107 protein-coding genes and 1 pseudogene (2 of these 108 running past the window's edge) are annotated in these 115,343 nt (G+C 34.6%); 78 read left to right on the top strand and 30 right to left on the bottom strand.

All coding sequences use genetic code 11. The features are described 5' to 3' along the window. Nucleotides 1-398, top strand: partial view of a DnaJ C-terminal domain-containing protein gene (locus FNW17_RS05800; protein ID WP_144071120.1) — the end only. It extends 505 nt beyond the left edge of the window; 398 of the gene's 903 nt are visible here — the last part of the coding sequence; its start codon lies beyond the left edge, outside the window; the stop codon is at nt 396-398. A gap of 121 nt (nt 399-519) precedes the next feature. Here FNW17_RS05800 and FNW17_RS05795 read toward each other — a convergent pair whose 3' ends face one another. Next, nucleotides 520-906, bottom strand: a complete 387-nt coding sequence (locus tag FNW17_RS05795) for a hypothetical protein (RefSeq protein WP_144071119.1) — start codon at nt 904-906, stop codon at nt 520-522. Between the two features lie 375 nt (nt 907-1,281). On the opposite strand from FNW17_RS05795, the gene FNW17_RS05790 reads away from it, so the two are divergent. From FNW17_RS05790 to FNW17_RS05775, 5 genes are all read left to right on the top strand, one after another. Further along, on the top strand, nt 1,282-3,192 hold the full coding sequence (locus FNW17_RS05790) for an SPFH domain-containing protein (protein WP_144071118.1): 1,911 nt from the start codon (nt 1,282-1,284) through the stop codon (nt 3,190-3,192). A gap of 125 nt (nt 3,193-3,317) precedes the next feature. Beyond that, nucleotides 3,318-3,458, top strand: a complete 141-nt coding sequence (locus tag FNW17_RS16270) for a hypothetical protein (RefSeq protein WP_185965266.1) — start codon at nt 3,318-3,320, stop codon at nt 3,456-3,458. Nucleotides 3,459-3,647: 189 nt separating this feature from the next. Further along, nucleotides 3,648-4,430 carry an MlaE family ABC transporter permease gene (locus FNW17_RS05785; protein ID WP_143389892.1) on the top strand — a complete coding sequence of 261 codons (783 nt, stop codon included), beginning with the start codon at nt 3,648-3,650 and terminating at the stop codon, nt 4,428-4,430. A 2-nt stretch (nt 4,431-4,432) separates the two neighbouring features. Further along, on the top strand, nt 4,433-5,185 hold the full coding sequence (locus tag FNW17_RS05780) for an ABC transporter ATP-binding protein (protein ID WP_144071117.1): 753 nt from the start codon (nt 4,433-4,435) through the stop codon (nt 5,183-5,185). 7 nt (nt 5,186-5,192) lie between these two features. After that, nucleotides 5,193-6,185, top strand: coding sequence for an MlaD family protein (locus FNW17_RS05775; RefSeq protein WP_144071116.1), 993 nt, complete (start codon nt 5,193-5,195; stop codon nt 6,183-6,185). A 9-nt stretch (nt 6,186-6,194) separates the two neighbouring features. On the opposite strand, the gene FNW17_RS05770 is transcribed toward FNW17_RS05775, so the two are convergent. Then, nucleotides 6,195-7,319: a cysteine desulfurase family protein gene (locus FNW17_RS05770; protein WP_143389895.1), complete on the bottom strand. Its 1,125-nt coding sequence runs from the start codon at nt 7,317-7,319 to the stop codon at nt 6,195-6,197. Nucleotides 7,320-7,406: 87 nt separating this feature from the next. Between FNW17_RS05770 and FNW17_RS05765 the strand changes: the two genes are divergently transcribed. Further along, nucleotides 7,407-8,372: a hypothetical protein gene (locus FNW17_RS05765; RefSeq protein WP_143389896.1), complete on the top strand. Its 966-nt coding sequence runs from the start codon at nt 7,407-7,409 to the stop codon at nt 8,370-8,372. A 155-nt stretch (nt 8,373-8,527) separates the two neighbouring features. Here FNW17_RS05765 and FNW17_RS05760 read toward each other — a convergent pair whose 3' ends face one another. Both FNW17_RS05760 and FNW17_RS05755 read right to left on the bottom strand, forming a co-directional pair. Beyond that, nucleotides 8,528-9,079, bottom strand: a complete 552-nt coding sequence (locus tag FNW17_RS05760; protein WP_143389897.1) for a Smr/MutS family protein — start codon at nt 9,077-9,079, stop codon at nt 8,528-8,530. Between the two features lie 168 nt (nt 9,080-9,247). After that, the gene (locus FNW17_RS05755) at nt 9,248-9,802 is read right to left on the bottom strand and encodes a hypothetical protein (protein WP_144071115.1); all 555 of its coding nucleotides are present in this window, start codon (nt 9,800-9,802) and stop codon (nt 9,248-9,250) included. Nucleotides 9,803-10,002: 200 nt separating this feature from the next. On the opposite strand from FNW17_RS05755, the gene epsC reads away from it, so the two are divergent. Both epsC and cysM read left to right on the top strand, forming a co-directional pair. Beyond that, nucleotides 10,003-10,794, top strand: a complete 792-nt coding sequence (gene epsC, locus FNW17_RS05750) for a serine O-acetyltransferase EpsC (RefSeq protein ID WP_144071114.1) — start codon at nt 10,003-10,005, stop codon at nt 10,792-10,794. 1 nt (nt 10,795) lies between these two features. Next, entirely contained in the window at nt 10,796-11,683 is an 888-nt protein-coding gene (cysM, locus tag FNW17_RS05745) for a cysteine synthase CysM (RefSeq protein WP_143389900.1), read from the top strand. Nucleotides 11,684-11,757: 74 nt separating this feature from the next. Here cysM and FNW17_RS05740 read toward each other — a convergent pair whose 3' ends face one another. Next, nucleotides 11,758-12,168, bottom strand: coding sequence for an OsmC family protein (locus FNW17_RS05740; RefSeq protein WP_144071113.1), 411 nt, complete (start codon nt 12,166-12,168; stop codon nt 11,758-11,760). 211 nt (nt 12,169-12,379) lie between these two features. On the opposite strand from FNW17_RS05740, the gene FNW17_RS05735 reads away from it, so the two are divergent. The 6 genes from FNW17_RS05735 to FNW17_RS05710 all read left to right on the top strand — a co-directional run bounded on the left by FNW17_RS05735 (nt 12,380) and on the right by FNW17_RS05710 (nt 17,582). Next, a complete protein-coding gene (locus FNW17_RS05735) occupies nt 12,380-13,024 on the top strand; it encodes an SGNH/GDSL hydrolase family protein (RefSeq protein ID WP_144071112.1) in 645 nt (214 codons plus the stop codon). Nucleotides 13,025-13,048: 24 nt separating this feature from the next. Then, nucleotides 13,049-14,035: an aldo/keto reductase gene (locus FNW17_RS05730; RefSeq protein WP_144071111.1), complete on the top strand. Its 987-nt coding sequence runs from the start codon at nt 13,049-13,051 to the stop codon at nt 14,033-14,035. A 114-nt stretch (nt 14,036-14,149) separates the two neighbouring features. Continuing rightward, a complete protein-coding gene (locus tag FNW17_RS05725) occupies nt 14,150-14,593 on the top strand; it encodes a hypothetical protein (RefSeq protein WP_144071110.1) in 444 nt (147 codons plus the stop codon). 104 nt (nt 14,594-14,697) lie between these two features. Then, entirely contained in the window at nt 14,698-16,110 is a 1,413-nt protein-coding gene (gene rlmD / locus FNW17_RS05720; protein ID WP_143389905.1) for a 23S rRNA (uracil(1939)-C(5))-methyltransferase RlmD, read from the top strand. A gap of 127 nt (nt 16,111-16,237) precedes the next feature. After that, nucleotides 16,238-16,777: a DUF6452 family protein gene (locus FNW17_RS05715; protein WP_143389906.1), complete on the top strand. Its 540-nt coding sequence runs from the start codon at nt 16,238-16,240 to the stop codon at nt 16,775-16,777. Beyond that, complete coding sequence (locus FNW17_RS05710; protein ID WP_143389907.1) at nt 16,749-17,582, top strand: DUF6048 family protein; 834 nt, start codon at nt 16,749-16,751, stop codon at nt 17,580-17,582. The genes FNW17_RS05715 and FNW17_RS05710 overlap by 29 nt, the downstream gene beginning before the upstream one ends. An 8-nt stretch (nt 17,583-17,590) precedes the next feature. Here FNW17_RS05710 and FNW17_RS05705 read toward each other — a convergent pair whose 3' ends face one another. Both FNW17_RS05705 and FNW17_RS05700 read right to left on the bottom strand, forming a co-directional pair. After that, entirely contained in the window at nt 17,591-17,827 is a 237-nt protein-coding gene (locus tag FNW17_RS05705) for a hypothetical protein (protein ID WP_143389908.1), read from the bottom strand. 31 nt (nt 17,828-17,858) lie between these two features. Next, the gene (locus FNW17_RS05700) at nt 17,859-19,034 is read right to left on the bottom strand and encodes a THUMP domain-containing class I SAM-dependent RNA methyltransferase (protein WP_144071109.1); all 1,176 of its coding nucleotides are present in this window, start codon (nt 19,032-19,034) and stop codon (nt 17,859-17,861) included. Between the two features lie 68 nt (nt 19,035-19,102). Here FNW17_RS05700 and FNW17_RS05695 point away from each other — a divergent pair, with 68 nt between their 5' ends. From FNW17_RS05695 to FNW17_RS05620, 16 genes are all read left to right on the top strand, one after another. Next, nucleotides 19,103-19,846 carry a class I SAM-dependent DNA methyltransferase gene (locus FNW17_RS05695; RefSeq protein WP_143389910.1) on the top strand — a complete coding sequence of 248 codons (744 nt, stop codon included), beginning with the start codon at nt 19,103-19,105 and terminating at the stop codon, nt 19,844-19,846. A gap of 114 nt (nt 19,847-19,960) precedes the next feature. Further along, nucleotides 19,961-20,629 carry a ZIP family metal transporter gene (locus FNW17_RS05690; protein ID WP_144071108.1) on the top strand — a complete coding sequence of 223 codons (669 nt, stop codon included), beginning with the start codon at nt 19,961-19,963 and terminating at the stop codon, nt 20,627-20,629. 31 nt (nt 20,630-20,660) lie between these two features. Beyond that, nucleotides 20,661-20,900, top strand: a complete 240-nt coding sequence (locus FNW17_RS05685) for a DUF433 domain-containing protein (RefSeq protein ID WP_144071107.1) — start codon at nt 20,661-20,663, stop codon at nt 20,898-20,900. A gap of 2 nt (nt 20,901-20,902) precedes the next feature. Then, nucleotides 20,903-21,247: a DUF5615 family PIN-like protein gene (locus FNW17_RS05680; protein WP_144071106.1), complete on the top strand. Its 345-nt coding sequence runs from the start codon at nt 20,903-20,905 to the stop codon at nt 21,245-21,247. A 310-nt stretch (nt 21,248-21,557) separates the two neighbouring features. Beyond that, nucleotides 21,558-22,373, top strand: a complete 816-nt coding sequence (gene murQ / locus FNW17_RS05675) for an N-acetylmuramic acid 6-phosphate etherase (protein ID WP_144071105.1) — start codon at nt 21,558-21,560, stop codon at nt 22,371-22,373. 49 nt (nt 22,374-22,422) lie between these two features. Next, nucleotides 22,423-22,644, top strand: coding sequence for a DUF6095 family protein (locus FNW17_RS05670; protein WP_143389915.1), 222 nt, complete (start codon nt 22,423-22,425; stop codon nt 22,642-22,644). Further along, nucleotides 22,644-23,216 carry a pentapeptide repeat-containing protein gene (locus tag FNW17_RS05665; RefSeq protein WP_144071104.1) on the top strand — a complete coding sequence of 191 codons (573 nt, stop codon included), beginning with the start codon at nt 22,644-22,646 and terminating at the stop codon, nt 23,214-23,216. Before FNW17_RS05670 ends, FNW17_RS05665 begins: the two co-directional genes overlap by 1 nt. Nucleotides 23,217-23,271: 55 nt before the next feature. Beyond that, entirely contained in the window at nt 23,272-23,652 is a 381-nt protein-coding gene (locus FNW17_RS05660) for a DNA topoisomerase IV (protein ID WP_143389917.1), read from the top strand. Between the two features lie 80 nt (nt 23,653-23,732). After that, entirely contained in the window at nt 23,733-24,506 is a 774-nt protein-coding gene (locus FNW17_RS05655; RefSeq protein ID WP_143389918.1) for a TerC family protein, read from the top strand. Nucleotides 24,507-24,581: 75 nt separating this feature from the next. After that, nucleotides 24,582-26,486, top strand: coding sequence for a DUF294 nucleotidyltransferase-like domain-containing protein (locus tag FNW17_RS05650; RefSeq protein WP_144071103.1), 1,905 nt, complete (start codon nt 24,582-24,584; stop codon nt 26,484-26,486). Then, the gene (locus tag FNW17_RS05645) at nt 26,486-27,145 is read left to right on the top strand and encodes a 3'-5' exonuclease (RefSeq protein ID WP_144071102.1); all 660 of its coding nucleotides are present in this window, start codon (nt 26,486-26,488) and stop codon (nt 27,143-27,145) included. Before FNW17_RS05650 ends, FNW17_RS05645 begins: the two co-directional genes overlap by 1 nt. A gap of 312 nt (nt 27,146-27,457) precedes the next feature. Beyond that, complete coding sequence (gene kduI, locus FNW17_RS05640) at nt 27,458-28,297, top strand: 5-dehydro-4-deoxy-D-glucuronate isomerase (RefSeq protein ID WP_144071101.1); 840 nt, start codon at nt 27,458-27,460, stop codon at nt 28,295-28,297. A 16-nt stretch (nt 28,298-28,313) separates the two neighbouring features. Continuing rightward, nucleotides 28,314-29,105, top strand: a complete 792-nt coding sequence (locus tag FNW17_RS05635; RefSeq protein WP_144071100.1) for a gluconate 5-dehydrogenase — start codon at nt 28,314-28,316, stop codon at nt 29,103-29,105. Between the two features lie 20 nt (nt 29,106-29,125). Next, the gene (gene uxaC, locus FNW17_RS05630; protein WP_144071099.1) at nt 29,126-30,526 is read left to right on the top strand and encodes a glucuronate isomerase; all 1,401 of its coding nucleotides are present in this window, start codon (nt 29,126-29,128) and stop codon (nt 30,524-30,526) included. Nucleotides 30,527-30,530: 4 nt separating this feature from the next. Then, the gene (locus FNW17_RS05625) at nt 30,531-31,973 is read left to right on the top strand and encodes a tagaturonate reductase (RefSeq protein ID WP_144071098.1); all 1,443 of its coding nucleotides are present in this window, start codon (nt 30,531-30,533) and stop codon (nt 31,971-31,973) included. A 31-nt stretch (nt 31,974-32,004) separates the two neighbouring features. Next, complete coding sequence (locus FNW17_RS05620) at nt 32,005-33,621, top strand: UxaA family hydrolase (RefSeq protein WP_144071097.1); 1,617 nt, start codon at nt 32,005-32,007, stop codon at nt 33,619-33,621. Nucleotides 33,622-33,821: 200 nt separating this feature from the next. On the opposite strand, the gene FNW17_RS05615 is transcribed toward FNW17_RS05620, so the two are convergent. The 5 genes from FNW17_RS05615 to FNW17_RS05595 all read right to left on the bottom strand — a co-directional run bounded on the left by FNW17_RS05615 (nt 33,822) and on the right by FNW17_RS05595 (nt 45,155). Further along, nucleotides 33,822-34,634 (bottom strand): T9SS type A sorting domain-containing protein, encoded by an 813-nt coding sequence (locus FNW17_RS05615; protein WP_144071096.1) that lies wholly within the window; start codon nt 34,632-34,634, stop codon nt 33,822-33,824. Between the two features lie 312 nt (nt 34,635-34,946). Beyond that, nucleotides 34,947-38,177 carry a hypothetical protein gene (locus FNW17_RS05610; RefSeq protein WP_144071095.1) on the bottom strand — a complete coding sequence of 1,077 codons (3,231 nt, stop codon included), beginning with the start codon at nt 38,175-38,177 and terminating at the stop codon, nt 34,947-34,949. A 159-nt stretch (nt 38,178-38,336) separates the two neighbouring features. Then, nucleotides 38,337-40,142, bottom strand: a complete 1,806-nt coding sequence (locus tag FNW17_RS05605; RefSeq protein WP_144071094.1) for a RagB/SusD family nutrient uptake outer membrane protein — start codon at nt 40,140-40,142, stop codon at nt 38,337-38,339. A 19-nt stretch (nt 40,143-40,161) separates the two neighbouring features. Further along, nucleotides 40,162-43,404, bottom strand: coding sequence for a SusC/RagA family TonB-linked outer membrane protein (locus tag FNW17_RS05600; RefSeq protein WP_144071093.1), 3,243 nt, complete (start codon nt 43,402-43,404; stop codon nt 40,162-40,164). A gap of 716 nt (nt 43,405-44,120) precedes the next feature. Further along, nucleotides 44,121-45,155: a LacI family DNA-binding transcriptional regulator gene (locus FNW17_RS05595; protein WP_144071092.1), complete on the bottom strand. Its 1,035-nt coding sequence runs from the start codon at nt 45,153-45,155 to the stop codon at nt 44,121-44,123. A gap of 259 nt (nt 45,156-45,414) precedes the next feature. On the opposite strand from FNW17_RS05595, the gene FNW17_RS05590 reads away from it, so the two are divergent. The 9 genes from FNW17_RS05590 (at nt 45,415) to FNW17_RS05555 (ending at nt 56,589) form a co-directional block, all read left to right on the top strand. Continuing rightward, nucleotides 45,415-46,863 (top strand): glycoside hydrolase family 28 protein, encoded by a 1,449-nt coding sequence (locus tag FNW17_RS05590; RefSeq protein ID WP_144071091.1) that lies wholly within the window; start codon nt 45,415-45,417, stop codon nt 46,861-46,863. Between the two features lie 211 nt (nt 46,864-47,074). Continuing rightward, on the top strand, nt 47,075-48,010 hold the full coding sequence (locus tag FNW17_RS05585) for an alpha/beta hydrolase (protein ID WP_144071090.1): 936 nt from the start codon (nt 47,075-47,077) through the stop codon (nt 48,008-48,010). Between the two features lie 7 nt (nt 48,011-48,017). Continuing rightward, complete coding sequence (locus FNW17_RS05580; RefSeq protein WP_144071089.1) at nt 48,018-48,986, top strand: DUF4861 family protein; 969 nt, start codon at nt 48,018-48,020, stop codon at nt 48,984-48,986. 210 nt (nt 48,987-49,196) lie between these two features. Beyond that, the gene (locus FNW17_RS05575; RefSeq protein ID WP_144071088.1) at nt 49,197-50,429 is read left to right on the top strand and encodes a glycoside hydrolase family 88/105 protein; all 1,233 of its coding nucleotides are present in this window, start codon (nt 49,197-49,199) and stop codon (nt 50,427-50,429) included. A gap of 7 nt (nt 50,430-50,436) precedes the next feature. Further along, the gene (locus FNW17_RS05570; protein WP_144071087.1) at nt 50,437-52,056 is read left to right on the top strand and encodes a glycoside hydrolase family 43 protein; all 1,620 of its coding nucleotides are present in this window, start codon (nt 50,437-50,439) and stop codon (nt 52,054-52,056) included. 13 nt (nt 52,057-52,069) lie between these two features. Next, nucleotides 52,070-53,155, top strand: a complete 1,086-nt coding sequence (gene pelA / locus FNW17_RS16485; RefSeq protein WP_235893248.1) for a pectate lyase — start codon at nt 52,070-52,072, stop codon at nt 53,153-53,155. Beyond that, nucleotides 53,131-54,111: a pectinesterase family protein gene (locus tag FNW17_RS16480; RefSeq protein WP_235893247.1), complete on the top strand. Its 981-nt coding sequence runs from the start codon at nt 53,131-53,133 to the stop codon at nt 54,109-54,111. The genes pelA and FNW17_RS16480 overlap by 25 nt, the downstream gene beginning before the upstream one ends. Nucleotides 54,112-54,122: 11 nt before the next feature. Then, nucleotides 54,123-54,857, top strand: a complete 735-nt coding sequence (locus FNW17_RS05560; RefSeq protein WP_235893246.1) for a rhamnogalacturonan acetylesterase — start codon at nt 54,123-54,125, stop codon at nt 54,855-54,857. 343 nt (nt 54,858-55,200) lie between these two features. After that, a complete protein-coding gene (locus tag FNW17_RS05555) occupies nt 55,201-56,589 on the top strand; it encodes a T9SS type A sorting domain-containing protein (protein WP_144071086.1) in 1,389 nt (462 codons plus the stop codon). 134 nt (nt 56,590-56,723) lie between these two features. Here FNW17_RS05555 and FNW17_RS05550 read toward each other — a convergent pair whose 3' ends face one another. The 4 genes from FNW17_RS05550 to ychF all read right to left on the bottom strand — a co-directional run bounded on the left by FNW17_RS05550 (nt 56,724) and on the right by ychF (nt 63,395). Further along, nucleotides 56,724-59,429, bottom strand: coding sequence for a DNA gyrase/topoisomerase IV subunit A (locus tag FNW17_RS05550; RefSeq protein ID WP_144071085.1), 2,706 nt, complete (start codon nt 59,427-59,429; stop codon nt 56,724-56,726). Between the two features lie 28 nt (nt 59,430-59,457). Next, the gene (locus FNW17_RS05545) at nt 59,458-61,320 is read right to left on the bottom strand and encodes a DNA topoisomerase IV subunit B (protein WP_143389924.1); all 1,863 of its coding nucleotides are present in this window, start codon (nt 61,318-61,320) and stop codon (nt 59,458-59,460) included. 152 nt (nt 61,321-61,472) lie between these two features. Continuing rightward, a complete protein-coding gene (locus FNW17_RS05540) occupies nt 61,473-61,994 on the bottom strand; it encodes an NADPH-dependent FMN reductase (protein ID WP_144071084.1) in 522 nt (173 codons plus the stop codon). Nucleotides 61,995-62,300: 306 nt separating this feature from the next. Next, entirely contained in the window at nt 62,301-63,395 is a 1,095-nt protein-coding gene (gene ychF, locus FNW17_RS05535) for a redox-regulated ATPase YchF (protein ID WP_143389926.1), read from the bottom strand. A 294-nt stretch (nt 63,396-63,689) separates the two neighbouring features. Here ychF and FNW17_RS05530 point away from each other — a divergent pair, with 294 nt between their 5' ends. After that, nucleotides 63,690-66,365: a TonB-dependent receptor gene (locus tag FNW17_RS05530; protein WP_144071083.1), complete on the top strand. Its 2,676-nt coding sequence runs from the start codon at nt 63,690-63,692 to the stop codon at nt 66,363-66,365. A 134-nt stretch (nt 66,366-66,499) separates the two neighbouring features. Here FNW17_RS05530 and FNW17_RS05525 read toward each other — a convergent pair whose 3' ends face one another. Beyond that, a complete protein-coding gene (locus FNW17_RS05525) occupies nt 66,500-66,847 on the bottom strand; it encodes a 4Fe-4S dicluster domain-containing protein (protein WP_143389928.1) in 348 nt (115 codons plus the stop codon). A 132-nt stretch (nt 66,848-66,979) separates the two neighbouring features. On the opposite strand from FNW17_RS05525, the gene FNW17_RS05520 reads away from it, so the two are divergent. The 5 genes from FNW17_RS05520 to FNW17_RS05500 all read left to right on the top strand — a co-directional run bounded on the left by FNW17_RS05520 (nt 66,980) and on the right by FNW17_RS05500 (nt 71,318). Beyond that, the gene (locus FNW17_RS05520) at nt 66,980-68,038 is read left to right on the top strand and encodes an acyl-CoA reductase (RefSeq protein ID WP_144071082.1); all 1,059 of its coding nucleotides are present in this window, start codon (nt 66,980-66,982) and stop codon (nt 68,036-68,038) included. Nucleotides 68,039-68,131: 93 nt separating this feature from the next. Then, the gene (serC, locus tag FNW17_RS05515; RefSeq protein ID WP_143389930.1) at nt 68,132-69,202 is read left to right on the top strand and encodes a 3-phosphoserine/phosphohydroxythreonine transaminase; all 1,071 of its coding nucleotides are present in this window, start codon (nt 68,132-68,134) and stop codon (nt 69,200-69,202) included. Between the two features lie 231 nt (nt 69,203-69,433). Then, nucleotides 69,434-70,384, top strand: coding sequence for a D-2-hydroxyacid dehydrogenase (locus FNW17_RS05510; protein ID WP_144071081.1), 951 nt, complete (start codon nt 69,434-69,436; stop codon nt 70,382-70,384). A 113-nt stretch (nt 70,385-70,497) separates the two neighbouring features. Then, the gene (locus FNW17_RS05505) at nt 70,498-70,974 is read left to right on the top strand and encodes a DUF6146 family protein (RefSeq protein WP_144071080.1); all 477 of its coding nucleotides are present in this window, start codon (nt 70,498-70,500) and stop codon (nt 70,972-70,974) included. A gap of 32 nt (nt 70,975-71,006) precedes the next feature. Then, nucleotides 71,007-71,318, top strand: coding sequence for a DUF6787 family protein (locus tag FNW17_RS05500; RefSeq protein ID WP_144071079.1), 312 nt, complete (start codon nt 71,007-71,009; stop codon nt 71,316-71,318). Nucleotide 71,319: 1 nt separating this feature from the next. On the opposite strand, the gene FNW17_RS05495 is transcribed toward FNW17_RS05500, so the two are convergent. Further along, nucleotides 71,320-71,613 (bottom strand): hypothetical protein, encoded by a 294-nt coding sequence (locus FNW17_RS05495; RefSeq protein WP_144071078.1) that lies wholly within the window; start codon nt 71,611-71,613, stop codon nt 71,320-71,322. A gap of 220 nt (nt 71,614-71,833) precedes the next feature. Here FNW17_RS05495 and FNW17_RS05490 point away from each other — a divergent pair, with 220 nt between their 5' ends. The 11 genes from FNW17_RS05490 to FNW17_RS05440 all read left to right on the top strand — a co-directional run bounded on the left by FNW17_RS05490 (nt 71,834) and on the right by FNW17_RS05440 (nt 84,229). Then, entirely contained in the window at nt 71,834-72,526 is a 693-nt protein-coding gene (locus tag FNW17_RS05490; RefSeq protein WP_143389936.1) for an ABC transporter ATP-binding protein, read from the top strand. Nucleotides 72,527-72,586: 60 nt separating this feature from the next. Further along, nucleotides 72,587-73,363 carry a TIGR02757 family protein gene (locus FNW17_RS05485; protein WP_143389937.1) on the top strand — a complete coding sequence of 259 codons (777 nt, stop codon included), beginning with the start codon at nt 72,587-72,589 and terminating at the stop codon, nt 73,361-73,363. A 206-nt stretch (nt 73,364-73,569) separates the two neighbouring features. Further along, on the top strand, nt 73,570-74,385 hold the full coding sequence (locus tag FNW17_RS05480; protein WP_144071077.1) for an HNH endonuclease: 816 nt from the start codon (nt 73,570-73,572) through the stop codon (nt 74,383-74,385). 20 nt (nt 74,386-74,405) lie between these two features. Next, on the top strand, nt 74,406-75,221 hold the full coding sequence (locus FNW17_RS05475) for a GIY-YIG nuclease family protein (RefSeq protein WP_144071076.1): 816 nt from the start codon (nt 74,406-74,408) through the stop codon (nt 75,219-75,221). Continuing rightward, a complete protein-coding gene (locus FNW17_RS16265) occupies nt 75,211-75,381 on the top strand; it encodes a hypothetical protein (protein WP_185964783.1) in 171 nt (56 codons plus the stop codon). Before FNW17_RS05475 ends, FNW17_RS16265 begins: the two co-directional genes overlap by 11 nt. A 753-nt stretch (nt 75,382-76,134) precedes the next feature. Beyond that, nucleotides 76,135-76,503 (top strand): response regulator transcription factor, encoded by a 369-nt coding sequence (locus tag FNW17_RS05465; RefSeq protein ID WP_143389941.1) that lies wholly within the window; start codon nt 76,135-76,137, stop codon nt 76,501-76,503. 30 nt (nt 76,504-76,533) lie between these two features. Then, nucleotides 76,534-77,610, top strand: coding sequence for a HEAT repeat domain-containing protein (locus tag FNW17_RS05460; protein WP_143389942.1), 1,077 nt, complete (start codon nt 76,534-76,536; stop codon nt 77,608-77,610). 12 nt (nt 77,611-77,622) lie between these two features. Then, nucleotides 77,623-79,053 carry a glycosyltransferase family 2 protein gene (locus FNW17_RS05455; protein WP_143389943.1) on the top strand — a complete coding sequence of 477 codons (1,431 nt, stop codon included), beginning with the start codon at nt 77,623-77,625 and terminating at the stop codon, nt 79,051-79,053. Nucleotides 79,054-79,076: 23 nt separating this feature from the next. Next, entirely contained in the window at nt 79,077-81,452 is a 2,376-nt protein-coding gene (locus FNW17_RS05450) for an LTA synthase family protein (RefSeq protein ID WP_143389944.1), read from the top strand. A 59-nt stretch (nt 81,453-81,511) separates the two neighbouring features. Continuing rightward, complete coding sequence (locus tag FNW17_RS05445) at nt 81,512-82,780, top strand: YaiO family outer membrane beta-barrel protein (protein ID WP_143389945.1); 1,269 nt, start codon at nt 81,512-81,514, stop codon at nt 82,778-82,780. Between the two features lie 99 nt (nt 82,781-82,879). Further along, nucleotides 82,880-84,229, top strand: coding sequence for a DEAD/DEAH box helicase (locus FNW17_RS05440; RefSeq protein WP_143389946.1), 1,350 nt, complete (start codon nt 82,880-82,882; stop codon nt 84,227-84,229). 70 nt (nt 84,230-84,299) lie between these two features. Here FNW17_RS05440 and FNW17_RS05435 read toward each other — a convergent pair whose 3' ends face one another. Both FNW17_RS05435 and FNW17_RS05430 read right to left on the bottom strand, forming a co-directional pair. Next, entirely contained in the window at nt 84,300-85,412 is a 1,113-nt protein-coding gene (locus FNW17_RS05435; protein ID WP_143389947.1) for a lactonase family protein, read from the bottom strand. A 27-nt stretch (nt 85,413-85,439) separates the two neighbouring features. Continuing rightward, the gene (locus FNW17_RS05430) at nt 85,440-86,255 is read right to left on the bottom strand and encodes a BRO-N domain-containing protein (protein ID WP_143389948.1); all 816 of its coding nucleotides are present in this window, start codon (nt 86,253-86,255) and stop codon (nt 85,440-85,442) included. Nucleotides 86,256-86,417: 162 nt separating this feature from the next. Here FNW17_RS05430 and FNW17_RS05425 point away from each other — a divergent pair, with 162 nt between their 5' ends. From FNW17_RS05425 to FNW17_RS05410, 4 genes are all read left to right on the top strand, one after another. Next, on the top strand, nt 86,418-88,358 hold the full coding sequence (locus FNW17_RS05425) for a vWA domain-containing protein (RefSeq protein ID WP_144071075.1): 1,941 nt from the start codon (nt 86,418-86,420) through the stop codon (nt 88,356-88,358). A 231-nt stretch (nt 88,359-88,589) separates the two neighbouring features. Continuing rightward, nucleotides 88,590-89,855, top strand: a complete 1,266-nt coding sequence (locus FNW17_RS05420; RefSeq protein WP_144071074.1) for a dihydroorotase — start codon at nt 88,590-88,592, stop codon at nt 89,853-89,855. A gap of 116 nt (nt 89,856-89,971) precedes the next feature. Further along, nucleotides 89,972-90,304 carry a hypothetical protein gene (locus FNW17_RS05415; RefSeq protein ID WP_144071073.1) on the top strand — a complete coding sequence of 111 codons (333 nt, stop codon included), beginning with the start codon at nt 89,972-89,974 and terminating at the stop codon, nt 90,302-90,304. A gap of 64 nt (nt 90,305-90,368) precedes the next feature. Continuing rightward, entirely contained in the window at nt 90,369-91,010 is a 642-nt protein-coding gene (locus FNW17_RS05410) for an alpha/beta hydrolase (protein ID WP_144071072.1), read from the top strand. A gap of 301 nt (nt 91,011-91,311) precedes the next feature. On the opposite strand, the gene FNW17_RS05405 is transcribed toward FNW17_RS05410, so the two are convergent. Next, the gene (locus FNW17_RS05405; protein WP_144071071.1) at nt 91,312-91,812 is read right to left on the bottom strand and encodes a hypothetical protein; all 501 of its coding nucleotides are present in this window, start codon (nt 91,810-91,812) and stop codon (nt 91,312-91,314) included. Nucleotides 91,813-91,824: 12 nt separating this feature from the next. Then, nucleotides 91,825-92,589: an MBL fold metallo-hydrolase gene (locus tag FNW17_RS05400; protein ID WP_144071070.1), complete on the bottom strand. Its 765-nt coding sequence runs from the start codon at nt 92,587-92,589 to the stop codon at nt 91,825-91,827. A 96-nt stretch (nt 92,590-92,685) separates the two neighbouring features. Here FNW17_RS05400 and FNW17_RS05395 point away from each other — a divergent pair, with 96 nt between their 5' ends. Next, on the top strand, nt 92,686-94,155 hold the full coding sequence (locus tag FNW17_RS05395; protein ID WP_144071069.1) for a TonB-dependent receptor: 1,470 nt from the start codon (nt 92,686-92,688) through the stop codon (nt 94,153-94,155). Nucleotides 94,156-94,199: 44 nt separating this feature from the next. Continuing rightward, nucleotides 94,200-94,481, top strand: a pseudogene (locus FNW17_RS05390) (RNA polymerase sigma factor); the annotation flags it as partial. Nucleotides 94,482-94,541: 60 nt separating this feature from the next. Here the strand turns inward: FNW17_RS05390 and FNW17_RS16635 are convergent. After that, nucleotides 94,542-94,676, bottom strand: a complete 135-nt coding sequence (locus tag FNW17_RS16635) for a hypothetical protein (protein WP_262710836.1) — start codon at nt 94,674-94,676, stop codon at nt 94,542-94,544. A gap of 527 nt (nt 94,677-95,203) precedes the next feature. On the opposite strand from FNW17_RS16635, the gene FNW17_RS05385 reads away from it, so the two are divergent. The 5 genes from FNW17_RS05385 (at nt 95,204) to FNW17_RS05365 (ending at nt 101,643) form a co-directional block, all read left to right on the top strand. Continuing rightward, a complete protein-coding gene (locus tag FNW17_RS05385; RefSeq protein ID WP_143389956.1) occupies nt 95,204-96,016 on the top strand; it encodes an energy transducer TonB in 813 nt (270 codons plus the stop codon). A gap of 714 nt (nt 96,017-96,730) precedes the next feature. After that, complete coding sequence (locus FNW17_RS05380) at nt 96,731-97,357, top strand: TetR family transcriptional regulator (RefSeq protein ID WP_143389957.1); 627 nt, start codon at nt 96,731-96,733, stop codon at nt 97,355-97,357. Then, entirely contained in the window at nt 97,347-98,672 is a 1,326-nt protein-coding gene (locus FNW17_RS05375) for a TolC family protein (RefSeq protein WP_143389958.1), read from the top strand. Before FNW17_RS05380 ends, FNW17_RS05375 begins: the two co-directional genes overlap by 11 nt. Nucleotides 98,673-98,684: 12 nt before the next feature. Then, entirely contained in the window at nt 98,685-99,764 is a 1,080-nt protein-coding gene (locus FNW17_RS05370) for an HlyD family secretion protein (protein ID WP_143389959.1), read from the top strand. A gap of 295 nt (nt 99,765-100,059) precedes the next feature. Further along, nucleotides 100,060-101,643 (top strand): MDR family MFS transporter, encoded by a 1,584-nt coding sequence (locus FNW17_RS05365; protein ID WP_144071068.1) that lies wholly within the window; start codon nt 100,060-100,062, stop codon nt 101,641-101,643. 3 nt (nt 101,644-101,646) lie between these two features. Here the strand turns inward: FNW17_RS05365 and yaaA are convergent, their stop codons facing one another. Then, nucleotides 101,647-102,405: a peroxide stress protein YaaA gene (gene yaaA, locus FNW17_RS05360; protein ID WP_143389961.1), complete on the bottom strand. Its 759-nt coding sequence runs from the start codon at nt 102,403-102,405 to the stop codon at nt 101,647-101,649. Between the two features lie 121 nt (nt 102,406-102,526). On the opposite strand from yaaA, the gene FNW17_RS05355 reads away from it, so the two are divergent. Together FNW17_RS05355 and FNW17_RS05350 are read left to right on the top strand one after the other, a co-directional pair. Continuing rightward, nucleotides 102,527-103,066 (top strand): GNAT family N-acetyltransferase, encoded by a 540-nt coding sequence (locus FNW17_RS05355; RefSeq protein WP_143389962.1) that lies wholly within the window; start codon nt 102,527-102,529, stop codon nt 103,064-103,066. 26 nt (nt 103,067-103,092) lie between these two features. Next, nucleotides 103,093-104,049 carry a TIGR01212 family radical SAM protein gene (locus tag FNW17_RS05350; protein WP_143389963.1) on the top strand — a complete coding sequence of 319 codons (957 nt, stop codon included), beginning with the start codon at nt 103,093-103,095 and terminating at the stop codon, nt 104,047-104,049. Between the two features lie 281 nt (nt 104,050-104,330). Here the strand turns inward: FNW17_RS05350 and FNW17_RS05345 are convergent, their stop codons facing one another. Beyond that, nucleotides 104,331-105,428: a 6-phosphofructokinase gene (locus FNW17_RS05345; RefSeq protein ID WP_143389964.1), complete on the bottom strand. Its 1,098-nt coding sequence runs from the start codon at nt 105,426-105,428 to the stop codon at nt 104,331-104,333. A 367-nt stretch (nt 105,429-105,795) separates the two neighbouring features. Here FNW17_RS05345 and FNW17_RS05340 point away from each other — a divergent pair, with 367 nt between their 5' ends. After that, nucleotides 105,796-106,245, top strand: coding sequence for a GNAT family N-acetyltransferase (locus FNW17_RS05340; protein ID WP_185965265.1), 450 nt, complete (start codon nt 105,796-105,798; stop codon nt 106,243-106,245). A gap of 72 nt (nt 106,246-106,317) precedes the next feature. After that, nucleotides 106,318-106,608, top strand: coding sequence for a hypothetical protein (locus FNW17_RS05335; RefSeq protein ID WP_144071067.1), 291 nt, complete (start codon nt 106,318-106,320; stop codon nt 106,606-106,608). Between the two features lie 173 nt (nt 106,609-106,781). Here FNW17_RS05335 and FNW17_RS05330 read toward each other — a convergent pair whose 3' ends face one another. Beyond that, on the bottom strand, nt 106,782-107,825 hold the full coding sequence (locus FNW17_RS05330; protein ID WP_143389966.1) for an RluA family pseudouridine synthase: 1,044 nt from the start codon (nt 107,823-107,825) through the stop codon (nt 106,782-106,784). Continuing rightward, on the bottom strand, nt 107,815-108,429 hold the full coding sequence (locus FNW17_RS05325) for a PASTA domain-containing protein (RefSeq protein WP_143389967.1): 615 nt from the start codon (nt 108,427-108,429) through the stop codon (nt 107,815-107,817). The genes FNW17_RS05330 and FNW17_RS05325 overlap by 11 nt, the downstream gene beginning before the upstream one ends. A gap of 243 nt (nt 108,430-108,672) precedes the next feature. Here FNW17_RS05325 and FNW17_RS05320 point away from each other — a divergent pair, with 243 nt between their 5' ends. The 4 genes from FNW17_RS05320 (at nt 108,673) to FNW17_RS05305 (ending at nt 111,417) form a co-directional block, all read left to right on the top strand. Next, complete coding sequence (locus FNW17_RS05320; RefSeq protein WP_143389968.1) at nt 108,673-109,644, top strand: D-alanine--D-alanine ligase; 972 nt, start codon at nt 108,673-108,675, stop codon at nt 109,642-109,644. A gap of 105 nt (nt 109,645-109,749) precedes the next feature. Then, nucleotides 109,750-110,328, top strand: coding sequence for a TMEM175 family protein (locus tag FNW17_RS05315; RefSeq protein WP_143389969.1), 579 nt, complete (start codon nt 109,750-109,752; stop codon nt 110,326-110,328). 1 nt (nt 110,329) lies between these two features. Then, on the top strand, nt 110,330-110,788 hold the full coding sequence (coaD, locus tag FNW17_RS05310) for a pantetheine-phosphate adenylyltransferase (protein WP_143389970.1): 459 nt from the start codon (nt 110,330-110,332) through the stop codon (nt 110,786-110,788). Nucleotides 110,789-110,856: 68 nt separating this feature from the next. After that, complete coding sequence (locus FNW17_RS05305; protein ID WP_144071066.1) at nt 110,857-111,417, top strand: PhnA domain-containing protein; 561 nt, start codon at nt 110,857-110,859, stop codon at nt 111,415-111,417. Between the two features lie 142 nt (nt 111,418-111,559). Here the strand turns inward: FNW17_RS05305 and FNW17_RS05300 are convergent, their stop codons facing one another. Both FNW17_RS05300 and FNW17_RS05295 read right to left on the bottom strand, forming a co-directional pair. Next, on the bottom strand, nt 111,560-112,906 hold the full coding sequence (locus FNW17_RS05300; RefSeq protein ID WP_143389972.1) for a DEAD/DEAH box helicase: 1,347 nt from the start codon (nt 112,904-112,906) through the stop codon (nt 111,560-111,562). A gap of 109 nt (nt 112,907-113,015) precedes the next feature. Then, complete coding sequence (locus tag FNW17_RS05295; RefSeq protein WP_143389973.1) at nt 113,016-113,609, bottom strand: NUDIX hydrolase; 594 nt, start codon at nt 113,607-113,609, stop codon at nt 113,016-113,018. 7 nt (nt 113,610-113,616) lie between these two features. Between FNW17_RS05295 and pyrE the strand changes: the two genes are divergently transcribed. Both pyrE and FNW17_RS05285 read left to right on the top strand, forming a co-directional pair. Continuing rightward, nucleotides 113,617-114,273, top strand: a complete 657-nt coding sequence (pyrE, locus tag FNW17_RS05290; RefSeq protein ID WP_144071065.1) for an orotate phosphoribosyltransferase — start codon at nt 113,617-113,619, stop codon at nt 114,271-114,273. 150 nt (nt 114,274-114,423) lie between these two features. Then, nucleotides 114,424-114,816: an SRPBCC family protein gene (locus FNW17_RS05285; protein WP_143389975.1), complete on the top strand. Its 393-nt coding sequence runs from the start codon at nt 114,424-114,426 to the stop codon at nt 114,814-114,816. Nucleotides 114,817-115,090: 274 nt separating this feature from the next. Here FNW17_RS05285 and FNW17_RS05280 read toward each other — a convergent pair whose 3' ends face one another. Continuing rightward, nucleotides 115,091-115,343, bottom strand: partial view of a biotin--[acetyl-CoA-carboxylase] ligase gene (locus FNW17_RS05280; protein ID WP_144071064.1) — the 3' portion only. 476 nt of this gene lie beyond the right edge of the window; only the last 253 of its 729 coding nucleotides appear in the window; the start codon falls outside the window, past its right edge; its stop codon occupies nt 115,091-115,093.

Genomic DNA, 115,343 nt, shown 5'->3' with positions numbered 1-115,343 from the left:
TGGAGAACGGTCAGGTCATAAAAATCAGCGGAATGGGTGCCGAAGGTGCAAATGGCGGTCCAAAAGGCGATTTATACATTACGTTCACCATTAAAAATAATACCAAATTCAAATTAGACAAACAAAATCTTCATTCTACAGTAGATTTGGATTTATACACAGCTATTTTAGGCGGAGAAATAACAGTAGATACCTTTGACGGCAAAGTAAAACTAAAAGTTTTGCCCGGAACCCAAAATTGCAACAAAGTAAAACTAAAAGGAAAAGGCTTCCCTGTTTACAAAAAAGAAGGCGTGTTTGGCGATTTATATGTTACTTACCAAATTCTGATTCCCACCCAACTTTCCGAAAAAGAAAAAGAATTATTTGAGGAATTGGCTAAGTTGAGAAATCAATAATGGCTATAAATACAATTGAGAAAACAGACTAATACATCAGTGAAAAAAATTTTGCCTCTCATAGGTAGACACAGAATGCAATTTTGCGCTATCTGTTAGTGAGAATATTTATTCATTTCCCTTAGGTCGGGTTTTGCTTTAAAAAACTTGATGATGATTCTCCATCTGGACTTATATCTAAATAATTTCCATTTATAAATAAAATTCCGTTTCCAAATACTTTATATTGTTTACCATCCTCATTTAAATTTTTCCATTCACTAAAATCAATGCGACATTCACCATCAGAACTTTTTTCCCAAGTTCCTTTACTAGAATACTCAATATTGTCTTTTTTGTAATAATGAAAAAATGTACCATTTTTATTTAAATCCAAAAAATTAGTAGCTTTTTCATCATTATTACAAATATATCTTCCCACTATATCTGAATCGCAAGAACGTAAATTTATGCAACTACAAAAAACAAATGGGAGCAACAAAAAAAACATATAAATTTTAAATTTCATTTCAATTTTGGTTTTGGTTTTTAGTTAATTCATATGACAACTCAATCGCTCCGATCTGAAATTAAACCCTTTGTGATGATAGCAGAATTACTTCGTCCGTTCGCTGTCGCTCGGGTGCATTCTGTGCCCACTCCAATGAGAAACTACAGCACCAAAGCCTTTTATCCAAATCAACGAAGTAAATCTACCAAAATTATTCCAAACTCATCATCTAATTCTGCATATTTTCTTGCAGAACTAAAATAAAAATTCCCAAACAAGGGTGCAATTTTATAATTCCGCATTAGTAAGATTATTCAAACGTTAAATTATTATTTTTTTGTAGTAAAATTCAAAAAATTTTCTATTTTTGATAGGTAATTTAATATTAAAAATATGACAGCTCTTACAGATTATTGGTGGTTACTTTTATTAGTATTGTGTTTGGTTCTTTACAAATTCGTTTTACGAGTTTTCTTCGGAATGGTCATCGTTCCAGAAGATAAAATTGGTTTGGTAACCAAAAAATTTGTGCTCTTTGGCGCATCAAAATCATTGCCCGATGGCAGAATCATCGCCACAAAAGGCGAAGCCGGTTATCAAGCAAAAACATTGGCTCCTGGATTGTATTGGGGAATGTGGCCTTGGCAATATTCGGTAAATATGACTTCGTTTACCATTATTCCAGAAGGAAATATTGGTTTATTATTGAGTAAAGATGGTGCCGAAATTCCAACAGGTCGAATTCTTGCACAAAAAGTAAGCTCCGACAACTTTCAAGATGCGACTTTGTTTTTGGACAATGGAGGACAAAAAGGACGTCAATCAGCATTTATAACAACCGGTTCGTATCGTATCAATACATTTTTGTTTGAAGTGGTAATGACACCACAAATTGTAATTTCAGAAAATATGGTGGGAATTGTAACCGCAATGGATGGTGAACCTATTCCTATTGGACAAATTGCGGGTAAATTTGTCGATAATCACAATAACTTTCAGGATTTTGACCAGTTTCTAAAAAACGGTGGAAATCGAGGATTGCAACCACAAGTTATGCTTGCCGGTTCTTATTATATCAATTCTTGGGCAGTTCAAATCGAGCAAACGCCAATGACTGATGTACCGATTGGATATGTTGGAGTTGTGATTTCCTATATTGGCGAAGACGGAAAAGATGTAACTGGTGATACTTTCAAACACGGAAATATTGTTTCGAAAGGACAACGTGGTGTTTGGATGGAACCTTTTGGACCCGGAAAATATGCGCTTAATATCTATACCACAAAACTGGAACCTGTTCCTACAACCAACTTGGTTTTGAACTGGGCCGATGCCAGAAGTGAATCTCATAACTTAGACAAAAATCTATCCACAATAACAGTTCGTTCTAAAGATGGTTTCCCTTTCAATTTGGATGTTTCCCAAATTATCCACGTTCCTGCTAATGAAGCACCAAAAGTGATTGCCCGTTTCGGAAGTATGAACAACTTGGTTTCTCAAGTTTTGGAACCCACCATTGGAAATTATTTTAGAAACTCGGCTCAGGAAAGCGACGTGATTTCATTTCTTTCAACCAGAAAAGAACGTCAAGAATCAGCCAAAAAACATATCAAAGTAGTTTTAGACGAATACAATGTCAATGCGGTTGATACTCTAATTGGTGACATCGTTCCGCCAGAATCCTTGATGAAAACTTTGACCGACAGAAAAATTGCCGAGGAAGAGCAAAAAACCTATCAAACCCAAAGAATGGCGCAAGAACAACGTCAAGGTGTAGAAAAAGAAACTGCCATTGCCGATATGCAAAAAGAAATCGTGAAAGCCTCGCAAAGTGTGGAAATCGCCCAAAGAACTGCCGATGCCACCGTTAAAAAAGCCGAAGGAGACGCCACCAGTTTGAAACTAAACGTGAATGCCGAAGCCGAAGCGACTAAAATGCGTGCCAATGCCGAAGCCGAAGCCACCAAAGCAAGAGCTGGAGCACAAGCCGAAGCCACAAAACTAACCGCAAGTGCCGAAGCCGAAAGAATTTCGAAAACAGGTTTGGCCGAAGCGGAAAAAATCAAAGCCATCGGTAAATCGACTGCCGAAGCTTATCAATTGCAGGTTTCAGCAATGGGTGGCGATAATTTTACCAAATACAAAATCACAGAAGAAATTGGAAAAGGTAAAATCAAAGTGATTCCAGATGTCTTAATTTCAGGAAACAATGGTTCCGATGGAGGAATTAGCGGGCTTTTAGGTATGAAATTAATGGAAATGATGGACACCAAAAACGAAAAAGAAGATTCTAAAACCAAATAAACCCAAGTTCAATTACCATTCAAAATCCGCTTCACAGCGGATTTTTTTGTTTTTTACAACTCTAATTCTAATAGCTTTTCGCCGTTTAATAGTTAAAAGTAAAAAATATAAATAAAATTTATTCTTTGATTTCAATTGCCTTTGGCTTCAACCAAAGGTTTTTCAGAAATTATAGTATTGGCTTTAGCCAAAATTGGATAATAATTTTGGCTAAAGCCTATTCAGTAGCAAACCCAGATGCCGTTGCTAAAGAAAACGGCAATTGAAACAAAAACTAAAGGATAACAGTTATTTATGATTATTCAAAATCCACTGCAAAGCAGATTTTTTATTATTCAGAATTTCACTTGTAAAATTTTTGGATTTAAAAACAAAACTGAGCAACAAGAACTAAAAATCAGCAGATTATTCGTAAATTTGAGAATGACTTTTTTATAAAAAAAGACATCACTCAAATGGAAACCATTTCAAAAATAAATACATCAATCAAGGCCTTCTTGCTTGAAATTGGAGAACTATCTAGTTTTGCGGGTCGTTTTTTTAGGGAAGTTTTTAAACCTCCTTACGAGTTCAAAGAATTTATCAGGCAATGCTACAATATGGGAAACCGTTCCCTCTTATTGGTAACCGTCACTGGATTTATCATCGGATTGGTTTTTACCTTACAATCACGCCCAACCTTACAGGAATTTGGAGCTGTTTCTTGGATGCCTTCTATGGTTAGTATTTCGATTATTCGAGAAATTGGCCCCATCATTACTGCTTTAATTTGTGCAGGACGAATTGGTTCTGGAATTGGAGCTGAATTGGGATCAATGAGGGTAACCGAACAAATCGATGCGATGGAAGTTTCCGGAACCAATCCTTTCAAATATTTGGTTGTTACAAGGATTTTGGCAACTACATTTATGTTGCCAATTTTGGTGTTTTTTGGCGATATTATTGCACTTTACGGCTCCTATCTTGTCGAAAATACCAAAGGCAATGTATCATTTCTATTGTATTTTAACAAAGTAGCCGAAGCGTTGGAATTTGGGGATTTAATTCCTGCCACTATCAAGTCTTTCTTCTTTGGTTTTGCCATTGGATTAGTAGGTTGTTTCAAAGGATTTAATTGCAAAAAAGGAACAGCTGGCGTGGGACTTGCAGCGAATTCTGCTGTCGTTTTCACCTCGATGCTGCTTTTTATAATCGATTTTATTGCCGTATTTATAACTAATATTTTTTATGATCTGTAATTATGGAAACATTTTCAAAAAATAATAAAACCATAATAGAAATCAAAGATCTATGTAAAAGTTATAGCGACAATCACGTTTTGAATGGCTTCAATATGCGATTAGTCGAAGGAGAAAATCTCGTTATTATGGGGAAATCAGGTTCCGGAAAATCGGTGATGATAAAATGCTTAATCGGACTCGATGAACCTGATAGCGGTACAATCGTTGTAATGGGCAAAGATATCAGAAAATTGGAACGTGAAGAGCTAGACGAATTACGAACTGAAGTTGGTTTTCTATTCCAAGGAAGTGCGCTTTACGATTCGATGACCGTTAGAGAAAATCTAGAATTTCCGTTGAGACGTCATACCAAGAAATTTGGCGTTCTAAAAGACACCACCCCATTAGTAATGCAAGCCTTAGAAAATGTGGGTTTGGCCAATACAATCAATTTAATGCCCGAAGAACTTTCGGGTGGAATGAAGCGTCGAATTGCACTGGCTAGAACCTTGATTTTGCAACCAAAAATCATTCTGTACGACGAACCCACAACAGGATTAGACCCCATAACAGCCAAAGAAATTATTTTGCTAATGCAATCCGTCCAAAAAAAATACAACACCTCAGCCATTATTATTACTCACGATGTGGATTGTGCGAGAGCCATATCGAATCGGATGATTTTATTAGTCGATGGAATTAATTATGCCGAAGGTACTTTTAATGAATTAAATGCTTCAAAAGATCCAAAAATACAAGCTTTCTTTAAATAAAATAAAAATGGAAAAAACAGCTTCACAAAAAATAAATCTTGGTCTTTTCGTAATCATCGGATTATTGATTTTCATACTTGCCGTGTATTTCATTGGCGATAAGCAAAAAATGTTTGGAAAAACCAATCATTTGGAGACCGTTTTCAATAATGTAAATGGTTTGCAATTAGGCAATAGTGTTCGGTATTCAGGAATTAGTGTTGGAACAGTTCGAGGTATCGAAATGGTCAACGACACGACCATTCGAGTAGATATGATTATAGACAAATCTATTTTTTCTTATATCAAAAAAGATGCGATTGCTACTATTGGCTCCGATGGATTGGTGGGAAATATGATTATCAATATCATTCCTGGAAAAGAAAATCAACCCGCTGTGGAATCGGGCGACGAAATTCGTTCCTTCAATCGGATTCGAACCGAAGATATGTTGAGTACACTGAATGTAACCAATGAAAATGCCGCTAAGCTCACCGCAAATTTGCTTACGATTACCGATAAAATCGTAAAAGGAAAAGGAACTTTGAGCTCTTTACTAAACGATACCTTAATTTCGAGAGACTTGGGGAAAACAATGCGCTATTTGAAATTAACCACCAAAAGCGCTTCTGAAACGGTATCAAAAATTGATAAAATCGTCGCTTCATTGGATAATAAAAACAATGTATTAGGTGTACTAAAAGATACGGCTGTGGCCAATAATTTAAAAACCACAATTGGCAATTTAGAGAAATCGACTACTGAAATTAACAAAGTGGTGACCAACCTCAACGCAACAATTCTCAATATTAAAGAAGGAAAAGGCGTTATAAATTACCTAGCAAACGACCCAAAATTAGTTCAAAAAATTGATTCTACTATGACTAATATCAATGCTGCCAGCATAAAACTAAACCAGAACTTAGAAGCAATGAAACATAATTTTTTACTTCGTGGTTATTTCAGAAAACAAGAAAGAGAGAAAGCAAAAGCGGCAAAGGCAGAAGAAAATAAAAAGTAAATTTCTAAACTAGATACTTTTCAAAGCAATAATCAACAAATCAATATCTTCTTTAGTATTGCAATGGCTGAAAGAAATACGCAAACTTGGTTTCTTTAAGTCTTCGTTCGAAAGCATTTCGGCCAAAACGTGAGAAGGTCTTATACTTCCGGATTGACAGGCGCTTCCCCGAGAAACTGCAATTCCTTTCATATCCAAATGAAACAAAATCATCGCCGTTTTGTCAGCTGGAAAAGGCAGCAATACATTTAAAATAGTATAAATCCCATCCGATGTTCCGTTGATTTGGAAAGCTGGGAAATGAATTTCAAATTGAGAAATCAAATAATTTTTCAATTCCTGAATGTGAATTCTTTCGGCTTCTAAATTAGCATAGGAAAGTTCCAAAGCCTTTGCCATTCCTGCTATTTGATGTACGGCTTCGGTTCCAGGACGCAAACCTTTTTCCTGTTCACCACCGAAAAACAAGGGTTGTAATCCTGAATTTTTTTTGATAAAGGCAAAACCAATTCCTTTTGGACCGTGAAATTTATGCGCACTCGCTACCATAAAATCAATTGGAATAGATTTTAAATCAATTTCCAACTTGCCAACAGATTGCACCATATCCGAATGAAAAAGGGCGTTGTGTTGCTCGCAAATTCGGCCTACTTTTTCAACATTTAAAACAGTTCCAATTTCGTTATTCACTTGCATTAAACTCACTACCGTTTTTATATCTTGGGAAAGCAAATCTACTAAATCAGTAATGTCAATTTCACCATTGCGTTTGACTGCTACATAATCTACCTGGATTCCAAATTCATTTTGTAAACGTTCAACAGTATGTAAAACAGCGTGATGCTCTATTTTACTTAAAATTATTCTTTTAACTTGTAAATCCTTAACTGCGGAGCGAAGTATCCAATTATTGGCTTCGGTTCCACAAGAAGTGAAGATGATTTCTGGTGCAGAAGCATTCAAATACTTGGCAATTGACTTTCTGGAAAGCTCCAAAACACTTTTGGCATTTCGCCCAAAACTGTGCGTTGACGATGGATTTCCAAAATCTTCCGTCAATACTTTTGTCATTTCTTGAATGACTTCGGGACGCAGTTGGGTAGTTGAAGCGTTATCGAGATATACTTTTTTCATTGGCACAAAGTTATGAAATATCAATTGTGATTTCTGTACAATCAATTGGCAATTTTTTCACTATTTTTGTGACAAATATTTTAGACAATGAAAAGAGTTTTTAGCCTATTGATTTTTGTGCTATTATTGAACGGATGTGATGATGGTAATTTGACTTTGGAAACTATTGATTTTGAAGATGGGGAAACAAAAAACTGTAGCGACAATAATATCATTTACAAACTGAAAGAAAACGAAGCTTTATTGCTTGAGATTCCCAAAACAACCTTTGAAAACGAACCTACAGACCCTGACTCTCCGACTGTTATAGATATCGACAATTCAACCAACCGTGTAGTCTATCGTTTTTATAACGGAACAGTAGCAGATGATAATATTTGCAACACAATCCCACCAGCAACACCTTATGTTTCCGACCAATGGACTGCTAGTTCAGGAAAAATAGAAATAGCGACAACTACTAAAACAATACCTGGAACTATTGCTGGAAGCACCGTAATTACTGGCTACAACCATCGAATTGTATTCAAAAATATAACATTTACAAAAACAAATGGCACTCAAGTTTATGAAACCTTTGTTTTCGGAGACTATATTACACCAGCTACTCCATTGCCATTTGGATTTGACAAAACAGTAGATCAATGTCCTATCTCAAAAGATGTTTATAATTTTACTAGCGGTGAAGCATTAACACTTGAGAATCTAGATGCAACTTTAATTGTCAATGAGGAAACACTACCAGATACACCAAGAACTGCAATAATTGGCTCCGTTAAAAACAAACTTATCCATCGTTTGTATTCAAATGGAGTGCTTAGTGCAAGCTATTTTTGCAATACAACCCCACCAACACTTCCAACGGTTAGCGAAGAATGGAATGGAGTAAATGGTGTTGCAAACGTTAGTGGCATAATAGAAGTCACAACAATAAAAAGCGGAACAACTGCATTTAAACACAACATTGTAATTAAAAATGCGACCTTAAAGAAAGATAATAGCACCTTCAAATTGGGGGATGTCTATATCTATGGAGAATTACTAACCTTCTAATTTAGCGGCAATTTTAAAAACAAATTACCGCAAATTGCTTTGCCAATTCACTGCGTTAGGGTCGTAAATAAAACAATCCAAATAGGAGATGTAATTTGCGAATTTGCGGTTTATTTTTTTTGTTTTAAGACTTGATTTTTTAGCCTAACTTTAACTTATTTACTGCTTTGTTTGATGTAAACTTCGGTTGCACCTTGACCGTATTTTTGATAATTTCCGTCTTGAAAAGCGACATTATCATAACGACCTAACAAAAAATCCAACTCCGATTTCAGAACTCCTTCGCCAACACCGTGAATAAAAACAATCTTCGGGATTCGATTTCTTATGGCAAATTCGATGTGTCGTTTTGCGGTTTCGGCTTGTAAAGTGAGTATGTCATAATTAGACATTCCTCGTTTATTAGGTACCAATTTTTCGATGTGTAAATCAAATTCTGGTGCAGGAATTTCACGCTTGTCTTTGCGTTCTTTGACAAAACTTCTGGGTTTTGGAATTTCTTTTTCCTTAACAATCTCTCCTACATTTATTCTTTTGATAGAATCCATTAAGTTACTGGAATTGTTTATTTTAATCAATTCATTGACAAAATATGTCATCACAAAACCATCGGTAGTTTCTATGGTAACCTGCTTATCTTTTACAGCTACTACTACTCCATTTACATCTTCATCTAAAACCGAAACTTGGTCTCCTTTATTGAACATTTTTTCTCTTTATTTTTGGATTATTATTTTGTGATTTGTGTGTTAAAATTCAAAAGTAGTAAACTTTATAGCAACTTCAATTAGACTTATAAATTTACCATTCCTCAGTGGAATTTCAAAAATAAAACTTTTGATTTGCGATTCTTCTCATAACAAATTATTGATTAATTATTTAGTCGATGTTGCCGTCGAATCTAGTTTTAAAATTGCAGGAACCTGAGAATTCAAATTAGAATTTGTAGTAGCAGGAACAGCTTTGCTAGTTGGTGAATTCAATGGAGCTCCAACAGCAATATCACATCGATGACCCGTTTGCCCGTGCGGAGGATTCATCCCCGGTTTGGTTACCACGGCAACCGCATTAGATTTTGTAATTGCTGGTAAAGAGGATTTCGTTACCGAATTCGTTACAGCTGGGTTTGGAATTGATTTATTAGGAGTTGAATTTAGGGGTGACCCTACAGCAATATCACATCGATGACCAGGCTGACCATGCGGAGGATTCATCCCTGAAGCAATTAGATTCGAATTCTGTTGCAACAAAGATGAATTTTGAGATGAAATAGCCGATGAAACAGAAGGTGTTGCGGGTGAAACTGATGTGCTGACGGCAGACGAAGGATTATTGACCACTGAACTTTCTTGTGGCTCCAATTCTTTTTTACAAGAAAAAACAATCATTAAAAACAATACCAATAAACTTGAAATGTATTTAGTTTTCATCGCATAAGGATTAAAATTTATAGGATTCAAATATAGTTTTTAAACTAATATCTTCAACAAAACTCTAATTGCTAATCAATTCAACTCTTTCTGATTTTCTTAAAAGCTTTTACCTGCAAATTTATTTTCCTAAATTGTTCGGCAATTTCTAAAAACAACTTACTTTTGAATTTTATTATTAACTTTTGAATTTTATTATTATGACTAAAGAACTAATCATAAATTCTATTTCTTCTCTTAAAAGTCATTTCTCCATCAATTATGGTATTAAAACAATGACCGAGGCTTTTACCGAGAAACTATTTTATACACTATTTGATGCCAATGCGCCTTTAAACCAAAGTATAGACGAACTTGAAATGCTTTTTAAGAAAATTTCAAAGATATCCTCTAAAAAACCAGATGCTTTATGCGATGCTATTTGGGAAAAATTTCTTGAAAAACTGCCCTCAGTTTTAGATAATTTAAACCAGGACGCTGCATACATTTTAGAAAATGACCCCGCTTCTAACAGTATTGATGAAGTTTATTTAGCCTATCCTGGATTTCATGCTATCGCTATTTATAGATTGAGTCACGAATTATACTTGCTGGACATGTTGCTTTTTTCAAGATTGATGAGCGAATATGCACATCGCATCACAGGAACCGATATTCACGCAGGAGCCGAAATTGCCTCCCCATTTTTCATCGATCACGCCACCGGAATTGTCATTGGAGAAACTACGGTAATTGAAAAATATGTAAAATTATACCAAGGTGTAACTTTGGGTGCATTGAGTGTTAGCAAAGACATGAAAAGCACCAAAAGACATCCTACCGTTGAAAAAAATGTATGCATATATGCAAATGCTACTATTTTGGGAGGTGAAACCGTAATTGGAAAAAACAGTATTATTGGAGGAAATACTTGGATTACAAAATCGATTCCAGAAAAATCTGTTGTGACCAATGCAACCATCACCGAAGTAAAAATAAAAGAGTTAAAATAGAATGAACACACAAGATATATTAAAACTTATAGGAAACACACCTTTAGTCGAAGCTCGAAATCTAGTTAAAAATAAGAACATAAAACTGTTTTTAAAAATGGAAGGAAACAATCCTGGCGGCAGTGTAAAAGACCGTCCTGCCTACAATATGATTGTATCTGCATTAGAAAGAGGGGAGATAAAAAAAGGGGATAAACTCATTGAAGCTACAAGCGGAAACACAGGTATTGCTCTGGCAATGATTGCCCAATTATTGAATATAGAAATTGAACTTATTCTTCCTGAAGATTCTACCAAAGAACGCACTCAAACGATGCGAGCTTATGGTGCAACCGTGATTTTGACTCCTGCCAAAGAGGGAATTATAGGCTCCAGAGATTATGCCGATAAAAAAGTAGCCGAAGGTGGTTATGTAATGCTCAACCAGTTTGCCAATGAAGACAATTGGAAAGCCCATTACAAAACTACTGGACCCGAAATTTGGAGAGATACTCACGGAACCGTTACTCATTTTGTTTCGGCAATGGGAACTACAGGAACTATAATCGGGACTTCTACTTATTTAAAAGAAAAAAATCCTAACATCCAAATCGTTGGTGCACAACCAAGCGATGGTTCGCAAATTCCTGGAATCCGAAAATGGCCAAAGGAATATTTACCAAAAATATTTGATGCTTCAAAAGTAGATACCATCATAGAAGTTTCCGAAAAAGAAGCTCGCGCAATGACTAAAAGATTAGCACTCGAAGAAGGTGTTTTTGCTGGAATGAGCAGCGGAGGTTCTGTTTCTGTAGCTTTGAAGCTTGCCGAACAAATGGAATCTGGAGTAATTGTTGCCATTATTTGTGACAGAGGCGATCGCTATTTATCCTCGGATTTATTTGATTAACCGTGATAATTTTAAACATAAAAAAGGCTCGATTAGAAACAATCGAGCCTTTTTTAGTATTTCAGAATCTAAATTTAAACCAAACTGGCTTCTGTAGAAATTTCAGTATTGAATAATTTTGATATTGGACAATTTGCCTCGGCTTTAGTGACCAATTCTTGGAAAGTTTCATTCGGAATTCCTTTTATTTTGGCACTCACTGTAAGATGAGAACTTACAATTTTTCCTTCTAGCAAATTAATATCGCATTTGGTTTCGATACTTTCTATATCAAAACCACCTTCGGTGATGTAGGCCGAAAGCTGCATAGTAAAACATCCCGAATGTGCCGCAGCAACAAGTTCTTCTGGATTAGTACCAATTCCTTCCTCAAAACGAGATTTGAAGGAATATTGTGTATTTTGTAATGTTCCACTTTGTGTGGTCAAGTGGCCAGCTCCTTCTTTAAGCGAGCCGTTCCAAACTGCAGTTGCATGTCGTTTCATATTGTTGCTATTTATATTGACTCAAATTTAAGGCTTTAAAGACTAAGATTCTCTGTCCTTTTGTTTTTTAACTAAACTTTAGGTATTGCTGTAGAAAATTTTTTTAATTCTAAAATCAATTTAATTTGATAGGTTTTACAGTGCGAAAACATTATTTTTGTTAGCTTCGTTTAAGTAATTACAAAAAAACGAGAAAGTTCGTTTATTAAACATGGGAAGTAAAATACAAATGCAAGACTGGCCTTATCTAAAAAAATACCAAAAGGAAAATTCTAAACTTCCCGCCCTAAAGTCTGGACAAAAAAGAATCGTTTTTATGGGAGATTCCATAACCGAGTTTTGGTCTGCACTTTGTCCTGAATTTTTCGCTGGAAAACCGTATATAAATCGAGGCATTAGCGGACAAACTTCACCACAAATGCTGATTCGTTTTCGAGCTGACGTAATTGCTTTGAAACCGACGATTGTTGTCTTGTTGGCTGGAGCCAATGATATTGCCGGAAACACCGGGCCTTCAACTTTAGAAATGATAACTGATAATATTTTTTCGATGGCGGAATTGGCCAAAGCCCACCAAATCAAAGTAATTTTATGCTCGGTCTTGCCTGCTTATGATTTCCATTGGAAACCGGGTTCGTTTCCTGCCGAAAAAATTGTGACGCTCAATACAATGATAAAAAAGTATTCTGATGCCAATGAAATCCTATATTTGGATTATTATTCAGCATTGGTAGATGAACGAAAAGGTTTGAAAGCTGCTTATGCCGATGACGGAGTGCATCCGAATAAAGCAGGATATGAAGTGATGAATTCTTTGGCAGAAAAAGCAATTGAAAAAGTACTATCAAAAAAATAAACTTTCCATATAAAAACAATAAAAATGAACTACAGAAAATTAGGCAAAACGAATTTCAACATCTCAGAAATAGCATTGGGAACTTGGCAAGTGGGCGGAAAATGGGGTTCCCCATTCAATGATAAAACCGCAGACGAATTGATTAACACCGCTATTGACAACGGCGTAAATTTCATTGACACCGCCGATGTTTACGAAAATGGATTGAGCGAAACCGCCGTTGGAAGAGTCGTTCGCTCTCGTTCCGAACGTATTTATGTTGGTACAAAATGTGGGCGATTTATAAATCCACATTCGAATGAAGGCTACCAACCCAAAGTATTACAAAAATTTGTGGAAGATAGTTTGAAAAGAACTGGACTCGAAACTTTAGATTTAATCCAATTGCATTGCCCGCCAAACGAGGTCTATTATCGTCCCGAAATCTTCGAATTGTTTGACCGTTTGAAAGAACAAGGAAAAATTCAAAACTTGGGCGTCAGCGTCGAAAAAGTGGAAGAAGGACTCAAAGCTATTGAATATCCAAATGTGACCACGGTGCAAATTATTTTCAACCTTTTCCGTCAACGACCATCCGAATTGTTTTTCAAGGAAGCACAGAAAAAGGATATTGGTATCATTGCGAGAGTTCCTTTGGCCAGCGGACTTCTTACTGGATTATTCGATGCTAAAACTACTTTTGGAGCGCAAGACCATAGACATTTCAACCGAAACGGAGCCGCTTTCGACAAAGGAGAAACATTCTCTGGAATTGATTATGAATTGGGTTTGAAAGCCGTTGAAGCCTTGAAAGCTTTGTTTCCAGGAGTTCCTAATTTGGCGCCAATTGCCTTGCAATGGATTTTGAGTTTCAACGAAATCAGCTGTATTATTCCAGGAGCTTCAAAAGCTAGTCACGTAGAATCGAATTTATCGGTTTTTGATTTACCAAAATTGACACCTGAAAAAATTGCAGCAATGAATGCTATTTATGAAAAATACATCAAACCAGAAGTGCATCAATTGTGGTAATAAATGTTTAAAATATTTAGCCACAGATTCACAGATTTTTACAATAATTTAAAATCTGTGCCCCGAGCGTTAGCAAATTGGCGAAGCAATCTGTGGCTTTTTTAAAAACAAAAAATGTTCAATAAATCCAATTTCAAAGAATGGTTTGATCGGTATAAATATGCTGAATTATCAGCAACATCAGCCGTATTAGCCAGTTCTCAATTCAGCCGAATCTTTGATGGATTGACTACGGCTTATTTAATCACTTTTGCCGAATACGTTGCGTTTTATGGGGTTATTTTATTTATGGCGTACCAAAAATTGGTCAAAGCCAATCGTTTATTGGATAAAAAAACGTCTCTTAAAGAAATCCTTTTCCTAATTCGAAATTTACTCTTAGAATTTGGTTATCCCGCCCTACTTGATCTTTTCTTCATTCGCCCTTTTTGTATGTATTGGATGCCGATTTTGACTGGAAATTATTTTATGGGAATCATTCTCGGGAAAATTGCTGCCGATACTGTTTTCTATGGCCTAGCCATTGTCAATTATGAATTGATTAAACGGAAACGGTAATCGCAAAGACTCATTTCCTTAATTAATTTTGGAGAAATAACAAGTTTTCAAAAATATTTCCCAATTTGAATTTATAAAACCATTCAAAGACTTATTTTTGCGCTATGGCAAAGAAAAATACAGACAAGATCGTTTTTGATCATATAAAAGTCCTTGATGCAGGTGCAAAAGGCGTTTCGGTGGCAAAAGCCCCAGATGGAAAAGTAATTTTTATTCCCAATGTTGTTCCGGGCGACGTGGTTGATGTACAAACTTTCAAAAAGCGCAAGGCCTATTATGAAGGAAAAGCCGTGAAATTTCACGAATTTTCTGAACATAGAATCGAACCTATTTGCGAACATTTTGGAGTTTGTGGCGGTTGCAAATGGCAGAATATGAACTACAGCCAGCAATTGTATTACAAACAAAACGAGGTTTTCAACCACCTACAACGAATTGGAAAAGTAGCACTTCCTGAATTTGAACCGATTCTAGGTTCCGAAAAACAATTTTTCTATAGAAACAAAATGGAATTTTCGTTTTCGAACAGCCGTTGGTTAACAGAACAAGAAATTGGCAGTACCGAGGATTTAGGAAATAGAAACGCACTTGGCTTCCATATTCCGAAAATGTGGGACAAGATTCTAGACATCAACAAATGTCATTTACAGGAAGATCCATCAAATGCAATTCGTAATGAAGTTCGGGATTTCGCCAATGCAAATAACCTAACTTTTTTCAATCCAAGAAATCACGAAGGTTTGCTTAGAACCTTGATGATGCGTACTGCTTCGACTGGAGAAATTATGGTTTTACTTCAGTTTTTCGAAAATGACAAAGCCAATAGAGAATTGCTTTTAGACCATATTTACGAGAAATTCCCGCAGATTACTTCGCTGCAATATGTGGTTAACAGTAAAGCAAACGATACTTTATACGATCAAAATATAAAGTTATATAAAGGAAGAGATTACATTTTGGAAGAAATGGAAGGTTTGAAATTTAGTATTAATGCGAAATCTTTTTACCAAACCAATTCCGACCAAGCATTCGAATTGTATAAAATTACCCGAGATTTTGCTGGACTTACTGGTAACGAAATTGTGTATGATTTGTACACAGGAACTGGGACGATTGCACAATTTGTTTCTAAAAATGCAAAAAAAGTGATTGGTGTAGAAAGCGTCCCCGAAGCGATTATTGATGCCAAAGCAAACGCTGAACGCAACGAAATTACGAATTGCGAGTTCTATGTAGGAGACATGAAAGTGGTTTTTAACGAAACTTTTATTGCGCAACACGGTAAGCCTGATGTGATTATCACGGATCCTCCACGAGACGGAATGCACAAAGATGTGATTGAACAAATTATGAAAATTGAACCTTCAAAAATTGTTTATGTTAGTTGCAACTCGGCGACACAAGCAAGAGATTTAGCTTTGATGGACGAAAAATACAAAGTAACTCGCGTTCGACCAGTAGATATGTTTCCGCAAACGCATCACGTAGAAAATGTTGTACTTTTGGAGAGGAGATAATTCAGATTTCAGGTGGCAGGTTGCAGGTTGCAGGGAAAGTGAGCAGTTATTTGATTTAATTTTTGCCATTGAAATTGTTATTGTCATTGTTATTGCCATTGTTATTGCCATTGATATTTAAAGATTTATGAAAAAAATAATTGCTCTTTTAATAATTATCCTATTCACTTCTTCCAGCTGTGAGAAAGATGACATTTGCGATGCCAATACCCCCACAACACCTCGTTTGGTAATTGATTTTTATAATATTTCGAATGCATCTGTTTTGAAAAATGTAACAAATCTAAAAGTCATTGGAGACGGAATGACCGAAGGCATTGTTTTTAACTCTGGTGCTTCAGGTGATGCGCAATATTTAACCAACGGAAGCAGCATTTCAATCCCATTAAAAACGGACTCCAATTCAACTAAATATACTTTTATTCTGAACTCAGGCAATCCAAATCCTACATTGATAGACATTGATGAAGTCACGTTCAATTACACAAAAGAAGATGTTTTTGTATCAAGAGCTTGCGGTTTCAAAACCCTTTTTACTTTTGTGCCAAACAATCCTTATATTCAAACCGCAGTACCAATAACCAAAGGTAAATGGATGCAAGTCATTTCAGTCGAAAAAAGTAATATAGCAAACGAAAATGAAACACACATTAAAGTATTTTTTTAGTTTTTGTCTTCTGATAGTACAGGTTTTGGCACAGGCTCAAGAAACTACTGAAACCAAAACTACTTCAGAAAAAAAAGAATCTGTAAGCAAAATTCCAGAGGCTCCAAAAGTAGTAACTGCAAAAATCGATACAATTGTTCCCGTAAAAAAAGACACTATTGTACCAGTAAAAAAAGATCGATATGGTGTTCGAGTGGGTGTCGATTTGTATAAATTGACCCGTGGTTTATATGATTCTAATTATAAAGGAATCGAATTGGTAGGCGATTACCGCCTGACCAAAAATTATTACGCAGCCGCCGAACTAGGAAGTGAAAACAAAACAACCGAAGACGACCGATTGAATACCACCACTAAAGGAACCTATCTAAAAGTAGGTTTTGATTATAATTTTTATGAAAACTGGTTGGATATGGAGAACATAATTTCCATAGGATTAAGAGGTGGTTTTAGTACCTTTAACCAAGAATTGAACAGTTTCAAAATATACGACGCCAATCCTTATTGGGGAGAATTGCCTTGGCAAACTTCTGGAAAATCATACAACGGATTAACCGCAGGTTGGGCAGAGGTCGTTACTGGAGTAAAAGTAAAAGTTTACAATAACATATTCGTGGGTTTCAGTCTTCGAATGAATATGCTTCTTTTTGACAAAAAACCAAGCGACAATTTTGAAAACCTTTATATTCCGGGCTTCAACAGAACGTATGCAGGGAATTTCGGAGCTGGATTTAATTATACTGTTACTTATTTTATTCCTTTATATAAGAAAACAATTAAGCCAAAGAAAAGTGTTAAAAAATAATATTTCCACTACCCGATTTCCTTGACTCCTTTTATAAACAACCAAGACATAAACAATTTTTCTCCTTCTTTCGTTTTGGCTGCTTGAAATTTTGGTGATAAAATGGTGCCAATTACAAAAGCGGTCATTGGTATCCAAAAGCCTTCTAAATTGGTGTAACTTCCAATCAAAAATCGGAATAAAATAAATAATATTCCAAAACCGCCTAATTGGTATAGAAAAGCACGTACTTGTAATTTTGTCATTATTTTAATGTATTAAATTCCTAAAAACTGATTACTGAACACTATCGTCTGAAACCTGAAATTTAGTTCTCTTGCTTCCTTCATACATTTCGTATTTCACCAATCTCGCTTCGATACTGGCGTTGAAAAGTTTGATTTTTCGGGAAGGTTTTAGTCCAACATATTTCAATGCTTCAAGATTTCCTGTTATAAACCAAGCATTTGTTCCTGGATAATTTTTCTTCAAAGTGTCACCAATATTCTTGTAGAATTCTTCCATATGAATATCCAATCGTTCGTCATAAGGCGGATTGAAAACCATATGCAATTTTCCTTCCGATGTTTTTTCGGTGTCGAAAAAGTTCCGTTCTTCGATTGAAATATATTCGTCCAGATTGGCGTTTTTGATATTGTCTTTGGCTTTCAAAACTGCCGATGGTGCTTTGTCATACCCTTTTATAGTATAATGAAACTCTCTGATTTTCTTCATCAAAGAATCCATAATCGATTCAAATAAATCATTGTCCCAATCATTCCATTTTTCGAAAGCAAATTCTTTACGGTTGATATTTGCTGGAATATTACATGCAATCATAGCCGCTTCGGCCAAGAATGTTCCAGATCCACACATGGGATCCAAGAAATCGCCTTGTCCGTCCCAACCCGAAAGTAATAGGATTCCTGCTGCCAATACTTCGTTGATTGGAGCAATATTTGTAGCGGTTCTATAGCCACGTTGGTGCAACGAATTCCCAGAAGTATCTAATGCTACCGAAACTTGGTCTTTATCGATGTGGATATTAATGCGCAAATCGGGATGAATTTTCTCGATGCTTGGACGTTGCCCTGTTCGCTCCCGAAATTGGTCCACGATGGCATCCTTACATTTTTGAGAAACAAATTCCGAATGATTAAAATACTCCGAATGTACGGTCGCATCAATCACAAAAGTCTGATTGGCATTAATAAATTTCGACCAGTTCACACCCGAAATCCCTTTATATAAAGAATTTTCATCTCTTGCTTTGAAGAAATAAATGGGTTTCAGGATTTTCAAAGCGGTTCTCAAAGACAAATTGGCTTTGTACATAAAGCCCTTATCTCCTTTGAAACTCACCATTCTCACACCTGGCTCCACATCTTGTGCGCCCAGCATTTTCAATTCGTTTGCCAATATTTCTTCAAAACCAAAAAAGGTTTTGGCAATCATTCTAAAATTATTTTCCATTGTAAAATCAAGTATTCGGTGCAAAAATACACTAAATTTGCTGACTAGAATTAATAGAAAAAGAATAAATGCCGAATTCGCTAAAACCCAAAACTCACAATTGGTTCGCCTCTTGGTTTGACACCCCGTATTATCACATCTTATATAAAGAAAGAAATTATAGAGAAGCCCAGATTTTTATGGATAATTTGACACACTATCTCAATCTTCCAGAGAAGGCTAAAGTGCTGGATTTGGCTTGTGGCAAAGGGCGTCATTCCATCTATTTGAACCAATTGGGTTACGAAGTCGTGGGTGCCGATTTGTCTGAAAACAGTATTACCGAAGCCAATAAAAACCAAAATAAAACCTTGAAATTTCAGGTTCACGATATGCGTGAGACTTTCGAAGATAAATTTGATGCTATTTTCAATTTGTTCACTAGTTTTGGTTATTTCGAAAATGACCAGGACAATTTGACCACTTTGAAGGCAATGAAAGAAAGTTTGACCGAACATGGTTTTGCCGTAATCGATTTTATGAATGTAAATCAAGTCATTGGTAATTTAGTTCCAGAAGAAGTAAAAACAGTCGATGGAATTGAATTTCATATCAAGCGATATTTAAGTGAAGGCCATATTTGTAAAGAAATTGACTTTGAAGATCAAGGCGAAAAATTCCATTTTACCGAAAAAGTAAAAGCATTGACGCTTAATGATTTTGAAGAAATGATGGAAGAAGCTGGGATTTATTTGTTGGATATTTTTGGAGATTATAAACTGAAAAAATTCCACAAAACCGATAGCGAACGATTAATAATGATATTTAAATAGGGTTTGAAGAGAGTTTAAAGGTTTAAAATTGTTTAAGGGTTCAAAACAACTTTAAACTTGTAAACAACATTAAACTTTTAAACGATTTAAACTTTTAAACGATTCAACAAAATAATGAATTACATTTTACCCTTATTTTCAGTCCTATTAGGTTATGGTATTGCCTTATTTTTGAAACCAAAAAGCAAGACCAATCTTAAATTATTGCTAGCTTTTAGCGGTTCGTTTTTATTGTCGCTAACCGTGATGCACTTGTTGCCGGACGTTTACGAAAGCCAAAATACCAACATTGGCCTTTTTATAATGATGGGTATTTTATTCCAAATCATTTTAGAATTTTTCTCTAAAGGTGCCGAACATGGTCACGTTCACGGTCACGAAAAAATGAATCAAATGCCTTGGTTGTTGTTTATCAGCCTTTGTATTCATGCTTTTCTAGAAGGATTTCCCGTGAGTCATCATCATAATTTAGCGCTCGGAATTGCTATTCATCATTTACCGATTGCTATCATTTTGACGATGTTTTTCATCAATGCCCAACTCAACAAAAAAGCCATTTTCGCCTTTATGATTACTTTTGCGATAATGACACCGTTGGGAACTATCTTGTCGGACTATTTGCCCGTATTGAACAACTATTATAGCGAAATTACCGCTGTCGTTATTGGGATATTATTCCATATTTCGTCCACCATTATTTTCGAAAGTAGTGAAGGACATAAATTTAATGTTGCCAAAGTTTCTATGATAATATTTGGGGTGGTATTGGCGTATTTTATATAGATTAATTCACTAAATTTGTAAAAACAATCAAATGGACGCAACTGTTTTAGAAAGAATTACCACAAAACCAGACGTTTGCAATGGCAAACCAACAGTCAGAGGAATGAGAATTACTGTGGAAACTATTTTGCAGTATTTATCAGCAGGAGATTCTGTGGAATCTATTTTAGAAGCTTATCCATTTCTCGAAAAAGAGGATATTCAAGCTTGTATTGCTTTTGCACTAAAAAACTTGTCTTCTCATAAAAATGACATTCAATTAGCCAGTTAACTATGAATTTTTCATTTTTAGTCGATGTCAATTTGCCAAAATATTTCAGTTTTTTTAATGATCAAAATTTTGTTTTTGTATCCGACATTAATTTACAAATGAGTGATACTGAAATATGGAATTATGCCTTGAAAAACGAATTGGTCATACTTACAAAAGACACTGATTTCTATAACCGTTTTTTGGTTGCGGAAAATGCTCCCAAAATAATTTATTTCCAATTAGGTAATTGCACTTTAAAACAATTACATCTCTACTTCAATGACAATTGGGATAAAATCCAATCGGAAATAAAAAATTCAAAACTTATTATTGCAAAAGAAAATCATATTGAATGTATCTGTTAATTAGCACTATAAAAAAAACTTTTTCTGTTTTAAACATTTTTTCAATAGTTACCATTTTAGTAACTACTTTTTTTTATATCGGAAGTAAAGAACAATCTGAAGGAATTATCCAAAATTCTTTATGTACATTCATTTTAGGTAAATTAATACTTAATTTTTTTATAATTCTATTTTACATATCAGTAAATTTCCTTTTTAATAAATTTCTGTTTTTAGACAAGGATTCAAAAAACATATTTTTAAATTCTTTGATGATTTTAAATATTTTTTCCTTAATTTTCATTAGCATTTTTATTTATAATTTTATAAAATGACCTTCACCAAAACCACCGAACAATCCTCGAAATACGAACATTTAGAAAAAATGACGGTTTCAGAATTATTATCCAATATCAATCAAGAAGACAAAACCGTGCCTCTTGCTGTAGAAAAAGCCTTGCCACAAATCGAAGTTTTGGTTGCTGAAATTGTTGCCAAAATGAAACTTGGTGGACGCCTGTTCTATATTGGAGCAGGAACTTCTGGGCGTTTGGGCGTTGTAGATGCTTCGGAATGTCCTCCAACCTTTGGTGTTCCTTTTGACTTAGTCAACGGAATAATTGCTGGTGGTGACAAAGCCATTCGCCGTGCCGTAGAAAATGCTGAAGATGATGCAAACCAAGCTTGGATTGACTTGCAAGAACAAAATATCAATACAAATGATGTCGTGATTGGAATCGCTGCTTCGGGAACAACACCTTATGTAATTGGTGGTTTGAAAGCCTGCAACGAAAAAAACATCCTCACGGGAAGCATTTCTTGCAACGCAGGAAGTCCGCTTTCGCAAACAGCAAAATTCCCTATTGATGTGGTAGTAGGTCCCGAATTTGTAACGGGAAGTTCGAGAATGAAAGCTGGGACTGCTCAAAAATTAGTACTCAATATGATTTCGACCGCGACGATGATTCAACTGGGGAAAGTCAAAGGAAACAAGATGGTCGATATGCAATTGAGCAACAGTAAACTTGTGGATCGCGGCGTAAAAATGATTATGGGAGAAATTCCTGTTTCCTATGAAAAAGCTGCCGAATTACTTACCAAATATGGAAGCGTTCGTAAAGCTGTTGATAATTATAGTGGTCAGTAATCAGTAGTAAGTGTTCAGTTCCCGGAATTCCTAAAAACCTTAAAAATAAATGTCAACTAACAAAGAACTTTTATCCAAATCTATAAAATATTTAGCTTGGGCTTTGCCTTTGTTATTTATCGGCCCATCCCTAATTTACAATGCGTTTATCAACAAGCAAAATGTATGGCATTATTTGGTTTTAGGAATCGGAATTACGGTTTGTATTGGTGCAGTTTATTTGATGTTTTTGGGTTTAAAAACAATGATGCGAAGTTTATTTAACGACTAATGGAAAACCTCATACACACACATAAAACATTCGAAAAAGTTTCTTTTATCGACAAAAAAGTCAACAATCGGGAGTTTGAAGATTGCGTTTTCAAAAACTGTGATTTCTCGAACAGTAACTTTTGCAACAACACTTTTATGGATTGCGAATTCATTGATTGCAATCTGTCAATGACACAATTGGATGGAACTAGCTTGAAAACAGTACATTTCAAAACCTGCAAATTGCTGGGAATTCAGTTTAATTCTTGTGCCGATTTTATGTTTGGCGTGAGTTTTCAGGATTGCCTTTTGGATTATTCGTCTTTTGCCAACAAGAAAATGCCGAAAACCAAGTTCAATTCCTGTTCGATGAAAGAAGTTACTTTTATTGGAACGAATCTCACGAATTCGACTTTCGAGAATTGCAATTTGGATAACGCCATTTTTAATGACACACAATTAGCTGGAGCCGATTTTAGAACAGCTTACAATTATAAAATTGATCCTGAATCGAACCCGATGCGGAAAGCCAAATTTTCGACCCAAGGAATTGTTGGACTTTTGGACAAATATGATATTAAAATCGAGTAAATCCTCACCACCAGCCCCTCTCCAAAGGAGAGTGGAGCTGAAACAAAAAAACGAAATGAAAAAAATAATCTTCCTCCTCCCGCTAGTGCTACTAATGTCGTGTTATGATGTGGAACGCAATTGCAAGGATTTCAAAACTGGGAAATTCAAATTTGAATATGAAGTTGATGGTGTCAAAAAAACTACGGTTTTTGAACGCAAAGACAGCATCGAAATTGAAACTTTTGAAGGCAGAACCGATACTTCAAGCATTCGATGGATAAACGATTGTGAATATATTTTGCAAAAAATACATCCAAAGAATATGGAGGAAAAAAAGGCAATTAACATGAAAATTTTGACCACCTCGAAAAAATCCTATACTTTTGAATTCGGAATTGTGGGAAGCGACCAAAAACAACGTGGAACCGTTGAGAAGATTTCAGATGGCAGGTAGCAGATGGCACCAACTTGCAGTTTGAACAACGTTAAACAATAAACCAAAAACTCACAACTTATAACCTATAATAAAAAAACATGGAAGTATTTTTAAATCCAGATGCTTGGATTGCCTTATTAACATTGACTTTTCTGGAAATTATTCTCGGAATAGACAACATTATTTTCATATCGATTGTCACCGGAAAATTGCCCCCAGAAAAAAGAAAAAGCGCTACAAAAATTGGGATGTTTTTGGCCATGTTTATGAGGATTGCACTATTATTTGGTATCAGTATTTTAATCCAGATGAAAAAGCCTTGGTTTTATATTGATTTTAGTTGGTTTTCGGCTGGAGTTACTGGACAAAGTCTTATCCTATTATTAGGTGGATTATTTCTGATTTATAAAAGTACGACAGAAATTCACGAAAAAGTGGAAGAAAAAGGGGAAGAAGAAAAACAAATTAGTAAAGCAGCTTCTAAATCCTTTCAAGGTGTACTTTTACAAATTATCATGATTGATTTGGTATTTTCATTCGATAGTATCCTAACGGCGGTTGGGATGACAAATGGAGTCGAAGGGGCGCTTTATATTATGGTTACTGCGGTAGTTATTTCGGTTTTAATTATGATGCAATTTGCGGTTCCGGTTGGGACTTTTGTCAACAATCACCCTTCCATTCAAATTTTAGGATTATCTTTTTTAATTCTTATAGGATTTATGTTAATCACCGAAAGTGCTCATTTATCTAATGCTTTAATCTTTGGCGAACACGTTACACCCGTACAAAAAGGGTATTTGTATTTTGCCATTTCGTTTTCACTATTTGTAGAGTTCTTGAATATGAAAGTCGATAAGAAAAAGAAATAAAAATAATTGAATCAAAGCTCCTTTTCGGGGCTTTTTTTTTCAAATACAAATAATTTAGTGTTGTAAATTAGCATCATGAAAAATACAATCTCACAAAGAGTCGCCGACTTTTTAAAAAACTTCCCTCCTTTTAGTTTTTTAAAACAAATGGACTTGGAAATTATTTCAGAACAAATAACAATCATTTACAAAGAAAAAGACAGTGTTGTTTTTGCCTTAAATGAAGAAACTCACGAATGTTTTTATGTGGTTCACAAAGGAGCTGTGGCACTCAGAGCAGACCAACATAGCGATATCATGGATATGTGCGATGAAGGCGATATTTTTGGATTGCGACCACTAATAGCCAATGAAAACTACAAAATGGAAGCTCGAGCCTATGAAGAAACCATACTTTATGCTATTCCTATCAATGTTTTTAGACCTTATGCTCTTGAAAAAAAAGCAGTTGGTAATTTTTTGATAGAAAGTTTTGCCTCCAATACATTAAACCCGTTTTCTAAAAGTCATAGAGGAAAATTATACGGAGAAGAAATTGAAGCTGACACAAAATTATTGGACTTGCAAGAAGTAAAATATTCAAAAAAAATAATAAGCTGCTCTAGTTCAACAACAGCAAAAGAGGCTGCCGAAATTATGCTCAACAAAAATGTGGGAGCTATTCTTGTTGTCGAAAATTCGCTTCCCATTGGTATTATTACCGACAAAGATTTAAGAAACAAAATCGTAACAGGAGCATTCCCAATCACAACTCTAGCATCTGAAATAATGACTGCGCCGGTGATTACTTATCCTACGAAAATGACAATCACTCAGGCCCAAATGGCCATGATGAAAAGTGACATCAGTCATTTATGCATTACTGTTGATGGAACAATAAATTCGAAAGCCGTTGGAATGTTATCCAAGCATGATGTTATGGTATCTATTGGCAACAATCCTGCAGTTTTGTTAAGAGCCATAAAAAGAGCTAAGAAATTCAAGAAAATCAAGCTCATTCGTGCTGGTATTTTGCATTTATTACAAGGTTATTTGGATCAAAATATCCCGATGACACTTACTTCTAAAATAATTTCTGAATTAAATGATGCCTGTACGAAACAAGTAATTGGAATCGTGCTAAAAAAAATGGATTCGCAACCACCAGTTAAATTTTCGTGGCTGGCATTGGGAAGTCAAGGAAGAAGCGAACAATTATTACAAACTGACCAAGACAATGCTTTAATTTATGAAGACGTTGCTGAAGAATTAGAAGAAGCAACCAAAAAATATTTTTTAGAATTAGCAACTCGAATCAATAAAGGACTTTTTGATATTGGTTATGAATATTGCCCTGCCGAGATGATGGCTTCTAATCCCGATTGGTGTTTGAGTCTTAGCGAATGCAAAAATAAAGTACACCATTGGATAACCAATACCGGAAAAAATGAAGTACTCTTATCATTCATATTTTTTGATTACAGTTTGGCATATGGAGACAGTGATTTAGTTAATAATTTATCGGATTTTATCTTTGAAGATGTAAAAGCCAATCCAACATTTTATATACATTTAGTTAGCGGTGCCTTACAAAGTCAATCTCCGACAGGTTTTTTTAGAGAATTTTTATTAGAACAAGATGGTGCTCATAAAGACTTTTTTAATATAAAAAACCGAGCATTAATGCCTCTCGCAGATGCAGCAAGAGTCTTGATTCTCTCCCATTCGGTAAAATCTATTAGCAATACCGCAGAACGTTTTGAAAAATTGGCAGAATTAGAACCTGCCAACAGCGAGTTGTATTTGGCTTGTGCATATTCATACAAGGCCTTATTAAAATTCAGAACCAAACAAGGTCTTTTACACAATGACTCTGGGCAATACATTTCCTTGGATACCTTGTCAAAAGCCGAAAAAATAAAGCTGAAAAGTACGTTTAAAACCATTAAAGAATTGCAAGAAATCATCCGAATTCGATTTAATGCTTCAAACATTTTATAATGAACTTCTTAACTAAAATAAATACTTTCCTATTAGAACTCTTAGGTAAGTCTGATACGTCATTAGACGATGGAATACAAGGAAATATAGATTCGACACGTTTTGTAGTTTTGGATACTGAAACTACTGGTTTTGATTATGAAAATGACCGAATATTATGTATTGGAGCTATAGTATTGCAAAATTATAGGATTCCAATTCAAGAAAGTTTGGAGGTTTACATTCAGCAAGAACATTACAATAAAGCAACTGCTCAAATACACGGAATTTTAAGAGAGTCTGTATTGAATCGTCCAAACGAATTAGAGGGTTTGCAACAATTTATTGATTTTTTAGGCGATTCGATTATAGTGGCTCATCATACCTTTTTTGACATCTCTATGATCAATAAAGCTTTAGAGAGAAATGGTTTACCAAAATTAAAAAACAAAACCCTCGATACTGCAAATCTTTACAAGAAAACATTACTTTATTCTCCACTACTTGTGCGTAAGGAGAGTTATACTTTAGATGAACTTGCTGATAAATTTGACATTTCCAAAAAAGACCGACATACGGCTATGGGAGATGCCTATATTACTGCCATTGCCTTTTTGAAAATCTTGAATAAATTGAAAGAAAAAAAAGGGTTTAGTTTACAGCAATTATTTAAATATTGATTCAAATAATTTTACCCAAGTTCGATTATTAACTATTTGATATTTTAAAATTAACTCTATTAATACCAATTACTTACAAAAATATTTCAAAACCATTGTGAGAAAACAAATTTCCAACATTCAACTCCCAACCCTATTTTATTCTTACTACAAAAACTTATTATAAAAGCTAATTAAAAGGGATTATTATTGTTTGTAAAGCAATAATTAACAAATAAATAGGCTCTAAGTAAAAAAAAAGCTAGTTAAACAATTGGAATTAAAAAAATAAAACTTAATTTTGTGTAATCGATTACATAAATTATTTTTATTATGATAAATTATAGCTCTAGGTATGCTTCAAGTCCACAAGCGGTAAAGCACTATGACACCAAACAATTAAGAGATGAGTTTTTAATTGACAACCTAATGAAAGAAGGCGAAATTACCTTTACTTATTCTCATTACGACCGTTACATTGCAGGTTCGGCAGTACCAACAACTACTCCACTTCAACTAGAAACCATTGATATTTTGAAAATGCCTAATTTTTTAGACAGAAGAGAAATGGGAGTCATTAATGTAGGTGGAAATGGTGTTGTTATTGTAGAAGGAGTAGCATTTGAATTAGGGTTTAAAGACGCTTTATATATTGGTAAAGGAAATTCAGACGTTGTTTTCAAAAGCGATGATGTCAAAAATCCAGCTAAATTCTATATCAATTCAGCTCCGGCTCATACGAACCATCCAACCAAAAAAGTAAGTCTTGCCGAAGCCAATAAATTAGAATTGGGTACAATGGAAACCGCCAATCACCGCACGGTAAATCAGATGATTATTGGCGGAATCGTTACCACCTGTCAACTACAAATGGGAATGACCGAATTAAGACCCGGAAGTGTATGGAACACGATGCCGGCACACGTTCACGACCGTAGAATGGAAGTTTATTTTTATTTGGACATTCCAGAAAACCAAGCCGTTTGCCATTTTATGGGAGAACCACAAGAAACAAGACACCTATGGATAAACAATCACCAAGCGGTTATTTCGCCACCTTGGTCTATTCATTCTGGAGCTGGAACTTCAAACTATACTTTTATTTGGGGAATGGCTGGAGAAAATTTAGACTATGGAGATATGGATGTTTGCAAAATAACAGAATTAAGATAATTAAAAAATAAAAAAAATGTCAATAAACTTATTCGATTTAACTGGAAAAACAGCTTTGATTACAGGTGGAGTTCACGGTTTAGGAATGGCTATGGCCAAAGGATTGGGTCACGCTGGAGCAAAAATTGTTGTAAACGATCGTTCTTCTCGAGAAGCTGTAGACAAGGCTGTAGCCGAATACAAATCGGTTGGAATTGAAGCTTATGGATACCTATTCGACGTAACTGATGAGAAAGCAGTAATTGCGAGTATTAAACAAATTGAAGCCGAAGTTGGCCCTATCGACATCTTAATTAACAATGCAGGAATCATCAAAAGAACTCCTATTATCGAAATGGAAGTCGAAGATTTTACTGCGGTAATCACAGTAGATTTAATAAGTCCTTTTATAGTTTCTAAAAACGTTGCCAAAGGAATGATTCAACGTGGTGGTGGAAAAATAATCAACATTTGTTCGATGATGAGTGAGCTAGGAAGAGATTCTGTAAGTGCTTATGCTGCAGCCAAAGGTGGACTAAAAATGCTAACTAAAAATATGGCTACCGAATGGGCTAAGTATAACATTCAAACCAACGGAATTGGTCCTGGTTATTTTGCTACTAGCCAAACGGCTCCAATTCGAGTTGACGGACATCCGTTTAATGAGTTCATCATAAGCAGGACGCCAGCAGCTCGTTGGGGTGAACCTGAAGATTTACAAGGTGCAGCCATCTTTTTGTCCTCCAGAGCAAGTGATTTTGTAAACGGTCATATTCTTTATGTAGATGGTGGAATTCTAGCTACTATTGGAAAACCATCTAACGAATAATAATATTTAAGAGATTTATAATGAGCACAACATTTATACACGATAATTTTTTATTAGAAAACAAATTCGCTGAAGAATTGTATCATAACTATTCTAAAAATCAGCCTATTATTGACTACCACAACCACTTATCTCCACAACTCATTGCCGAAGATACCATTTTTGACAACATTACCAAAGTGTGGATAAACGGAGATCACTACAAGTGGCGTGCGATGCGAACTTTGGGAATTAACGAACAATTTATCACCGGAAATGCTTCGGATAAAGATAAATTCTTGAATTGGGCAAAAACGGTTCCGTATACAATGCGGAATCCATTGTACCATTGGACACATTTAGAACTGGCGCGCTATTTTGACATTACCGAATTGCTAAACGAAAAATCCGCTGAAAAAATTTACGAAGAAGCTTCCTCTAAAATAAATTCTCAAGAGTATAGCACTAGAAACTTACTTCGAAAAGTAAATGCTGAATTTGTGTGTACAACCGAAGATCCGATTGACACATTGGAACACCACCAAAAATTGGCAAAAAACCCCTTCGAAACAAAGGTTAGTACTGCTTTTAGACCTGATAAAGCCATCCTGATTTCTAATGATGGTTACAATGATTACATAAATATATTAGGTGAAAAAGCGGGTTTGACCATCGATACTTATTCAGATTTATGCTCGGCTTTGAGAAACAGAATTGATTATTTTGATAAAAAAGGCTGTAAACTTTGTGATCACGGATTAGACCAAGTGTATTTCGAAAACTTCACCGAAAACGAAATCAATACCATCTTCAAAAAGAAAAGAGAAAACGGAACTTTAAGCAATGAAGAAGCATTGAAATTCCAAAGTGCCATTTTGTTGTTTTTATTCGAAACCTATCACGAATTTGGATGGGTTCAGCAACTTCACTTGGGTGCATTGAGAAATAATAATGCCCGTATGCATAGAATTTTAGGACCAGATACAGGTTGGGATTCTATTAGCGATTATCCACAAGCACAGAAATTATCTGCTTTTTTAAACGCATTAGACAGTAAAGATAAATTGGCGAAAACAATTATTTACAATCTAAATCCAGCCGATAATGAGGTTATGGCAACTATGATTGGAAATTTCAACGATGGAAGCGTAAAAGGAAAAGTACAGTTTGGTTCTGGTTGGTGGTTTTTAGATCAAAAAGATGGAATGACCAAACAATTGAATGCCCTTTCTAATATGGGATTGATTAGCTGTTTCATCGGAATGTTGACTGATTCAAGAAGTTTCTTGTCGTTCCCAAGGCACGAATATTTCAGACGTATTCTTTGTAATCTATTGGGAGACGAAATCAAAAGAGGCGAATTGCCAAATGATATGGAATGGATAGGCAAAATGGTTTCGGATATTAGTTATAATAATGCAAAGGAATATTTCAATATATAAAAAAATGAAAAAATTAAATAGAATTAATACAGGATTAGAGAAATTAAACCCAATAAAAGTGGTTCAGTTTGGAGAAGGAAATTTTTTAAGAGCTTTCGTTGATTACGCATTTCAAAGACTAAATAAAAAAGTTGATTTCAATGCCGGAGTTGCAATTGTTCAGCCATTGAAAAAGGGTATGATAAACATGATTAACGACCAAGATGGTTTGTACACTTTGTTTATGAATGGAATCAAAAAAGGGGAAAAAATACAAGATATTGAGTTAATTACCAATATTGTAAAAGCTATAAATCCATATACTGATTTTGCTGATTATTTAGCATTAGCCAAAGAGTCAGAACTTCAATTTATTGTTTCAAATACTACTGAAGCGGGTATTGAATTTATCGAAAGTGACACTCCAGATATGCAACCACCGGTATCATTTCCTGCAAAGTTGACTGTTTTATTATATGAAAGATTCAAATATTTCGACGGAGAGGCTTCTAAAGGTTTGACTATCATTCCTTGCGAATTGATTGATTATAACTCAGAAACTTTAAAGAAATATATTTTGCAATATTGCGATCTTTGGGAATTAGGATCCGATTTTAAAACTTGGTTATCAGACGCTTGTACCTATCACAGTACTTTGGTAGACCGAATTGTTCCTGGATATCCAAGAGCTGAAATTGAAGAATACAATAACAAATTAGATTATCAAGACAATCTAATTGTAGCTGCTGAACCATTCTTCCTTTGGGCAATTGAAGGCGGTGATGCTTTAAAACAAAAGTTGCCTTTTCATAAAACAAATCTGAATGTGAAAATTGTTGACGATATTCGACCTTTTAAAATGATAAAAGTTCGTATTCTAAACGGCGCACATACAGCAATGGTTCCTTTTTCACTTTTGTACGGTAACAAATTAGTAATGGAAACCGTTAACGAAAGTTTTACTGGAAAATTTGTAAACAGCGTTATTAATGAAATTAGTACTACGCTTGATATGGACAAAATGGAAATCCTTGCCTATACTGAAGAGGTAATGGATCGATTTAAAAATCCATTTATCAAACATGCATTGGCTGATATTGCTTTAAATTCTATCTCAAAATTCAAAGTAAGAGTTTTGCCTAGTTTATTGCAATATTATAATGCGAATAAAAAATTGCCAACTAATTTAACTTTTTCATTAGCTTGTCTAATCCAATTCTACAAAGGAACTTGGAATAACGAAGAATTACCTGTAAAAGATTCTCCAGAGGTAGTTGAAGCATTTAAAAATGCTTGGCAACTAGGAACTTTAGATTTGGTTGTTGCTAAAGTTTTATCAAATACTGAATTCTGGGGTGAAGATTTAACAAATGTTAAAGGTTTATCAGAAGTGTTAATAGTAGCTTTAAGGGAAATTGAAGCTAATGGAATCGAAAATGGTTTTGTCAATTACAGCAAACAATTTTAATCAAAGGATATACATTATAAAAATTATAATTATGCAAAAGAAATTAATAAAAGTAAATCCAACAGATAATGTAGCGGTAGCATTAGTGAATCTTGTTGCTGGTGAGAAAATCAGTTTTGAAGGAGAAGCAATTACAATCGAGACAGATGTAAAAATGAAGCATAAAATTGCGATGAATACTTTAGAAGTAGGTGATCGAATTATTATGTATGGTGTCTTGGTTGGAAAGGCTAGTGCTCGAATTGAAAAAGGAGGACTACTCTCTACATTAAATGTCAAACACGAAAGTGACAAAGTAACCGGAAAAACTGAAACTATTGGTTGGATTGTTCCTAACGTTGATAAATGGAAAGACAGAACTTTTCAAGGATATCATAGAGAAGATGGACAGGTGGGAACTGAAAATGTTTGGTTGTTTTTCCCATTGGTTTTTTGTGAAAACAGAAATATCGAAATCTTGAAAGATATCTTCGAAAAAGAACTGATGAAGCCCAAAGAAAACGATTATCAATTGTTGTTGCGTTCTTTGGTAAGTTCTGAAAGTGGAGTCGCTGGTAATAAGGTAAAATCAAATGACGGCGATTTATTCAAAAATATTGAAGTAAAATTTATCACGCACCAAGGTGGCTGTGGCGGAATTCGTCAAGATTCGCATAGTTTGGCTAAATTATTGGCGGGTTATGTCAACAATCCAAATGTGGCGGGAGCAACTGTTTTGAGTTTGGGTTGCCAAAATTTGCAAATTGAAATATTTAAAGATGCATTAAAAGAAATAAATCCAACAAGCACAAAACCGGTTTTGATTTACGATCAACAATCCATAGGAACCATTGAAGCAATGTTGAGTAGCGTGGTGAAAGACTCGTTTGAAGCCATCAAAAAAGCAAATCAATTAGAAAGAACTCCGGCGCCATTGTCTAAATTAACAATAGGTTTGGAATGCGGTGGTTCAGATGGATTTTCTGGAATTTCGGCAAACCCAACATTGGGCGTAACATCGGATTTGCTTACCGCTTTGGGAGGAACCACCATTCTTTCGGAATTTCCGGAATTGTGCGGTGTAGAACAAGAACTGGTAAACCGTTGCAATGAAGATGAAGATGGAAAACGCTTTTTGGAATTAATGAAATGGTACGAAAAAACAGTAGTGGATGCAGGATCTGGTTTTGATATGAATCCATCACCAGGAAATATCAAAGATGGATTAATTACAGATGCGATGAAATCTGCTGGAGCAGCCAAAAAAGGAGGAACTTCGCCAATTGTGGGAGTTTCAGATTATGGAGAATACATTTCGAAACCAGGTTTAAATTTATTGTGTACACCAGGAAATGATGTAGAATGTACTACAGCAATGGTGGGTTCAGGAGCCAATATGGTATTGTTTACAACAGGTTTAGGAACTCCAACCGGAAATCCAATTGCACCAGTTATCAAAGTTTCATCTAATTCTGAATTGGCCAGAAAAATGTCGGATATCATCGATATTGACACGGGCGGAATTATTACAGGCGAAAAATCAATAGATGAAATGGCTGATGAAATGTTGGAATTTATCATCAATGTAGCCAGTGGAACCATAAAAACAAAAGCGGCGATTCTAAACCAGAACGATTTTATTCCTTGGAAAAGAGGCGTTTCTTTATAAGTTTATTGTTTAGTTTTAAAAAAAAAGGTGGGAGAAATTTATTCTTCCACCTTTTTGTTTTATAGTATTTCTTTATTACTATTCCAATCTAAATTATGAAAAAACATCCAATTGAGTTCAGTATTTGTCGGTTCAATTTCGAACAAAAAAAAGGATACCCATTACTGAATATCCTCTTTTAACATTATAAAATTACTCTATTACTGTACTATTACTTTTACTGATTTTTCACCATCTGCTGATTTTGCATTCACAATATAAACACCACTATTGATGTCTAAACTAGTATCTGCATCAGCTTGTGCTGATTTAACCAATGAACCAAGAACGTTGTAAACATTCACTTTTGTTCTTGATTTTATGTTTGACAAGAAGATTTTGTTGTTTTTTGCATAAACAGTTATATCTAATTCTTTTTGAAAATTTTGAGTTGTAAGTGCTGGAGTTGTAACATTAGCACCAGTTACTTCAATTTTATATAGATTACTTGAGGTAGTATCACCATAGATATAAATTTTTCCAACAGCTGCTTGAACTGCAGAAATATTTGCTGTAAAAATAACTAAATCTACTGGAGTTGTGCCACCAATCGAAGTACCTGAACCAAGAAGTTCAGAACCATTAGTACACATAACTTTACGAGCTGCACCATTAGAACCTGTTTTGAACCATACTTTTACTGTACAAGCGCCATCAACTGTAAAATAAACATAACGTTGTGTTGGCAATAAATTTCCAGCAGTTCCTCCGCCACCACCGTTCAATTGAAAACGATTTACCGCTGTAAAACCGTCAGTAAATGTTGCGCCACTTGCAGTAACAGCAGCAAAATTTGTATTCGTAGCAATTGGAAACAAACCTAACTGATCTTTTACAATTTCATTAGAACCAATACCGGCAGATATAGGCCAAGTAACAGTATCATTACCAAAATCCCAAACTTTTGTTTGTGCATTAACAAATAATGCCATAAACAGCATAGGAAGAATTAAAAGAAGTAATTTTTTTTTCATAATAAAAGTTTTAAGTTGTTTAATAATTTGTAATCGATTGCATAAAAGTAGTATTTTTTTTTAAAATAAAAAATAATTTATGTTTTTTTTTAATATTCCTGAATTAATCTTCTGTTTAATAAACTATTGCTGATTAAAACAGAATATAACGTTCGCTTTCCTCTTCATTAAAAAAGAGCAATCATGGCATTTAAAACTTACTTACTTTCTACCGATATTTTTTGGCTTCAAAATCTCCCCTTTCAAAACAAAATAGGATAAAAAAAAGCCCTAATAAAAAATATTAGGGCTTTCATATTGAACAAGGTTTGATTAATATGTCATTAGTTTAACTGTTTTTTGTCCATCAGTAGCTTTCACAACTACGATCCAAATGCCTGCATTTAAATTGAAATTGGCATCCGAATTGGTTTCGAATGATTTAACCAATGAACCATTTAAACCATAAACAAAAACTTTAGTATTTGATTTTACATTAGAAACCACAATGTTGTTTTTGTAAGCATAAACATTTACAGAAGAATTAGCTTGGTGATTTTTGATTTTAAGTGATGTATCATTGGCTTTTAATTGAGGAATTGGATCCCAATTATCGGTTCCTTTTGTAAAATTAAAAGTGGTGATAGCTGTTCCGTCAGTTAATGTTGGTGTAGATAACAATGTTGCCCAGGTAGCACGACTTGCTGCGTTATTTACTCCTGAATTTTCGATAGTTCCGTATTCGTACATTTTAGGAGATTCTCCACTTAATGAATTATTCCATCCAAGAGGCATAATTAAAGATTGGCCCACAAATCCTGGATAATTGGAGGTTTCGATTGTGGTGTTGTAAAAAACAACTTCGCTTGTGTTTGCAGCCCAAGGACGACCAAAGTGACCTGGTTTAGAGCGATAAATAGAAGCCGTTTCAGTACCAGGAATAGCTGTGGTCACTTTACATTCGTACATTAAATAACCTCTTCCTGTAGATTGTTGTGCAGCAGTTATATAAGAGGCATCGCTACTAGCGTCACTAGTATTCATAGCCAAATCTGTTTGGTAAAACACGGCGTCCATTCCGCCAAAAATATAATCGGTACCTCCCATCATTACTCCTTTGTACACCACTACTCTAGAAGTTGTACCTCCAAAGAAAGAATCTTGACGACCAACCACACGACATTTATTCAAGACTACTTTGTCGATTGCGTTTTTGACAGCAAATGCTGCAGCTCTTTCTACAAAAGCTTTATCTTGAACAGCAGTGCTTCCAAAAGTTGTTGGACGCAATCCTTTGTTACCAACAATCATCTCGACTACATCCTGAGATTCTTTCAAAGAAATGTATTGATTATAGGAGTTTTCGATAATAATATCTTCGGCAACAAATCCGTTTGCACTAACTAGCAAAGTTGCATTCCAATAAGAATTATTGGTGGTTCCACTAACGTTAGTATAAGGTTGAGAACCGTTTTCTTTATTAATTCGCAAAACATTTGCATCCCATTTTTGGTTGTTTTTCATGCTGTAGTAGTTATACCCTATTCCATAATAAGAAGTGATTCTTACTGCATCAGCATCAATATCCACTCCTTTGTTCAACAAGTTAATGTTTGGCGTTGCTGCTGCATTTTTCAAAGTAATATTGGGTTGAGTAATGTCTATCATTTCTTCATAATTACCTGGATCGATCATTATGGTTACTCTTTGCGTTGTAGTTCTCGTCATAAAACCAACAGCAGAAAGAGCTGCATTTATTGTTTGATAATTTTTACCAGCTCCTACTGTTAATGTTGACGAATAAGTAGTACTGCCACCTCCTACCTGAATATTAGTAAAATAAGTAGTTAAAGCTGTTCCACCTAAAGTAATTGTAACATAACCCGGAGTAGCTTCGGTCCCTGTGTAAGTATATTCTACATTTTCAAAGATAGAAGTACTATTACTAGCTGTTGTAATTGCAACACCACCTTCTATAGAGAAATTAGCAGCGTAGTAATAGGTAATCAACACCTTATCACCAATGTTTTTTACAGGAATTTTAATAGTTGCACCACTTTTGGCTGTCAAATCACCGTTGCCAATACGATTAGAAACCGTCCCCGTAACCAACATCCCTTTGTGTCCTGCAGATGTAGTTGTTGATACTGTTCTATCGTCGAAAGACCAAACCGTTACTGATTTAAAATCAATTGTTTTAGATAAAGCTGCTCCAGTGATTTTTAGATTAGAAACTATTCCGCAATCCACAGGATAATTATCTAGTCCAGAGTAAGCAACGCTATAAGTTCCATTACGCAAAGTTATTCCTGTAATTGAATTGAAAGGATAAACATAACCGCTTTCATTAAGGTTAGTGAAAGTCAATTTCAGGTTACTCAATTGTGTAGTGTCTAATCCAGGTGCGATTATTGTAACTGGATAAACGGGTTTTGACGTAAAAGCAACATCGGAAGCAGTTGTACCTGTAATCGTTATTGTATTGGCCAATATTTCATAATCATTCACGCTTTGTGCAGAAATAGTGTATGATGTATTCGCCTCTAATTCCACTGTGTAAGTAGAATTCGCAGTATTTATTACTGGTTTAGGAATAAAAATTTTATTTGCTAATGGGTCTGGAGTATATATCAAACTTACTTTTGAAATATTGGTGCCTAATCCTGTAATTGAACCGCTTACAGTGAATAAATCAACTTTCACAACTGCAATGCTATAGCTTGTAGTTGCATCAGTAACCGCCAAAGAAGTACCATTACTAATAATATATCCATTGGCATTAATCATACTCATATTGTAAGTAAATCCTGCAGGAATCGTAACATTATAAGTTCCTGATACCACAGGTGCAATCCAAGATTTTCCAGCTGGATTGGTAAATACTACTGAATATCCAGAAATTCCAGGGGCAGCAGTTTCGTCAACAGTACCGTTGATCGTTGTATAAGTAGCTTGTTTTCTATAAATTCTGTAATAATTTCCTTTTCCTACCAAAGAAGATATTTTGAAATCACCTGCTTGTTTTGCCTGAAATTTGACAATCGAAACAGCAGTTCCAGATTGTACTACTGGTAATGTTTCTGTCTGTGAAGTACCAGTTGTAGTGTTAACAACTGTTATCGAATTACCCGCAGATTCTGTACTAGCAACGAGGGTTACTTCATCGTCAACATTCAATGTTAATGTAAAAAACCTTGTTGTAGCACTAGCAGCACCATTACAATAATATCTTGCCGTATAATTGATATCGGTTGTACCAATACTGCTCGAGGCATAACGAGTAATAGCCGTATTTGTAGTGTACAACCTATCAGAACCACCCGTTTTAAGAGTCAAAACTCCTGAAGTAAGTGTTAGCACCGTCGATGATGGTAAATTAGTACCGGTTGTGCCAGCGGTGATTCCTGGATACCAGGCATTAATATCGGCCACTGTTAATTTATTATTATACAAATTTGCATCTAATTGTTGCCCTCCAAAATCCCAAACATCGATTTTTTGGGCTTGTGTAAACGATATGGATAGCAACAAAGTAAAAATTAGTAATTGTAATTTTTTTTTCATAATTGGTTTGATTTATTTGTTTATATGGTAAATAGAAATTAAAAAAGGGAATACAAAACACTTGTTACTGCATTCCCTCTATCTTAGAATTAAATTTAGAATGATTTAATTATTTTAATAAAAATCTAAAAAAAATCATTTGAAGAATTAGGTTTATTTCTAGTAACCGTAATCGTTTACTAACTTCCCGTTACTGGATTCAATAAATACTTGCCATATTGGCCAAAATTGTTTAGCGTCAGGATTTACACCCGCTTTGTAAAGTGAATTTGATTTAGTTACAGCAGTTGCTCCTGTCCAAGCCCAACTAACAGGAGTGTATCCTGCTCCCGGATCGGTAGTTTCGCCGCGATTTAAACCATAAATAATTAGAGAAACATTATCTGTATTGTATTTGAAATACAAAGTAGAAGGTACAGTTGCATATTCATCAGTTCTTGACTGTAATCGTGACATTTTATCTTTGGCAATATCTAAGTTTGCTTTTAACAAATTCCAACGAATAAGTGCTTGTTTACGTTCCATTTCACCAGTAAATTCAAACTTATGTTCTTCGACAATGGCTTTGAACATATCTTGTTTAGAAGTTAAAGCATTAACATAAGCATCCACTTTTACAGGATGTTGTGCTAAAGGAAATGCTCTTTTTCGAATTTCTTTTAAATAAGGAACAGCAGCAGTAGCACCTTCGATTTCGTTCGCTGTTTCAGCAGCCATCATAAGTATTTCAGCATATCGCATGTACATTTTATTTATACCATCATCATTTGTAGAGGTAACCATTCGTTTCATCCATTCGTAACGATATTTTCCAAAATACCAAGTATCCAATTTATCTTTATTTATCACTTGTTTGGCAATTCCAGATACAGCAGCTCCGTACAAATAAGGAACACAAGTTACATCTCTACGGCTATCATACTGATCATAATCATAAAAAACGAAAGGTAATGGACCTGCAACTCCACCTCTATTACTTCCATTGGAATGAAACTGATCGTTAGTAGTGTGTCGAACTGCAAAGGTAAAAAGCATTCTTCCACGACCATCAGAAAAAGGCAGCTCCCAAAGTGATTCTCCACCAGCATTTATGTCCTCTTGATTGTATTTTTTCCATAATGTTTCAAATGAAGATTCTAATCGTGCAGTTCCACTTGTAATGACTTCTCGGCAATCTACAAGTGCTAACTTATACATTTTATCGACTGAAAGTTCTGGGTCGGTACTTCTTCTAACTCCATCAGGATATTGTTGGTATCCACTGGCAGCCAATGCTAAACGAGCACGAAGTCCTTTTACAAAGGCTTTGTTAATTCTTTCTACAGTAGCGGTAGCAGAGCTTCCTTTTGGCCAAGCCACCAAAGTTGCCGCTTCCTCTAAATCTTTTATAAGTTGTTTGTATATTTCATCGCGACTTGTTTTTGGCAAATAGATAGTTGCTGTAGTAATTGGTTCAAAACGCATAGGTACATCGCCCCAAGACTTTATTAAATCGGCATAGTATATAGCTCTTAAGGTAAGTGCTTCTCCTAATAACTGCCCAAGTTCCGTTCCTGGTTTTGGGTTACCAAAATTGCGTAATCCTTGAACACAAATATTTGCTCGTTCGATACCTGAATACATCATTGCCCAAACATTATTGGCGGTATTCATTTCGGTATTATTTGCCGTGGCACTATAGGTACAAAGTTGTGATTTGTTGTCATCCGTTTGCGATGCATTGAACCATTCTGTATCCGTATTTAAACCATAATAGGTTAAAAAACGACCTCTATATGAGTTGGTTTCTGCAAAAGGGATTTTTATCCCATCAACAGCGCCAGCAGCTAAAGCTGGAGTTGAGAATATAACAGACTCATCTAAGGATGATTTTGTAGGTGCCTCTAAATAAGTATCTAGAGAATCTTGACACGATGTAAAGAAACCAGATAAAATTAATCCTGAAATTATTATTATTTTTTTCATATTAAAATAAGTTATTCAATTAAAAAGAAAGATTTAAACCAAATACAATTTGTCTGCTACGCGGGTATGCCGAGTAATCTACCCCTGGTGTATAAGGAGTGGCTCTTCTTGTAGAAACCTCTGGATCTGGACCCGAATAGTTGGTTGCTGTAAACACATTACTCATGGTTTGATACAATCTTAGTTTAGATATCCCTAATTTTGAAACCAAAGCATCAGGAGCAGTATATCCTATTGTAAAGGTATTAAGTCTAAAGAAAGAAGCATCTTCAACTGCCCAATCAGAAAAAACAAAGCGATCCATTTTAGGCGACCACATTGTAGTAGTAGCATTTAGCGCTGTTAATGCTGTAGGATCGGTTACTAACAAACCTGTAGTTGGATCAAGATTTGTCCATCTTTGTCCATCAGCCATTTCGGAAGTTAGGTTTCTATATTGACCGTTTGGTGAAGTTGCAGTAGTTGTAAATTCTACTTTGTTTGCATTATAAGCATCATTGCCATAACTCCAGTTAAAAGCAGCCATAAAATCAAATTGATGCACATTAGCATTTATGACAAAACCTCCTGTGTGTTTTGGATTTGCATTTCCAATAAAGGTAATGTCATTTGCATTTATTGTCCCAGGTACTTCTCCCGGTAAATCAACAAGGTTTTTTAATTTCATTGAACCCGGTACAACTGACCCAACAACATTGGAGTTATTTGCAACACCTGTTTTTAAAGTATAAACTCCTCCAGAAAAATTAAAATCGGAAACTTCGTATCTTCCATCATTGATGTAACCTCTCATCAATCCAAGAGGCTGACCAACATTTACTGCAAAGTCATTTCCTATCGAAGTAGATGCCCAACCACTTGAATATCCAAAGTCATTCATGATTCCAAGGCTATTGATATTATTTTCATTGAAGCCTATGTTGAAATTAAAACTTAATCCATAATCATCCTTTTCAATTGCAACTACATTTAAACTTAGCTCAAGACCTTTATTTTGATTTTCTCCCATATTTCTATATTGAAAATCATAGCCCGTTCCTGATACAGGAAAATTAATTAAAAGATCTTTAGTAATGTTGTTGTAAACATCTACAGTACCACTGATGCGATTGTTAAAGAAACCAAAGTCAATTCCAAGATCCTGTGTAACTGTAGTTTCCCATTTTAAATCAGGATTTGGCATTGTCTTAGATGCTGCCCAGAAGTTGGTTACATTATTTATCCAAGCAGAAGCAGAGGATTGAAATGTTCGAATCGTTTGTCCAACTGGAATGTTATTATTTCCTGCTTCACCATAACTGAATCTCATTTTAAGTAAATTCACCCAAGAAACGTCCTTTAAAAAACTTTCTTCATTAATTTTCCAAGCAACTGCCGCTGAAGGGAAATATCCCCAACGATTGTCTCCTAAAAATTTACTGGAACCATCTGCACGGAAAGTAGCAGTAAAGAGATAGCGGCTTTTAAAATCATAGTTTAGACGTCCAAAAAAAGAAAGTAATTTATCATCAGGACTGTAATAATTGTCAACTGATTGAGGAATACCCTGAGTGGTCAAATTGATTGCGTCATCAAAAGTGAAAGATTTAGGATACCCTTGAATTGTACTTGTTACTTTATTATTCTGATAATCTATCATTTCTTCTCCTAAAAGAAGCTTTAAGCTATGATTCTTACCCAATAAATCTTTAAAATCATAATTAAGGGTATTGGCATTCCGAAAACGTTTGTTTTTTTCATCACTCATAATCAACGATGGCTTTCCTTGATTTGTTGCGGCAGGAACATTATTTACATAATACGTAGAACGACCATAGAAACGATAATCTAAATTATTAAAAACATCTAATCCAAAGTCAGATTTAAACTGAAGATTATTGATGATTTTCCAAGAAAAACTGCTTAACATATTAAAATTATTTCTAATTTGTTTGCGGCCATTATCTGCTATTGCAACAAACGGATTCACTAGATAACTTGATATTGCTTCGTCTGTATCATCAGTAGTTAAACCTGGCAAATCAATAGGTGAATATCCCACCACATGCTTAAGTCGTGAATCTGCTGATGAAACCTCCTTTTGTTCATTAGCACCTGAACCACCTATAACAGTATTAGAGTAACGCATCGTAAATGAAAGATCTACTTTTTCACTTGCTTTATTTTTTAAATTTAATGACAAGTTATTTCTTCTAAAATCCGAGCCAACCATAATAGCTGATTCGTCATAAAGCGCATAATTAAAGTTATAATTAATTTTATCTGAACCACCACGAATTCCTAAATCATGACTTTGAACTTTACCAGTACGACCATAAATCTCTTTTTGCCAATCTGTTCCTTCTACACCAGCATAACTCTGCCAAGCCCCAAAGTATTTGTCGTAATCTTTTGCTGACCCCTTTGGCGAACTTGATAACATAGCATATTCATATTGCCATTTTGCAAAATCTTCTGGATTAAGTACGTCGAAATAATTTGCAATCGTTTTTGCACCATAAAATACATTATAATTTACAGACATCTTACCATTTTTACTACCACTTTTAGTAGTAATAATTATAACCCCATACGCTCCTCTAGAACCATAAATTGCAGTAGATGATGCATCCTTCAATATTGTAATGTTTTCAACATCCGAAGGAGAGATGTCACTCATACTATTTACAGGAAAACCATCAACTATAATTAATGGCGAACTATCTTGAGACAAAGAACCACCACCTCTAATTCTAATTTTTACTTCAGAATCAGGAGAACCCTCGGAAGAAGTTACTTGCACACCAGCAATACGCCCTGTCAAAGTTTCAGCTACGTTTGACATTGGTACTTTTTTCAAATCGGCACCAGAAACCGAAGCAACAGAGCCAGTTAAGTCAGATTTTCGAGATGTCCCGTATCCAATAACTACAACTTCATCTAATTTTGAAGCTGCATTTTTTAAGACCACATTCAAAGTTGTCTTTTGCCCAACACTTTGTGTTAACGTTTCAAATCCAATAGATGAAAAAACAATTTCGCTTTTTGAACTAGCAACACGTAATGTGAATTTTCCATCAATATCAGAACTAGTAGAATTTTTTGTGCCTTTTTCAACAACATTCACACCAGGAATTGATAGCCCTAAATCATCTTTTACCAAACCACTAATGGTTGTAGTTTTATTTTGCGCTTTTATTTCTATAGTAGCAAATAAGCTCAGCAGAAGCATAATCACAAAACTTGTTTTTTTGCCCTTTTTAAATACTAGTTTAACAATCATTTGATTATGTTTTATTGGTTATTATTTTGATTTTTAATGGTTATTTAAGAAATTGGATTTAATTCATTTTCGTCTTTATTTTTTCTTAATGATAAACTAATTTTATTTTGTGTCTATACTCGAGAAGAAAACTTGATTTTAACATTTAATTACTAATTTGAAAACAAATTCTTTATTCCTATTTTCTTTCATTATGATTTTTTATAAAAACACTTAATTATAAAATTATCAAACTGTATTTAAATAATTGTAATCGATTGCACAAACTTAAAAATTAATTTTGAGAAAAAAAAATTTAATTTCCGAAAAAAAACGGGATGTGAAAAAAAAGATTGATTATTTGAGTATTGCGCAATAATAATGGTAAAAAAAATGGTATTTATATTCATTGTAAATTAAAACCTTTAAAAATCACCTTTTAAAATAGAACCTGAAACTAATTATATTGTAGAAGAAAATTTATTTAAAAAAAACCCTAAAATCAAGTAATCGTTGATAAATAAAAAGCCAATCCCATTGATATCCATAAAAACGCAAAACTTAATTCAAGACAAACGACTAGATAAATTGTTTAAATTTTGAAGGATTAAATTTAAAAAAGGAATAAATCTCAAGAAAGGAGTAACACATTCAGTTACAGTAAGGAAAAGAAAGATGGAACAGTGACAAACATTCTCTTAAAAAAGGTGTTTTCAAACTATTAAACAAAAACAATATTAACGCAAATTAGAATTTCTTGATGATGATTTTCTAATGTGCAATTCTGGTTTTAATATCACTTTTTTTTCTATTTTTAAATTTTCGTTATTATTTATTTGTTCTAAAAATACTTTGGCAGCCATTTTGCCCATTTCCAAAGGAGATTGGTCAACAGATGAAATCGAAAGCTCCATAAACTTAGTAAAAGGTTCGTTACCAAAACCAAAAACACAAAATTCTTCTGGAATCGTGATGCCTTTTTCCTTTAGGACTTGAATAGCTCCTAAAGCAGCAAAATCACTGGTAGAGAATAAGGCATCTGGAGGATTTTCTAAGCTCAATAATTTTTCAATGGCTAGTCTTCCTGCATCAACATTACTCTTTATCTGGAAAACATAATTTGAATCAAATAGAATTCCATTATCTTCTAAAGCTTTTTTATATCCCTTAGTTCTATTTTGGAAAATTTCTAATGATTGATCTCCTGTAAAATGTGCAATACGATTACAACCCTCGTCAATGAGTTGCTTTGTGGCTAAATATCCTCCTTCAAAGTCATCGATAGTAACTGAGCTAACTCCATCAATATGTTTCTTTCTATCAAAAAATATCAAAGGCACATTTTTATCTACAACTCGTTTCATAATATCATTATTTTCATTAATCACGTTAGAAATAGACATTAAAATCCCATCGACCTGAGCGTTCAACAGTGTATTGATGTTGTCTGATTCAATTTTTGCATCTTCGTGTGTTTGACAAATAATAATATGATAGCCAACTGAATATAATTCCTCTTCAATACCACGAATGATAGAAGCGAAAAAATTACTGTCGATTCTCGGAACAATTACACCTACATTGTTGCTTTTCCCACTACGAAGAGCCAACGCTAGCCTGTTTTGTTTGTAATTCATTTTGGCTGCCGTTTCCAAAACAAGTTTTCGAGTACTTTCACTAATTTTTGGATTATTATTTAGCGCTCTTGAAACCGAGGCGGCTGTAATATCAAGTTCTTTTGCAATGTCGTAAATTGTGGTCCTACGGGTCATATCGGGAAAATATAGAATTTTTTTTTGTAAATATATATTAAAAAAATCAGAATTACTAAATCAAAATGTTATCGATTGCACAAAACATATTGTTTATACAAAGTATTCCTAAAAGCAACTTAAAATATTTAATTATCCGTTTTATTACTTTTAATTACACTTAATGCTTTTTTAGGTATATTTTTTGTTTATTTAAAACTTATTCGTATGTTTGCGTAATCGATTACATATACTGAAACCAAAATAAAAATAAAAAATAATGAAACATTTCAAAATATTTTCTTTCACTAACAAAACCAATGTAATCATTAGATTAGCACTTGCAATGGTTTTATTTATTTCAACAGCAGCAAAATCCCAAGAAATTCAAGACACAAAAGACGTTTGGAATAAAATGGAATCTATAATCAAAAATGTAAAACCAGTTACTTTCCGAAATAAAACCTATAACATTTTACAATATGGGGCAAAATCAAACGGTACTTTCAACAATACTGAAGCTATAAAAAAAGCAATTAAAGTTTGCTCCAAAAATGGAGGAGGAATTGTCCTTATCCCAAAAGGAAAATTTTTGTCGGGTGCAATTCACTTAGAAAACAATGTGAATTTGCATTTACAAGAAGGTGCAGAAATATTTTTTAGCACCAACCCAAAAGATTACCCCTTAGTTCATACCACTTTTGAAGGAACAGAATGCATGAATTATTCGCCACTTATTTATGCGTATCAAAAAACAAATGTTGCTATTACTGGAAAAGGAACAATCAATGGTCAAGCCAATAATGATAATTGGTGGTCTTGGTGCGGAAAAGATACTTATGGGTGGAAAGACGGAATGCCAAAACAACAAAAAGACATTGAAAACTTAATGAATATGGCTGAAAATGGAATTGAAGTTCCTGAAAGAATTTTTGGTGAAAATCATTATTTGAGACCCAATTTTGTTGAGTTTTTTGAATGTACAAACGTATTAGTTAAAGATATAAAAATAATTAATGCGCCTTTTTGGATTCTTCATCCAATGAAAGCTACAAATGTCACCATAGATGGTGTCGCCATAAACAGCCACGGCCCAAACAATGATGGTTGTGATCCAGAATATTCAAAAAATGTAATCATAAAGAATTGCTCTTTCAATACTGGCGATGATTGTATTGCAATAAAAGCAGGTAGAGATGCTGATGGAAGAAGAGTAGGAATAAAAAGTGAAAATATAATTGTTCAAAATTGCAAAATGTATGATGGTCACGGCGGAGTAACTATTGGTAGTGAAATGTCTGCAGGCGTTAGTAATGTTTATGTAGAAAATTGTATAATGAGCAGTCCAAACCTTGATGTTGCCATTCGACTGAAAACGAACTCCAAAAGAGGCGGATTAATCGAAAATTTTTATGTGAGAAATATTGAAATAGGAGAAGTAAAAGAAGCAGTTTTAAAAGTAGATATGTTTTACAATGTTCATGGCAATCAAGAGGGAAAATTCATTCCCCGTATTGAAAATATCAGTCTTGAAAATGTAAAAGTAAAATATGGCGGAAAATTTAGCATTTTAGCTACTGGTTATAAAGGGTCTCCTATTAAAAATATTACCTTTAAGAATGTAATTATTGAAAAAGTAGATACTCCGTTTTCAATCGAAAATGTTGAAAATCTTAAATTGATAAATACTTACATTAATGGTAAAATTATTGAAAATTACGAAAATTAATATTGCGATAAATAGAACTTCTGAAATTGTAATTATAAATTATTTTTTGAATTGAGGATAACTAAAACTTTCAAAATCGTCAATAAAGTATAGTAATGGAAACAAAATTGGATTTAATTAATTGCTTTAAATTAGCCGAATCAAGAGTTTACAATTTTACAAGCTCCCCTTTTTAAATTTTGGTAGAACGTTTAATTCTTCAAACTTGACAATGAAAAAAATTGCAATACTTCTGTTTTTTTTATCCAAATTTGTTTTTGCGCAAGTTCACTACCCTATTGATACAACTTACACCATAAAAAGTGTTTATAAAAAGCTGAAAAAAGAATACCCAAACGTAAGCGTCGCACAGCCCAAAAAATATGAAAACGTAAAAGAGCAAAAAGAAATTGTTTATCTAAAAATAAACAACCGAAAACTACATCTTGATGCGTATTTCAATAAAACCAAGAAACAAAATCCCGCTCTAGTTATCCTACACGGTGGCGGTTGGAAATCCGGAAACAAATCCCAAATGGAAACCTTTGCCATTGAAATGGCCTCTAAAGGATATTCTTGTTTCAATATTGAATTCCGATTATCACCAGAAGCAATATATCCAGCAGCAATTTTTGATGTAAAAAAAGCAATTATCTATATTAAAAAAAATGCCCGAAAATTCAATGCAGATACTACTAAAATTGCCATATTAGGCTGTTCATCTGGTGGACAAATGGCCTCTTTGATAGGGACTACAAATGGAAACAGAAACTTTGAAGACAACAATAAAAGTTCTATAAATTCCTCAAACGTGCAAGCAATCATCAATATCGATGGTATTTTAGCATTCAAACATCCTGAATCCATCGAAGGAAAAGTAGCTGGTCTTTGGTTAGGAGGAAATTATGAAGAAAAAGCAACAGTTTGGCAACAAGCTTCTCCTTTAAATCATACAGACAAAAAAACACCTCCTACCCTATTTATAAATAGCAGTATTCCCAGATTTCACGCTGGAAGAGACGATATGATTCTAATTCTAGACAAATATGGAATATACAATGAAGTCCAAACTATTCAAAATTCACCTCACTCCTTTTGGTTTTTAAATCCTTGGTTTGATGAAACTATAAATTATACCGCTCAATTTCTTGAAAAAGTATTTAAATAATTGTAAAATGAAAATATTAAAAATTACCACAGCATTAATCGTATTGAGTTTAACATCTTGTCAAGCCCAAAATAATAAAACCACGAGTAAAAACCCAAAAATTTATGCCGAAATATCTGTGAAAGAAGGTGGCAAATGGGAAGGTCGCAAATACATTGGTGGTACTTTTAAAAATGTTCAAAGCTTAAAATTGGCTCCAGAACATACCGATCATTCTTTCGATATTAGATACGAAGGTCCTGGTTGGGAAAGCAATAAAATAGGCTATCGTTTGTATCTCGATTGGAGAAATGCCATTGATATTTTCGGAAAAAAAACCGAAGCAATAGTATTGCCACAAGTAGGACTTGATGGTTTTGATTCCTACCACGAAATGAGTGATTGGGGATCTGATATTCTAAAAGCTGGAAAAGGAATCGGGATTGGCTCCATCGATCGCTACTTAAACAAAGAAAGATTACACTTTTATGCTGTAGATTCTACCATTGCCAAGGTTCAAAATAAAAGTAATGAATCAATTGTGAAAATCAATTATTACGGTTGGAAAACAGCGGATGATAAAATTGATTTTACATCTGAACTTAGCATTAAGCCAGACCAAATTTATACAAAACACACTTTTCAAGCTTCTAAAGAAATCAAAGGGATTTGCACTGGAATTGTAAAACAAAAAAATACTGAATTCCTAAAAAAAGAAAGTGCTAACAAAAAATGGGCCTACATTGCCACTTACGGAAAACAATCCTTGGTTCCAGACAATTTAGGGATGGCTATTTTTTATGAAATCCGTACTGTAGAATCTTTAGTAGATGCCGAATTTGATCATTTATTGGTTTTCAAACCAAGTACCAAATCAAATTCTTTTTACCTTTTAGGAGCTTGGGAGCAAGAAATAGGAGGCCTTAAATCTAAAGAAGAATTCATCAAATATTTGGATGAAAAATTAGTGGTTTTAAACAAAAAGAATAAACTTTAGTTAAAATAAAATATATTATAGGCAATAAAAATGAAACACATAGGAACATAGAAAAAAGAATACGATAGATCAATTCTTGGTTTTCGCATAGCTATGTTTAACTATAAAAAATGAAATGTCTTTTTAAATTAATAAAAGCAATGATTCTATGCGTTTTAAAAAATATAAATTGAATTACAAAATGGGAACTAAATATTAAACATCCAAATTATGTTAAACAGAAAACTAAATATTTTAAAAGCTACCACACTATTTATTTCACTAGCTTTTTTTAGTTGTAAATCCAAAGCGCAAGAACCCATAAAAACGGTTCAATCACAAAATATTGAAATTTCAAAAGACGCAAAATGGTCCGATAAAATGGCTTTAACGTTAATGAAACGTCATCCTCAAGCGTATATGATTGATGATGCAAAAACCCCAAAATGGGACTATGTACACGCCTTGGTACTTCACTCGTTCGAAAAATTGTATAAAAAAAATCCAGACCCAAGGTATGCAGCTTACATAAAAAACTATGTAGATATTTTAGTTCATAACGATGGAACCATTAAAACCTATGAATTAGAAAAATACAACATAGACTTAATTTTGCCCGGGCGATTGTTGTTTAATTTATACCAAACAACAAAAGAAAATCGCTATCTAATAGCTATGCAAACGTTAAAAAAACAACTCGAAGGACAACCAAGAACTGCAACTGGTGGATTTTGGCATAAACAAATTTACACCAACCAAATGTGGCTCGACGGATTGTATATGGGAGAACCTTTCTATGCACAATACACCACTACTTTTGAAAACGGAAAAAACTTGAACGACGTGGCCAAACAATTTGAAGAAATTCAATTGCACGCAACGGACCCAAAAACAGGATTGTTATATCACGGCTGGGACGAAAAAAAATTAATGCCTTGGGCTAATAAAGATACGGGTGTTTCTCCAAATTTTTGGTCAAGATCCATCGGTTGGTATATGATGGCCTTGGTTGATGCCTTGGATTATTTTCCAAAAGACCATCCAAAACAAAAAGAATTAGTAGGTTATTTGAACAACATCGCCGCTAGTTTAGAGAAATTTCAAGACGAAAAAACGGGTTTGTGGTATCAAGTAACCGATTCAGGTGCAAAAGACGGGAATTATCTAGAATCATCCGGAACTTCGATGTTTGCTTATGCTTATGCAAAAGGAGTAAACAAAGGATATTTAACGTCAAAATATAAAAAAGTAGCCAATAAAGCCTTCGATGGTTTGACTACCAAATTGATAAAAGTAGATGATGATGGTACAATTACACTAACTCAAGCCTGCGCCGTTGCAGGACTTGGAGGCAAACCCTACAGAGATGGATCTTATGAATATTATGTCAATGAAAGAAAAAAAGACAATGATCCAAAAGCCACTGGACCATTTATTCTAGCTGCCTTAGAATTAAACAGATAAAATAAAAATGAAATTTTTTAAAATCATAGCCTTTATATTATTCCTAATTTCAATTCAAACGATAAAGGGACAGGAAAATCATTCCCAAGTTTGGGTAGCTGATAACGGTGATGGAACCTATAAAAACCCCATCTTGTATGCTGATTATTCTGACCCGGACGCCATTCGAGTTGGAGATGATTATTATTTGACCGCTTCATCGTTTAATTGCATTCCGGGTTTGCCAATTCTCCATTCTAAAGATTTAGTAAATTGGAAATTAATCGGTTATGCGTTATCCAAACAAAAACCTTTAGAAGTATTCAATAAACCTCAACACGGCAATGGTGTTTGGGCTCCTTGCATTCGATATAAAAACAATGAATTTTATATATACTATCCCGATCCTGATTATGGCATTTATCTTGTAAAAGCAAAAAAAGCCGAAGGACCTTGGTCTGAACCTGTTATGGTCAAGGAGGGAAAAGGATTAATCGACCCGACTCCTCTTTGGGACGAAGATGGAAAAGTATATCTTGGATATGCTTTTGCCGGAAGCCGTGCTGGAATCAAAAGCATTTTAGCTGTTTGCTCAATGAATTCTGATGGTTCGTTAGCCAATAATGATGACGTAATGATTATTGATGGTCACACCGATGAAAACACCATTGAAGGTCCGAAATTTTACAAACGAAACGGCTATTACTACATTTTTGCCCCTGCTGGCGGAGTGGCAACTGGTTGGCAAACCGTTTTAAGATCAAAAAATATTTTTGGTCCTTATGAAAAAAGAAAGGTTCTGGATCAAGGAAAATCAACTATAAACGGTCCGCATCAAGGTGCTTGGGTTCAAACCCAAACCGGAGAAGATTGGTTTATTCATTTTCAAGACCAATTCGCTTACGGAAGAGTGGTGCATTTACAACCTATGAAATGGGAAAATAATTGGCCGATAATAGGAAATGATGATGACAAAAATGGCATCGGCGAACCAGTAATGAAATATAAAAAACCAAATATTGGCAAAAAATCATTCCCAATCGAGACACCGCCTGAAAGTGACGAATTCAACGTTCCAAAACTAGGACTCCAATGGCAATGGCACGCAAATCCTCAAATTACTTGGGGCTTTCCAACACCTATGGGATATTACAACTTGAATTGTATTCCTGTGCCAAAGGAAGCTATAAATCTGTTTGATGTTCCCAATTTACTTTTGCAAAAGTTCCCTTCAAACGAGTTTACTGCCACAACAAAACTCACGTTCAATTCTCGATTTGACGGCGAATATACAGGATTGGTGATTATGGGATTGGATTACAGTTTTTTATGTTTAAAACAAGAAGGAGGAAAATTATTCCTTTCCCAAAAAACGAATAAAAATGCAGATAAAAAAGGTTTGGAATCAGAAAGTAAACCTGTTCAAATAGAAAACAAAACAGTTTATTTGCAAGTAAAGATAGAAACTGGTGGAATTTGCAATTTCTTCTATAGTGAAGACGGTCAAAAATTCAATCCATTAGGCGAAACTTTTACAGCAAAAGAAGGAAAATGGATTGGTGCAAAAGTAGGTGTTTTAGCATTGAGAAAAGGCGTAATAAATGACGCTGGAAGTGCCGCAATTGATTGGTTTAGAATAACAAAATAACAACAAAATTAAAATGAAAAAATTAAAAACTATAATTGCATTCGCATTACTATTTGTAGTAAAGACAAATATTCAGGCTCAAGTTCACGATCAAAAATGGTCCCAAATTATCAATGAATCTGAACCGTCTTGGTTTGCAACCACTGAAGCAAAAGCAGTTGCTGAAAATGTTTTGCTGTACCAACGCAATATTGGTGGTTGGCCCAAAAACACCCAAATGCAAACTCCATTGACTGAAGCTGAAAAGCAAAAAATAATTGCACTTAAACCCATTACAAAAGAATTAACGACCGATAATAGAGCAACAACACAAGAGATGTTGTTTCTATCAAAAATGTACGCACAAGTGCCAGACGAGAGATACAAAAATGCCTTTTTGGCTGGTTTGGATTATTTGCTGAAAGCCCAATACGAAAACGGTGGATGGCCACAATTTTACCCTCTAAAAAAAGGATATGCCACACACATCACTTACAATGATGATTCAATGGTAAACATTTTAAATGTTATAAAAGAGTACGTTGACAAAACGGATTACTATTCTATAAAACCCCCTGAAGCCACTATAGAAAGAGCCAAAATCGCTTTCGACAAAGGGATCGAATGCATTTTGAAAACTCAATACAAACAAAATGGTTTATTAACGGCTTGGTGTGCACAACACGACGAAGCGACCTTGCTTCCGGCAAATGCGCGCGCTTATGAATTAGCCTCTTTAAGTGGGAAAGAATCTGCTAAAATCGTATTGCTTTTAATGTCAATTGAAAACCCATCTCCTGAAATAATTACAGCCGTAAACAGTGCGGTAACTTGGTTCGAAAAAACAAAAATCACTGATTTGAGACAAGAACGAGTTGCTGTTCCAAACAGCAAAATTATGGAAAAGGTTATGGTAAAAGATGCGAATGCAACTCCTCTTTGGGCTCGATTTATGGAACTCAGCGACAACACTCCCTTTTTCTGTGACCGCGATGGAATTAAAAAAGCATCCATTGCTGAAATAGGACAAGAACGAAGAACGGGATACGCTTGGTACACCAATGAACCAAAAGAGGTATTGAAAAAATACCCAGCTTGGAAAAAAAAACTGAAGTTGTAACCGAAAAACCAATTCTTGATAATAAAAAAGTCCTAAAAGACGAATTTAACATTGTTGTTGACAAAAACGGCAACGGTGATTTTATCACAATTCAAGAAGCCGTGAATGCAGCAAAAGCATTTCCGTCTGAAAGAATTACCATTTTTGTAAAGAATGGCGTGTACTATGAAAAAGTAAAAATCCATTCCTGGAATCCTAAAATTTCATTAATTGGCGAAAGCCGAGAAAAAACAATTATCACGTATGACGATTATTTCAACAAAATAAATATCGGTCGAAACAGCACTTTTCACACCTACACTGTTTTAGTCGAAGGCAATGATTTTATAGCCAAAAATTTAACCATTCAAAACACCTCAGGCGAAGTGGGTCAGGCAGTTGCATTGAATGTCAATGCTGATAGAGTCATAATTAGCAACTGTTCCCTATTAGGAAATCAAGATACGCTGTACACATCGGGTGAAGGAAGCAAGAACTATTTTAAAGATTGTTATATCGAAGGAACTACTGATTTTATTTTTGGAGATGCTACTGTTTTATTCGAAAATTGTACCATTCACAGCAAAAGTAATTCCTATATAACAGCCGCTTCAACACCTCAAAATACCGCGTTTGGATATGTTTTCAAAAATTGTAAACTAACCGCAGACCCAAAAGTAACCAAAGTTTATTTGGGAAGACCTTGGCGAATTTATGCCAAAGCGGTTTTTATCAATTGCGAAATGGGCAACCATATAACACCCGACGGTTGGCATAATTGGTCCAAACCCGAAGCAGAAAAAACAGCTTTTTACGCCGAATATATATGCAATGGCACAGGATTTCAACCCGACAAAAGAGTTATTTGGTCACATCAATTAAAAAAATCAGAAGCAAAAAAGTATACTGTCGAAAATTGTATGGGATTGAATTTTTCCAAAACAATAAACGATTTATTTAGAAATACTAAAAAATAATATATAAATATATGATACGAATTTCAATTTTTCTAATGTTAGTTTCCCTAAACTGCTTAGCCCAAAAACCAACCATTTATGGCATTGGAGATTCAACAATGGCCAATAAACCTTTAGCAAATGAAAATCCAGAACGCGGTTGGGGACAAATGTTGCCACTATTTTTCAATGATAATATTACAATCGATAATAGAGCCGTAAACGGACGTAGTACAAAAAGTTATATAGATCTAAAACTTTGGGATGCGGTTTACAATTCCCTTAAAAAGGGAGATTATGTTTTCATACAATTCGGACATAATGACGGAAAAGTAACCGATTCTACACGCTATACCAATCCTCATACTGCTTATCGCCATAATCTGATTCGCTTTGTGACTCAAACGAGAGAAAAAGGCGCAACTCCAATTATATTTTCTTCTATAACACGAAGAAATTTCAACGAACAAGGTGTCTTAATTAGTACACACGCCGATTATACTCTTGAAGCTCGTTTGGTAGCCCAGGAGTACAATGTTCCTTTTATAGATATGGAATATTATACGGAAATATTAGAAATGAAATATGGGCCTGAGAAATCTAAACAATTGCATTTGCATTATAAAGTAGGTGAAAATCTTTTTTTTCCCGCAGGAAAAGAAGACAATACCCATCTAAATGTCAAAGGAGCTACTGAAATTGCTAAGATTGCAATAACTGAATTAAAGAAAACCAACCTCGATTTAGGAAAATATATTAAGAATTAAAAAATCCTTTTGCTTTTAAAAACTAAAATCCTTTTTTCTAGGTTGAAGTCTTCAATATGACTTTTTTTTTAAAGGATAATCAATATTTTGATTTTTAAGACAATGCGTTTAAGAAATATTTTTTTTGTACTATTTCACCACATAATCAATCATACTTATTTCTCGACTATTTTTTTTTAGAGATAGTACATTTCAGTTAAAACTTCAAAATTCAGATTTTATTATTATTTTCAAATTATATCATTATATTTGTAATCGATTACATTTTTATATTCTACCATTAAATCAGTTAGTTGAATTATATAAAAATCCTAATTATAAACTTATTAAACCCCACCAAGAAATGAAAAAAATTGTTTTTGTTGTTGCATTTATATTTTTTCTAAATTATACTTCAGGTCAGAATTATTATATGTCCAATCCCGAGGGTTTTGGAGCAACTACTACAGGAGGAGGGAATCCCACAGTTTCTAATACGGTAACAGTTTCAACCTATAGCGCATTAAAAACAGCCCTAAATTCAACTGCGGTTATAAATTCTATAATATTAGTTTCTGGAACTATCGACTGTGACTATACTAGTGTTTTGTTGTCAAACAAGACTATTATAGGAATGCCTGGAGCAAAACTAAGAAACAATAAGATAACCATCAATTCTAAACCTCCATCGGCTAGTGATTCTTCAACATCGGCAGCAAATTCAGGAATTCTTTATATAAAAGCAGGTTCCAACAATGTAATTATCCGAAACCTTATTTTTGAAGGTCCAGGTGCTTTTGATTGCGATGGCCGAGACAATCTTACTAACGAAGGTCGAAACATTTGGGTAGATCACTGCGAGTTTCAAGACGGAATGGATGGTAATTTTGACATTAAGGGACAGGCCGATAACATCACGGTTTCTTGGTGTAAATTTACCTATTTAAAACCAGCAATCGCAGGCGGTTCAGGTGGTTCTTCTGACCATCGCTTTTCAAATTTAGTAGGTTCATCAACTGATGATATGCCTGCTTCTGATGGCAGATTCAGTGTAACTTTTCAAAATTGTTATTGGGCAGAAGGTTGTAAAGCCAGAATGCCAAGAGCCAGAAATGCCGAATTGCACGTACTAAATTGTTATTTCAAAACTAGTGTTTCAGGTGCTTCGGCTGTTGGATTGGGTGCCGGAAATAGCGGTACAACTTGTTATGTTGAGAATTGTAATTTTGAACAAATAACTACTATTTCAAGTCCTGTTAATGAAGGTTCTGGAACTACATCAGTAAAATTTGATGGTTGCACAAAAGGGGCAACACCAACAGCTGTAACTGGTCTGGACAAACTGACGGCTACAAAACCATCTTATACCTATACAATATTTCCAGTAGCCGATGTAGTTACTTTTATTCCAAATGCAACTTGTGGAGCAGGAGCTACTCTAAACGTTACAGCACAAGGAGTGATTTCGACAGCCTGTCCTAATTTAGGTATAGAAGATCATAAATTGAAGTTGGGTGAATTTTATCCAACAGAAGTTGATACTACTTTAAATATTAATTTATCTGATACTGTTTCAGGAGATTCAGTTATAAATATATATTCAATTTCTGGCGAAAAAATAGTGTCTTATTCAAAATATGTAACTTCCGCTGAAAAATTATCAATTGACGTTTCCAACTTGTCTAAAGGATTCTATTTATGCAACTTAAGAATTGGCGAAATTACAACTACTTGGAAATTTATTAAGAAATAAAATTGTTTTCGAATACAATCATATTTTAATTTAATCGAAATACGAATAAATTATTGTTCATTGTTAAAGCAAAATTGAGTAAATACCAAATTTTAAGCATCTCAACACAAAAAAAGCTCCTTTCGGAGCTTTTTTTATTCTAAACTTAAAGTAATCTGACCGTCATCATCGAGTTGAATATTTCCATCGTCAATATTGGTATTGCCTCGTACTTCTAATTCTTCGGGAACAACTTCTTCTGGTTCTTCATAAGGCAACGATTCTAGCAAATTAACTTGTTTCAACTTATCAGTCGTCAATTGATTTCCTAGCGCTTTCAAGCCTTTTACAGCGATGAAACTCTCGATATCTACCGTTTGATTTTCTTTTTGAACGCCTTTTACTTTTGTAAAAACCAATTCGGCCATCGGACGATAATCAGTGGAAACAATTTCTAATTGCGATTTAGGATGTTCTGTGATGAAAACTTCTTCTTTACCCTCGCTTTCTATCAAGAATCTTTTAATATAATAACGTTCTTTTTCGCCATCGTAATAAATGGCCGAAATTGGTTTTTTGGGATGCCATTTCTCCATAACAACCATATCTTCATCGAAATGAGTAGATAATTCTGGAATAATGACTTTTAATTTTCCTGTTTGAGAAATTACTAGAATCTTGTCGTTTGGTCTGAATTCGCCCAATAATTCTCCTCTGGCATCCACATTTAATTTTTGAACCGTGTCATCAAACCATATCTTTCTAGGTTTCAAAGTTGAAATTCCTTTTTCCTTGATTTCGATTTTCTTGATTGGATATTTACTAACCAAATTCCCCTTCGAAGCACGTCCTTTGATTGCCATTGTGGCAAAATCGACATCCCATTTCAGTTTTTTGATGGTTCCTATTTGACGTAAAAGAATCGTAATTACTTCGGCTTCACCATTTGGATTACAAGTAAAATACAAGATTTGTGAACCTTTGGTTTCATTGGTCAAATCGTATAATTTATCTCGTGTAACTCCCGAAACATTGAATCGCTTGATGTAAGCTGGACCAGATTTTCCGTCACGATAAATCATATTGTAAATCGTGCGTTTGTCGCTTTTGTCAAAAATAGCCACGTGAATAATGTCTTTTCCAACGAATTTCTTTTCATCGACTTTGCAAATCATCATATTTCCGTCACGGAGAAAAACAATCACATCATCTATATCGGAACAATCCGTTACGTATTCATCTTTCTTCAACCCAGTTCCAATAAAGCCTTCATCCCTATTGACGTATAGTTTCGTGTTTCTCAAAGCCACTTTTGTCGCTTCAATATTATCGAAACTACGTAATTCGGTTTGGCGTTCTCTACCTTTTCCGTACTTCTCTTTTAACTTTGTAAAATAAGCAATTGCAAAGTCGATTAAATGCTCCAAGTCGAATTTTACTTGTTCGATATCGCTTTCTAAAGCTTCAATTTTATCTTGTGCTTTGTTACTGTCAAATTTCGAAATACGCATAATTCGAATGTCTAACAAACGAAGAATATCGTCTTCGGTTACGGCTCTTTTTAAGTTTTGTGTAAACGGTTTTAATCCGTCATCAACCGCTTTTATTACATCTTCACGAGTCGTTTTGTCTTCAATATCACGGTAGATTTTATTTTCGATAAAAATGCGTTCCAAAGAAAGAAAATGCCATTGCTCTTCGAGTTCTTTCAACTGAATTTCAAGCTCACTTTTCAGTAATTGAACCGTTCGTTCTGTCGAAATTTGCAACATTTTAGAAACACCTACAAACAAGGGTTTATTATCTTCAATCACGCAGCCTAATGGTGCCACCGAGGTTTCGCAAGCCGTAAAAGCAAACAAAGCATCGATGGTTTTATCTGGAGAAACTCCTGGAAAAAGATGAATTAATATCTCTACCTCGGCAGCCGTATTGTCTTCGATTTTCTTGATTTTGATTTTCCCTTTTTCGTTGGCTTTCAAAATACTGTCAATCAAAGTCGTCGTATTGGTCGAAAATGGAATCTGTGTAATTACCAAAATATTTTTATCCAATTGAGCAATTTTGGCACGAACACGAACACGTCCGCCACGCATTCCATCATTATAATTGGACACATCCGCAATTCCCGCCGTCATAAAATCGGGGTAAATTGTAAAGGATTTTCCTTTTAAAATTTTAATAGAAGCATCTATTAATTCATTGAAGTTATGAGGTAAAACTTTCGTCGAAAGACCTACCGCAATCCCCTCTGCTCCTTGTGCCAAAAGCAATGGGAATTTTACGGGAAGATTATTGGGTTCGGCACGACGACCATCATAGGAAACGCCCCAATCGGTAATTTTTGGAGAATACAAGACTTCCAAAGCAAATTTCGACAAACGCGCTTCAATGTAACGAGAAGCTGCAGCACCATCTCCTGTTAGGATATTTCCCCAGTTTCCTTGGCAATCAATCAGCAATTCTTTTTGGCCAATTTGCACCATCGCATCGCCAATACTCTGGTCTCCGTGCGGATGGTATTGCATCGTGTGCCCAACAACGTTCGCCACCTTGTTGTAACGGCCGTCATCCAACTCTTTGAGCGAGTGCATAATTCTACGTTGAACGGGTTTGAAACCGTCCTCGATGGCGGGAACAGCGCGCTCCAAAATTACATAAGAAGCATAATCCAAAAACCAGTCTTTGTACATTCCTGTAACTTTGGTAATGGTATCGCCTCCTTCGTCGTTATTTTCGTAAAAATGCTGCATCCCACTTGAAGTTTTTATGTCTTCGAATCCTTCTTCGTTAGTTGAGTCATCTAACTCTTGGTTAGCGTCGTCTTCGTTTGGGATAATGTTATCTTCGTCTTCGTCCATTTAATTTCTAAAATCTTAAATTCCGTAATTAACTCGCCTCTATCGCATCTAGTTCCACCTTCAAATTCTTGATGATAAATTCTTGTCGGTCAGGCGTATTTTTTCCCATATAAAAAGACAACAACTGCTCCACCGAAGTATTTTTGTCCATCATAATAGGATCCAATCGAATGGTTTCTCCAATAAAATTCTTGAATTCGTCTGGCGATATTTCTCCTAATCCTTTAAATCGGGTGATCTCTGGTTTTGGTTTCAGTTTTTCTATGGCTGCTCTTCTTTCTTCATCAGAATAACAATAGATAGTTTCTTTCTTGTTTCGAACCCTGAAAAGTGGCGTTTGCAGAATATACAAATGCCCTTCCTTGATTAATTCAGGAAAAAATTGCAGGAAAAAAGTAATCAATAATAATCGAATGTGCATTCCATCGACATCGGCATCAGTAGCGATTACAATGTTGTTGTAACGCAATTTTTCCAAACCATCTTCGATATCCAAAGCTGCTTGCAACAAATTGAATTCTTCGTTTTCATACACAATTTTTTTGCTCATTCCGTAACAATTCAAAGGCTTGCCTCGAAGACTGAAAACTGCTTGTGTATTCACATCACGCGATTTGGTGATAGAACCCGAAGCCGAATCTCCTTCGGTAATAAAAAGTGTGCTGTCCAAATTTTTTGGATTCTTAGTATCGGGAAGATGCGCTCGACAATCTCTTAATTTTTTGTTGTGCAAATTGGCTTTTTTGGCTCGATCTGTAGCTAGTTTTCGAATGCCAGAAAGTTCTTTACGTTCTCGCTCGGCTTGCAAAATTTTACGCAACAACGCATCGGAAGTTGTTGGGTTTTTATGCAAATAACTGTCTAATTTGTTTTTTACAAAATCATTTACAAAAGTACGAACCGAAGGCATTCCTGGATCTGAACCCATATCGGTCGAACCTAATTTGGTCTTGGTTTGTGATTCGAAAACCGGTTCCATTACTTTGATGCTAATCGCAGTAACAATGGACTTTCGAACATCCGAAGCTTCGAATGGTTTGTTGTAAAACTCTCGAATGGTTTTTACAATGGCTTCGCGATAAGCAGCCAAATGTGTTCCTCCTTGTGTGGTATTTTGTCCGTTTACAAAGGAGTGATATTCTTCGGAATATTGTGTTTTGCTGTGTGTCAAGGCGATTTCGATGTCGTCGCCTTTCAGGTGAATGATTGGATATTCTAAATCTTCAACGCTAATGGTTTCCTCTAACAAATCTTTCAATCCATTTTCCGAAAAATATTTTTCGCCGTTGAATAATATGGTCAAACCATTGTTTAAGTAACAATAGTTTTTGAGCATTTTGATGATGTACTCGTAACGGAATTTGTAATTTTTGAAAATTGTTTCATCGGGAATAAAGGTTACTTTCGTTCCTTTACGTTTGGTGGTTTCGATAATTTCTTCATCCAAAACCAGATTTCCTCCTGAAAATTCAGCGGCTTTTTGTTTTTCATCCCGAACGGATTCCACACGAAAATAACTGGACAAAGCATTCACTGCTTTTGTCCCAACGCCATTCAAACCGACGGATTTTTTGAAGGCCAAAGAATCGTATTTCCCACCCGTATTCATCTTAGAAACCACATCAATCACTTTTCCAAGGGGAATTCCTCGACCGTAATCGCGAACAGTAACCGTTTTATCCTTGATGGTTACCTCGATGGTTTTCCCAGCTCCCATAACGAATTCGTCGATACAATTATCCATAACTTCTTTAAGAAGAATGTAAATACCATCGTCTGGCGAAGAACCGTCACCGAGTTTACCGATGTACATTCCGGGACGCATTCTGATGTGTTCTTTCCAGTCTAGTGACCGAATGTTATCTTCGTTATATTGGGTTTGATCTGACATTTTAAATTTTATCGAATTTACTACGTTCTATTCGTTCAAAGCTTTTTGCATTGAACTCGGGTGTGCTAATATAGTGTAATTTGATAAAATTTGAAAGAAGGAAATGTCAAAGTTATTAAGAATGTTTTTGACAGTGGATTTTATGTTTTGGATTAAAAACCTTTAACAATTTCCTTCAACTGCTTATCCAATTCTTCATTCGAAATTCTTCCTTTTTCAACATCAAAATTATCATTAAAACTAGGCAAGGAAAACGTAGCTTTAATATCTGCTCCATAACGTGGAAAAGCACTTTTGGCAATTTCAAGAACCGATGCCCCTCCTCTCGCTCCGGGCGAAGTAGCCATTAACAGCATAGGTTTTTCCTGAAATACTTTGGCACCAATTCTAGAACACCAGTCGAAAACATTTTTGAAAGCCACAGAGTAATTTCCATTATTTTCAGCTAGGGAAACTACTAGAATATCGGCGGTGGCAATTTTCGCTAGAAAGGATTGTGCCAATGGATGTTGCCCAATTCCTACTTCGATATCTACACCAAATAAAGGCATTTCGTAATCATTTAAATCCAATACATCTACTTCAGCATTTTCGAATAGTGAAGCTGCATAAGTGGCTAATTTTTTATTTATGGAATTTTGACTGTTGCTTCCTGCAAAGGCGATGATTTTCATAGTGACTTTTTTTTATAAAAGTAATAAAAAAATGGGACACAGATTAGACTGATAAAGCGGATTTATTGTTTTTGATTTCTAAACTTGATTTTTACCCCCGATTGCAACGAAACCCATTTTGAGAGGATTGCCTCTTTTTTCTTGGCGCAAAAGAGCGACCAACGGAAGCTCCTTTTTTGCCTTTGAAAAAATGGAAAGACGAAAAAATGGCGGAGTGGAAAGCGGGAAATAGGTCCAAAAAAAAACTGCCCAATTGCTTAAGCAGTTTTTATCTATTATCTAATAGTCTATTCTCTTTTATCTTTCTTACACGTTAAAACGGAAATGCATTACATCGCCATCCTTAACAATATATTCTTTTCCTTCCACTTTGAATTTTCCAGCTTCTTTGCATTTGGCTTCTGAACCGTATTGAACGAAATCTTCGAATGCAATAACCTCCGCACGGATGAATCCTTTTTCGAAATCAGTGTGGATTACTCCTGCAGATTGTGGCGCAGTGGCTCCAATATTGATTGTCCAAGCACGAACTTCTTTTACACCTGCAGTAAAATAAGTTTGTTGTTTCAATAATTTATAAGCCGCACGAATTAAAACCGCCGAACCTGGTTCAGTCAATCCCATATCTTCTAAAAAAACCTGACGCTCTTCGTAGCTTTCTAGTTCTGTAATATCGGCCTCTGCTCCTACCGAAAGGATAATCACTTCGGCATCTTCGTCTTTTACCAATTCGCGAACTTGATCTACATAAGCGTTTCCGTTTACAGCTGAATTTTCGTCCACATTACACACATATAAAACTGGTTTTGCGGTAATCAATTGAAAACTTTCCATCAAAACTTCTTCATCATTGCCTTGAGGGACTACGGTTCTTGCCGATTTTGCTTGAAGCAACGTTTCCCTGATTCTATCTAAAAGTGCTTTTTCAACTTGCGCTTCTTTATTTCCTGTTTTGGCAGCACGATTTACTTTTTCGAGACGTTTATCAACGTTTTCCAAATCTTTTAATTGCAATTCGATATCGATCGTTTCTTTATCGCGAATTGGATTTACATTTCCGTCAACGTGAACAATATTATCATTATCAAAACAACGCAAAACGTGAATAATGGCGTTACATTCTCTGATGTTTCCAAGAAATTGATTTCCTAAACCCTCGCCTTTACTTGCTCCTTTAACCAAACCTGCAATATCTACGATATCAACGGTGGCCATTTGAACGCGTTCTGGTTTTACTAATTCTTCCAATTTATTGATACGAGGATCTGGTACATTTACCACACCAATATTCGGTTCGATAGTACAAAACGGAAAGTTGGCACTTTGCGCTTTAGCATTGGATAAACAATTGAATAATGTTGATTTTCCAACATTTGGTAATCCTACAATTCCTGCTTTCATTATATGATAATTTGTTTAAAAGTGTGCAAATATAAGATTAAAAAAATGTTTGATGGCATAATGATAGTTTTTCTCATTTAAGAAAATAATTTTCATCTGATTTTGCAAAGCATTTACAGTAGGCATATTTCGAATTATCATTTTTGCAGTATTTTATATTTCTATTTAAAAAATGCAATTTTATTTGAATTTATTTTTAAACAATTCACAAAATTTAGAAATAAACAATCCCATTTTGAATGATTTGTTGAAAATAACTTAAATTGCGCCAACTTAAATCAAAACAAACAGATTATGAAAAAAATTACATTACTATTTTTTTTACTGAATATCAGTTTTCTTTTTGCGCAAAAAGAAATATCTGGTGTTGTAAAAGACAATTCGGGAGCTGCTCTACCAGGAGTAAATGTTTTCGAAAAAGGAACTAAAAATGGCATTTCGACTGACATTGATGGAGCTTACAAGATAAATGTTCAAGAAGGAGCCACGCTTGTTTTTAGCTATATTGGATACAAATCCATTTCTAAAGTTGCTTCGATTACTACAATTGACGTTGTATTAGCTTCAGAAGGCGAACAGGAATTGCAAGAAGTTCAAATTGTGGGATCCAGAAACACCAAAAGAACTGTGGTAAATTCTGCTGTTCCTATTGACATCATAGACGTCAAAACCGTGACTACACAAAGTGGAAAATTAGAAATTAATGAGTTGCTACAATATGTTGCCCCATCATTTAACGCTAACAAGCAATCCGGTTCAGACGGTGCCGATCACGTTGATCCAGCCTCATTGAGAGGTTTAGGACCTGATCAAACCCTTGTTTTAATCAACGGAAAAAGAAGACATCAATCGTCATTGATAAACCTTTTTGGAACTAGAGGTAGAGGAAATACAGGAACCGATTTGAATGCTATTCCTGCATCTTCCATCAAAAGAATTGAAATATTGAGAGATGGTGCTGCTGCACAATACGGATCGGATGCCATTGCTGGTGTAATTAATATTGTGTTAAACGACAATATCAATGAACTAACTGGAGCTGTTTCTTTTGGTGTTTATAATACCGATGCAAAAGGCGATTTTCCAGCAGGAACAGCGAACACAAAAGATTTTAGATTAGACACTAATGGAAATGGAAACAGTTTTGGTAAAAACCGACAATTTGATGGTGCTTCCACAAAAATTACTGCAAACTATGGTATTGGATTAGGGAAAAAAGGAGGCTTTGTAAACCTTACTGGTGAATTTTTAAACAAAGAAAAAACATTAAGACCCGGTTTTGATTTTAGAAAAGGATTTGGCGAAGCCAGTATTACAGGAGTTAATTTTATGGGTAATTTGTCACTTCCTGTTTCTGATAAAATTGACTTTTACGCTTTTGGAGGTAGAAATTACAGAGATACTGATGCTTATGCTTTTACTAGAAATGGTGGTGAGAGAGTTGTTGAATCTATTTACCCAGGTGGTTTTACCCCAAGAATTACTTCAATAATTATTGACAATTCTATTGTGGCGGGTTTTAAAACCAAAACTGCTAGTGGATGGAATATTGATTTAAGCAATACATACGGTAAAAATATTTTTGACTACACCATCAAAGGAACTTTAAATGCTTCTTTGGAAAATACTTCTCCAACCCAATTTGATGCTGGTGGACACAGTCTAAGCCAAAACACTTTAAATTTAGATTTTTCTAAAAACTATTCTTCAATACTCGAAGGAATGAATCTTGCTTTTGGAGCGGAGTATAGAACGGAAAATTTCGAAATTTTTGCTGGCGAAATTGGTTCTTATGCTACTTATGACACAAATGGAAATCCAATTACGAACCCAGCTACCCAATCTGCACCAATTGACCCAATTTCTGGAGAACCAAGACCGGGCGGATCACAAGGTTTTCCTGGTTACAGTCCAAAAAACGTTGTTGATGAATCGCGCTCCAATTTCTCGGCCTATGTTGATGCCGAATTTGATATAACTGAAAAATTTCTTGTAAGCACAGCCGTTCGTTTTGAAAATTATAGCGATTTTGGAAGCACTATAAATGGTAAAATTTCATCAAGATTTAAAATTTCTGATCATATTAATTTGAGAGGTTCCATCAGTACTGGATTTAGAGCACCTTCATTAGCTCAGATTTACTACAATACTAGTTTTACCAATTTTAGCAGTTCAGGAGCGACAGAAGTTTTACTTTCTGCCAATGATAGCCCTGTTACAAAAGCGTTTGGAATTGAATCATTAAACGAAGAGAAAGCCTTAAATGCTTCATTAGGTTTTACAGTAACCGAAGGAAATTTTACCGCCACTATTGACGGTTATATGATTAATGTAAAAGACAGAATTGTACTAACAGGTTATTTTGATGCAACATCATTAGGATTGAATGTGGATGCCGCACAGTTTTTTGTAAATGGAGCCGATACCAAGACAAAAGGTTTAGATGTGGTATTAGCTTGGAAAAAGAAATTTGACGAAAATACTTTTGGTGCTACATTGACAGGAAATGTAAATGATATGAAAATCACTAAGGTAAAAAATGGAAGTCTTGATGAACAAACTTTCTTTGGAGAACGCGATAAAGCTTTCTTGTTGGCATCAGCTCCCGAAAGTAAATTTGGTTTGAATCTAACCTTTGACAGAAAATGGTTTAATGCTGGTTTATCATTCACACGATTCAGCGAAGTAAAATTATTAGACTATCAAATGTATGAAGATGTAGCCGATTATGGGAGTTTTGCTGACCAAATTACATCAGCAACAGATACTTACAGCTCAAAAATGGTAACTGATTTGACTTTAGGATTCAAACTTTCAAAATCTTTAAAATTAAGTGTTGGAGGAAATAATATTTTCAACATTTATCCAGACCAACAAGATGACTGGGTTGAAGCTGGAGGATATTGGGATTCTGTTCAAATGGGTTTCAGCGGAGCTTACTACTATGCTAGATTAGGATTTAGTTTCTAATTTCAATCCCATAATTAATTTATAAAGGGCTGTCTTTTCGACTGCCCTTTATATTTGAAATCATTTCTGCAAACCATAAAAAAAATCCTGAACGCAAATTCAGGATTTAAAAATTTTATTGAGATTACACTTTATTAGTTGTGCAAAAATTCCTGTCTTGCTAACAAAGTTTCTTCGCTTTCTACGTGATTATCATCTGGAATACAGCAATCTACTGGACAAACAGCCGCACATTGTGGCTCACTATGAAATCCTTTACATTCTGTACATTTTCCAGGAACGATATAATAAATATCATCCGAAATAGGAGTTTGAGCAGCATCGGCATCTACTTCTTCGCCAGAAGGCAAAACCACTTTTCCTTTGATTCTAGTTCCATCTTTGTATCTCCAATCATCTGCTCCTTCATATATTGCAGTATTTGGACATTCTGGTTCACAAGCACCACAATTGATACATTCGTCTGTTATAATAATTGCCATTTTTTTTTAGATTAGAAGTTAGATGTTATAAACTAAAGTTATACGCTTACCGTTTTCTCTTTGGACTTATAACTAATTAAAGCTTATTTTTGTCCAAAAATACAATCAAAACTTTTCATATACAAATTACTTATGTCACAAAACGATAAAAAAAGAGGTTTTATTGAATTAGGAAAATTTCTAGGACAGTTTTCCGAAGCAGAAAACACCATAAATCCAACTGTTTTGTACAACAATTTATTTTTTGAAGATTTTGAAAATTTAATACGACTTTCGCAATCTCATAACGGTTGGTACACTCCAGAAAACGTCTATTTTTCGATTCAATCTTGGGCAACAGCCTTAACAGAAAAAAATCTCGACAAATGGCTTTCTGCATATAATTTCAACGAAGTTAAAGCTAAAAATGTTGGACTTATTTTGGCTGGAAATATTCCTCTAGTAGGCTTTCACGATTTTCTTTCGGTGTTGATTTCAGGAAATAATGTATTGATAAAAACATCGTCGAACGACCAATTTCTATTGCCATTTTTGGCAAAATATCTGATTTCGATTGGACCCGAATTTGCAGATAAAATCACTTTCATTGAAGGAAAACTAGAAAACTTTGATGCCGTAATCGCCACAGGCAGCAATAATACAGCGCGTTATTTTGAATATTATTTCAAGAACAAACCGAGTATCATTAGAAAAAACAGAAACTCGGTTGCTGTTTTGAATGGCGAAGAAACCAAGGAACAATTAATTGCTTTGGGCGAAGATATTTTTAGGTATTTTGGCTTGGGATGTCGCAATGTTTCGAAACTTTTTGTACCCAAAGGCTATTCCTTCAACGCTTTTTTTGAAGCTATTTTCGAATATCAGGACATCATTCACTACGAGAAATATGCTAATAATTATGATTATAACAAGGCCGTTTTCCTGATGAGTAATTTCAAATTATTGGATAACGGCTTTTTGACTATTAAAGAAGACAATAGTTATGCTTCGCCAATTTCGAGTGTTTTTTACGAATTTTATGACACTATCGAAGATTTACAAACTCGACTAGAATCTGAAAGTGAACAAATTCAATGTATTGTAAGCAATAATCTTGTAAATAACAGTATTGATTTTGGCTGTACACAAAAGCCAAATTTATGGGATTATGCAGATAATGTCGATACAATATCGTTTTTGTTAACAATATAGAAAAAAATAAGCAAATTATTTCGAATTATTTAACACTTATTCAACTCTGATTTCCGAAATTTGCAACTTAATTTTTTGGACATAAATTACACCATGAAAAAACACAACTACAGCGCAGGACCTTGCATTTTACCACAAGAAGTTTTTGAAAAATCAGCACAAGCCATATTAAATTTCAACAATTCGGATTTGTCCATTTTAGAAATTTCACACCGAAGCAAAGATTTCGTTGCCGTAATGGAAGAAGCTCGAGCATTGGCAATAGAACTTTTAGGTTTAGAAGGCAAAGGTTATCAAGCCCTTTTTCTTGCCGGAGGAGCGAGTCTGGAATTTTTGATGACTCCCTACAACTTGATGAAAGAAAATGGAAAAGCCGCTTATCTTGATTCAGGTACTTGGGCAAGTGCTGCAATCAAAGAAGCTAAATTTTTTGGAGAAACAGTTATTGTTGCTTCTTCCAAAGATGAAAATTACAACCACGTTCCAAAAGGATATACTATTCCTACAGATGCAGATTATTTTCACTGCACCAGTAACAACACGATTTTCGGAACTCAAATGAAGGAATTTCCAACTTTGGATATACCGATGGTTTGCGATATGAGTTCGGATATCTTCTCTCGAAATATTGATTTTTCTAAGTTTGCAATTATTTATGCCGGAGCTCAAAAAAATATGGGACCAGCTGGAACGACATTAGTAGTTGTTAAAGAAGAAATACTTGGCAAAAACGGTCGTAACATCCCAAGTATGTTAGATTATGCTAAACATATCAAAGCAGAAAGTATGTACAACACACCGTCTGTTTTCCCTGTTTATGCTTCATTATTAACTTTGCAATGGTTGAAAAATCTTGGAGGAATTCCTGCAATCGAAAAGATAAACAATGCAAAAGCAAATTTACTTTACACAGAAATTGACAGAAACCCTTTGTTTAAAGGAACTGCGGTTGTTGAAGACCGTTCTACTATGAATGCCACTTTTTTATTAGACACCCCTTTGCACACCGATACTTTCAATGCCATGTTGAAAGAAGCTGGAATTATTGGTCTACCAGGTCACCGTTCAGTGGGTGGTTATAGAGCATCAATGTACAACGCAATGCCACTAGATAGTGTGCAAGTTTTGGTAGATGTAATGAAAGATTTAGAAAACAAAATTTAGTAATCAGGTTGCAGATTGCAGTATAAAAATATAATATTAAGAATGCAATTACTTTCTCCCCAGCGGAAAATAGTATTTATTTTTGAAAAAATAATTTATTATATCAAGCAAGCAGAGGAAGAAAACCTTTATTATCAATTTGGGAATAATTAAAACGAATTGATTATTAAATGAAAATATTTATTTTGGTTTAAACAACTTTAAACCTTAAACTTTTAAACAAAAAAAAGAATGAAAGTATTAGCCAATGACGGAATTTCAGAAAGTGGAATTCTAGCCTTACAAAAAGGTGGATTTGAAGTTATAACTACAAAAGTAGCACAAGAACAAGTGGCTAATTTCGTGAACGAAAACAACGTAAGCGTAGTTTTGGTAAGAAGTGCAACCAAAGTTCGTAAGGATATTATTGATGCCTGTCCAGGTTTAAAAATCATTGGACGTGGCGGCGTTGGAATGGATAATATCGATGTTGACTATGCTAAAAGCAAAGGAATTCATGTAATAAATACACCAGCTTCCTCATCAGAATCGGTGGCAGAATTAGTTTTTGCACACTTATTTTCGGGAGTTCGTTTCTTGCACGATTCTAACAGAAACATGCCTCTAGAAGGAGATGCTAACTTTGAAGGTTTAAAAAAAGCGTATGCAAACGGAACGGAATTGAGAGGAAAAACGCTTGGTATTGTTGGAATTGGACGTATTGGTCAAGCTACAGCAAAAATGGCTTTAGGACTTGGTATGAAAGTAATCGCTGCCGATAGTTATATTCCAAAAGTAGATGTGAAAGTAGCATTTTTCGACGGACAATCTATCACTACAACAATCGTTTCTCAGTCGTTAGAATCATTGTTCAAAGAAGCTGATTTTATCACATTGCACGTTCCTGCTCAAGACGGTTACATCGTTGACGAAGCTGCACTAGCCATTATGAAAGATGGTGTAGGAATCGTAAACTGTGCTCGTGGTGGTGTTATCGACGAAGTAGCTTTGATAAAAGCATTGGATTCTGGAAAAGTCTCTTTTGCAGGTTTAGACGTTTTCGAAAGCGAACCAAAACCAGAAATGATCATTTTGATGCACCCAAAAATCTCGTTGACTCCACACATTGGTGCTGCAACTGGAGAAGCTCAAGATAGAATTGGAACAGAATTAGCTTCACAAATCATAAGTATATTGAGCTAAAAAATTAAATTAGATCGGTTTAAAAGGTTGTCTCAAAAAGACAACCTTTTTTTTTGCCAAAACTCTACTAATCAATCATTTGTTTTTGTAATTTTATAGTTCATTTTATCAACATGAAAAATTATTTCTACATAATAGCATTGATTCTCTTTCTATTTCTTAGTTGCAATAGCAAAAAAACGGCTGCGGTAAATACTGAAAGAAACTTGACTGTAAAAAATGATACTATACAAATTGCAAAAAATACCGTAAAAGTTACGAATGATACTATCCGAATTGCGAATGACGAACTTCAATATGAAGTAATTATTATTGACCCAGGTTTCAGCAGTTGGTTAGTTAGTAGGGCCTTTTCTCGGGGTCATCTTTCACAATCGTACATGGAAAATAAAAATCAGTTTTATGTTACGGAATGGAACAATCGTGTTTTGCAACCGCAGCGGTACAATCCTAATTTATACGAAATGTCTATTAATTACGACCAAAATACAAACTATGGGTACGAAGTAAATTATTTAATTTACAACTACATGATTTATTTTCAAAATACCTATAAACAAAATCTCTATGGATTTATCCCGCAAAGATAAAGTCACTATATTTGTAGCCATTTGGAATAAATATGGAGAAATTAAAAAAACGTTGGGGAATTACATCTAATTTTCAGTTAACCATCATATTTATCGTTTTTGCAATAACTGGCTCGGCTTCGGCTTGGTTGTCGAAACCTTTTTGTGATTGGTTGGGAATTGTAAAAGAAGATTTAGGTTTTTGGTTTACACCCGTTCGATTACTTTTAATTTTCCCTATTTACCAAGTACTTTTAGTGTTTATAGGATTTATTTTCGGGCAATTTAAATTTTTCTGGGCATTCGAAAAGAAAATGCTGAAAAGTATGGGATTGGGATTTTTTTTCAAAGAAGAAAAAAAGTAAATTATTTTTCTTTTTTGATCCAATAATTGTAAATCCAAGCCAATGTAAATGAAGGAATAAAATCGGTAAACGGAATAATTTCTTCAAGAAAAACAAAAATTCCACCTACTTTCCCAACAAGCCCTTTGTACATCCAAGTCATTAAAAATCCAGCAATTGGAGCCCAAACCACATCTGAATATTCACCAATTAATGGAATAGCGAATGACAATATTCCTATAGCATCGAATACTATTCCCAAAATAAGATTTCTATCTTTATTACTTTCTTTCTCTATGATAACTTCCTCTATCATTTTTACTATTTTTCAAAACAAAGATACGAATTGAAGTGGGAAGTTCGAAGTTAGAAGTTCGAAGTTAGAAGTTAGAAGTTAGAAGTTAGAAGTGGGAAGTGGGAAGTGGGAAGTGGGAAGTTAGAAGTTAGAAATTGGAAATAGAAGAAAAATAAAATCCGGGATTACTTCTTCAATGATAACCAAAATCTTTGTTTCTTTGTAAAAATAGTTCCAAATCATGATACAAGTAAAAAACATTCATAAATATTACGATCAACTTCACGTGCTAAAAGGTGTTGATTTGCATATTCAAAAAGGCGAAATCGTTTCTATCGTAGGTGCTTCTGGTGCTGGAAAAACCACGCTTTTGCAAATTATTGGAACATTAGATAAACCCAGCCCCTCAGCACCCGAAGGAAGGGTAAACACAGAAAATGGAATTGAATTGAAGATCAACGGGCAAGATATTTTGACAATGAATGACAAAACTTTATCTAAATTCAGAAATTTGAATTTAGGTTTTATCTTCCAATTTCATCAATTACTGCCAGAATTCACAGCTTTAGAAAATGTTTGTATTCCTGCCTACATTGCCAATAAATCACGAAACGAAACAGAAATAGAAGCCAAAAAATTACTCGAATATCTTGGGCTTTCTCATAGAATTAATCACAAACCCAACGAACTTTCGGGTGGGGAACAACAGCGTGTAGCTGTTGCCAGGGCATTAATTAACAAACCTGCCATTATTTTTGCCGATGAACCATCAGGAAATCTTGACACACATTCTGCCGAAAATTTGCACCAATTGTTTTTCAAACTTCGGGATGAGTTTGGGCAAACCTTTGTGATTGTAACCCACAACGAGGAACTAGCCAATATGGCCGACAGAAAATTAGTGATGGTCGATGGGCAAATTAGTGATCAGTAGTCCGCTGCAATGTTCGGTTTCTAGTAAAAAGAAAAAACAACTTCATAGAGATCCCAAATAATGAATAAATCAGAACTCAAATCCTTCCTAGACGATAAAGTCATCCAATACAACACGCTTGATTTTATTGAAAGTGATCCTGTCCAAATTCCGCATTTGTTTTCACATAAAGAAGACATCGAAATTGCTGGATTTTTGAGTGCGACCATTGCTTGGGGCAACCGCAAAATGATTATCAAAAACGCCCACAAAATGATGGCGTTAATGGGAAATTCGCCTTATGATTTTGTGATGTCGCATACCGAAAATGATTTGGAACGAATGAAATCTTTTGTTCACAGAACCTTTAACGGTCAGGATTTTTCGAGTTTTATAAAAGGACTCGAACACATTTACAAAAACCACAACGGTCTCGAAGCTGTATTTGCAAAACATCAATCCCGAGGTGTCGGGACAAATTCGACACAAAAAAGCATTTCCGAATTCAAGAAACTGTTTTTCGAAATCGAGCATCAGAATAGAACTCAGAAACATATTTCCGACCCTATGAACGGTTCCGCGGCGAAAAGAATTAATATGTACCTGCGATGGATGTGTCGCCAAGATAACAAAGGTGTAGATTTAGGAATTTGGAAAAGCATTTCGCCATCACTCCTTTCCTGTCCGCTAGATGTTCATTCGGGAAATGTAGCTCGAAAACTAGGTTTGCTGACCCGAAAACAAAATGATGGAAAAGCATTGGCAGAACTCGATATAAAACTCCGTGAACTCGACCCAAACGATCCTGTAAAATATGATTTTGCTTTATTTGGACTGGGTGTTTTTGAGGGATTTTGATTTATATTTTCAAGCTTATAGAAGTAAAAAGTGTTCAACAAGTTAAAAGTCTTTTTAATGATTTGTAATACAATTATTATTTTTATATTTGTTGAATAACACGCTACTTTATAGCGCCAATCTACCCAATTTTGGGTGTATATGCGCTAGTTTGTAGCGAGTATAATATAAGTTATGGGCAAGTGTAAAATGACAGACAACAACGAATGAACACATATTTATTTTTATGGAACCCTAAAAAGTGGACTTGGACGACACTTGAACAAGACATTGAACAAGTGGACTTAACAGGACGCTGTTCTCAACGTTGGAGTTGTGGAAATACAAAATCAATTCAACCAGGCGACAGAATTTTTTTACTCAAAGTTGGGACAGAACCAAAAGGAATTATTGCAGCAGGTTTTGCGACCTCGAAACCATTTTACGAAAAACATTGGAGTGGTGAAAATAAAGACACATTATACATTGACGTTGACTTTGAAGTCTTACTCAATCCTGACCAAGAACCAATCTTGACAGTTGACATATTAAAAACTGGAAATTTAGCTCAACAAAATTGGCGACCTATGGCTTCTGGAATTTCAGTAAGACCTGAACTTGTAGACGAACTTGAAGCGGTTTGGTTTGACTTCTTAACCACTCAAAAAATAAGACATAACCCATTCATACCAACGGACAACGAAATTCAAAAAACATACACCGAAGGAACTCCAAACCAAGTATCAGTTACGAAATATGAACGTAACCCATTTGCAAGAAAAAAATGTTTAGAGCATTATGGATTTACTTGTGCTGTTTGCGACTTCAACTTTGAAAAAACTTACGGACAAATTGGAAAAGACTTTATTCACGTTCACCATTTAAAACAAGTTGCAACGGTTGGACAGAATTACGAAGTTGACCCAGTTAAAGATTTACGACCTGTTTGCCCAAACTGTCATTCAATAATTCACAGACAAAAAACCCCGCTGACGATAGAAGAAGTAACGCAGTTCATTATAAAAAATAGACCTAACGATTAGTAAAAACATTTGCTTAAAATATGGACAGCATTAAATTAAACGACTTATTACGACTTGACAACCTTAACAATGTTAAGATTCGTTTCAATTTGATGTTTGCCCAAAATTGGAATCCGATAGAACTTTTTAAAAATGGCGACATTTCAACAATGCTGGCTGGACAATATTGGAATTACAACAAAAACAAATCATACAAAGCAGGACAAATCACGGTTGGACTCGTTAAGATAAAACCGAATGAAGATTTTTGGTTGCTTTTTCACATTGGACAAGTAACTAATGACTTGAATATACTCAACGGTGTTGGCTACAACTATCAAGACCTGCCCGAATACCAAAAATATGTTGGACGTTTAATTGTGAAATTTAAGAACAAAGCACAGACAATGATTCGAAATGCCGAATCAGTAATTGACGACTGTTATGTATCTCAAATTTTACCTGACACATTTGACAATGACCTGTTTCCTGGTTACGAAAAGGTAAATATCTCTTGGGACGAAATGAACCGAGTATTAGAAAAGGATAACTGGAAAACTGCACTTCAAAATCAAAAGGGAGTTTACTTAATGACCGACATTTCAAACGGTAAAATGTATGTTGGTTCGGCATACGGAGAAAATATGATTTTAGGACGTTGGAGAGCATATGTTAAGAATGGTCACGGTGGAAACGTTGGACTTAAAGGACTAACTTTCGACCACATAAAACATAATTTTAAATACTCAATTCTTGACATTTACAAATCAACTACTGACGACCAAATTATTATAAACAGAGAAAGTTGGTGGAAAGTAGTTTTACAAAGCAGACAATTTGGTTACAATGAGAACTAACGACAACACAAGCGGACAAAGAACCCCAGCCCATAACACGGGTTTGGCAAAAGTGGCGGTTCAGTGCTCCGAAGACACATTTGTGGTTAATCAAAGTTTGGTTCTCCGCATCAACATTTGTGGTGAAAATCGCCACCTTCGCCAAGCCCGAAACCGTTAAAAATTCCAAAAAAAAGTATTTATGGCTACTCGCCATTTTTTTGATTAATACTCAATCAAAAATCAAGTAAACCTAAATTCCCGACTAAAGTCAACGGCAATTGAACTAATTCGTATTAAATGAATTTGTAACTGTTTCTGTATTCCAAAGGAGATAATTTAATAAACGAATGAACAAACTGATGCTATTGAATCCTCATAGATAGCCAATTTCCGAAACGGTATGGTCTTTTTTGATTAATAATTGATATGCCAAAGCAATCCGGAATTTGATAAATACAAAAAAAATAGCAACTTTAATCTTCAAAACTACACAAGTTTTTTCTAAAATATGCCGTATTTATTTTATGGTACAATTCCTTGCCGTGAATAAAAATAATTAAAAAGGGGTTGGTAGAATATAGCTTCAACTTTCCTTAAAACCGACCGAATAATCCTTTAAAGCAAGATTTTACTTGTTTTGGTTTAGAAAAGTCTAAAAAATTCCCATTTACCTAAAAATTCTAAAAAATTCTTATTTATTCCTTTTCTAAATATTTAAAATTGATTTTAAATTGGTAGCATTTTTTTTAAAAAAAAATGTAGTTTAAAACCTATTTAAATTTGATTTTATGTATTTTGTCTATATTTTTTGCGTTTTATCGACTATTTATGAAATATTTAATAGTATATTTATAGAAATAATTCTAGACAAACCAAATAAAAAAAGGACAACTATAAAATAAGTTATTATTTAAATTAAAATCTCCAAGCAATGAATGTTATTTACAAAATAGTTTTGGCAGAAGATAATTCGGTTCTATCCTTATTATTAAAATTCAGATTAGAGAAAGAAGGATACAAACTCCTAATTGCCGTAGACGGAAAGCAAGCAATTGAATTAATTGAAGAGTACAATCCAGAACTAATATTGACAGATATAATGATGCCTTTCGTAAGTGGATTGGAAGTAATAAGCTATGTTAGAAACAAATTGAACTTAAAAACTCCAATAATAGTTTTTTCGTCAGCTGGGCAAGAAGAAATCGTGCTTAAAGCATTTGATCTTGGGGCAACTGATTTTATGAGCAAACCATTTAGCCCTCACGAATTAGTAATCAGGGTAAAAAGATTATTGAAATAGTAATTCAAAAAACAAATAAAGGCTCCAAATATGAATGAAAACCTACACATTCTAGAATCTTTAAAACACTCCTCACCAATAATCCAATTGATATGGGGTTTAAGTTGTTTGTTTTTTATAATTATTGCAATATTAACTTTTTACCTTAAATATTTAAGAAATCATTTAAGAGTTAATGAAAAGATTGAAACTAAATATCAAGAGATATATGAGTCTTACCTTGTCACCTACTTGTATGCAGGAAATGACGAGGAAGCTTTTAGTTCTGAGCAACAAATAATTATAGAAAAATTAAAAAAATACGCCGCTGATCCTTTTAAAAGAAAAATAATTGTTTCAACATTATTAAAGCTACGAAATGAGATATCTGGTGAAATGGGGGAATCTATTGATAAACTCTTTATCAAATTGGGGCTTTTACGTTACTCATTAGCCAAACTGAGAAGTAAAAAATGGGATGTTATTGCTATTGGAATAAGGGAACTTACACAATTTAAAATAAAAGCAGTTCATAAAATAATAATGAACAACATCAACCATCCAAAGAGAGAAGTTCGCAAAGAAATGCAATTTTACTTGGTTCATTTGTATGCTTTTGAGGGACTTGAGTTTTTAAACGTTTTAGAAACCCCATTATCCGAATGGGATCAGATTCAATTACTGGAAGTACTTCAGCTCAACAATAATACACAAATTGCTGACATAAAACCTTGGTTAAAATCTTCAAATGATTCTGTAGTCATTTTTGCTTTAAAAATTGCCAAAGTTTACAATCAATTTGAAGCAAAAGAAGTACTTATCGAACTGTTAAATCACAAGTGTGAAGATGTAAGAATCAATGCTATTTCTGCCTTAAGTCATTTGAACATAATTGAAGCTAAAAATATATTGAAAAATAATTTTAACGACCGCGGTCATGAAGAACAAATCGGATTTCTTAAGATGATGGAAAATGTATACGAGGCTAGTGACAAAACTTTTTTAATGGAACACATTAATCACAAAAGTACCGAAATTAAGTTATTGGTAATAGAAGTTTTGAAAAACATCAATTTTGAAGAGTTTGCGTTAAATGAAGCCGAATTAAAAAAAACATTAACTGCCTAAAACCAATTGGTCATGTATACAAGTACTTTACAAATTATAATGACAATCATTCATTATTTCTTTCTTGTTTTTTCTGCAATTGCAATTGCATCTTATGTCATATTAGCGATAATTTCTGCTATAGAGACAATTGAATATATGAAGAAAAACAGCTTTGTCAACTACAAAGAAATATTATCTTCGACTTTTTCTCCTTCAATTTCAATTATAGCTCCTGCCTACAACGAAAGTTTGAACATTGTAGAAAACGTTCGTTCCTTACTATCGAGTTATTATGTGAATTATGATGTTATCATTGTAAATGATGGAAGTAAAGATGATAGTCTAAGCAAACTTATAGAAGCCTACGACCTAATACAAATAGACAATCTTTTCAATGAACATATTAAAACAAAACCATTAAGAAAAGGTATTTATAAATCTACAAATCCTGCATTTGATAAATTAACCGTGATTGACAAAGAGAATGGAGGAAAAGCTGATGCCTTAAATATGGGATTAAATATGAGCAAAAACAAATATGTTGCTTGTATAGATGTGGATTGTTTGCTATTGGAAGACGCACTTCAAAAATTGATAAAACCATTTCTGGAAACAACTGACGTTAAAGTAATTGCCGCAGGTGGTGTAATAAGAATCGCAAATTCATGTACTGTCAAAGACGGTAAATTACTTGATGTAAACTTTCCTAAAACTTGGTTGGAACAAGGACAAATATTAGAATACTTGAGAGCTTTTTTATTGGGAAGAATGGCATGGAGTAGACTAAATGGTTTGTTGGTAATTTCAGGAGCTTTTGGTTTATTTGATAAAAAAATAGCCATTAAGGTGGGTGGTTACGACACCAATACCGTAGGGGAAGACATGGAAATTATTGTACGAATGAGGCGATATATGGAAGATCAAAAACAAAAATACAAAGTGGCATATATCCCGGATCCTCTTTGCTGGACAGAAGCTCCAGATAATTACAAAACATTTATTTCACAAAGAAACAGATGGACTCGTGGAACTATCGAAACACTTAAAAAACACCGTAAAATAGGGTTTAATCCTAAATATAAATCCTTGGGACTTATCAGTTATCCGTATTGGTTCTTTTTTGAAAGAATGGCTCCAATTATTGAAGTTACCGGTATAATTTATTTTGGAATTCTTATATTTCTTAATGAAGTAAGATGGGATTATGCATTTGCATTTATTATTGTGGCCTATTTATTTTCGGTACTGTTTTCAATAGTTGCCATTGTTTCAGAGGAACTTACTTATCACCAATATAAAAAAAAGTCTATTGGTTTTAAATTAATAATGATAGCTTTCCTGGAACCTTTTGTCAATCATCCAACTATTCTATATTCAGCCATAAAGGGAAATATAGATTACTATTTTTACAAAAAAATAGAATGGGGAACTATGACACGAAAAGGAATGACTAAAGCATAATGTTTAAAGCATAATTCTAAAAAATGGACATTAAAAAAATTAAAGACACATTAAACAATCGTTATTTCAATAATAGCTATGCTTATGTGTACTTAACTATTTCTGTAATTATTACATTTTGGTTATTAAGGTTATTCGAAATATTCTATACACTATCTGATGGTCCCGAAAACCAGAGTATTGGAATAACAATAGTTTATAAATTACTGAATGATTTTTGGGCTGGAATTTTCATAGGATTACTATTTATGCCTTTTTATTTTGCATTATTTTACATAAAAAGCCCTATTGAAGTAGTCTTAATTAAAGTGTTGTTTGCTTTAATCATCATTATCCAGTTAGCTTTGGTAAAATACAGCCTTACCACACACATCAATCTTGGAGCCGATTTATTGGGCTATTCATTTGATGATATGTACACTACGGTTACAGCTTCTGAATCTTTATCACTGCTCTATTTTCTGCCTTTTATAATAATGCCTTTGCTTTATTTGGGTATAAATTACCTTTTGAAAAAGTTTACAAATGGACGACAAATTTTTGCAATATCATTCCTTTTAATAATCATTCTGGGGAGCTTAAAGCTTGTTTCGCACGATTCTTCGGCTGCTGTTTTTCAAAATAAACTTAATTTTCTGGCTACTGATATTTTTAAATTTCAAAATGAAAAAAGGAAATTAGATGTGTCCAATTTAGTCTATAAAAAAGAGTTTCCTTTACTAAAACCATTCAATGAAACTAAAGATGTATTAGCTCCTTTTTTTAATATTCAAAGCGAAAAACCCAATATTGTAATCATTATAGCTGAAGGATTAGGCAGTGATTTTATTGGGGAAAATTCTTATGGAGGTTTTACGCCATTCCTCGATTCTTTGACTTCAAAATCTCTGTATTGGGAAAATTTTGTTAGTAATACTGGGAGAACTTTTGGCGCAGCATCATCAATATTAGGATCACTTCCTTATGGTGAGAAAGGATTTTTGGAATTAGCTCCCTTACCTTCTCACATTTCACTTTTGAGTGTTTTAAAAGCAAATGATTACACAACTTCCTATTATTGCGGTGATGATTCCAGTTTTGACAGGAAAATAAATTTTCTGGAATACAATGAGGTCGGCCACATTACCGATGAGAAAAAATTTGGACCTGGCTTTGTTAAAACTAAAGAAAATTCGGGAGGTTTTTCTTGGGGATATCCTGATGCCGAAATATTCAAAAAAACATTGTCCGAGATGGATAGCAAAAAAACACCGCGATTAGATGTTATTATGACCCTTTCCAATCACGAACCTTTTGACTTTCCTTCAAAAGATGTTTATTTGAAAAAAGTGGACTACATTTTGAATACCAACATGACTTTGATGGGCATAAAAGAAGAAATAGAAACTTATAAAGATATTTTTGCGGCACTTCTTTATACCGATACTTCAATTAAAAATTTTATTGAGGCTTATTCAAAAAGACCCGAATATAAAAACACAATTTTCATCATTACTGGAGATCATCGTTTGATACCAATACCACAAAAAGATGAATTATGTCGCTTTCATGTGCCGTTAATCATATATAGTCCGATGTTAAAAAGAGCGGAGAAATTTAAATCCGTTTCATCCCATTGGGATATAACTCCAAGTTTACTTTCTTTTTTAATGAATAATTACACGTTCAACAAGCTTTCAAAAACTGCTTGGATGGGCGACGGATTAGACACTGCTAAAGAATTTAGAAACATCCATCAAATTCCCTTAATGAGATATAAAGGAAGTATAAACGATTATATTTATAAAGATTATATGTATTCTGGTGGAGAACTATATAAGATAAATGAAAAATTTGAATCTTATAAAGTCTATGAAGAAAACATATCTAAAATCATAGCTGACTCCTTACTCAGTTTTAAAAGATTAAATGCTTATTTAACCAAGAAAAACAAAATTTTCCCAGCTTCTTTAAATATTTATTCACAACCAATAATTCAATTTTCAAAGGCTGAATTAGCAACCATTAAGGCATTGAAAAAGGATTTCAATCCTGACCAAACTTTTATTGTTGCTCGAGATTTAGCATTCAAAAAAGATTATGTAAATTCGAGATTATTGTGTGATTATATTTTGAATGAAATTCCTAATTATTCCGAAGTTCGAACTTTAAAAGGGAGAATGTTTGCTTGGGAAGGAAAATATGATAAAGCAGAAACTGAATTGCTGGATGCGATCAAAAGAACCCCTTTTGAAACGGATGCTTATTTAGCCTTAATGGACGTGTACAAATGGTCGAACCAAAATGCAAATGCAATTAAAATTGGCAATAAAGCAATAGATTCTGGAATAAAAAACCCGGATATTAATACCAAATTGGCACAAGCAAAAGCATCAATAAACTCAAAAAAAATAAAATAAGAGTATAGATAGGCTTTTAATTATTGAAGCTGAGAATAAAAATAATTAACTTTCAAAATATGATTTCGAAAATAGTAACAAAACTAACTCTTATATTATTTTTTTTATTTGCTTTTCAAACGTCAGGGCAAGAAAAAAAATTCAATGGAGATCCGGACAGTGCATTCAAAACAGCCCGTGAGTTGGCGTTCAATAAGCAACGGAAACAAGCTCAGGACACCTTACTTTTAATTTTAACAAAATATCCCGATTATCACGACATCCGTGATTTTTTGGCAACAACTTATTCTTGGGATGAAGACTATAAAAAAGCCAAAAAAGAATTTGCTTATATTTTAGATAAAGATTTCAAACGAAAAACCACTTGGATAGCCGCCATAAAGAATGAATTATGGGCAAATATGCCGTTTATCGCTTTGAAAAAGTCAAATGAAGCCTTGAAAATTTTTCCCAATGATCCAGAAATATTATACTTGAAGGCCAGTGCTTATGAAAAAACAAAAAATCCGCTAGATGCACTAAGTACAATCCAATTGGTGTTAAATCAAAATCCAGACAATCAAGAGGCGAAAGATTATAAAATTAATTTAAACAAAACACTCAGCCAAAACACTATTGGAATTAATTCCTCGGTTGATATTTATTCGTCCACATTTAATCCTATGCAGTACTATACATTCCGATATGGGCGACAAACAAAATATGGAAGTATCATTGCAAAAGTAAATGTTAACAGAAGGTTTGATGAAAATGGCGCTCAATATGAAGTCGATTTATACCCTAAAATTGCAAAAGGCCTTTATGCTTATGTTAATTTCGGTTTGGCAAATTCTTTTCTGTTTCCAGACATGAGATATGGCGCTGAGTTATACAAATCATTACCCAAAAGTTTTGAAGTTTCTCTTGGTTTCAGAACTTTAAAGTATGATACATCAACAACAAATATCTTCACTGGTTCGGTTGGTTGGTACAACGGGAACAATTATTGGTCTTTTCGACCTTACCTAACTCCCGGCGACACTGGAACCAGTAAATCAGGTAATTTAATTTTCAGAAGATACCGGAGTGATGCAGATAATTATTTAGAACTTTCTGCTGGAATAGGATATTCTCCAGAAAACAACCAGAATAATATCAGTGGAAATTTAGCTCCAATTTTCGACTTGAAATCTCAGAAAATCAACACAGGTTATTATTTTTCTTCATCCAATAAAAGAAATAATTGGGGAACACAATTTGGAGTTACCCACCAGGAAAAGAGTTTTGATCAAGGAAATTATTTTTGGATTTATACACTTGCCATTTCATGGGAGTTGAAATTCAAATAACGCCTCTTTTTCTTATTTATTCCCTTAAAATGAAGCCATTAGCATAGCAAATAGAAGTATCTTTAAAAAAAGCGTACCTTTGCACAAAATTTACGTTTTATGACCACTTTCGAACAATTCAATCTTCCCAAATCAGTACAAAAAGCAATCGATGATTTAGGATTTACCACGCCCACTCCCATTCAGGAAAAAACTTTTTCTGTGATAATGTCAGGACGTGATATGATGGGAATTGCTCAAACTGGAACGGGTAAAACGTTTGCTTATTTATTGCCTTTATTAAAGCTATATAAATTCACTCCGGGTCATACTCCTAAAATTGTAATTCTTGTTCCAACCCGTGAGCTTGTTGTTCAAGTAGTCGAGGAAGTAGAAAAACTGACCAAATATATGTCCGTTCGTACCGTTGGTATTTTTGGAGGTGTCAATATCAACACTCAAAAAACCACTGTTTATACTGGTTGTGATATTCTAGTAGGAACTCCGGGACGAGTAATGGATTTGACATTGGATAATGTCATCCGTTTCGAAGAAATGCAAAAACTGGTTATCGATGAGTTCGACGAAATGCTAAATCTAGGTTTCCGCACCCAATTGACTGCCATTTTAGCAATGATGCCCAAAAAACGTCAAAACATCTTGTTTTCAGCCACTATGACGGATGAAGTAGATGCTATTTTGAATGACTTTTTTGATTATCCAGAAGAGGTTACACTTTCAGCATCCGGTACACCCTTGGAAAACATCACACAAATTACGTATAGCGTTCCCAACTTTAATACCAAAATCAATTTACTGAAACATTTGTTACAGGAGAATGAAGATATGAGTCGTGTTTTGGTTTTTGTGAACAACAAGAAAATTTCGGATATGGTTCACGAACGCATTGAGGAAGATTTCGATGGTCAGTTTGGGGTTATTCACTCCAATAAATCACAAAATTATCGTTTGAGTACGATGGCTGAATTTCAAGCTGGAAACCTTCGTGGATTAATCACTACCGATATTATGGCGAGAGGTTTGGATATTTCCAATATCACGCACGTCATCAATTTTGAAATGCCCGAACTTCCTGAATTATATATGCACCGTATTGGTCGTACTGGTCGTGCCGATGCTACAGGAACAGCTATCAGTTTGATTACTCCTCGTGAAGAAGAATCCAAATTTGCCATTGAACTATTAATGGATATGGAATTGTCCGTTGAGCCTTTTCCAGAAACTGTTGAAATCTCACTAAAACTAATCGAACCTGAAAAAGACCGTCAGCCGATGAAGTTTATGATGAAAAAGGTGAAATTAGAAGGTGATGGAGCATTCCACGAGAAAAGTAAAAAGAATAAAAAAGTCAATCTCGGTGGTCCTGGTGTAACCAAAAAGAAAACACACGGTTCTATCAATAGAAATATGTTGAAAAACCAAGCCAAAAAACGCAAGGACAAGAAATAGTGTTCAGTATTCAGTTTTTAGTGTTCAGTCGAGTACTGACCACTAAAAACTGACCACTGATTACTTAAAACTAAATCTTAGTAAAAACCAAACATACTGGGGAACACAAGTCTATCTTTTTACCAGTATTAGTAAGCATTCCTGTAGTTTTATCCCTTTTGAAAATCACAATTTCATTTGTATATTGATGTCCCACCAAAAGAAAATTTCCCGTTGGATCAATATTAAAATTCCGAGGGCCTTTTCCTAACGTACTCGTTCTTTGCACAAATTCTAATTTTCCCTTTTTCAATATTTTGAAAGCCGAAATATCATTGGCAGTTCCGCGATTGGTGGCGTATAAAAATTTTCCGTCAGGCGAAATATGAATGTCAGCGGCACCAATATCTCCTTTAAAATCTGGCGAAACAACTTTGGTTTCGCTTACTTTTTTCAACATTCCGTTGGTATAACTAAATGAGGTTATCGTTCCATCCAATTCTTGCAAAACGTACACATATTTTCCATCTTTACTGACTATCAAATGTCGTGGACCACTACCGGGTTTAACATCAATACTGCTTTTTAGTTGCAAAACTTCCGTTGCTGAATTTGAATTATATTCATAAACATAAATCTTGTCGGTCCCTAAATCATTAGCTAAAACATATTTCTTGTCGGGCGAAAAATATACCATATGAGCGTGAGGCGCTTCTTGTCGTTTGGCATTGATGCTTTTTCCTGTGTGTTGCACCACTTGTTTAACTGCACCAATACTTCCATCATTATTTTTACCCAAAACCGAAATGTTACCGCTAGAATAATTTGCGGTTATCACATTTTTATCATCATTAATTATGTAACAAGGATTCAGTCCGTTTGGGTTTTGATAATTAATAAAATCCAATTTCCCACTTTTCGAATTATATCCAAAAGCACTAACTGAACTTTTTTTATCGTTTTCACTTACCGAATAGACAAATTTATTATCATTAGAAACAGACAAATAACTAGGATTAAAAATGTTTTCTGTATTGCTTTTAAGGCTAAAACCACCCGTATTCGAATCGAATTCATAAACATAAATTCCTTTGCTGTCGCAAGGTTTGGTGTAGGTTCCAACAATCAAATTGAACTTATTTTCCTGTGCTTGCAATGTGGAAAAAGCAAAAATCGTAAAAAGAATGGTAACTGTTTTTTTCATAATTTGTGGTTTAGTATATTATATTTATTATTTTTTAGTTGATAAAAGTGTCTTGGCAGAAATACTCGTAACAACCTTTTTACCTGTTTTGGCTTCCAATTCTTTCAAGGCAACTTTGGCAACATTTCCGCCTTGTTGCGCCACTTTTTGACTTTCCTCAAAATTCTTTGGATCAACAGCTTGTGAAATGTCTTTGGTCGAAGCTTCTGCCAACATATTCAAAATTAATTCGGTATTACTCATATTATCCCGAAGATTTTCTTTTTTCAACCCTTTCAAAATTTTGTATTCTTTGGTCGTTTTTTCTGACCAAGCCTTAGTAATAATATCAGTTAATATGGCAAATTGCGTCCCTTCTTTCAATCCTCTACTTTTCCATTCATCGGTAAGTTCTTTGCGGATTTCAATACTTTTCAAACGCTGATTAATCCAATTTTCAGAATAACCCAATTGCAAATAATGCTGCAAAGCCCTGTCAATTCCTATTTCGGGATCTTGCATTTCGTCCAGTCTTTCACTACCCACTTTCGCCAACCAAAGCTTGAAAGGTTCCGCTTTTGGTGATGGAATGGATTGGATGATTCTTAAAAGACCTTCTGTACTTGAACAATCAGTAGCATATTTTTTTCCATCTGTAGCTTCCATTTTCAGTTGTCGACAAATTGTCGATAACTCAATTCCTGAAAGTTTTTCCCGTTTTTTCATTCGATACCAATAATCTTTGGGATCCAAACTATCAGTCAAAACCTGAACTACGTCAATAACCGAAAAATACCATTGTTCCTCTTTTTCATCCCAATGGGAACGCATTTTTTTATCTTCAAATAATTTTATGTCGCTCATAATTTTTTTATCAAATCCAATAATCTTAATCTGTTAGTCACAAATTGTAATCAACTCATTTTTTCCTTTTCATCAAAAAAGAAATCATCAATTCTATTCCTCAAATATAATCTAAATTCAATCAAAATATAAAATATAAAATCAAAATACTATCTTTGAAAAATGCAATTCAAACACCCAGAAATTCTCTATTTTCTTTTCTTGTTGGTTATACCAATTCTGGTTCATTTGTTTCAATTGCGACGTTTCAAAAAGCAATATTTTACCAATGTTCGTTTCCTGAAGGAGCTTTCCATTCAAACCAGAAAGAGTTCCAAAATCAAAAAATGGCTGCTTTTAGCCACGCGATTATTGCTGTTAACCTTTATTATTATTGCCTTTGCACAACCTTTTTTCAAAGCCAAAGACAGCAAAAACAGTTCCAATGAGATGTATATCGTTTTGGACAATTCCTTTTCGATGCAAGCCAAAGGTCAAAAGGGAGAATTACTGAAAAGAGTCGTTCAGGAATTACTCGAAAACACACCTGAAAACCAAACTTTTTCTTTGATTACCAATTCCGAAACGTTTTGGAACACCGACATCAAATCCATTCGAACCGAATTACAAAACCTAAAACACAGTGCTTTACCGTTCCAATTGGAAAGTGCAATGGCAAAAATAAAATCAAGAAAAACAGCTTTTAACAAAGATGTTGTCGTGATTACCGATGCTGTTGGAATGGAATCCAAACAATTGAAAAGTATTGACAAAGAGTTCAATACTTACTTCATTATTCCAGAAGCGGAACACGAAAACAACGTAGCTATTGAAAGCGTTTTTATTCATCAAACTCTGGACGATTTCTATGAAATTGGCTTAAAATTATCTGCTTTTGGCGAAAAAAACAAACAGATTCCAGTGGCTTTATACAATCAAAACAAACTGATTGCCAAAACTTTGTCGAAATTTGATGCTAAAGAAAAGACAATCTATTTCACCATTCCAAAGAAAGATTTCCACGGTTATGCTTCCATTATCGACAACGGATTGGAATATGATAACAATTTGTATTTCAGCATTTCGAAACCTAAAAAAAACAACATCATCAGCATTGGAACAGCTGAGAAATCAAACTTTTTATCTCGAATTTATACCAATGACGAATTCAATTTCAACAATTTTACAATTGAGACTTTGGATTACAATGCCATCGAGAAACAAAATACCATTGTCCTAAACGAACTCGATGAAATTCCGCAAGCACTACAAACTACTTTAAAATCCTTTGTGGAAAAAGGTGGCAATTTGGTACTAATTCCATCTTCAAAGACTTCAACGGCGAATCTCAATTTGTTTTTAAAAATCTTTGAAAACATCCAATTCAAATCTTTGGAAAACAAGGAAAAATTGGTCACTAAAATCAACTTCAATCATCCATTGTTTAGTGGTGTTTTCGAAAATAAAATCAATAATTTCCAATATCCAAAAACAAAAGCTTCCTTTGGAATAGCGGGTTCCAATCCAGCGGCTTTATATTATGAAGACCAAACTCCGTTTCTAACTTCCATCAACAATCCTCCCGACGCTTCGGGATCATCAGTTTATATTTTCACGGCTCCAATTAATGGAGAAAACTCTAATTTTCAACAATCGCCTTTGATTGTTCCTACTTTTTACAAAATGGGTGTCAATAGTCAAAACAATGGCGTGAATGCAATAACAATTGGCAACAACAATCCATTTTTGGTTGACGCCACTTTGTCGAAAGATGAAATTTTGAAAGTCAAAAACGAAACTGAAACCTTCATTCCTGTTCAACAAATCCTGAACGATAAAGTAAAATTGACTTTCAACGATTTTCCAGAACAAGCTGGAAATTTTGGAATTTACAATCAAAATGAACGCATACAAAACATCAGTTTCAACTTCAATAGAACCGAAAGTGATTTGGCTCAAGCCAATAAAGAAGCGCTTTCTGATTACAAAACCACCGATTCTATTGAAACCGTTTTTAACAGCTTACAAACCGACCGAACAGACAGTCAAATTTGGAAATGGTTTGTTATATTTGCATTGCTTTTTCTGGTAACCGAAATGGCAATTATACGATTCGTAAAGTAAAAACGTTGGATGCAATTAAAATAAAAAACAGAATTAAACACATAGAAACATAGAAAAAAAAGAATGAGATAGCCCAATTGCTTCGCCCGTTCGCTGTCGCTCGGGTCTTGGGTTCGCATAGCTATGTTTTCTCTAATAAAGTGAAACGCCTTTTTCAGTTATTTTAAAACTATGTTTCTATGCGTTTAAAAATTGAATTTCACCCACAGGTTCAAATACTAAATAAATACTATGAACACAATCATCCGGGAAGCCAAAATTATCGATTCTGAAAGTCCGTTTCACAACCAAACTGTTGATATTTTAATTGTTGATGGAATCATTAACAAAATAGGAAAATCTCTTTCAAATACAGAAAATATCGAGGAAGTAAAACTCGATAATTTACACGTTTCAAAAGGTTGGTTTGACTCTAGTGTTTCACTTGGAGAACCTGGTTTTGAAGACCGAGAAACCATAGCAAACGGTTTGAATGTTGCTGCAAAAAGCGGTTTTACTGCCATTGCTTTGCAACCCAACTCCTACCCGATTATCGACAACCAATCGCAAATAAATTTTGTAAAAAGCAAAGCCAATGGTTTTGCCACCGAACTTTTCCCGATTGGTGCTTTGACTAAAGGAAGCGAAGGAAAAGATATGGCGGAATTATTCGATATGAAAAATTCTGGTGCAATTGCTTTTGGCGATTACAACACCAGCTTAGACAATGCCAATTTGCTAAAAATTGCTTTGCAATATGTTCAGGATTTTGATGGATTGGTTATTGCTTTAGCCCAAGATTCGAACATAAAAGGAAACGGCGTTGCCAATGAAGGAGTGGTTTCTACAAGATTGGGATTGAAAGGAATTCCAAATCTAGCCGAAGAATTACAAATCGCCAGAAACTTGTTTCTACTGGAATATAGTGGCGGAAAATTGCATATTCCAACCATTTCTACAGCAAAATCAGTTGAATTAATCAAGGAAGCCAAAGCCAAAGGATTGAACGTTACTTGTAGCGTTGCGGTACATCATTTAGTTTTAACGGATGAAAAACTAGAAAATTTCGATACCAGATTCAAAGTTTCGCCACCGTTGCGAACAGAAACCGATAGAAAAGCATTACTTGCAGGAATTCTGGACAATACGATCGATATGATTACAACTGACCATAATCCTATTGATATTGAACACAAAAAAATGGAATTTGATTTGGCCAAAAACGGAACAATTGGTTTGGAAAGTGCTTTTGGTGTTTTGTTAACTGTATTGCCTTTAGAAAAAATTATCGAAAAATTGACTACTGGAAAAACTACTTTTTGTCCCGAAATTTCGGGAGGAAAACAATCAATTGCCGAAGGAAACAAAGCCAACATTAGCCTATTTAACCCTGAAGGAAAAAGCATTTTCACGAACGAAAATATCTTATCTAAATCTAAAAACTCCGCTTTTCTGGGAACAGAATTAAAAGGAAAAGTTTATGGAATTTTCAATCAAGGAAAATTAATTTTAGGTTAAAATTTAAACACAAAGTGCACGAAGAAGAAGGCACAAAGAACACTATTAATAATTATCTAAATAAACACTTTGTGAACTTCGTTTAAAAAACTTTGTGAACTTTGTAGTTAAAAAATATGGAAAATAACAACATCGAAAAAGGAAAAACAGCCGCCATAACAAGCTATATTTTACTCATTGGAGTTTTCATAGCGATGTCGATGAACAGTGGAGAAGAAAAGAATTCATTTGCTTCATTTCACATTCGTCAAGCATTGGGATTGACAATCACATTTATTTCATTGGGACTAATCATCAGCAATTTTGACAGTCCAATGATTTCCATATCAATGTGGGTTTTTCTCTCCGTTTTATGGACTTACGGCATTTTTAGCGCCATCAATGGCCAAACAAAACCAGTTCCTTTGTTGGGAAATTATTTCCAGAAATGGTTTGCATCAATTTCTTAATTTTAGATTTCTAATTGCAGATGGCAAAACTGATCACTAAAAACGGAACACTGAACACTTATTTATGACATTATCCTTAGAATATCTCGTAAGAGAACCCAAAGTAAAGTTAGACAAGAATCCACTTTTACTCTTAATTCACGGTTACGGCAGCAACGAAGAGGATTTATTTTCATTCGCCACGGAGCTTCCCGACGAATATTATATTGTTTCGGCTCGAGCACCATACAATATGCAATATGGAAGTTACGCTTGGTATGCCATCAACTTTGATGCCGACCAAAACAAGTTTTCCGACAATGAGCAAGCCAAAACTTCGAGAGATTTAATTGCGCGATTTATTGTTGAATTGACATCTAATTTTCCAATTGATTCCAATAATATAACTTTAATTGGGTTTAGCCAAGGAGCTATTTTGAGTTATGCTGTAGCACTTTCGCATCCTGAAAAAGTGCAAAAAGTCGTAGCAATGAGTGGTTATGTGAATCCAGAAATTATCGAAGAAAATTATCTAAAAAACTCCTTTTCGAATCTTAAAATATTCACTTCCCACGGAACAGTTGACCAAGTAATTCCTGTGGAATGGGGACGTAAAGCAAAACCATTTTTGGAGAATTTAGGAATAAACATCACCTACAAAGAATATCCAATTGGGCATGGCGTTTCTCCACAAAATTTTCATGATTTCAAGAATTGGCTACTTTGAGGAAGTTAGCAGTTAGCAGTTAGCAGTTAGCAGTTAGCAGTTAGCAGTTAGCAGTTAGCAGTTAGCAGTTAGCAGTTAGCAGTTAGCAGTTAGCAGTTAGCAGTTAGCAGTTAGCAGTTAGCAGTTAGCAGTTAGCAGTTAGCAGTTAGCAGTTAGCAGTTAGCAAAAAAACGAAAACGCATTAATAGTTTCTTGGTATTTTCGTTTTTTTTATACAAAGATGTTTAACATTCTTAATCTGAAATCTGAAATCTGAAATCTGAAATCTGAAATCTGAAATCTGAAATCTAAAATCTCAACACTATTTCTGGTACAACAAAGATTGAAATGTTTCAAACGAAACCGATTCATCCTCATTGACAAAATACTTTATCAACACTTCTCCCCAATATTCTCCGTCGCTAAAATCGGCAATAATCCATCGGTGATTCAAGATTCGTACTTTATTAATGATGAATTTATTGACCCCAATTTGATCTTGACCAATGTAGGGATTTCCCTTTGGATTGGCATTTAAATCCATTAGTTTTTCGGTAACTACAGGAATTAGCATTTCGACTTGAATCGTTTTGGTGGCATTGTCAGGGTTGAAATAATTCTGTGCATTTTCATTTTTTTTCAAAGAAAAATAGTTGGCATCGACCAGTTTGGTATTGACAGCCTCTAAATCTTTTTTCAATTTCACTTCCGTTTTGGCAAATTTATCTTTTACAAAAGTCAGTTGTTTGCTAAAATACATATAGGTAAAAACGTTCAAAAGCAAAACAATAATAATAAGATAAAGTAATAATGAGTTTTTCATTTCGAGCTAATATTAAATAGTAATTTCTAAATTATCGTAAGCCAAATAAACGTTTTTCGGAAGTTTTTGTTGTACTTCTTCATGAAAACCCATAATATGGCTAATGTGAGTAAGATATGCTTTTTGGGGTTTTATTAAAGCGATAAAGTCCAAGGCTTCTTGTAAATTAAAATGTGTATTGTGCGGCTCTTCTCGTAAGGCATTTACAACTAGCACTTTCAGATTTTTTAATTTATCTATTTCACTTTCGTCAATTGTTTTTACATCAGTCAAATAGGCAAAATCATCAATTCTGTACCCAAAAACTTGAAGATTTCCGTGCATTACATTGATGGGAATTGCCGTTTTATTTCCAATAGGAAAAGGTTGATTATTGACTACCTCAACTGGTTTTACAGAAGGTGCTCCGGGATATTTATTTTCAGTTTCAAAAATATAATCAAATCGTTTTTTCAAATTTTCGATGACACGTTGATGACTATAAATAGAAATAGCTCCTTGTTTAAAAAAAAAGGGGCGAATGTCGTCTAATCCAGCAGTATGATCGGAATGTTCGTGAGTATAAAGAATTCCATCCACTTTTTGACAATTTGATTTTAGCATTTGTTGTCTAAAGTCCGGACCACAATCTATAACAAAAGAATGATTCTCCCAATGAACCCATACCGAAACCCGTAGCCTTTCATCTTTAGAATCAGTACTCTGACAAACCGAATGATTGCTTCCAATAACAGGAATTCCTTGTGAAGTACCAGTTCCTAAAAAATACAAATTCATTTTCGAACAGTTGTTAATTATTATACAAAAATAGCAATAAATCTCTACAATTTGAAACATTTTTTACTAACTTTGCACCAAAACAGCGATTTCTTTATGAAAAGAGACACCGAAATTAAGTTGAAAGGTGACAAAGTCATCGAACAAATTCCTTCTTTAAAAGACAAAGCCCTTCGTATCAATTTGAACGAAAATATCTACGGGACTTTTTCTGAAATTGGTGCTGGACAAGAAACTGTTAGGCATTTCTTTAGAGCAGGAGGTTCGTCTGGAACAATTGCAAAAGCAATGTCGGCTTATGACAAAGATTTTAGTGATGCCATATACGGAGTCGAAGAAGACGGTCGTTATGTTACTGAGAGCCGTTTGAAAAAAATTCTTACTCACGAAGCGGGTCTAATTGAAAAACGATTAAGCCGAAAGAAACATCCCAATAAAATCTTTTTCAGTTTTGCAAATACAGTTGCTACTATTGATTTCGCCAAACAATTCAAAGGACATGGCTGGGTTGGTATAAAATATCAATTAGAGCCTGAAGAAGAATACAATGAGATCATTATTCACATTCGATTTAAGGAAACCGATGTTCGTTTGCAACAAGAAACCCTTGGTATTCTAGGAGTAAACCTAATTTATGGTGCCTTTTATAAATACAATAATCCCAAACATTTATTGCGCTATTTATACGATCACCTTGACAAAGATCAACTTGAGATAGACACCATTAACTTTTCTGGACCCCGTTTTGCGAATGTTGACAACCGTTTGATGAGTTTGCAATTGGTTAAAAACGGCATGACTGATGCTGTGATATTTGATCCAGAAGGTAAAAATATACTTCCCGCTGCCATTTTGTACAAAAAAAACATTCTTGCCATACGAGGAAGTTTTCGTCCTGTCACAAAGGTGAATATGGATATATATGAGGAATCGCTAAAAATGTTTCAAAATGAGCTAAAAGTGAGTCGAGAAAACACTTTGGTTATCTTTGAAATCACTTTGTCTAATTTGCGTTCCGATGGTGAGATTGACGAAAAAGACTTTATGGATCGAGCTCAATTACTTTGTTCTTTGGGTCAAACAGTAATGATTTCTAATTTTCAGGAATATTATAGAGTGGTCGAATATTTTGCTAAATACACCAAAGCCAGAATGGGATTGGCAATGGGGGTTAATAATTTGATAGAAATTTTTGACGAAAAATACTATCGCCACTTGAGTGGTGGTATCTTAGAGGCTTTTGGAAAGTTATTCTATAGGGATTTGAAAGTGTATTTGTATCCTATGTTGGACGAAAATGGTATAATTACAAATTCTGAAACATTGAAAATACATCCTCGAATAAAAGAATTGTATAAATTCTTTAAATTCAACGGAAAGGTTGTTGATATTGAAAACTATAATCCTAAAAATTTAGAGGTCTTTTCTCGTGAAGTTTTAAAAATGATTGGCCAAAGCAAACCGGGGTGGGAATCAATGTTACCTACTGGTGTTGCAACAATCATTAAGAAAAAGAAACTCTTTGGATATGATCCAAATGTACTTTTAGAAAAAAATAGTCAATAAGTAACATAAAAAAAGCCAAGAAAAATAAATTTTTTCTTGGCTTTTTTTATGAAATTACCGACGACGAAAACCAGTAAGCCTACAACATTGCCGACACCACTCCATCGGCAGAAGACGAATTGATAACCGAACAAATCTTTCGCAATTGCTGCAATTCATCAAGGAAATCAAACCGTATTATCAGGAAGTAATTCAACTGCGTTATTTTTCAGGAAATGAGCTATCAAGAAATTGACAACAAAATTGACAAACCACACAGATATGTGAAAATAAAACTGCTTCGCAACAAGAAATTATTGGCAGAAATCATTCAGGATAAGCGGTAGTTTTGGCGGATTTAACAATAAAAAATAAATCGAAAAATATTTTAGTTTTTTTTAATTCACTTAATATCTACCTCTTGTTAAATCGCAACCCGAACTTTTTGTTGATGGTTTTGTTATTTTCTTTTTGAACGTTCTAAATAATTGAACGATTGTAGCAATTGAGCCAATTATTCCAACAAAATCTAATTTTTCCATTTTACAAAATTTTATAGTTATAAACATATAACCTTAGAAGTTAGCTTTTGTTACAAAAAAGCCGCTAAGTTGCTTTTAATTTGGAAATAAAAATGGAAATAGAAAAAGTTCGGATACCTCTTTAATACAAGACAACTAACGCTAATAAAAGCTAACTGAAGTCTTCCATAAAACAAACCGTCCTTGAAATCCTGGGTTACTATTCAAGCAAAAAAAATCTTAATAAATAATAAATCCACAATGGTTTTGTCATTTCGACGAAAGAGAAATCACATTTGTTGCTCACATTTGTTGCTCACATTTGTTGCTCAAAATTATTGCTCTAGATATGTGATTTCTCCTTCGTCGAAATGACAAATAGAGTTCAATCATCACCGCAAACCCCGAAAACATTGACACCTATTCTTCTTGTTAAAACAATTTATAAATAATCAACATTTTATATATTACATCGAATATATTTTACGTTATATGTTAAAAGATACTACTTATGACTTGATAAATACTTAACCGTTAAAACCATTATTATGTCTAGATTAAGTATTTACGAAACCCGCTGGATCGATCTTATTTTCGAAAACAGAAACCAAGAGTACGGTGCTTATCAATTGCGCCGTGACAGTGTCAAAAGCTCCTTGACTGCCCTATTTATGGGATTGTTGTTTGTGGCTTCCATAGGTGGTATTGCTACAATTATAAGTCATTTTAACACTAGTGTTGTACCCCAAATTACCTTGCCAGAATGGTCAGAACCTCTCGAAGTCACTGACATTTATATTCAACAAGTAGAAAAACCGGTGCTACCCAATATACAAAGCCAAACAACCGAAGCTACCATTGTGAAAGACCAACTCACAAATCCAGTAATTGTGCATCCGCTAGATGCAAATTCAAACATTGCCACAAACGTAGAAAACAATAATGCGACTGCTGTAATTTCAGAGGGAACAGGAACAACAGACCTAAATCCATCCACTCCAGGAACTGGAACTGAAATACCAGCTGCAGTCGATTATGGAAAGACCGTCGTAAACACAGCAATTTTAGACAAAATGCCTGAGTTTCCGGGGGGAATCAATAAATTCTACAGTTATGTAGGCAATAATTTCGAAAAACCTGAAATTGATGCCATCAATACTTTCAGAGTTTATGTGTCTTTCGTTATCGAAAGAGACGGAAGTATGACCGATATCAAAGTAGTACGAGATCCAGGTTATGGTTTGGGAAGAGAAGCCCTTCGAGTTTTGAAATCCTTGAAAACCAAATGGTCTCCAGGAATGATTGGTTCAAAAGCCGTTCGCACGGCTTACAATTTGCCAATAACCGTTCAAATGAATTAAATTATTAAATACATAAAAACAATGAAGCAGAACTTTCAGGTTCTGCTTCATTTGTATAAACTGCAATTGAAATTAAATTATTTTTATTTTTGGTGGTCGTATTTTAGCAGTTGTTTTTGGCTTACCACAACTGGTTTTTGATGAACATCAGTTTATAAACCCCATCCTTCTCAGCTGTTTTCTTAGCATTATCAGCTCTTTCTTGTGAATCTGGATGCGAACTTATCATTTTTGTTAAAAAATCTATTTATGTTCCTTTGCTTATTTTTGCCAAAATAGTAAAGACCGATTCTACAGCATTTACATCATATCCATTTTAGCAATAATTGAGCCGCTTGTGCATCGCTAAAAGCAAGTCCTGCTATTCCTTTTTGAACGGCACCCAAGGCTTTTACTCCAAAATTAATTTGCGCATTAGCAGTTGAAAAACAAAAAAAGGGACCTAACGTAGCTAAATAAATAAATTAATTCTTTTTTAAACTTGTTAAGTTTTTAATTTGTGAAGGGCAATATAATTTTAGGTGTGGATTTACTCAAAAAATTTCTTGTTTTACGAAATAAATTTTGGATAAATTCAAACATCAATCCTATTTTTATCAACGAAATCGCTTTTTAAAATTGTTAAATAAATGTTAAATAAATGTTAAACAAAAACTAAACAGTTGTTTAAATTAAACGGTTGTTTAATTTTGGCATTTTAAAAATCAGAAAACATTGAAAAACGATTTAAACGACAAACAAATTCAGATTCTAGAAGTAGCCGAAACGCTATTTGCCGAGAAAGGATTTGACGGAACTTCGATTAGGGATATTTCAAAAGTGGCGAAGATTAACGTGGCTATGGTTTCGTATTATTTTGGCAGCAAAGAAAAACTACTGGAATCCTTGGTCTTATTCAAAACCTCGGGACTTAAAGAGCGGTTGGTCAATTTGATTGAAGAAAATCTGGAACCTTTTGAAAAAGTAAACAAGCTGATTGAACTTTACATCAATCGACTCAATTGCAACAGGGGGATTTATCGCATTCTACATTTTGAATTGTCCTCAAAAAAGAAAGTTTTGGAATTGGAGTCATTTTTAGAAATAAAAAAGTCAAACTTAAAATCATTGGAACTTATCATTAAAGAAGGTCAAGCCAAAGGTGTTTTTAGGAAAGACGTCATTATTGAGCTGCTAACGCCAACTATTCTGGGAACTTATTTTCATTTTCAGATGAACAAACCTTTTTTTGAAGACATTTTAAACTTGAAAACCGAAGAAGCCTACAATAATTATGTAAAAACAGACTTAACAAAGCACATTCAACAAACCATTAAAGCCCTCCTAATATATGAAAATTAATCATTTTTTACTTATAGGGATTTACTTAATAGGAATCACTTCTATAAAAGCGCAAGAAAGTACTAGTTTAACACTTGACCAAGCCATTCATTTGGCTTGGTCAAAAAGTAACGAAGTAAGCTTGGCCGATTCCAAAGTAAATTCATCGAAATACGAATTGCAGTCCAAAAAGAACTCACAATATCCCGATTTGAAACTTTCAGGACAATATCAAAATTTTATTGAACCAAATATTGATATGAAATTTAGCACTAATGGTTCAGGAACACCATTCCCATCTGGAAATAAACTGATGATTGGACAATTGAGTGCTAATCTCCCTGTTTTTGCGGGTTTCAAAATCCAAAACAACATCAAGATTTCGGAGAATTTGTACCAAGCCCAAACAGCAACAGCTTTGCAAACCAAAGAGGAAATTGCGATGCGAGTGGTCAATTATTACGCAAGTTTATACAAAGCACAAAAGACTTTGGAATTGTTGAAAGACAATCAAAAACAAGCCGAGCAACGTGTGGTGGATTTTACCGAAATGGAAAAAAACGGCATTATTCCAAGAAATGACTTATTGAAATCACAATTGCAAGTTTCGAAAATACAATTATCTATTGACGAAATGAACAACAATTTGAATGTGGTCAACTATTATTTGATTTCGCTTTTGAAATTGCCAATGGAAACTAATTTAGAGATTAACGAAAGTGATTTTATCAATTTCCAAATTAACAATATTCCTACAGATGAAAATCTGGCATTGGACAACAGAAAAGATTTAGAAGCAGTTCGTTTTCAAGAAAAAGCTAGTGAAGCTGGAGTGAAATTAGCAAAAGGAGCTTATTATCCTTCGGTTACGATTATGGGAGGCTATGCTTCTTTGGGATTACAAAATATAATTACTATTGAAAATGCGATCAATTTTGGAGTTGGTGTTTCTTATGATTTGAGTGGAATACTAAAAAACAATTCTACCATAAAAATGGCCGAAAGCAAATCGAATGAAGCTAAAAACTACAAAGAAATCCTTACCGATAATATCAAAGTTGAAGTAAAAAAAGCCATTGAAGACTATAATTTGTCCTTAAAGCAAAACGAAGTTTATGTAGAAGCAGCAACTCAATCAGCAGAAAATTATAGAATCGTAAAAGACAAATACGACAACGGCCTTTCGAACACCAATGATTTACTCGAAGCCGATGTAGAACAACTGAGTTCAAAAATCAATAAAGCTTTGGCAAGAGCCAATATTATTCAAAAATATTACGAATTACTTTCAACAACTGGACAATTATCACAAACCTTCAATATTTCAAAAATATAATCGACCTCTACTATGGAAAAGAAAAAAACAAATAAAAAATTCATCATCATATTTGCCGTATTGACCCTATTATGTGGCACTTATGGAACGTATAAATACCTTCATTCTTTGTCTCACGAACATACTGATGATGCTCAAATCGAGAAGAATATGAATCCAATAATCCCTAAAATTTCGGGATATGTGAGAAAAGTTTACATCAAAGACAATGATTATGTAAAGAAAGGCGATACCTTATTTACCATCGACACTCGCGACTATCAATTAAAAATTGAAGATGCAAACGCAGCATTGGCAGCAGCCGAAGGCAGTTATGAAGTAGCTAAAGCCGATATTGGTAGTGCTATGGCAAGTGTATCGGTTTCTGATGCCAATGTACAATCGGCAGGTGGAAATATTGAATCAGCTAAAATCAGATTGAATCAAGTAACCAATGATTACAACCGATACAATAATTTGTACAAAAATCACACGATTACTAAACAACAATACGAACAAGCATTGACTGCCAAACAAGAAGCCGAAAACCAGGTTCGTATTTTGCAACAACAACAAAAAGCAAGTTCCTATCAAAAAACAGCCATTATAGCCAAGTCGAATGTTTCGAACAAACAAACCCAAGTGGCTGCTGCCAATATTCAAAGAGCCAAAGCTCAGTTAGAAACGGCAAAATTGAATTTATCTTACACCGTTATCACAGCAGCAATAGATGGACAAGTTTCTAAAATTGACATTCAACCAGGTCAATTAGTGCAACCAGGTCAATCTTTGTTTTACATTATCAACAACATTACCGCTTGGGTAATTGCCAATTTCAAAGAAACACAATTAAACAAAATGACTGTTGGACAACACGTTACCCTAAAAGTAGATGCCTATCCTGATTTTGATTTTGAAGGAACACTTACCTCTTTTTCACCAGCGACGGGTTCTAAATTCTCATTATTACCACCTGATAATGCCACTGGAAACTTTGTGAAAACCATTCAAAGATTGCCTGTAAAAATAAGTTTGAACCCATCTAACGATGTCGAAAAAATAAAATTATTGCGTCCAGGAATGAATGTGGATGTAGATGTACATTTGAATTAAATCCTCTCCCCGACCCTATCCGAAGGAGAGGGAGACGCGACCGAAAAAATAGAAGTCATTTATATTATAATTCTAGCATTTATAGCTCTTGGTATCAGTTGTATTGCCAGATTTCTGCTTGCGTGAGGGATTGGCAGTGGAGCTCTTTTTTGTATCAATTGCCACGGGTTTAAACCCGTGGCAATTGATACAAAAAAAGCGGGGAACGGAAAGCCCGACCCGGAGTTTTTACGGAGGGTCACGCCCAAATAATTTAAATTTAGTTTTAGAAAATACATTTTATACTTAATGCAAAATGGTACAAACAGCAGAAGATGATTTAGTGGAATATGGTTTTAGGAGGGTTATTATCACCATAACTGCCGTCCTTTGTGCCTTGTTGGAAATTGTGGACACTACGATTGTAAACGTGGCTTTGAACAATATGCGAGGTAGCCTTGGTGCCACGCTGACGGATATTGCTTGGGTAATTACCGCTTATGCTATTGCCAACGTGATCGTGATTCCAATGACGAGTTGGCTTTCGCAACAATTTGGACGACGCAATTATTTTGCCGCATCCATCATTATTTTTACAGTAGCTTCCTTTTTATGTGGTAACGCCGATAATATCTGGGAACTTGTTGCCTTCCGATTTATTCAAGGACTTGGTGGTGGTGCTTTACTCGTAACGGCACAAACCATCATTACCGAAAGTTATCCCGCTGCCAAAAGAGGAATGGCACAAGCGATTTACGGAATGGGAGTTATTGTGGGACCAACACTTGGACCACCATTAGGCGGTTATATCGTGGATCATTTTTCTTGGCCGTATATTTTTTACATCAACATTCCAATTGGTATTATCGCCACGATATTAACATTGATGTTTGTTAAAAGCCCAAAATATGGCGACAAACTCAAAGCCAACCAAGTCGATTGGTGGGGCATTTTCTTTTTGGCTTCTTTCATCGGTTCCTTACAATTTGTCTTAGAACACGGACAACAAGACGACTGGTTCAATGATAACTTGATTACGACTTTAAGTTTGGTTTCAGTATTTGGATTATTACTTTTTATAAAACGAGAGCTCACTTACAAGCACCCAATCGTTAACTTAAAAGTACTGAAAGACACCAATTTAAGAGTTGGAACCATTATGAGTTTCATTATGGGATTTGGACTGTACGGATCGACTTTTATCGTACCCATTTACACCCAATCCGTTTTGGGTTGGAGTGCGACTGATGCTGGTTTATTGCTGATTCCGAGTTCAATTACAACTGGAATTATGATGCCTTTTATTGGAAAAATGATTCAACGAGGCATACCTCAGTCCTATATGGTAGCTGTGGGATTCTTGATCTTTTTCTTTTTTACTTTTTGGATGCACAACATCATCACCCCAAACACCGGTGCCAATCAAATGTTTTGGCCATTGATTTTGAGAGGTGTTGGATTAGGATTACTTTTTGTACCTATCACGACATTGTCCTTATCAACACTCAAAGGGAAACATATTGGCGAAGGAGCTGCTTTTACCGGAATGATGAGACAATTGGGAGGTTCGTTTGGAATTGCCATTATCACGACTTTTATGGCAATTTTCAATCAGCAACACCGCGTGAATTTAATATCTCATTTGGATCAAACCTCTTTTCAAGTGCAACAAACAGTGCAAAGACTCCAACAAGGGTTTATGTCCAAAGGATTTACTTTCAATGAAGCTTTGGCAAAAGCCTATAAAGCGATTGAATTTAAAGTAATGGTACAAAGTTCAGTTCTTACCTATATGGACATCTTTATGTATTTAGGAATCTTGTTTTTGCTTTGTATTCCTTTCATATTGATGATTAAAAAAGGAAAAAATAAAATTGATCCAGCTGATGCAATGCATTAAGATTTATCTCGTAAAAACCAATTGATTTCCTTTCGATAAATTGGTATCGAATTGATAGCCTTCATAATTGAACCCTTTCAAATCTTCGATAGTTTCGGCATTGGAGTCAATGATATAACGCACCATTAAACCCCTCGCTTTCTTGGCAAAAAAACTGATTATTTTTAGTTTTCCGTTTTTGTAATCCTTAAATTCTGGCGTAATTACGGGAACTTTTAATGCTTTGATATCCACAGCCGAGAAATATTCGTTGCTCGCCAAATTCACAAACAACTCCCCTTTTTTGAGTTCTTTGTTCAATGCTTTGGCAATTATGGGTTTCCAAAATTCGTATAAGTTTTTGCTTTCTCCAATAGGTAATTTGGTTCCCATTTCTAATCTATAAGCCTGCATCAAATCCAACGGTTTCAAAAGTCCGTACAAACCCGACAAGATTCGCAAACGATCTTGCAAAATATCCAGTTTTTCTATCGGAATTGAATAAACATCCAAACCCGTATAAACATCGCCATCGAAAGTAAAAATAGCAGGTCTTGAATTTTCTGGACTGAAAGGTGTTTTCCAATCTTGGTTGCGTTGCCAATTCAAATCAGCCAATTTATCCGAAATATCCATTAATTCCGAAAGCTCCTTTGGCGATTTTTGCTTCAAAACTTTGTGAACTTGTCTTGATTCTTTAAGAAACAAAGACTCTGAAAAATTTAGAGTTGGCAATACTTTTTCTAAGTTTAAGGACTTGGCTGGCGATAGAACAATTTTCATAATTAGGATTCTCTTGATTGAAAGTTTCAAAAGTACAAATTGAAAAATTGAAAATGAAAATTGTCATCTATTTATTTGTAGTATATTTGAAGAAGATTAAATTTAAGTAAAGCTGTTTTTTATGAATCCAATTAAAATTAGAAAAGCAACGATTTCTGACCTAGAAATCATTCAAGAAATCAGCAGGCAAACGTTTATCGAAACTTTTGCAGAAGTAAACACCCCTGAAAATATAAAAAATTACATTCAGGAAAATTTTAATTCTGAACAAGTAGCCTTAGAAATAAACAATCGGGAATCGGCATTTTATCTCGCCATTTTGGACTACGAAACTATTGCTTACTTAAAAATAAATTTTGGAAATGCTCAAACTGAAATCCATAGTTCTCAGTCAATGGAAATTCATCGGATTTATGTATTGAAAAAATTTCACGGAAAAAAAATTGGACAAATATTACTAAACGAAGCTATAAAAATTGGACAACAATCTGGAGTTGATTCTATTTGGCTTGGTGTTTGGGAAAAAAATCACAAAGCAATACAATTTTATATCAATAATGATTTTGTCGAATTTGACAAGCATCACTTTACTTTAGGCAACGATGTACAAACCGATTTATTGATGGAACTCCGAATAATCAATCAAGCAAATTACTTATAATAAATTGGATTTCGTATTTTTGATGAATGAGTAAAACACTTAATTCAGAAACCAAAGGATATAATAATTACGGCGCACACTTGCGTGAAAAATATAATGGCCAACGCGTTTATAAAGTCATTGTAGACGGAGGTTTTTCCTGTCCCAACCGAGACGGAAACAAAGGCTATGGCGGATGCACGTATTGCAATGTCAACTCTTTTACACCCGAAATTTCCAGAACTTCATTAACAATGCAATCGCAGTTGAAGGATGGAATGGAACGCGCCAAAAATCATTACAAAGCCGATAAATTCATTGTTTATTTTCAGCCGAATTCCAATACGTATGCAGCTGTTTCTATTTTAAAACCAATGTATGACCAAGCTTTGTCTATAAACACCGAAGATGTAGTTGGATTTTCAGTGGGAACACGACCAGATTGCATCGATGCCGAAAAAGTGGCCTTACTAGAAAGCTATTGCGATAGATTTGACGTGGATTTAGAAATGGGAATGGAATCGATTTATGATGAAACCTTAGAACAAATAAACCGGGGTTGCAGCCACGCCGAATTTGTCGCCACAGTAGAATTGTTAAAAGACAGCCCAATCGATTTGTGTGTCCACACCATTTTTGGTTTTCCTTGGGAAACGCGCGAAATGATGTTGAATTACATTCACGAAATCAACCGTTTTCCGCAAATAAAATTCGTAAAATTCCATCATTTGCATATTGTCGAAGGCTCGATTATGGGCGTCAAATACAAAAAAAATCCTTTCAAGCTTTTCACTTTGGAAGAATACACCGATTTGCTTTGTGAATTGATTCCGCAGTTGCGTCCCGATATTATCATCCAGCGTTTGTTTGGAATTTCGGATTGGGATTTGCTGATTGCGCCCAACTGGGGCTTGAAAAAAACCCAAATTCAAACCTATATCGAGAAAGAAATCGAACGCAGGGAAATTGTGCAGGGTTCACTATATATCGCTAAATATTTATAGTTCTAATAAACTTCCTCGAGGCAGAGCCCCAGAGATTTTAACGAAATTATAACCATAGATTCACAGATTTTCAAAAATCATTTTTAATCTGTGACATGAGCGATAGCGAACAGGTGAAGCAATCTGTGGCAAAAAAAGCCGAGCAGAGTTTCGAGGATTTAAACCTATAGAGATAAAAAAAAAGACCGCAAATTCGCAAATTAAACTTAGACATTACTCTAAAAATAATTTATGAATTTGCGGTCTTACTTTTGACATTAAAAGTCCCAATTTTCTAAGAATTAATCACCAAAACCTATTCCAACGCCTTTAGCTGTTTTAACTAAATCGCAAATTGGATCAACTAATTTTGGATTATCGATAGCGTCTTTGAATGGAACCGAGATTATATTTGGATGACGATAAGCTGCCATTTCACCAAATTTGCCCTCCAACACCATTTCGAAGGCTTTGACCCCAAACTGCGTAGCCAAAATTCTATCATAAGCAATTGGACTACCACCTCTTTGTAAATGTCCTAGAACGGTTTCACGCATATCCGGCTCAAAGCCCAAAGCTTTTAAATCATTAACTAATTTTCGGGCAACTCCACCCAATCGAAGATTTTCATAACCAATTTCATCACTTTTCTCGGATAACAGAGTTCCGCCTTTGGGCATAGCTCCTTCGGCAATAACTACAATGGCATTTCCTTTTCCTCGACTGTTGTATCGGCTTTGCAATTTTTTGGCAACAACCTCAATATCATAAGGGATTTCTGGAATCAGACATACTTCTGCTCCACCTGCAATGGCAGCATTCAAGGCAATCCAACCCGCATTTCTTCCCATAACTTCGAGAACCAAAACACGATTGTGACTTGCTGCTGTAGTAACTAATTTATCTACAGCTTCGGTTGCAGTGTGAACTGCAGTTTGAAATCCGAAAGTAAAATCGGTGGCCGATAAATCATTGTCAATGGTTTTTGGGACACCAATGATATTCAATCCTTTTTCAAAAAGTTGCTGTGAAATTCTTTGAGAGCCATCGCCTCCAATACTTATTACGGCTTCAACTCCTAAATGTTGTAATTTGCGAATCATTTCTTCTGAACGATCCACAGAACCCCAAGTTCCGTCTTGGTTTTTTATAGGCCAAGCAAAAGGGCCTCCTTTATTGGTTGTGCCAATGATAGTTCCTCCATCTACGTGAATACCCGCAACGGTTTTTTCATCTAATATCATTATTTCGGTTGGTTCACGAAGAATACCATCAAAGGATTGAATGCTTCCTATAACTTCCCAATCTGTTTCTTGTGCGGCTCTTTTTACAATTGCTCTAATAACGGCATTTAATCCGGGGCAATCTCCACCACCTGTGGCAACTAATACTCTTTTCATTCTATATTTTTAAATTAATTTTAATGTTTAAGTGCTAAATTCGAAGGTAAATGTATTAAAAAATAAAGCTCATAAAAATGATTTATATCAGGTCACAAGCATTAAAATTGTTAAATGTCTTTTTTAAACGAATTTGACTTAGAAATCAGAACAAATAATAAGACTAAACAATGAAAAGCTGATAAAATTCGTGACCAATTTCTAACGCAATACCAACAACTATTCCTCGTCCTAAATATGCGTTTTCGAATAATTTTATCAACGAAAATGATTGAGTTATTGAGATTTGGTTTTATGGATACATTAAAAACTATTAATTTAGCAATCAAATACCATTCAATCAAACGAAAAATATCAAATCGACACTATGATTACTATTAAAAGAACAACTTCTGACGATTCAAATTTTCAAGAATTGGTAAAATTATTGGACCTTGAATTACAGGAACGCGACGGCGAAGAACATTTGTTTTATGCGACTTTAAACAAAACCAACACCTTAAACTATGTGATTGTGGGGTATGACCAAGACGAACCTATTGGTTGTGGCGCGCTAAGAGCCTTTTCAGAAGACACTATGGAAGTAAAACGAATGTTCGTGCCGCTACACAAACGCGGACAAGGAATTGCCTCCACAATTTTGACAGCTTTAGAAATTTGGTGCAAGGAACTAGGCATCAAAAAATGCGTTTTAGAAACTGGCAAAAACCAACCCGAAGCCATTGCTCTTTATAAAAAGAATCAGTACCACATAATTACAAATTTTGGGAAATATGAAGGGGTGGAAAATAGTGTTTGTTTTGAGAAGGAGTTGTAAGTTGTGTTTTGTTTATTTTGGTATATTTGGGAGAGAAAAAAGCTAGTAACAACTTCAGCAAATATTTGAAATATGTCCGTAATTTTAACTTTTCTACCTTTCTTTTTTATTCCTTATTTAATGGCACACCTATTTAAAGGCGATTATTCACACAGAGGACTAACTTATGTTTTTACCATAATAGCTGCATTGATTTATTCCATATTATTTGATTGGATAAATTCCTATTTTCAAGCAGAAAGCAATAAAATAAAATGCCATTTTCCCTTAGTTATTTTTCCAATTTTTTTCTCACCAATTATTATTTTTCTACAGTATTACTTCAACAAAATTATCCTTTGGGATGATAATGAAATTGATTAAAAACCAATATAAAAAAGCTAAATTATTTGTCAAAACAATATCTAACTATAGACAAACTACAAAAAAGCCCTCTCGATAATTATTCAAGAGGGCTTTTCATTTATCATAAAAACAAATAAAATCCGTTTTTATCCGTCAAAATCCGTGTCATCTGTGGCCTAAAACCTAAATCTTTACTCTTCTTCCTCGTTAGCGTGCGTTTTCGAATAGCCCCTCCATTTTTCAATACAATCCTGAAAATCTTGTGGCAATTCGGTATCAAAACGCATATATTCACTAGTTGTAGGATGAATAAATCCCAGTGTTTTAGCATGCAAAGCTTGACGTGGCAAAGCCTTGAAACAATTTTCTATAAATTGTTTGTATTTGGTAAACGTAGTTCCTTTCAAAATTAGATGACCGCCATATCGTTCGTCGTTAAAAATAGGATGTCCAATGTGTTTCATATGCACCCGAATTTGGTGTGTTCTTCCCGTTTCAAGATTACAAGAAACCAAAGTCACATAACCAAAACGTTCCAACACTTTGTAATGTGTCACGGCAGGTTTCCCAATTTCGGGATCCGCAAAAACCGACATTTGCATACGGTCTTTTACGTGTCGGGCAATGTTGCCTTCAATTGTTCCTTCATCGGCAACGACATTTCCCCAAACTAGCGCAAGGTATTCTCTTTCGGTAGTTTTGGCTTCAAATTGCTTGGCGAGATGTGTCATTGCTGCTTCGGTTTTGGCAATCACCAAAAGTCCCGAAGTGTCTTTGTCAATTCGATGCACCAATCCGGGACGTTCGCTGCTGTTCATTGGCAAATTCTCAAAATGAAAAGCCAAAGCATTCACCAAAGTGCCTGTATAATTGCCGTGACCGGGATGAACCACAAAATTAGGCGGTTTATTCACAAGTAAAAGCGCATCGTCTTCATAAACAATATCAAGCGGAATATCTTCTGGATCAACTCTGTTTTCAAACGGTGGATGCGACAACATAATGCGTATTACGTCCAAAGGTTTTACTTTATAATTCGATTTTACGGGAATATCATTCACATAAATATCACCGCCTGTGGCAGCATTCTGAATTTTATTTCGGGTTGCATTCGGAATCATATTCATCAAATATTTGTCGATTCTCAAGAGCAATTGCCCTTTGGGAACGTCAAATCTATAATGTTCGAATAATTCGTCTTCTAAATCTTCTGTAGGTTCAATATTATTGTTCATTTACTGGTATTTCGGCATTTGGTGTGGCGGTACTATCCACTTCTTCTACATAACTTTCCTTGCCATCGCCTAAAACCAAATCAATTTTAGATGCTTTCAAAACGCGGTCGCCTGCTTTTACGTTTCTTCCTTTGAAACGCATTTCGAGTACCATATCTTTTCCAAGATTCGGAATATACGTAATCGTTCCTTCTTCAAGACCCAAAGCCTTCAATGTTGGTAAGGCTTCACGATAGGTTTTATCAATCAAATCAGGAATCCGAACAGACGAAAAACCCGAAGCATTGATTTTTATATATACTTTTCTACCTTCTTTTACTTTCGCTCCCGGCAACGGATCTTGCTCCACCACGCTGTATTTTGGAAAATCACTATTGTAATCCACACTGTCCAAAAGCACATAGTCCAAATCCAACTCGTCTAGTTTTTGTTCCACTTGCTCCTCGGTCAATTTGGCTAAATTGGGTACTGTGATTTCGTGACCGTGATCGGTGGTAAAAGTCAACCAATGCATAAACAAATAGGTTAAAACAGCAAGAATCACAAGAGCGACTGCTACTTGTCCGAAAAACACGCGACTGCTAAGATATTTACCTAAACTCATAAATTTATTTTTATAAGTCACAAAGATAAACCTATTTCGTTTGAAAAAAAATTCTAATTTTGTTTAATGATATTTTGGTGTCATCCTGAGCGCAGTCAAAGGAAGGAGCTATTTCCCGCTATCCGTTGTAATCTTTCGTGCCGAACACCGGCACAAAAGGATTTCCACTACTATCTGGGCTAGGACATCCCCTTAACATCAACAATTATTTTACAAAAAATCTAGAACCCAAGACCTCAAAATATGAAAAACATTGCCATCATAATGGGCGGATATTCAAGTGAATACAAAATATCCTTAATCAGCGGAAACGTTGTCTATCAATTTCTTGACAAAACAAAATACAACGGATTTCGAATCCATATTTTCAAGGAAAAATGGGTGTATGTTGACGACAAAGATGTTGAATTCCCTATCGATAAAAACGATTTTTCGACTACTGTTAATGGAACAAAAATCACTTTCGACTGTGTTTTCAATGCTATTCACGGAACTCCGGGCGAAGACGGTTTGATGCAAGCCTATTTCGAATTAATAGGAATGCCCCAATCTTCCTGCGATTATTACCAATCCGCATTGACATTCAACAAACGTGATATGCTTTCGGTCTTAAAACCGTACGGAATTAAAACCGCGATTTCATATTATTTAAACAAAGGGGAACACATTGATACTGCCGAAATCGCTAAAAAGGTTGGTTTACCTTGTTTTGTGAAACCCAACAAATCGGGTTCTAGTTTTGGAATTTCAAAAGTAAAATCCGAAGCCGAATTGCCAATCGCTATCGAAGTAGCTTACCAAGAAGACAACGAAATCATCATCGAAAGTTTCTTGGACGGCACCGAAGTTTCTGTTGGAGTTATTAATTATCAAGGAGAAATAATCGTTTTACCCATAACCGAAATAGTTTCAGAGAATGATTTCTTCGATTATGAGGCCAAATACCAAGGAAAATCACAGGAAATTACGCCTGCCAGAATCTCCGAAGAAATGACTCAAAAAGTAAGTGAAGTGGCGAAACGTGCCTACGAAGTTTTGAAAATGAAAGGTTTCTCGAGAAGTGAATTCATTTTTGTGGATGGCGAACCTTATATGCTCGAAATGAACACCATTCCAGGTCTCACCACTGAAAGTTTGATTCCACAACAAGCCAAAGCTGCAGGAATTTCATTAGAGGATTTGTTTAGCAATGCTATTGAATTGGCATTAGCTTAATTTTTTCGCCACAGATTCACTGATTTTTTCGGATTAATTTGTAAAAAAATCTGTGAATCTGTGGCAAAAAAGAACTAGCCTTACTAGGAATTAAAAATTAAAACTATGAACAAAAACAGACTCGAAGCCTTTAGCGACGGCGTTTTAGCCATTATTATCACCATAATGATTTTGGAAATAAAAGTCCCCGAAGACAATAGTTTCGAATCTTTGAAACCGCTAATTCCTGTCGTTTTGAGTTTTGTTTTGAGTTTTGTTTATGTTGGGATTTATTGGAACAACCATCATCAAATGTTTCAAGTGGTCAAAAAAGTGAGTGGTTCTATTTTGTGGAGCAATCTCTTTTTACTTTTTTGGTTGTCACTGATTCCTTTTGCTACTAGTTGGATAGGTTCACAAAATTTTGCAGCAGTTCCAATGTGTGTTTATGGATATTTATTGCTGATGTGTGCTATTTCTTATACGTTACTTCAAAATAAAATTATAAAACTCGAAGACAAAGATTCTACCTTATACAAAGCGGTTGAAAATGATAAAAAAGGTAAAATATCGTTAGCGTGTTATATTTCAGCAATTCCATTAGCATTTGTTTCGCCTTGGATTTCTGGATTACTTTACATTGCAGTTGCTCTGATTTGGGTGATTCCAGATTCGAGAATTGAAAAACAAATAAATAAAAATTAAAATGAGAAAAGCCATTTTTCCGGGATCGTTTGACCCGATTACCTTAGGTCACGAAGATATTATCAGAAGAGGAATTACTCTATTTGACGAAATTGTAATTGCCATTGGCGTCAATGCCGAGAAAAAATATATGTTTTCACTCGAGGAAAGAAAACAATTCCTCGAAGAAACATTCAAAAACGAACCCAAAGTTTCCATCATCACTTATGAGGGTTTGACCATTGACTTATGCAAAAAAATAAATGCCAATTTTATTCTTCGTGGTTTACGAAACCCAGCCGATTTTGAGTTTGAAAAAGCCATTGCCCACACTAATAGAAGGATGTCAAAAATTGAAACCGTGTTTTTATTAACCGCAGCAAAAACTTCTTATATCAGCTCCAGTATAGTGAGAGACGTAATCCGTAATGGAGGCGAATATGAATTATTGGTTCCTGTTGCGGTGAGAGTAAAAAAATAGTATTCCATATAAATTTGGAAAAAAACTTTTTTTAGCCCTACTTTCGCAAAAAATTGACAATACTAGATATGGAAAGAACATTAAATAAACGTAGTGGATCTCAATGTGAACTTTGTACAGCAACAGAAAACCTAAAAGTATACCAAGTTTTACCAACAAAAAAGGCAGGGGCAGACGAAAGTATTTTGGCTTGTACCACTTGCATTGACCAAATTGAAAATCCAGGAAATGAAGACCAAAATCATTGGCGTTGTTTAAACGAAAGTATGTGGAGCGAACATATTCCGGTACAAGTAGTTTCGTGGCGAATGTTGAGCCGTTTACGCAATAATGAATTGTTAGAACAAATGTATCTTGACGAAGACACTTTAGCTTGGGCCCAAGCCACTGGCGAAGGTGAAGAAGACGAAAACAAAGTCATCCACAGAGACAGTAATGGAGTGATTCTTTCTACAGGAGATTCAGTAGTTTTAATCAAAGATTTAAAAGTAAAAGGTTCGAGTATGGTGGCCAAACAAGGAACTGCCGTAAGAAACATTAGACTAGACCACGAAAACGCCGAATATATTGAAGGTCGTGTTGATGGTCAAACTATAGTGATTATCACTCAATATGTTAAGAAAATTTAGTTAGAAGTGGTCAGAAAAAAGAGTGATCTGTAATTGCCATAAATTAAAAAAATCGTTATCATTACAAATTGTACTGCTAACGATTTTTTTTGAACTACTCTATTTCACTGCTCACTCAAAACTGAACACTGAACACTGAACACTATTCTTCTTCTTTCTTAATCACTTTTCTGGCAACTTCAATTTTGAATTTCTTGCCTTTCATTTTTTCGTCCTTGATATTGTGAAGCAAGTCTTTTACTTTATTGAATTTTACGGCAGCAAACGAAATAAAATCCTTCACTTCGATTAATCCCAAGTCGCCTTTCTCTAATTTTCCTTTTTGGGAAAAGAAGCCAACGACATCAATTTTGTTTAATTTATTTTTCTTTCCACCGCTGATGTAGATAGTTTGAAATTCGGGTGGTTTTGGTAAAGTGGTTGAATTTTCTACTTTCAAAACTTCCATTCCATAATCGATATAATCTAGTTTTTTCTCGCTATCGTTTACAATTACATAAGCCGTTCCAGAAGCTTGCATACGAGCAGTTCTACCGTTTCGATGCGTAAATTCATCTTCCTTTAAAGGCAAATGATAATGGATAACGTGCTTCATTTCGGGAATATCGAGTCCACGTGCAGCTAAATCCGTGGTGATTAAATAGCTCACACTTCCGTTTCTGAATTGGATTAAAGCGCGTTCTCTTTCGTCCTGATCCATTCCACCGTGATAATAGGTGGCGTAAATTCCTTTTTCGTTTAAAGTATCACTAATACGTTCGGCAGCATCTCTGTGATTGCAAAACACGATTGCCGATTGCGATTTCAACGAACAAATCAGGTTGAACAAACTTCCCATTTTGTCTTTTTCCTTTGAAATGACCATTTTCGTGGTAAGATTACTGGTAGCTTCTTCATTTGGAATAAAATCCAAAATCGTAGGATTGATTACTCTTGTATATTTCGGAATCTCAATATCGGAAGTGGCCGAAACCAAAACGCGTTTGTTCAGTTTCGAAAGTTTTCCAATAATGAAAGACATTTGTTCGTGAAAACCCAACTGCAACGACTTGTCAAATTCGTCGAGAATCAGGGTTTCTATTTTGTCCAAACGAAAAGTACCTCTATCAATATGATCGGCGATTCGTCCTGGAGTTCCAATTAAAACCGCTGGTGGATTGCTTAAATTCTTGATTTCAGTTTCGATGGAATGTCCACCGTAGCAAACGTTTACTTTGTAATCGGTTCCCATTTTTTTCCAAACTTGCTCAATTTGAAGTCCTAATTCACGTGATGGAACCAGAATCAAACATTGTACAGAAAGTATTTCGGGTTTTAACATTTCGAAAATAGGCAACAAGAAAGCGAGTGTTTTTCCGGAACCTGTTGGCGAAAGCAGTAAAACATTATTGTCGCTCAAAATGGTTTCTTGGGCAGCAACCTGCATTTCGTTTAGGGTTGAAATACCTAAATTGAGTAGTATATTGTTGGAATGGTGTTTTTTATTCATTTTGCAAAGGTAGGGAAAAAGTTGGCAGATGGCAGATGGCAGTTTGCAGACAAAAAAAAACACAATTTCTTCAATTAAAAACTGAACACCGATCACCGATTACTGACCACTATTTTTCTTCTTCAAATAATAATTTTATATTTTCATATGATTTTTTTAAGACTTCAGGTATTTCATTTGGACTGAGCCAAACTGCTTTTTCGATCCCTTCTTCGATTTGTCCAATTGGAGTTCCTTCATAATCAGAAGTCATTTCGAACCAATGTGTGATTTTTAGTTTGTAAATGCCATTTCTCTTGAAAATGTGATACGTTTTTTGAATTTTTTTGGTGATTTTTAATTGACAAACGCCCGTTTCTTCTTCGACTTCGCGCATGGCTGTATCTTCTATTTCTTCCCCTTTTTCAGTTCCTCCTTTAGGCAAATCCCATTTCCCTCCTCTGTAAATGAACAAAACCTCCCCTTTTTTGTTGTAAACTAATCCTCCACCCGCTTTAGAAACTGGGATTTTGGATTTCAAAGTTTTCATAATTTCCTTTTCATCGGGATGATAGAGATAGGCTTTTTGAATTTTATTTTGAAAAATTTTGACGATAAGTTGTACTATATCAACACTTTCTAATAGGAATAGTTGAAAATTAGTCTCTTTGGAGATTTCATTTGTCAAAAAAAGTGGTTTGTCGTTCACAAAAACTTTATACATTTGTACTATGATATTTAATAAAGATACTGCCGAGAAAACTGCCGAATTGCTTTTGCAAATTAATGCAATTAAATTGAATCCAAGAAATCCTTTTACGTGGGCTTCGGGATGGCAATCACCTATTTATTGTGATAACCGTATAATACTCTCATTTCCAACTATAAGAAATTATGTTCGAGATGAATTTTCGAAAAGCATCGAAAAACAATTTGGAAAACCTGATGTAATAGCTGGCGTGGCCACAGGAGCAATTGGAATTGGCATGTTAGTTGCCGAAAGTTTAGGTTTGCCTTTTGTTTATGTTCGTCCAGAACCCAAAAAACACGGCAGGCAAAACCAAGTGGAAGGCTTTTTGCAAAAAGGACAAAATGTGGTCATTGTTGAAGATTTAATAAGCACTGGAAACAGTAGTTTGCTTGCTGTTGAGGCTTTGCGCGCTGCTGGTGCCAATGTAAAAGGAATGGCCGCCATTTTTACATATGGCTTTGATGTTGCCGAAGAAAACTTTAAAAACGCTAATGTCAGCTTGTTTACGTTGAGCAATTATCAAAATTTATTGAATCTAGCTGTTGCCAAAAGATACATTACCGAGCACGAAGAAGAAACTTTGAGAGAATGGAATTTGAGTCCATCAACATGGGGAGTTGTTGGAAGTGGTCAGTAGCTAGTGTTTAGCAGGAGTGATCAATCATCAGATAGATGTATGGATTGTGTGATTCGTAAATCGAAAATCATATAATTTACCACAACAAACCATAAACAATAAACAATAAACCATAAACAATAAACTACAAACTCTAAAAATAAACTGTAAATGAACTTAGAAAGCCCCAGAGTTACTGTCCAAAAATCAGCACAAGAATTATTTGATTTGTTAGGTGATGTACGAAATTTCGAAAAATTAATGCCTGATAATATTGCGAAATTTGAAGTTATTGGCGACGATGCTTTTATTTTTGGATTGAAAGGAATGCCCGAAATAAAATTAAAAATGAAAGAAAAAATTGCGCCAAATAAAATAGTTCTTGGTGCTGCAAGCGATAAATTACCTTTTACTTTAGAAGCCGATATAGTTTATGTTTCGGAGAATTCTTCTAATGTGCAATTGCTTTTTGAAGGCGAATTCAATGCGATGATGGCTATGATGATCAAAGGTCCAATTGGAAAATTCATCGAAACATTGGCAGGAAATATGAATAAGTTATAAAATTTTAAGCTTTATAAACAACAACCTTTTAGTGCAAACTGAAAGGTTTTTTTGTTTAAAAATCACTTAATATAATCCGTTGGGTGTAATTTAAAATGTTATTTTTTTTTAAACGCATAGAATCATAGATTTTATGAATTCTATCAAGGCGTTTCACTTTTTGATAGTGAAACATAGCTATGTGAAGCCATGAATTGGTCTATCTAATTCTTTTTTTTATGTTTCTATGCGTTTAATTTTATATTTTAATATTTCTATTAATGCACGCAATGGTTTAATACAACATCTGAATTTCTTTAATATCAAACTCGGGAACCGAATCGTCTTCTAAAAGAATTTGGAGTTTTCCGATGGAGGAAACGCCCTGAATAATTCCCATAAAATTTTGTTCGTTTCCGCCAGAAAAAGGCATTGGAATTCCTTTTTTGAAAAGTTTATTGGTATATTCTGACCATAACAAATCCGAATTTTGATTCCAAATCTGGATGTTTTTTTCCAACTTTTCGATAATCTTCAAGAGAATTTTT

The organism is Flavobacterium franklandianum (assembly GCF_007097365.1).
Lineage (GTDB): Bacteria > Bacteroidota > Bacteroidia > Flavobacteriales > Flavobacteriaceae > Flavobacterium > Flavobacterium franklandianum.
This window is presented reverse-complemented; position numbering and strand designations above follow the sequence as displayed.

What these genes read in the sequence shown, in the direction of transcription:
- FNW17_RS05795 (WP_144071119.1), bottom strand. Translation starts at nt 906, where the DNA reads ATGAAATTTAAAATTTATATGTTTTTTTTGTTGCTCCCATTTGTTTTT.
- FNW17_RS05790 (WP_144071118.1), top strand. Translation starts at nt 1,282, where the DNA reads ATGACAGCTCTTACAGATTATTGGTGGTTACTTTTATTAGTATTGTGT.
- FNW17_RS05785 (WP_143389892.1), top strand. Translation starts at nt 3,648, where the DNA reads ATGGAAACCATTTCAAAAATAAATACATCAATCAAGGCCTTCTTGCTT.
- FNW17_RS05780 (WP_144071117.1), top strand. Translation starts at nt 4,433, where the DNA reads ATGGAAACATTTTCAAAAAATAATAAAACCATAATAGAAATCAAAGAT.
- FNW17_RS05775 (WP_144071116.1), top strand. Translation starts at nt 5,193, where the DNA reads ATGGAAAAAACAGCTTCACAAAAAATAAATCTTGGTCTTTTCGTAATC.
- FNW17_RS05770 (WP_143389895.1), bottom strand. Translation starts at nt 7,319, where the DNA reads ATGAAAAAAGTATATCTCGATAACGCTTCAACTACCCAACTGCGTCCC.
- FNW17_RS05765 (WP_143389896.1), top strand. Translation starts at nt 7,407, where the DNA reads ATGAAAAGAGTTTTTAGCCTATTGATTTTTGTGCTATTATTGAACGGA.
- FNW17_RS05760 (WP_143389897.1), bottom strand. Translation starts at nt 9,079, where the DNA reads ATGTTCAATAAAGGAGACCAAGTTTCGGTTTTAGATGAAGATGTAAAT.
- FNW17_RS05755 (WP_144071115.1), bottom strand. Translation starts at nt 9,802, where the DNA reads ATGAAAACTAAATACATTTCAAGTTTATTGGTATTGTTTTTAATGATT.
- epsC (WP_144071114.1), top strand. Translation starts at nt 10,003, where the DNA reads ATGACTAAAGAACTAATCATAAATTCTATTTCTTCTCTTAAAAGTCAT.
- cysM (WP_143389900.1), top strand. Translation starts at nt 10,796, where the DNA reads ATGAACACACAAGATATATTAAAACTTATAGGAAACACACCTTTAGTC.
- FNW17_RS05740 (WP_144071113.1), bottom strand. Translation starts at nt 12,168, where the DNA reads ATGAAACGACATGCAACTGCAGTTTGGAACGGCTCGCTTAAAGAAGGA.
- FNW17_RS05735 (WP_144071112.1), top strand. Translation starts at nt 12,380, where the DNA reads ATGGGAAGTAAAATACAAATGCAAGACTGGCCTTATCTAAAAAAATAC.
- FNW17_RS05730 (WP_144071111.1), top strand. Translation starts at nt 13,049, where the DNA reads ATGAACTACAGAAAATTAGGCAAAACGAATTTCAACATCTCAGAAATA.
- FNW17_RS05725 (WP_144071110.1), top strand. Translation starts at nt 14,150, where the DNA reads ATGTTCAATAAATCCAATTTCAAAGAATGGTTTGATCGGTATAAATAT.
- rlmD (WP_143389905.1), top strand. Translation starts at nt 14,698, where the DNA reads ATGGCAAAGAAAAATACAGACAAGATCGTTTTTGATCATATAAAAGTC.
- FNW17_RS05715 (WP_143389906.1), top strand. Translation starts at nt 16,238, where the DNA reads ATGAAAAAAATAATTGCTCTTTTAATAATTATCCTATTCACTTCTTCC.
- FNW17_RS05710 (WP_143389907.1), top strand. Translation starts at nt 16,749, where the DNA reads ATGAAACACACATTAAAGTATTTTTTTAGTTTTTGTCTTCTGATAGTA.
- FNW17_RS05705 (WP_143389908.1), bottom strand. Translation starts at nt 17,827, where the DNA reads ATGACAAAATTACAAGTACGTGCTTTTCTATACCAATTAGGCGGTTTT.
- FNW17_RS05700 (WP_144071109.1), bottom strand. Translation starts at nt 19,034, where the DNA reads ATGGAAAATAATTTTAGAATGATTGCCAAAACCTTTTTTGGTTTTGAA.
- FNW17_RS05695 (WP_143389910.1), top strand. Translation starts at nt 19,103, where the DNA reads ATGCCGAATTCGCTAAAACCCAAAACTCACAATTGGTTCGCCTCTTGG.
- FNW17_RS05690 (WP_144071108.1), top strand. Translation starts at nt 19,961, where the DNA reads ATGAATTACATTTTACCCTTATTTTCAGTCCTATTAGGTTATGGTATT.
- FNW17_RS05685 (WP_144071107.1), top strand. Translation starts at nt 20,661, where the DNA reads ATGGACGCAACTGTTTTAGAAAGAATTACCACAAAACCAGACGTTTGC.
- FNW17_RS05680 (WP_144071106.1), top strand. Translation starts at nt 20,903, where the DNA reads ATGAATTTTTCATTTTTAGTCGATGTCAATTTGCCAAAATATTTCAGT.
- murQ (WP_144071105.1), top strand. Translation starts at nt 21,558, where the DNA reads ATGACCTTCACCAAAACCACCGAACAATCCTCGAAATACGAACATTTA.
- FNW17_RS05670 (WP_143389915.1), top strand. Translation starts at nt 22,423, where the DNA reads ATGTCAACTAACAAAGAACTTTTATCCAAATCTATAAAATATTTAGCT.
- FNW17_RS05665 (WP_144071104.1), top strand. Translation starts at nt 22,644, where the DNA reads ATGGAAAACCTCATACACACACATAAAACATTCGAAAAAGTTTCTTTT.
- FNW17_RS05660 (WP_143389917.1), top strand. Translation starts at nt 23,272, where the DNA reads ATGAAAAAAATAATCTTCCTCCTCCCGCTAGTGCTACTAATGTCGTGT.
- FNW17_RS05655 (WP_143389918.1), top strand. Translation starts at nt 23,733, where the DNA reads ATGGAAGTATTTTTAAATCCAGATGCTTGGATTGCCTTATTAACATTG.
- FNW17_RS05650 (WP_144071103.1), top strand. Translation starts at nt 24,582, where the DNA reads ATGAAAAATACAATCTCACAAAGAGTCGCCGACTTTTTAAAAAACTTC.
- FNW17_RS05645 (WP_144071102.1), top strand. Translation starts at nt 26,486, where the DNA reads ATGAACTTCTTAACTAAAATAAATACTTTCCTATTAGAACTCTTAGGT.
- kduI (WP_144071101.1), top strand. Translation starts at nt 27,458, where the DNA reads ATGATAAATTATAGCTCTAGGTATGCTTCAAGTCCACAAGCGGTAAAG.
- FNW17_RS05635 (WP_144071100.1), top strand. Translation starts at nt 28,314, where the DNA reads ATGTCAATAAACTTATTCGATTTAACTGGAAAAACAGCTTTGATTACA.
- uxaC (WP_144071099.1), top strand. Translation starts at nt 29,126, where the DNA reads ATGAGCACAACATTTATACACGATAATTTTTTATTAGAAAACAAATTC.
- FNW17_RS05625 (WP_144071098.1), top strand. Translation starts at nt 30,531, where the DNA reads ATGAAAAAATTAAATAGAATTAATACAGGATTAGAGAAATTAAACCCA.
- FNW17_RS05620 (WP_144071097.1), top strand. Translation starts at nt 32,005, where the DNA reads ATGCAAAAGAAATTAATAAAAGTAAATCCAACAGATAATGTAGCGGTA.
- FNW17_RS05615 (WP_144071096.1), bottom strand. Translation starts at nt 34,634, where the DNA reads ATGAAAAAAAAATTACTTCTTTTAATTCTTCCTATGCTGTTTATGGCA.
- FNW17_RS05610 (WP_144071095.1), bottom strand. Translation starts at nt 38,177, where the DNA reads ATGAAAAAAAAATTACAATTACTAATTTTTACTTTGTTGCTATCCATA.
- FNW17_RS05605 (WP_144071094.1), bottom strand. Translation starts at nt 40,142, where the DNA reads ATGAAAAAAATAATAATAATTTCAGGATTAATTTTATCTGGTTTCTTT.
- FNW17_RS05600 (WP_144071093.1), bottom strand. Translation starts at nt 43,404, where the DNA reads ATGATTGTTAAACTAGTATTTAAAAAGGGCAAAAAAACAAGTTTTGTG.
- FNW17_RS05595 (WP_144071092.1), bottom strand. Translation starts at nt 45,155, where the DNA reads ATGACCCGTAGGACCACAATTTACGACATTGCAAAAGAACTTGATATT.
- FNW17_RS05590 (WP_144071091.1), top strand. Translation starts at nt 45,415, where the DNA reads ATGAAACATTTCAAAATATTTTCTTTCACTAACAAAACCAATGTAATC.
- FNW17_RS05585 (WP_144071090.1), top strand. Translation starts at nt 47,075, where the DNA reads ATGAAAAAAATTGCAATACTTCTGTTTTTTTTATCCAAATTTGTTTTT.
- FNW17_RS05580 (WP_144071089.1), top strand. Translation starts at nt 48,018, where the DNA reads ATGAAAATATTAAAAATTACCACAGCATTAATCGTATTGAGTTTAACA.
- FNW17_RS05575 (WP_144071088.1), top strand. Translation starts at nt 49,197, where the DNA reads ATGTTAAACAGAAAACTAAATATTTTAAAAGCTACCACACTATTTATT.
- FNW17_RS05570 (WP_144071087.1), top strand. Translation starts at nt 50,437, where the DNA reads ATGAAATTTTTTAAAATCATAGCCTTTATATTATTCCTAATTTCAATT.
- pelA (WP_235893248.1), top strand. Translation starts at nt 52,070, where the DNA reads ATGAAAAAATTAAAAACTATAATTGCATTCGCATTACTATTTGTAGTA.
- FNW17_RS05560 (WP_235893246.1), top strand. Translation starts at nt 54,123, where the DNA reads ATGATACGAATTTCAATTTTTCTAATGTTAGTTTCCCTAAACTGCTTA.
- FNW17_RS05555 (WP_144071086.1), top strand. Translation starts at nt 55,201, where the DNA reads ATGAAAAAAATTGTTTTTGTTGTTGCATTTATATTTTTTCTAAATTAT.
- FNW17_RS05550 (WP_144071085.1), bottom strand. Translation starts at nt 59,429, where the DNA reads ATGGACGAAGACGAAGATAACATTATCCCAAACGAAGACGACGCTAAC.
- FNW17_RS05545 (WP_143389924.1), bottom strand. Translation starts at nt 61,320, where the DNA reads ATGTCAGATCAAACCCAATATAACGAAGATAACATTCGGTCACTAGAC.
- FNW17_RS05540 (WP_144071084.1), bottom strand. Translation starts at nt 61,994, where the DNA reads ATGAAAATCATCGCCTTTGCAGGAAGCAACAGTCAAAATTCCATAAAT.
- ychF (WP_143389926.1), bottom strand. Translation starts at nt 63,395, where the DNA reads ATGAAAGCAGGAATTGTAGGATTACCAAATGTTGGAAAATCAACATTA.
- FNW17_RS05530 (WP_144071083.1), top strand. Translation starts at nt 63,690, where the DNA reads ATGAAAAAAATTACATTACTATTTTTTTTACTGAATATCAGTTTTCTT.
- FNW17_RS05525 (WP_143389928.1), bottom strand. Translation starts at nt 66,847, where the DNA reads ATGGCAATTATTATAACAGACGAATGTATCAATTGTGGTGCTTGTGAA.
- FNW17_RS05520 (WP_144071082.1), top strand. Translation starts at nt 66,980, where the DNA reads ATGTCACAAAACGATAAAAAAAGAGGTTTTATTGAATTAGGAAAATTT.
- serC (WP_143389930.1), top strand. Translation starts at nt 68,132, where the DNA reads ATGAAAAAACACAACTACAGCGCAGGACCTTGCATTTTACCACAAGAA.
- FNW17_RS05510 (WP_144071081.1), top strand. Translation starts at nt 69,434, where the DNA reads ATGAAAGTATTAGCCAATGACGGAATTTCAGAAAGTGGAATTCTAGCC.
- FNW17_RS05505 (WP_144071080.1), top strand. Translation starts at nt 70,498, where the DNA reads ATGAAAAATTATTTCTACATAATAGCATTGATTCTCTTTCTATTTCTT.
- FNW17_RS05500 (WP_144071079.1), top strand. Translation starts at nt 71,007, where the DNA reads ATGGAGAAATTAAAAAAACGTTGGGGAATTACATCTAATTTTCAGTTA.
- FNW17_RS05495 (WP_144071078.1), bottom strand. Translation starts at nt 71,613, where the DNA reads ATGATAGAGGAAGTTATCATAGAGAAAGAAAGTAATAAAGATAGAAAT.
- FNW17_RS05490 (WP_143389936.1), top strand. Translation starts at nt 71,834, where the DNA reads ATGATACAAGTAAAAAACATTCATAAATATTACGATCAACTTCACGTG.
- FNW17_RS05485 (WP_143389937.1), top strand. Translation starts at nt 72,587, where the DNA reads ATGAATAAATCAGAACTCAAATCCTTCCTAGACGATAAAGTCATCCAA.
- FNW17_RS05480 (WP_144071077.1), top strand. Translation starts at nt 73,570, where the DNA reads ATGAACACATATTTATTTTTATGGAACCCTAAAAAGTGGACTTGGACG.
- FNW17_RS05475 (WP_144071076.1), top strand. Translation starts at nt 74,406, where the DNA reads ATGGACAGCATTAAATTAAACGACTTATTACGACTTGACAACCTTAAC.
- FNW17_RS16265 (WP_185964783.1), top strand. Translation starts at nt 75,211, where the DNA reads ATGAGAACTAACGACAACACAAGCGGACAAAGAACCCCAGCCCATAAC.
- FNW17_RS05465 (WP_143389941.1), top strand. Translation starts at nt 76,135, where the DNA reads ATGAATGTTATTTACAAAATAGTTTTGGCAGAAGATAATTCGGTTCTA.
- FNW17_RS05460 (WP_143389942.1), top strand. Translation starts at nt 76,534, where the DNA reads ATGAATGAAAACCTACACATTCTAGAATCTTTAAAACACTCCTCACCA.
- FNW17_RS05455 (WP_143389943.1), top strand. Translation starts at nt 77,623, where the DNA reads ATGTATACAAGTACTTTACAAATTATAATGACAATCATTCATTATTTC.
- FNW17_RS05450 (WP_143389944.1), top strand. Translation starts at nt 79,077, where the DNA reads ATGGACATTAAAAAAATTAAAGACACATTAAACAATCGTTATTTCAAT.
- FNW17_RS05445 (WP_143389945.1), top strand. Translation starts at nt 81,512, where the DNA reads ATGATTTCGAAAATAGTAACAAAACTAACTCTTATATTATTTTTTTTA.
- FNW17_RS05440 (WP_143389946.1), top strand. Translation starts at nt 82,880, where the DNA reads ATGACCACTTTCGAACAATTCAATCTTCCCAAATCAGTACAAAAAGCA.
- FNW17_RS05435 (WP_143389947.1), bottom strand. Translation starts at nt 85,412, where the DNA reads ATGAAAAAAACAGTTACCATTCTTTTTACGATTTTTGCTTTTTCCACA.
- FNW17_RS05430 (WP_143389948.1), bottom strand. Translation starts at nt 86,255, where the DNA reads ATGAGCGACATAAAATTATTTGAAGATAAAAAAATGCGTTCCCATTGG.
- FNW17_RS05425 (WP_144071075.1), top strand. Translation starts at nt 86,418, where the DNA reads ATGCAATTCAAACACCCAGAAATTCTCTATTTTCTTTTCTTGTTGGTT.
- FNW17_RS05420 (WP_144071074.1), top strand. Translation starts at nt 88,590, where the DNA reads ATGAACACAATCATCCGGGAAGCCAAAATTATCGATTCTGAAAGTCCG.
- FNW17_RS05415 (WP_144071073.1), top strand. Translation starts at nt 89,972, where the DNA reads ATGGAAAATAACAACATCGAAAAAGGAAAAACAGCCGCCATAACAAGC.
- FNW17_RS05410 (WP_144071072.1), top strand. Translation starts at nt 90,369, where the DNA reads ATGACATTATCCTTAGAATATCTCGTAAGAGAACCCAAAGTAAAGTTA.
- FNW17_RS05405 (WP_144071071.1), bottom strand. Translation starts at nt 91,812, where the DNA reads ATGAAAAACTCATTATTACTTTATCTTATTATTATTGTTTTGCTTTTG.
- FNW17_RS05400 (WP_144071070.1), bottom strand. Translation starts at nt 92,589, where the DNA reads ATGAATTTGTATTTTTTAGGAACTGGTACTTCACAAGGAATTCCTGTT.
- FNW17_RS05395 (WP_144071069.1), top strand. Translation starts at nt 92,686, where the DNA reads ATGAAAAGAGACACCGAAATTAAGTTGAAAGGTGACAAAGTCATCGAA.
- FNW17_RS16635 (WP_262710836.1), bottom strand. Translation starts at nt 94,676, where the DNA reads ATGGAAAAATTAGATTTTGTTGGAATAATTGGCTCAATTGCTACAATC.
- FNW17_RS05385 (WP_143389956.1), top strand. Translation starts at nt 95,204, where the DNA reads ATGTCTAGATTAAGTATTTACGAAACCCGCTGGATCGATCTTATTTTC.
- FNW17_RS05375 (WP_143389958.1), top strand. Translation starts at nt 97,347, where the DNA reads ATGAAAATTAATCATTTTTTACTTATAGGGATTTACTTAATAGGAATC.
- FNW17_RS05370 (WP_143389959.1), top strand. Translation starts at nt 98,685, where the DNA reads ATGGAAAAGAAAAAAACAAATAAAAAATTCATCATCATATTTGCCGTA.
- FNW17_RS05365 (WP_144071068.1), top strand. Translation starts at nt 100,060, where the DNA reads ATGGTACAAACAGCAGAAGATGATTTAGTGGAATATGGTTTTAGGAGG.
- yaaA (WP_143389961.1), bottom strand. Translation starts at nt 102,405, where the DNA reads ATGAAAATTGTTCTATCGCCAGCCAAGTCCTTAAACTTAGAAAAAGTA.
- FNW17_RS05355 (WP_143389962.1), top strand. Translation starts at nt 102,527, where the DNA reads ATGAATCCAATTAAAATTAGAAAAGCAACGATTTCTGACCTAGAAATC.
- FNW17_RS05350 (WP_143389963.1), top strand. Translation starts at nt 103,093, where the DNA reads ATGAGTAAAACACTTAATTCAGAAACCAAAGGATATAATAATTACGGC.
- FNW17_RS05345 (WP_143389964.1), bottom strand. Translation starts at nt 105,428, where the DNA reads ATGAAAAGAGTATTAGTTGCCACAGGTGGTGGAGATTGCCCCGGATTA.
- FNW17_RS05340 (WP_185965265.1), top strand. Translation starts at nt 105,796, where the DNA reads ATGATTACTATTAAAAGAACAACTTCTGACGATTCAAATTTTCAAGAA.
- FNW17_RS05335 (WP_144071067.1), top strand. Translation starts at nt 106,318, where the DNA reads ATGTCCGTAATTTTAACTTTTCTACCTTTCTTTTTTATTCCTTATTTA.
- FNW17_RS05330 (WP_143389966.1), bottom strand. Translation starts at nt 107,825, where the DNA reads ATGAACAATAATATTGAACCTACAGAAGATTTAGAAGACGAATTATTC.
- FNW17_RS05325 (WP_143389967.1), bottom strand. Translation starts at nt 108,429, where the DNA reads ATGAGTTTAGGTAAATATCTTAGCAGTCGCGTGTTTTTCGGACAAGTA.
- FNW17_RS05320 (WP_143389968.1), top strand. Translation starts at nt 108,673, where the DNA reads ATGAAAAACATTGCCATCATAATGGGCGGATATTCAAGTGAATACAAA.
- FNW17_RS05315 (WP_143389969.1), top strand. Translation starts at nt 109,750, where the DNA reads ATGAACAAAAACAGACTCGAAGCCTTTAGCGACGGCGTTTTAGCCATT.
- coaD (WP_143389970.1), top strand. Translation starts at nt 110,330, where the DNA reads ATGAGAAAAGCCATTTTTCCGGGATCGTTTGACCCGATTACCTTAGGT.
- FNW17_RS05305 (WP_144071066.1), top strand. Translation starts at nt 110,857, where the DNA reads ATGGAAAGAACATTAAATAAACGTAGTGGATCTCAATGTGAACTTTGT.
- FNW17_RS05300 (WP_143389972.1), bottom strand. Translation starts at nt 112,906, where the DNA reads ATGAATAAAAAACACCATTCCAACAATATACTACTCAATTTAGGTATT.
- FNW17_RS05295 (WP_143389973.1), bottom strand. Translation starts at nt 113,609, where the DNA reads ATGTATAAAGTTTTTGTGAACGACAAACCACTTTTTTTGACAAATGAA.
- pyrE (WP_144071065.1), top strand. Translation starts at nt 113,617, where the DNA reads ATGATATTTAATAAAGATACTGCCGAGAAAACTGCCGAATTGCTTTTG.
- FNW17_RS05285 (WP_143389975.1), top strand. Translation starts at nt 114,424, where the DNA reads ATGAACTTAGAAAGCCCCAGAGTTACTGTCCAAAAATCAGCACAAGAA.